Annotated in this window: 113 protein-coding genes and 1 riboswitch (1 of these 114 running past the window's edge); of the genes, 61 read left to right on the top strand and 52 right to left on the bottom strand. The window is 63.3% G+C overall.

Features of this window, described 5'->3' with window-relative positions:
• Positions 1-1,004: the 5' portion of a DNA mismatch repair endonuclease MutL gene (mutL, locus tag U1E20_RS15635; protein ID WP_409981550.1), read on the bottom strand. The gene continues 775 nt to the left of window position 1, outside the view; 1,004 of the gene's 1,779 nt are visible here — the first part of the coding sequence; the start codon lies at positions 1,002-1,004; its stop codon lies beyond the left edge, outside the window.
• A gap of 390 nt (positions 1,005-1,394) precedes the next feature.
• Here mutL and U1E20_RS15630 point away from each other — a divergent pair, with 390 nt between their 5' ends.
• Both U1E20_RS15630 and U1E20_RS15625 read left to right on the top strand, forming a co-directional pair.
• Entirely contained in the window at positions 1,395-1,631 is a 237-nt protein-coding gene (locus tag U1E20_RS15630) for a type II toxin-antitoxin system RelE/ParE family toxin (RefSeq protein ID WP_409981549.1), read from the top strand.
• Positions 1,621-1,950, top strand: a complete 330-nt coding sequence (locus tag U1E20_RS15625; protein ID WP_409981548.1) for a helix-turn-helix domain-containing protein — start codon at positions 1,621-1,623, stop codon at positions 1,948-1,950. Before U1E20_RS15630 ends, U1E20_RS15625 begins: the two co-directional genes overlap by 11 nt.
• Positions 1,951-2,005: 55 nt before the next feature.
• Here U1E20_RS15625 and U1E20_RS15620 read toward each other — a convergent pair whose 3' ends face one another.
• The 4 genes from U1E20_RS15620 to U1E20_RS15605 form a co-directional block, all read right to left on the bottom strand.
• Positions 2,006-2,494: a hypothetical protein gene (locus U1E20_RS15620; protein ID WP_409981547.1), complete on the bottom strand. Its 489-nt coding sequence runs from the start codon at positions 2,492-2,494 to the stop codon at positions 2,006-2,008.
• 294 nt (positions 2,495-2,788) lie between these two features.
• Positions 2,789-3,253, bottom strand: coding sequence for an NfeD family protein (locus tag U1E20_RS15615; RefSeq protein WP_409981546.1), 465 nt, complete (start codon positions 3,251-3,253; stop codon positions 2,789-2,791).
• 4 nt (positions 3,254-3,257) lie between these two features.
• On the bottom strand, positions 3,258-4,250 hold the full coding sequence (locus U1E20_RS15610) for an SPFH domain-containing protein (RefSeq protein WP_409981545.1): 993 nt from the start codon (positions 4,248-4,250) through the stop codon (positions 3,258-3,260).
• A gap of 291 nt (positions 4,251-4,541) precedes the next feature.
• Positions 4,542-6,335: an extracellular solute-binding protein gene (locus tag U1E20_RS15605; protein ID WP_409981574.1), complete on the bottom strand. Its 1,794-nt coding sequence runs from the start codon at positions 6,333-6,335 to the stop codon at positions 4,542-4,544.
• Between the two features lie 408 nt (positions 6,336-6,743).
• Between U1E20_RS15605 and U1E20_RS15600 the strand changes: the two genes are divergently transcribed.
• The 9 genes from U1E20_RS15600 to rimM all read left to right on the top strand — a co-directional run bounded on the left by U1E20_RS15600 (position 6,744) and on the right by rimM (position 15,436).
• Complete coding sequence (locus tag U1E20_RS15600; RefSeq protein WP_409981544.1) at positions 6,744-7,439, top strand: invasion associated locus B family protein; 696 nt, start codon at positions 6,744-6,746, stop codon at positions 7,437-7,439.
• Between the two features lie 202 nt (positions 7,440-7,641).
• Positions 7,642-8,469 carry a cytochrome c oxidase subunit II gene (locus U1E20_RS15595; protein WP_409981543.1) on the top strand — a complete coding sequence of 276 codons (828 nt, stop codon included), beginning with the start codon at positions 7,642-7,644 and terminating at the stop codon, positions 8,467-8,469.
• 118 nt (positions 8,470-8,587) lie between these two features.
• Positions 8,588-10,354: a cbb3-type cytochrome c oxidase subunit I gene (locus tag U1E20_RS15590; RefSeq protein WP_409981542.1), complete on the top strand. Its 1,767-nt coding sequence runs from the start codon at positions 8,588-8,590 to the stop codon at positions 10,352-10,354.
• Positions 10,351-11,061, top strand: a complete 711-nt coding sequence (locus U1E20_RS15585; protein ID WP_409981541.1) for a cytochrome c oxidase subunit 3 — start codon at positions 10,351-10,353, stop codon at positions 11,059-11,061. Before U1E20_RS15590 ends, U1E20_RS15585 begins: the two co-directional genes overlap by 4 nt.
• 13 nt (positions 11,062-11,074) lie before the next feature.
• On the top strand, positions 11,075-11,803 hold the full coding sequence (locus tag U1E20_RS15580) for a heme-copper oxidase subunit III family protein (protein ID WP_409981540.1): 729 nt from the start codon (positions 11,075-11,077) through the stop codon (positions 11,801-11,803).
• A gap of 22 nt (positions 11,804-11,825) precedes the next feature.
• Positions 11,826-12,212: a cytochrome C oxidase subunit IV family protein gene (locus U1E20_RS15575; RefSeq protein ID WP_409981539.1), complete on the top strand. Its 387-nt coding sequence runs from the start codon at positions 11,826-11,828 to the stop codon at positions 12,210-12,212.
• Positions 12,213-12,714: 502 nt separating this feature from the next.
• A complete protein-coding gene (gene ffh / locus U1E20_RS15570) occupies positions 12,715-14,250 on the top strand; it encodes a signal recognition particle protein (protein WP_409981538.1) in 1,536 nt (511 codons plus the stop codon).
• A gap of 60 nt (positions 14,251-14,310) precedes the next feature.
• A complete protein-coding gene (gene rpsP / locus U1E20_RS15565; protein WP_409981537.1) occupies positions 14,311-14,673 on the top strand; it encodes a 30S ribosomal protein S16 in 363 nt (120 codons plus the stop codon).
• A 178-nt stretch (positions 14,674-14,851) separates the two neighbouring features.
• Positions 14,852-15,436 (top strand): ribosome maturation factor RimM, encoded by a 585-nt coding sequence (rimM, locus tag U1E20_RS15560; protein WP_409981536.1) that lies wholly within the window; start codon positions 14,852-14,854, stop codon positions 15,434-15,436.
• Between the two features lie 23 nt (positions 15,437-15,459).
• On the opposite strand, the gene U1E20_RS15555 is transcribed toward rimM, so the two are convergent.
• Positions 15,460-16,281, bottom strand: coding sequence for a methyltransferase domain-containing protein (locus tag U1E20_RS15555; RefSeq protein WP_409981535.1), 822 nt, complete (start codon positions 16,279-16,281; stop codon positions 15,460-15,462).
• A 151-nt stretch (positions 16,282-16,432) separates the two neighbouring features.
• Between U1E20_RS15555 and trmD the strand changes: the two genes are divergently transcribed.
• Together trmD and U1E20_RS15545 are read left to right on the top strand one after the other, a co-directional pair.
• Entirely contained in the window at positions 16,433-17,140 is a 708-nt protein-coding gene (gene trmD, locus U1E20_RS15550; RefSeq protein ID WP_409981534.1) for a tRNA (guanosine(37)-N1)-methyltransferase TrmD, read from the top strand.
• 110 nt (positions 17,141-17,250) lie between these two features.
• Entirely contained in the window at positions 17,251-17,790 is a 540-nt protein-coding gene (locus U1E20_RS15545; RefSeq protein WP_409981533.1) for a Dps family protein, read from the top strand.
• Between the two features lie 21 nt (positions 17,791-17,811).
• Here U1E20_RS15545 and U1E20_RS15540 read toward each other — a convergent pair whose 3' ends face one another.
• The 11 genes from U1E20_RS15540 to U1E20_RS15490 all read right to left on the bottom strand — a co-directional run bounded on the left by U1E20_RS15540 (position 17,812) and on the right by U1E20_RS15490 (position 29,955).
• Entirely contained in the window at positions 17,812-18,693 is an 882-nt protein-coding gene (locus U1E20_RS15540; RefSeq protein ID WP_409981532.1) for a 3-hydroxybutyryl-CoA dehydrogenase, read from the bottom strand.
• A 314-nt stretch (positions 18,694-19,007) separates the two neighbouring features.
• On the bottom strand, positions 19,008-19,952 hold the full coding sequence (locus U1E20_RS15535) for an electron transfer flavoprotein subunit alpha/FixB family protein (RefSeq protein ID WP_409981531.1): 945 nt from the start codon (positions 19,950-19,952) through the stop codon (positions 19,008-19,010).
• A 2-nt stretch (positions 19,953-19,954) separates the two neighbouring features.
• Positions 19,955-20,701 carry an electron transfer flavoprotein subunit beta/FixA family protein gene (locus U1E20_RS15530; protein WP_409981530.1) on the bottom strand — a complete coding sequence of 249 codons (747 nt, stop codon included), beginning with the start codon at positions 20,699-20,701 and terminating at the stop codon, positions 19,955-19,957.
• Between the two features lie 131 nt (positions 20,702-20,832).
• Positions 20,833-21,651, bottom strand: a complete 819-nt coding sequence (locus tag U1E20_RS15525) for a rhomboid family intramembrane serine protease (RefSeq protein ID WP_409981529.1) — start codon at positions 21,649-21,651, stop codon at positions 20,833-20,835.
• 54 nt (positions 21,652-21,705) lie between these two features.
• On the bottom strand, positions 21,706-23,133 hold the full coding sequence (locus tag U1E20_RS15520; protein ID WP_409981528.1) for a lipopolysaccharide biosynthesis protein: 1,428 nt from the start codon (positions 23,131-23,133) through the stop codon (positions 21,706-21,708).
• Complete coding sequence (ileS, locus tag U1E20_RS15515; protein ID WP_409981527.1) at positions 23,134-26,253, bottom strand: isoleucine--tRNA ligase; 3,120 nt, start codon at positions 26,251-26,253, stop codon at positions 23,134-23,136.
• A gap of 214 nt (positions 26,254-26,467) precedes the next feature.
• A complete protein-coding gene (locus tag U1E20_RS15510) occupies positions 26,468-26,743 on the bottom strand; it encodes a hypothetical protein (protein WP_409981526.1) in 276 nt (91 codons plus the stop codon).
• A 63-nt stretch (positions 26,744-26,806) separates the two neighbouring features.
• Positions 26,807-27,778: a bifunctional riboflavin kinase/FAD synthetase gene (locus U1E20_RS15505; RefSeq protein WP_409981525.1), complete on the bottom strand. Its 972-nt coding sequence runs from the start codon at positions 27,776-27,778 to the stop codon at positions 26,807-26,809.
• Between the two features lie 16 nt (positions 27,779-27,794).
• Positions 27,795-28,280 (bottom strand): MaoC family dehydratase, encoded by a 486-nt coding sequence (locus U1E20_RS15500; RefSeq protein ID WP_409981524.1) that lies wholly within the window; start codon positions 28,278-28,280, stop codon positions 27,795-27,797.
• Between the two features lie 59 nt (positions 28,281-28,339).
• On the bottom strand, positions 28,340-29,227 hold the full coding sequence (locus U1E20_RS15495; RefSeq protein ID WP_409981523.1) for a TIGR01459 family HAD-type hydrolase: 888 nt from the start codon (positions 29,225-29,227) through the stop codon (positions 28,340-28,342).
• Positions 29,228-29,238: 11 nt separating this feature from the next.
• Positions 29,239-29,955 (bottom strand): carbonic anhydrase, encoded by a 717-nt coding sequence (locus U1E20_RS15490; protein ID WP_409981522.1) that lies wholly within the window; start codon positions 29,953-29,955, stop codon positions 29,239-29,241.
• A gap of 111 nt (positions 29,956-30,066) precedes the next feature.
• Between U1E20_RS15490 and U1E20_RS15485 the strand changes: the two genes are divergently transcribed.
• The 4 genes from U1E20_RS15485 (at position 30,067) to U1E20_RS15470 (ending at position 34,574) form a co-directional block, all read left to right on the top strand.
• Positions 30,067-30,936 carry an HpcH/HpaI aldolase/citrate lyase family protein gene (locus tag U1E20_RS15485; protein WP_409981521.1) on the top strand — a complete coding sequence of 290 codons (870 nt, stop codon included), beginning with the start codon at positions 30,067-30,069 and terminating at the stop codon, positions 30,934-30,936.
• 68 nt (positions 30,937-31,004) lie between these two features.
• Entirely contained in the window at positions 31,005-32,456 is a 1,452-nt protein-coding gene (locus U1E20_RS15480; protein WP_409981520.1) for a COG4223 family protein, read from the top strand.
• Positions 32,457-32,471: 15 nt separating this feature from the next.
• On the top strand, positions 32,472-33,881 hold the full coding sequence (locus U1E20_RS15475; RefSeq protein WP_409981519.1) for a heme biosynthesis protein HemY: 1,410 nt from the start codon (positions 32,472-32,474) through the stop codon (positions 33,879-33,881).
• A gap of 426 nt (positions 33,882-34,307) precedes the next feature.
• Positions 34,308-34,574, top strand: coding sequence for a hypothetical protein (locus U1E20_RS15470; protein ID WP_409981518.1), 267 nt, complete (start codon positions 34,308-34,310; stop codon positions 34,572-34,574).
• Between the two features lie 56 nt (positions 34,575-34,630).
• Here U1E20_RS15470 and U1E20_RS15465 read toward each other — a convergent pair whose 3' ends face one another.
• From U1E20_RS15465 to U1E20_RS15455, 3 genes are read right to left on the bottom strand one after another with little or no spacing between them, the layout of a single operon-like run.
• Positions 34,631-35,179, bottom strand: a complete 549-nt coding sequence (locus tag U1E20_RS15465) for a Smr/MutS family protein (RefSeq protein WP_409981517.1) — start codon at positions 35,177-35,179, stop codon at positions 34,631-34,633.
• Positions 35,176-36,294 carry a murein transglycosylase A gene (locus tag U1E20_RS15460; protein ID WP_409981516.1) on the bottom strand — a complete coding sequence of 373 codons (1,119 nt, stop codon included), beginning with the start codon at positions 36,292-36,294 and terminating at the stop codon, positions 35,176-35,178. Before U1E20_RS15460 ends, U1E20_RS15465 begins: the two co-directional genes overlap by 4 nt.
• A 2-nt stretch (positions 36,295-36,296) precedes the next feature.
• The gene (locus tag U1E20_RS15455; protein WP_409981515.1) at positions 36,297-36,998 is read right to left on the bottom strand and encodes a Tim44/TimA family putative adaptor protein; all 702 of its coding nucleotides are present in this window, start codon (positions 36,996-36,998) and stop codon (positions 36,297-36,299) included.
• A 119-nt stretch (positions 36,999-37,117) separates the two neighbouring features.
• Here U1E20_RS15455 and U1E20_RS15450 point away from each other — a divergent pair, with 119 nt between their 5' ends.
• Both U1E20_RS15450 and secB read left to right on the top strand, forming a co-directional pair.
• Complete coding sequence (locus U1E20_RS15450) at positions 37,118-37,561, top strand: FxsA family protein (RefSeq protein ID WP_409981514.1); 444 nt, start codon at positions 37,118-37,120, stop codon at positions 37,559-37,561.
• An 87-nt stretch (positions 37,562-37,648) separates the two neighbouring features.
• Complete coding sequence (secB, locus tag U1E20_RS15445) at positions 37,649-38,134, top strand: protein-export chaperone SecB (protein ID WP_409981513.1); 486 nt, start codon at positions 37,649-37,651, stop codon at positions 38,132-38,134.
• On the opposite strand, the gene dnaQ is transcribed toward secB, so the two are convergent.
• The 3 genes from dnaQ to U1E20_RS15430 all read right to left on the bottom strand — a co-directional run bounded on the left by dnaQ (position 38,131) and on the right by U1E20_RS15430 (position 40,231).
• The gene (dnaQ, locus tag U1E20_RS15440) at positions 38,131-38,847 is read right to left on the bottom strand and encodes a DNA polymerase III subunit epsilon (RefSeq protein WP_409981512.1); all 717 of its coding nucleotides are present in this window, start codon (positions 38,845-38,847) and stop codon (positions 38,131-38,133) included. The two genes, secB and dnaQ, sit on opposite strands and share 4 nt — an antisense overlap.
• A 158-nt stretch (positions 38,848-39,005) precedes the next feature.
• Complete coding sequence (coaE, locus tag U1E20_RS15435; RefSeq protein WP_409981573.1) at positions 39,006-39,599, bottom strand: dephospho-CoA kinase; 594 nt, start codon at positions 39,597-39,599, stop codon at positions 39,006-39,008.
• A gap of 11 nt (positions 39,600-39,610) precedes the next feature.
• On the bottom strand, positions 39,611-40,231 hold the full coding sequence (locus tag U1E20_RS15430; protein WP_409981511.1) for a Maf family protein: 621 nt from the start codon (positions 40,229-40,231) through the stop codon (positions 39,611-39,613).
• A gap of 404 nt (positions 40,232-40,635) precedes the next feature.
• On the opposite strand from U1E20_RS15430, the gene hemE reads away from it, so the two are divergent.
• The 3 genes from hemE (at position 40,636) to rho (ending at position 43,624) form a co-directional block, all read left to right on the top strand.
• A complete protein-coding gene (gene hemE, locus U1E20_RS15425) occupies positions 40,636-41,670 on the top strand; it encodes a uroporphyrinogen decarboxylase (protein ID WP_409981510.1) in 1,035 nt (344 codons plus the stop codon).
• Between the two features lie 2 nt (positions 41,671-41,672).
• Positions 41,673-42,092, top strand: coding sequence for a protoporphyrinogen oxidase HemJ (gene hemJ / locus U1E20_RS15420; protein ID WP_409981509.1), 420 nt, complete (start codon positions 41,673-41,675; stop codon positions 42,090-42,092).
• A 266-nt stretch (positions 42,093-42,358) separates the two neighbouring features.
• Positions 42,359-43,624 carry a transcription termination factor Rho gene (gene rho, locus U1E20_RS15415; protein ID WP_409981508.1) on the top strand — a complete coding sequence of 422 codons (1,266 nt, stop codon included), beginning with the start codon at positions 42,359-42,361 and terminating at the stop codon, positions 43,622-43,624.
• 681 nt (positions 43,625-44,305) lie between these two features.
• On the opposite strand, the gene U1E20_RS15410 is transcribed toward rho, so the two are convergent.
• Positions 44,306-44,770, bottom strand: a complete 465-nt coding sequence (locus U1E20_RS15410; RefSeq protein WP_409981507.1) for an N-acetyltransferase family protein — start codon at positions 44,768-44,770, stop codon at positions 44,306-44,308.
• Between the two features lie 306 nt (positions 44,771-45,076).
• Here U1E20_RS15410 and mnmE point away from each other — a divergent pair, with 306 nt between their 5' ends.
• The 5 genes from mnmE to U1E20_RS15385 are packed head-to-tail and all read left to right on the top strand — an operon-like array spanning position 45,077 to position 50,581.
• Positions 45,077-46,375, top strand: a complete 1,299-nt coding sequence (mnmE, locus tag U1E20_RS15405; protein ID WP_409981506.1) for a tRNA uridine-5-carboxymethylaminomethyl(34) synthesis GTPase MnmE — start codon at positions 45,077-45,079, stop codon at positions 46,373-46,375.
• A gap of 27 nt (positions 46,376-46,402) precedes the next feature.
• On the top strand, positions 46,403-48,244 hold the full coding sequence (gene mnmG / locus U1E20_RS15400) for a tRNA uridine-5-carboxymethylaminomethyl(34) synthesis enzyme MnmG (protein WP_409981505.1): 1,842 nt from the start codon (positions 46,403-46,405) through the stop codon (positions 48,242-48,244).
• Positions 48,241-48,879, top strand: coding sequence for a 16S rRNA (guanine(527)-N(7))-methyltransferase RsmG (rsmG, locus tag U1E20_RS15395; RefSeq protein WP_409981504.1), 639 nt, complete (start codon positions 48,241-48,243; stop codon positions 48,877-48,879). Before mnmG ends, rsmG begins: the two co-directional genes overlap by 4 nt.
• On the top strand, positions 48,876-49,688 hold the full coding sequence (locus U1E20_RS15390) for a ParA family protein (RefSeq protein WP_409981503.1): 813 nt from the start codon (positions 48,876-48,878) through the stop codon (positions 49,686-49,688). Before rsmG ends, U1E20_RS15390 begins: the two co-directional genes overlap by 4 nt.
• A 23-nt stretch (positions 49,689-49,711) precedes the next feature.
• Positions 49,712-50,581 carry a ParB/RepB/Spo0J family partition protein gene (locus U1E20_RS15385; RefSeq protein ID WP_409981502.1) on the top strand — a complete coding sequence of 290 codons (870 nt, stop codon included), beginning with the start codon at positions 49,712-49,714 and terminating at the stop codon, positions 50,579-50,581.
• Between the two features lie 163 nt (positions 50,582-50,744).
• Here the strand turns inward: U1E20_RS15385 and U1E20_RS15380 are convergent, their stop codons facing one another.
• The 5 genes from U1E20_RS15380 to U1E20_RS15360 all read right to left on the bottom strand — a co-directional run bounded on the left by U1E20_RS15380 (position 50,745) and on the right by U1E20_RS15360 (position 54,552).
• Positions 50,745-51,431 (bottom strand): sulfate transporter family protein, encoded by a 687-nt coding sequence (locus U1E20_RS15380; RefSeq protein WP_409981501.1) that lies wholly within the window; start codon positions 51,429-51,431, stop codon positions 50,745-50,747.
• Positions 51,432-51,546: 115 nt separating this feature from the next.
• Positions 51,547-52,134, bottom strand: a complete 588-nt coding sequence (locus tag U1E20_RS15375; protein ID WP_409981500.1) for an SRPBCC family protein — start codon at positions 52,132-52,134, stop codon at positions 51,547-51,549.
• 57 nt (positions 52,135-52,191) lie between these two features.
• Positions 52,192-52,881: a 4'-phosphopantetheinyl transferase family protein gene (locus U1E20_RS15370; RefSeq protein ID WP_409981499.1), complete on the bottom strand. Its 690-nt coding sequence runs from the start codon at positions 52,879-52,881 to the stop codon at positions 52,192-52,194.
• Between the two features lie 44 nt (positions 52,882-52,925).
• Positions 52,926-53,975: an NAD(P)/FAD-dependent oxidoreductase gene (locus U1E20_RS15365; protein ID WP_409981498.1), complete on the bottom strand. Its 1,050-nt coding sequence runs from the start codon at positions 53,973-53,975 to the stop codon at positions 52,926-52,928.
• A 187-nt stretch (positions 53,976-54,162) separates the two neighbouring features.
• The gene (locus U1E20_RS15360) at positions 54,163-54,552 is read right to left on the bottom strand and encodes a 2Fe-2S iron-sulfur cluster-binding protein (RefSeq protein WP_409981572.1); all 390 of its coding nucleotides are present in this window, start codon (positions 54,550-54,552) and stop codon (positions 54,163-54,165) included.
• 231 nt (positions 54,553-54,783) lie between these two features.
• On the opposite strand from U1E20_RS15360, the gene U1E20_RS15355 reads away from it, so the two are divergent.
• Entirely contained in the window at positions 54,784-55,590 is an 807-nt protein-coding gene (locus U1E20_RS15355; RefSeq protein WP_409981497.1) for a methyltransferase domain-containing protein, read from the top strand.
• Between the two features lie 10 nt (positions 55,591-55,600).
• On the opposite strand, the gene U1E20_RS15350 is transcribed toward U1E20_RS15355, so the two are convergent.
• The 4 genes from U1E20_RS15350 to U1E20_RS15335 form a co-directional block, all read right to left on the bottom strand.
• Complete coding sequence (locus U1E20_RS15350; RefSeq protein WP_409981496.1) at positions 55,601-56,194, bottom strand: ABC-type transport auxiliary lipoprotein family protein; 594 nt, start codon at positions 56,192-56,194, stop codon at positions 55,601-55,603.
• A 268-nt stretch (positions 56,195-56,462) separates the two neighbouring features.
• Positions 56,463-57,368: an MlaD family protein gene (locus U1E20_RS15345; RefSeq protein ID WP_409981495.1), complete on the bottom strand. Its 906-nt coding sequence runs from the start codon at positions 57,366-57,368 to the stop codon at positions 56,463-56,465.
• Positions 57,341-58,198: an ABC transporter ATP-binding protein gene (locus U1E20_RS15340; RefSeq protein ID WP_409981494.1), complete on the bottom strand. Its 858-nt coding sequence runs from the start codon at positions 58,196-58,198 to the stop codon at positions 57,341-57,343. The genes U1E20_RS15345 and U1E20_RS15340 overlap by 28 nt, the downstream gene beginning before the upstream one ends.
• Positions 58,199-58,206: 8 nt before the next feature.
• Entirely contained in the window at positions 58,207-59,355 is a 1,149-nt protein-coding gene (locus U1E20_RS15335; protein WP_409981493.1) for an ABC transporter permease, read from the bottom strand.
• Between the two features lie 196 nt (positions 59,356-59,551).
• Between U1E20_RS15335 and dgcA the strand changes: the two genes are divergently transcribed.
• The 6 genes from dgcA (at position 59,552) to U1E20_RS15305 (ending at position 68,552) form a co-directional block, all read left to right on the top strand.
• The gene (dgcA, locus tag U1E20_RS15330) at positions 59,552-60,535 is read left to right on the top strand and encodes an N-acetyl-D-Glu racemase DgcA (RefSeq protein ID WP_409981492.1); all 984 of its coding nucleotides are present in this window, start codon (positions 59,552-59,554) and stop codon (positions 60,533-60,535) included.
• A gap of 52 nt (positions 60,536-60,587) precedes the next feature.
• Positions 60,588-60,649: riboswitch (Fluoride riboswitch) on the top strand.
• A gap of 158 nt (positions 60,650-60,807) precedes the next feature.
• Positions 60,808-62,319: an efflux transporter outer membrane subunit gene (locus U1E20_RS15325; RefSeq protein ID WP_409981491.1), complete on the top strand. Its 1,512-nt coding sequence runs from the start codon at positions 60,808-60,810 to the stop codon at positions 62,317-62,319.
• Between the two features lie 49 nt (positions 62,320-62,368).
• Entirely contained in the window at positions 62,369-63,559 is a 1,191-nt protein-coding gene (locus tag U1E20_RS15320; RefSeq protein ID WP_409981490.1) for an efflux RND transporter periplasmic adaptor subunit, read from the top strand.
• Positions 63,560-63,679: 120 nt separating this feature from the next.
• Positions 63,680-66,241: a plasma-membrane proton-efflux P-type ATPase gene (locus tag U1E20_RS15315; RefSeq protein WP_409981489.1), complete on the top strand. Its 2,562-nt coding sequence runs from the start codon at positions 63,680-63,682 to the stop codon at positions 66,239-66,241.
• Between the two features lie 32 nt (positions 66,242-66,273).
• Complete coding sequence (locus U1E20_RS15310) at positions 66,274-67,128, top strand: polyphosphate kinase 2 family protein (protein WP_409981488.1); 855 nt, start codon at positions 66,274-66,276, stop codon at positions 67,126-67,128.
• Positions 67,125-68,552 carry an MFS transporter gene (locus tag U1E20_RS15305; RefSeq protein ID WP_409981487.1) on the top strand — a complete coding sequence of 476 codons (1,428 nt, stop codon included), beginning with the start codon at positions 67,125-67,127 and terminating at the stop codon, positions 68,550-68,552. Before U1E20_RS15310 ends, U1E20_RS15305 begins: the two co-directional genes overlap by 4 nt.
• A gap of 20 nt (positions 68,553-68,572) precedes the next feature.
• Here the strand turns inward: U1E20_RS15305 and U1E20_RS15300 are convergent, their stop codons facing one another.
• Positions 68,573-69,478 (bottom strand): tyrosine-protein phosphatase, encoded by a 906-nt coding sequence (locus U1E20_RS15300; protein WP_409981486.1) that lies wholly within the window; start codon positions 69,476-69,478, stop codon positions 68,573-68,575.
• A gap of 415 nt (positions 69,479-69,893) precedes the next feature.
• Between U1E20_RS15300 and U1E20_RS15295 the strand changes: the two genes are divergently transcribed.
• Positions 69,894-70,394, top strand: coding sequence for a sugar transferase (locus U1E20_RS15295; RefSeq protein ID WP_409981571.1), 501 nt, complete (start codon positions 69,894-69,896; stop codon positions 70,392-70,394).
• Here U1E20_RS15295 and U1E20_RS15290 read toward each other — a convergent pair.
• Complete coding sequence (locus U1E20_RS15290; RefSeq protein WP_409981485.1) at positions 70,378-73,854, bottom strand: TonB-dependent receptor domain-containing protein; 3,477 nt, start codon at positions 73,852-73,854, stop codon at positions 70,378-70,380. The two genes, U1E20_RS15295 and U1E20_RS15290, sit on opposite strands and share 17 nt — an antisense overlap.
• 446 nt (positions 73,855-74,300) lie before the next feature.
• Between U1E20_RS15290 and U1E20_RS15285 the strand changes: the two genes are divergently transcribed.
• Positions 74,301-76,730, top strand: a complete 2,430-nt coding sequence (locus U1E20_RS15285; RefSeq protein ID WP_409981570.1) for a DUF4238 domain-containing protein — start codon at positions 74,301-74,303, stop codon at positions 76,728-76,730.
• A gap of 117 nt (positions 76,731-76,847) precedes the next feature.
• Here U1E20_RS15285 and U1E20_RS15280 read toward each other — a convergent pair whose 3' ends face one another.
• Complete coding sequence (locus U1E20_RS15280) at positions 76,848-78,137, bottom strand: hemolysin family protein (protein WP_409981484.1); 1,290 nt, start codon at positions 78,135-78,137, stop codon at positions 76,848-76,850.
• A 22-nt stretch (positions 78,138-78,159) separates the two neighbouring features.
• Positions 78,160-78,585 carry an Hsp20 family protein gene (locus U1E20_RS15275; protein WP_409981483.1) on the bottom strand — a complete coding sequence of 142 codons (426 nt, stop codon included), beginning with the start codon at positions 78,583-78,585 and terminating at the stop codon, positions 78,160-78,162.
• 171 nt (positions 78,586-78,756) lie between these two features.
• Between U1E20_RS15275 and U1E20_RS15270 the strand changes: the two genes are divergently transcribed.
• Complete coding sequence (locus U1E20_RS15270) at positions 78,757-79,188, top strand: hypothetical protein (protein ID WP_409981482.1); 432 nt, start codon at positions 78,757-78,759, stop codon at positions 79,186-79,188.
• Positions 79,189-79,225: 37 nt separating this feature from the next.
• Positions 79,226-79,633 (top strand): DUF6460 domain-containing protein, encoded by a 408-nt coding sequence (locus U1E20_RS15265; RefSeq protein WP_409981481.1) that lies wholly within the window; start codon positions 79,226-79,228, stop codon positions 79,631-79,633.
• A 21-nt stretch (positions 79,634-79,654) separates the two neighbouring features.
• Here U1E20_RS15265 and U1E20_RS15260 read toward each other — a convergent pair whose 3' ends face one another.
• From U1E20_RS15260 to U1E20_RS15250, 3 genes are all read right to left on the bottom strand, one after another.
• The gene (locus U1E20_RS15260; RefSeq protein WP_409981480.1) at positions 79,655-80,611 is read right to left on the bottom strand and encodes an extensin family protein; all 957 of its coding nucleotides are present in this window, start codon (positions 80,609-80,611) and stop codon (positions 79,655-79,657) included.
• Positions 80,612-80,770: 159 nt separating this feature from the next.
• Complete coding sequence (locus tag U1E20_RS15255) at positions 80,771-81,508, bottom strand: hypothetical protein (RefSeq protein ID WP_409981479.1); 738 nt, start codon at positions 81,506-81,508, stop codon at positions 80,771-80,773.
• Positions 81,505-81,954, bottom strand: a complete 450-nt coding sequence (locus U1E20_RS15250) for an SRPBCC family protein (protein ID WP_409981478.1) — start codon at positions 81,952-81,954, stop codon at positions 81,505-81,507. Before U1E20_RS15250 ends, U1E20_RS15255 begins: the two co-directional genes overlap by 4 nt.
• Before the next feature lie 486 nt (positions 81,955-82,440).
• On the opposite strand from U1E20_RS15250, the gene U1E20_RS15245 reads away from it, so the two are divergent.
• Positions 82,441-82,926, top strand: a complete 486-nt coding sequence (locus U1E20_RS15245; RefSeq protein WP_409981477.1) for an SH3 domain-containing protein — start codon at positions 82,441-82,443, stop codon at positions 82,924-82,926.
• 153 nt (positions 82,927-83,079) lie between these two features.
• Here the strand turns inward: U1E20_RS15245 and U1E20_RS15240 are convergent, their stop codons facing one another.
• Positions 83,080-83,562 (bottom strand): DUF2852 domain-containing protein, encoded by a 483-nt coding sequence (locus U1E20_RS15240; protein ID WP_409981476.1) that lies wholly within the window; start codon positions 83,560-83,562, stop codon positions 83,080-83,082.
• 330 nt (positions 83,563-83,892) lie between these two features.
• On the opposite strand from U1E20_RS15240, the gene U1E20_RS15235 reads away from it, so the two are divergent.
• Positions 83,893-85,044: a Fic family protein gene (locus U1E20_RS15235; RefSeq protein ID WP_409981475.1), complete on the top strand. Its 1,152-nt coding sequence runs from the start codon at positions 83,893-83,895 to the stop codon at positions 85,042-85,044.
• 96 nt (positions 85,045-85,140) lie between these two features.
• On the opposite strand, the gene minE is transcribed toward U1E20_RS15235, so the two are convergent.
• The 5 genes from minE to U1E20_RS15210 form a co-directional block, all read right to left on the bottom strand.
• On the bottom strand, positions 85,141-85,461 hold the full coding sequence (gene minE, locus U1E20_RS15230; protein ID WP_409981474.1) for a cell division topological specificity factor MinE: 321 nt from the start codon (positions 85,459-85,461) through the stop codon (positions 85,141-85,143).
• On the bottom strand, positions 85,458-86,273 hold the full coding sequence (gene minD / locus U1E20_RS15225; RefSeq protein ID WP_409981473.1) for a septum site-determining protein MinD: 816 nt from the start codon (positions 86,271-86,273) through the stop codon (positions 85,458-85,460). Before minD ends, minE begins: the two co-directional genes overlap by 4 nt.
• Positions 86,274-86,287: 14 nt before the next feature.
• Complete coding sequence (minC, locus tag U1E20_RS15220) at positions 86,288-87,070, bottom strand: septum site-determining protein MinC (RefSeq protein ID WP_409981569.1); 783 nt, start codon at positions 87,068-87,070, stop codon at positions 86,288-86,290.
• Positions 87,071-87,173: 103 nt separating this feature from the next.
• Complete coding sequence (locus tag U1E20_RS15215) at positions 87,174-87,794, bottom strand: TetR/AcrR family transcriptional regulator (RefSeq protein WP_409981472.1); 621 nt, start codon at positions 87,792-87,794, stop codon at positions 87,174-87,176.
• Between the two features lie 45 nt (positions 87,795-87,839).
• Entirely contained in the window at positions 87,840-88,586 is a 747-nt protein-coding gene (locus U1E20_RS15210; protein ID WP_409981471.1) for a YebC/PmpR family DNA-binding transcriptional regulator, read from the bottom strand.
• A gap of 117 nt (positions 88,587-88,703) precedes the next feature.
• On the opposite strand from U1E20_RS15210, the gene U1E20_RS15205 reads away from it, so the two are divergent.
• The 8 genes from U1E20_RS15205 to U1E20_RS15170 all read left to right on the top strand — a co-directional run bounded on the left by U1E20_RS15205 (position 88,704) and on the right by U1E20_RS15170 (position 96,067).
• A complete protein-coding gene (locus U1E20_RS15205) occupies positions 88,704-89,642 on the top strand; it encodes a TIGR00730 family Rossman fold protein (protein ID WP_409981470.1) in 939 nt (312 codons plus the stop codon).
• Positions 89,643-89,749: 107 nt separating this feature from the next.
• Positions 89,750-90,094: a YidB family protein gene (locus tag U1E20_RS15200; protein WP_409981469.1), complete on the top strand. Its 345-nt coding sequence runs from the start codon at positions 89,750-89,752 to the stop codon at positions 90,092-90,094.
• Between the two features lie 213 nt (positions 90,095-90,307).
• Positions 90,308-91,291, top strand: a complete 984-nt coding sequence (gene gmd, locus U1E20_RS15195) for a GDP-mannose 4,6-dehydratase (protein WP_409981468.1) — start codon at positions 90,308-90,310, stop codon at positions 91,289-91,291.
• A gap of 21 nt (positions 91,292-91,312) precedes the next feature.
• Complete coding sequence (locus tag U1E20_RS15190) at positions 91,313-92,305, top strand: NAD-dependent epimerase/dehydratase family protein (protein WP_409981467.1); 993 nt, start codon at positions 91,313-91,315, stop codon at positions 92,303-92,305.
• 10 nt (positions 92,306-92,315) lie between these two features.
• The gene (locus U1E20_RS15185; protein WP_409981466.1) at positions 92,316-93,740 is read left to right on the top strand and encodes a glycosyltransferase family 4 protein; all 1,425 of its coding nucleotides are present in this window, start codon (positions 92,316-92,318) and stop codon (positions 93,738-93,740) included.
• Between the two features lie 179 nt (positions 93,741-93,919).
• A complete protein-coding gene (locus U1E20_RS15180; RefSeq protein WP_409981465.1) occupies positions 93,920-94,450 on the top strand; it encodes a hypothetical protein in 531 nt (176 codons plus the stop codon).
• A 117-nt stretch (positions 94,451-94,567) separates the two neighbouring features.
• Complete coding sequence (locus tag U1E20_RS15175) at positions 94,568-95,569, top strand: adenosine kinase (protein WP_409981464.1); 1,002 nt, start codon at positions 94,568-94,570, stop codon at positions 95,567-95,569.
• Between the two features lie 60 nt (positions 95,570-95,629).
• On the top strand, positions 95,630-96,067 hold the full coding sequence (locus U1E20_RS15170) for an FKBP-type peptidyl-prolyl cis-trans isomerase (protein ID WP_409981463.1): 438 nt from the start codon (positions 95,630-95,632) through the stop codon (positions 96,065-96,067).
• A 117-nt stretch (positions 96,068-96,184) separates the two neighbouring features.
• Here U1E20_RS15170 and ubiB read toward each other — a convergent pair whose 3' ends face one another.
• Entirely contained in the window at positions 96,185-97,744 is a 1,560-nt protein-coding gene (gene ubiB / locus U1E20_RS15165; protein ID WP_409981462.1) for a 2-polyprenylphenol 6-hydroxylase, read from the bottom strand.
• A gap of 22 nt (positions 97,745-97,766) precedes the next feature.
• Positions 97,767-98,534 (bottom strand): bifunctional demethylmenaquinone methyltransferase/2-methoxy-6-polyprenyl-1,4-benzoquinol methylase UbiE, encoded by a 768-nt coding sequence (gene ubiE / locus U1E20_RS15160; RefSeq protein ID WP_409981461.1) that lies wholly within the window; start codon positions 98,532-98,534, stop codon positions 97,767-97,769.
• Between the two features lie 112 nt (positions 98,535-98,646).
• On the opposite strand from ubiE, the gene mutM reads away from it, so the two are divergent.
• The 4 genes from mutM (at position 98,647) to U1E20_RS15140 (ending at position 101,933) form a co-directional block, all read left to right on the top strand.
• On the top strand, positions 98,647-99,516 hold the full coding sequence (mutM, locus tag U1E20_RS15155; RefSeq protein WP_409981460.1) for a bifunctional DNA-formamidopyrimidine glycosylase/DNA-(apurinic or apyrimidinic site) lyase: 870 nt from the start codon (positions 98,647-98,649) through the stop codon (positions 99,514-99,516).
• 88 nt (positions 99,517-99,604) lie between these two features.
• Positions 99,605-100,363 carry an ABC transporter ATP-binding protein gene (locus U1E20_RS15150; protein WP_409981459.1) on the top strand — a complete coding sequence of 253 codons (759 nt, stop codon included), beginning with the start codon at positions 99,605-99,607 and terminating at the stop codon, positions 100,361-100,363.
• Positions 100,360-101,172: an ABC transporter permease gene (locus U1E20_RS15145; RefSeq protein WP_409981458.1), complete on the top strand. Its 813-nt coding sequence runs from the start codon at positions 100,360-100,362 to the stop codon at positions 101,170-101,172. The genes U1E20_RS15150 and U1E20_RS15145 overlap by 4 nt, the downstream gene beginning before the upstream one ends.
• A gap of 2 nt (positions 101,173-101,174) precedes the next feature.
• A complete protein-coding gene (locus U1E20_RS15140; protein ID WP_409981457.1) occupies positions 101,175-101,933 on the top strand; it encodes a TlyA family RNA methyltransferase in 759 nt (252 codons plus the stop codon).
• On the opposite strand, the gene U1E20_RS15135 is transcribed toward U1E20_RS15140, so the two are convergent.
• Positions 101,908-102,381 (bottom strand): hypothetical protein, encoded by a 474-nt coding sequence (locus tag U1E20_RS15135; RefSeq protein WP_409981456.1) that lies wholly within the window; start codon positions 102,379-102,381, stop codon positions 101,908-101,910. The genes U1E20_RS15140 and U1E20_RS15135 overlap by 26 nt on opposite strands.
• A gap of 734 nt (positions 102,382-103,115) precedes the next feature.
• On the opposite strand from U1E20_RS15135, the gene U1E20_RS15130 reads away from it, so the two are divergent.
• The 4 genes from U1E20_RS15130 (at position 103,116) to U1E20_RS15115 (ending at position 106,371) form a co-directional block, all read left to right on the top strand.
• Positions 103,116-103,325, top strand: a complete 210-nt coding sequence (locus U1E20_RS15130; RefSeq protein ID WP_409981455.1) for a hypothetical protein — start codon at positions 103,116-103,118, stop codon at positions 103,323-103,325.
• Between the two features lie 14 nt (positions 103,326-103,339).
• Positions 103,340-104,608, top strand: a complete 1,269-nt coding sequence (locus tag U1E20_RS15125; RefSeq protein WP_409981454.1) for a class I SAM-dependent RNA methyltransferase — start codon at positions 103,340-103,342, stop codon at positions 104,606-104,608.
• A 153-nt stretch (positions 104,609-104,761) separates the two neighbouring features.
• Positions 104,762-104,911 carry a hypothetical protein gene (locus tag U1E20_RS15120; protein WP_409981453.1) on the top strand — a complete coding sequence of 50 codons (150 nt, stop codon included), beginning with the start codon at positions 104,762-104,764 and terminating at the stop codon, positions 104,909-104,911.
• A gap of 35 nt (positions 104,912-104,946) precedes the next feature.
• The gene (locus U1E20_RS15115; RefSeq protein WP_409981452.1) at positions 104,947-106,371 is read left to right on the top strand and encodes an FAD-binding oxidoreductase; all 1,425 of its coding nucleotides are present in this window, start codon (positions 104,947-104,949) and stop codon (positions 106,369-106,371) included.
• Here U1E20_RS15115 and U1E20_RS15110 read toward each other — a convergent pair.
• The gene (locus tag U1E20_RS15110; RefSeq protein ID WP_409981451.1) at positions 106,368-106,652 is read right to left on the bottom strand and encodes a hypothetical protein; all 285 of its coding nucleotides are present in this window, start codon (positions 106,650-106,652) and stop codon (positions 106,368-106,370) included. The genes U1E20_RS15115 and U1E20_RS15110 overlap by 4 nt on opposite strands.
• 1 nt (position 106,653) lies before the next feature.
• Positions 106,654-107,100: an RT0821/Lpp0805 family surface protein gene (locus tag U1E20_RS15105; protein WP_409981450.1), complete on the bottom strand. Its 447-nt coding sequence runs from the start codon at positions 107,098-107,100 to the stop codon at positions 106,654-106,656.
• Positions 107,101-107,201: 101 nt separating this feature from the next.
• On the opposite strand from U1E20_RS15105, the gene pdxH reads away from it, so the two are divergent.
• The 4 genes from pdxH (at position 107,202) to U1E20_RS15085 (ending at position 110,024) form a co-directional block, all read left to right on the top strand.
• On the top strand, positions 107,202-107,816 hold the full coding sequence (gene pdxH / locus U1E20_RS15100; RefSeq protein ID WP_409981449.1) for a pyridoxamine 5'-phosphate oxidase: 615 nt from the start codon (positions 107,202-107,204) through the stop codon (positions 107,814-107,816).
• A complete protein-coding gene (locus tag U1E20_RS15095) occupies positions 107,813-108,397 on the top strand; it encodes a TIGR02301 family protein (RefSeq protein ID WP_409981448.1) in 585 nt (194 codons plus the stop codon). Before pdxH ends, U1E20_RS15095 begins: the two co-directional genes overlap by 4 nt.
• 73 nt (positions 108,398-108,470) lie before the next feature.
• Positions 108,471-108,725: a hypothetical protein gene (locus tag U1E20_RS15090; protein ID WP_409981447.1), complete on the top strand. Its 255-nt coding sequence runs from the start codon at positions 108,471-108,473 to the stop codon at positions 108,723-108,725.
• Between the two features lie 204 nt (positions 108,726-108,929).
• Positions 108,930-110,024 carry a histidine phosphatase family protein gene (locus tag U1E20_RS15085; protein WP_409981446.1) on the top strand — a complete coding sequence of 365 codons (1,095 nt, stop codon included), beginning with the start codon at positions 108,930-108,932 and terminating at the stop codon, positions 110,022-110,024.
• Positions 110,025-110,224: 200 nt separating this feature from the next.
• Here the strand turns inward: U1E20_RS15085 and U1E20_RS15080 are convergent, their stop codons facing one another.
• Positions 110,225-111,331: a cupin domain-containing protein gene (locus U1E20_RS15080; RefSeq protein ID WP_409981445.1), complete on the bottom strand. Its 1,107-nt coding sequence runs from the start codon at positions 111,329-111,331 to the stop codon at positions 110,225-110,227.
• 298 nt (positions 111,332-111,629) lie between these two features.
• Between U1E20_RS15080 and U1E20_RS15075 the strand changes: the two genes are divergently transcribed.
• Positions 111,630-112,691: Nramp family divalent metal transporter (locus U1E20_RS15075; RefSeq protein WP_409981568.1), on the top strand; the 1,062-nt coding region annotated here is incomplete at its 3' end.

Below are 112,691 nucleotides of genomic sequence, written 5' to 3'. Positions count from 1 at the left end.
GTATTGGCGCTGCGGCCGCTCTTTTCGGCGAGCGCCTGTTTCAGCGCGCCGACAACGAGCCCGCGCACGAGGCCGGGATCGGCGAAGCGCACTTCTGCCTTCGCCGGATGGACATTGACGTCGACGATGCGCGGATCGCAGTCGATAAACAGCGCAACGATGGGATGGCGGTCGGCGCTGAGAAAATCGAGATAGGCGGCGCGAATGGCGCCGGCAAAGAGCTTGTCGCGCACCGGCCGGCGATTGACATAGACATATTGCAGCTGGGCGTTGCCGCGACTGTAGGTCGGCAAACCTGCAAGGCCAAAGAGGCGCACCCCGTCGCGTGCGGCGTCGAGGTCGAAGGCGTTCGCCGCAAATTCCTCGCCGAGAATTTGCACAATGCGCCGCGCCTGATCGGCGCCGCAGGCGGGATAATCAAACAGCGCGCCGCTGTCGGCGGAAAGCGCGAAGCGCGCCTGCGGATTGGCCATGGCGAGGCGCTTGACGACATCGACGATCGCCGACGTCTCGGTGCGCTCGGTCTTCAAGAATTTCAGCCGCGCCGGCGTCGCCGCGAACAGCGCGCGCGCTTCGATTTTTGTCCCGCGCGGCCAGGCGCAGGCGGAAAGACCGCGCTTGTCGCCGGCTTCGACCCGGATGGCATAGCCGTGCGGGGCGCCCTCGGCGCGGGTCTCGATCGACAGATCGGCGACTGCGGCAATCGACGGCAGCGCCTCGCCGCGAAAGCCGAGCGTGGCGATAGCGGTCAGATCGCCGTCAGGGATTTTCGAGGTGGCATGGCGCTCGATCGCGAGCGCGAGATCGCGCTCGTCCATGCCGCATCCATCGTCGATGACGCGGATCAGCCGCTTGCCGCCCGCTTCGATCGCCACATCGATGCGCGTCGCCCCGGCGTCGAGCGCATTCTCGACCAGCTCCTTGACGGCGGAGGCCGGCCGCTCGACCACTTCGCCGGCGGCGATGCGATCGACGAGAATGGGATCGAGGCGGCGAACGGGCATGGGCGGATCGGCTCAGCAGGCCAGGGTTTTGTGAAGTATAGCGGCTTTGGCGGAACATTCGACATGACGGACCGCCATATCAAGCAAAGGGTTACCCCGAATGGCGGAAAGGGCTCGGGCGGATTGCCTGTGCAATCTGATTAAGGACAACCATCCTCGCCCCCATGCTGAGGAGGCGATCGATCTCGGATGTTTCCGAGATCGACATTTAGATGCCCAAGTCGCGCAAGCGCGACTTGGGAGGAGCCGTCTCGAAGCACGAGGGCGAGTTCCAGAGCGCGCAAGAAGGGTCTCCTCGTCCTTCGGGACGCAGCCTTCGATCTCGGGCTTGCCCGAGATCGACATTAAATTCGCAAGTCGGGTAAACCCGACTTGCGGCCGCTCCTCAGGATGAGGAGACCCTTCGCCCTGATCGCCCTTGGCGGATTTGACGCCATCATCCCCTACCGCTTGAAGGAGCGAAGCATTTTTCTCTACGGCTTCGCCAAGAACGAGCGGGACAATATCGACGCGGAGGATTTGGAGATTTTGAAAGGACTGGCGCGGCAATTTCTGCCGCTGCGCGCAGCGGAGATTGCACAGGCGATCGAGGAAGGCGAACTCATTGAGGCAGAGCATGACGACTAAGGCCAGAAAGAAATTTCGCAGCAAAATCGCCGAAGCGGCGCATGAGACGGCAAGCGGTCTCAATCGCATCGGCCTCATCGACGCCAGGACGATGCGCGAATTCGACGCCGCGTGCCTCACCACGATCGAGCCGCTGACGGGCAAGCAAATCCTCGCGCTGCGCGAGCGCGAAGGCGTCAGCCAAGGCGTGTTCGCCCGCGTGTTGAACGTCAAGCCGAAACTGGTGAGCGAATGGGAACGCGGCGAAAAGAAGCCAAGCGGCCCCTCGCTGAAGCTGCTTTCAATCGTGAAAGCGCGCGGTCTTGAGGCGATAATCTGAGCGCGAAAGGTCTAGCTTTTGCCAGACGCGTAACGTTCGTTAAGGAACTTCCCGCTTATCCCCGCATGTGCTCCAAAATTTGAAGAATTCGGAACGCCGGATTGTTAGAATCTGACGTTGACTCTTTCGCCAGCTCGCGAAGAGACCTGACTGCGTCGCTGTAGTCTTCGTTGATGAACAATTGCAATCCTTCGAGTAACTTGAGCTGGTCAACAAGCCCCCGCCGAACGACGGGCGACCAAAACATGTAATTTGGTGCAAAATCACTCAAATAATTCAAAGCGTAAGTTTTCTGGCGCTCATATTTATCCGTAATTTTCCTTACTGTGCTGTCACCGCTTCGACCAATGAGCAAGCCATCCAAATGGGTTGTGACCTCACACAGGAATTCCTTACGGTTAACAAAGTCGAAACCAATTACGTCGAGTTCCCCAAGACCTGAAAGACCGCCACCGGGTGGCCGTGTATTATAGTCAACGACACTGCATTTTAGGACAAGCCTCAAGTATGCGCCAACGAGATACTCTCCCATCTCAGTAGCCATCACTTCCCCATGTATTTATTGCGTGAGTCATATCGTAAGCCGCGAAATCGTGCTGCACGAAATATTGAGCCGACGCGCGAATTCAGCTTGCGTTGCGCCTCCTTCGGCAAGCGTCTCCTCGCGCCGATGGCGGGTGAGCTTTGGCGGTCGCCCCAAGTGAACGTCCCGCACCTCGGCGCGTGCGGGCGCCGGCGCCAGGCGGCCCCGCGAGCCTTTCCGTGCGGTTCGTGAACGTCAATCGAACAACGTGCTTCGTGGGACGACAAATCCCCTCCAAGTCCATCTTTGCGATTTTCAGGACAGCGGCGTCAGCACCAGCGCCAGATTTTCCACCGCGACCACCCGCGCCCTGGCGCGGGGCGCGAGGCTTTCGACGGCGGCGTCTTCGCTAAGCCGCGCCTGCCATTCGACGCCCGACCAGAAGATGACGCCGTGGGTTTTCGTCACTTCATGGGTCGTCGTCACCTCGCGGCCGATCAGATCGCTACTTTTGTCTTCTTCGATGTCGGCGTTCTGAAACCGCTGCAGCGGCTTCCTGCCGACGATGGCGATCATGAGGCTGGCGCCGGCGACGATCGCCGTGGTTTCGACGAGCGACGGCCGCCAGCCGGTGATGTAAAGAACCGCGCTCGTCAACAGCGCGCCGACCGCGACGAACATCGCCGGCGAGAGGCCGATCACCACAATGTCGAGGCCGAGCAGGATGAGGCCGGCGATCAGGCTCGCATTGGCGGGATCGTAGAGAAACGCCGGCTCCATGCGCTTATTCTCCCGTCTGCCAGGGCTGGGCGCGGCGCTCCCGCGGCTCATTCGCCGCGCCGCCGGCGTTGACCATTTTGAGGACCGCCATCGCCTTGGCGAGCCAGCCGGCGGGGTCGGCGCCGTCGCCCATCAGCACCAGCGAATTGCCGGCCTTGGCGAGGCGGCCATATTGCTCGATGGCGCTTTTCGCGACTTCAAGCTGCACCGCCTGATCGCCGCCGATCTGGGTGATCTGCGCGCGCACCAGTTCGATCGCCTTGGCTTGGCCTTCGGCGCGCAGGATCGCCGCCTGTTTCTCGCCCTCGGCGCGATTGATTTCGGATTGTTTGACGCCTTCCGATTCGAGGACCGCGGCGCGCTTGTCGCGTTCGGCCTTCATCTGCCGCTCCATCGACTGGCGCAGCGATTCGGGCATGGCGATGTCCTTGATCTCATAGCGCGTCACATGCGCGCCCCAGAGCTGCGCCGCGTCGGAGACGGCGCGCACCACGCGTTCGTTGATCTCGCTTCGATTCTCGAAGGTCTTGTCGAGCTCCATCGAGCCGATCGCCGAGCGCATCGAGGTCTGCGCCAGATTGATGATGGCGCGGCGAATATCCTGCGCGCCGTAAGCCGCGTCCTTGGCGTTGACGATCTTGTAATAGAGAATCCCGTCGATGGTGACGGTGGCGTTGTCCTTGGTGATCGCGTCCTGCTCCGGCACGTCGATCACCTGTTCGCGCAGATCGAAGGCGTAGGCGACGCGCTCGACGATCGGCCAGACGAAATTGACGCCGGCGCTGAGCGTGCGGTTGTAGCGCCCGAGCCGCTCGATGACGAGCACGGTCTGCTGGCGCACGAAGCGCACCATCGTCGACAGCGCCAGCAGCGCGACATAGGCGAACCAGAACAGCGGATTTTGGAGGAGGCCGATCGGCAGGCCGAGATTGAAGGAGCGATCGAGGAACAAGAGGCCGATCGCGACGGCGCCGACGATAAAAAGCGCGAAACCCATGGAACTCTCCCCTGGACAACGGACGGCCGGAGGCCGAGCGCGCTGCTTAGCCGACGTCGCCGGTCCTCGTTGTGCGCCGCCGCATGCGGCAGCATCATGAGAGCCGCGCGCGCCGAGCGCAATTCGATGGCGGGGCGAGACCAGCCGGTCCGCTCACGGGTCTCGCCGGGCGCCACGATCGAAAGCCCAAAGCGGACCGCGAGCCTCCAGGCTCGCTTGCGTCTTTCGCGCGCCTGGAGGGGCGCGGTCCATTTTTGTTTGCGCGCCAGGAGGCGCGCGGATCATGCGCGCTCAATGGTCGCGTCGCCACCAGCTTTCCAGCGTCGGGCCGAACATCGGCGAGGCGTAGCGCGGCAATCGCGCCGGACGCACGATGTCGGTCGAATGCGCCAGCCATTGTTCGGAGGCGTGAAACAGCGGCACGAGATAAAAGCCGGACAGCAGCACGCGGTCATAGGCGCGCACGGCGGTGACGAAATCGTCATGGCTCTTCGCCGCGAGCAGAGCGGCGATGAGCGCGTCGATCGCCGGCGATGACGCGCCGGCGAGGTTGAACGAGGCTTCCTGATTGGCGCTCGCCGAGCCCCAGCGCATGCGCTGCTCATTGCCCGGCGAGGCCGAGGCGATCCATTGGCCGATCATCATGTCGAAATCGAATTTCTGGCGCCGGCGCTGATATTGCACTTCGTCGACGAGACGCACGCGGGCGTCGACGCCGATCCGCTGCAGCGACGAGGCATAGTTGAGCGCCAGCCGCTCCTGATTGCGGTCCTTGACCATGATTTCGAAGGAGACCGGCTCGCCATTCTTGCGCAGGGCGCCGCCCTCGATCGCATAGCCGGCGCGCTCCAAGAGATCGAGCGCGCGCTTCGCCATCTCGCGATCGCGGCCGGAGCCGTCATTTACCGGCGGGCGCCAGCGTCCCTCCAGAATGTCGGCGCGCACCGCGTCAGGAAAGGGCGCGAGCAAAGCGCGCTCGGCGGCCGACGCCGGGCGGCCGGAGGAGGACAATTCCGATTGGTCGAAGAAGCTTTTGGTGCGCGTATAAAGTCCGGCGTAGAGATTGGCGTTGATCCATTCGAAGTCGAACATCATGCCGAGCGCTTCGCGCAGCCGGATATCCTTGAACATCGGCCGGCGCATATTGAAGACGAATCCCTCCATGCCCTTGGGCATGTCGTTCTTCAGCGTCTCCTTGACGACGCGCCCGTCGGCGACCGCCGGGAAGTCATAGCCGCTCGCCCAGCGCGTCGTGCTGGTTTCGTCGCGATAATCGAGAAGGCCCGCCTTGAAGGCTTCGAACAGCGAATTGCCGTCGCGGTAGTATTGAATGTCGACCTCGTCGAAATTATTGAAGCCGCGCTGGCTCGGGAGATCCGCGCCCCAATAGTCCTTGTTGCGGCGCAGCAGGAGCCGCTCGCCGACCTTGACGTCGTCGATCACATAAGGGCCGGAGCCGATCGGCTTGGCCAGAGTCGCGTCGGCAAAGCGCTCGACGTCGGTCGCATGTTTGGGCAGCACCGGCATGATCGCCAGAATCAGCGGCAGCTCCCGGTCGCCGACGCCGGTAAGATCGTAATGCACGGTGTGGGCGTCCGGCGCGTCAATCGATTTGACCAGCCCATAGGCGATGCGTTGCTGCGGCCTGCCCTTGGTCTTCAGGAGTTCGAAGGAAAACAGCACATCCGCCGAAGTGATCGGCTGTCCGTCGGAAAAGCGCGCCCGCGGGTCGAGATGGAAGGTCACCTGCGCGCGCGCCGAATCAATGTCGATCGAGCGCGCGATCAGGCCGTAAAGGGTGAAGGGCTCGTCCAGCGAACGGGCCATCAGGCTTTGGAAAACATTGCCGACAAGCCCCTGCGCCGCGCTTCCCGATTTGAGATTGAACGGATTGAGGCTGTCGAAGGCGCCGGCCACGCCGACTCGAAGCCTGCCGCCCTTCCGGGCCTGCGGCTCGGCATAGGGGAAGTGATCGAAATCGCTTGGCAGGGCGGGGGCGCCATGCATGGCGATCCCATGCGTCGGGCTGGGCGCGTCGGGGACGGGGGGAGACGGGACCGCGCCGGCGCAAGGCGCGGAAATCATGAGCGACAGGGCGAAGCTGAGGGCGCGGCGCCCCCGCATGCGCTGCTCGCCGCCGCCGCCGGCGGGGCGTTTCGCGGGTATCGGGCGAATCTTCATCGGCGGACCATATTCCAATGTCCTGCCGTCAGAAGCGAGTCGCGCCTAAGTTTTTGGCGATTTTTTTGCGACGGATGTGCAAAAAAATGCGCCCTCCCCAAGCATTCAACGCGCCGTTCGGCTGGAATTTACTGCTGCGACCATGTAAGAGCGTTGCCGTCGCCTCGTCGGCGTCGCGCAATCGCGCTGGAACACGGGCTGGTCAAGTTCCACGGCGCTTTGGCGCGAAGGCGGCCTCCCGCGATGACGCGACCTTAAAACGATCCGGAGCCGGAGGACGCCGGCCAGCAGGACAATCGAAAGGAACTTCCGATGTCGATCCATTTTTCGCGTTCTTGCGCGATAGCTCTTGCGGGAGCGCTGCTGTTTACCGGCGGCGCCGCATGGGCTCAGCAGGCCCCCGCGGCCGGCGCGGCGCAACAGCAGCAGCCCCAGGGTCCGATCGCCGCCGATCTCGTCGCCGTTCAGCCGGACTGGACCAAGGTGTGCGGCTCCGATCCGGCCACCAAAAAGGAAATGTGCTACACGACGCGCGATTTCGGGGTTTCGGCGAAGGAAGGCGAGGCCCCGCAGCCGCTGCTGGCGCTCGCGATCTATGATCCGAAGGGCGACGATCAGAAAATCATCCGCCTGCTGCTGCCGCCGGGCCTCCTCTTGAAACCCGGCTTCCGCTTCGCGATCGACAAGGGAACGCCGGAAAGCGGCACCTTCGAAATCTGCTACCCGAATGGCTGCTTCGCCGAGGCAAAGGTTAAAAAGACCGTCGTCGACGGCATGAAGAAGGCCGAGAAAATGTCGGTGGTCGTCAAGAACCAGGCGAACAACGAGGTCACCTTCTATCTGCCGCTGGCCAATTTCGGCAAAGCCTTCGACGGTCCCGCGATCGACCCCAAGGTGCTCGAAGAACAGCAAAAGAAGCTCCAGGAAGAGCTGCAGAAGAAGGCCGACGAGGAGCGCAAGAAGCTCGAGGCTCAAAAAGGCGCAGCGCCGGCCGCGCCGAAGAAATAACCGAGAAACAAACTTCCATCATAAAGACCCGCGCCGGACCTGGTCCGGCGCGGTTTTTTGCGTCCTTTCCGACGCCGCCGGGACGCTTATCGTCGGCGCCGATCTTGCGTGAGATCGAACCGTCGCGCGTCACTTTGACGCAAAGCGGAGGGCCGGTCTATATAGGGCGGTCGGCCCAACTTGCGGCGAGGTCAAACAGCGCATGTCTATCGCTATCGTTATGGTCCTGGTGGTGGCCGGCTCAATCCTGTTCCATGTGTTGAGTCCCTGGCGGATGACGCCGATCGCGTCGAATTGGGGCTTCATCGACGACACGATGGGTCTCACCTTTCTGGTGACCGGCGCAGGTTTCGTCGCGGTTATTTTATTCATGGCCTATTGCCTCTACCGCTTCCGCCATGCGCCGGGCCGGCGCGCCGCCTATGAGCCCGAGAATCAGAAGCTCGAAGCCTGGCTTGGAATCGTCACGACGATCGCCGTCGTCATTCTTCTCGCCCCCGGCCTGCTGGTCTGGGGCCAGTTCATCACCGTGCCCAAGGACGCGATGGAAGTCGAAGCGGTGGGAGTCCAGTGGAACTGGAGCTTTCGCCTCGCCGGCCTCGACCATCAGCTTGGCTCGAGCGACGTTCGCTATATCGATACGACCAATTCCCTCGGCCTGAGCCCCGCCGATCCCAAGGGGCAGGACGATCTGCTGGTGACGAGCGGCGAATTGCACCTGCCGCTGGGCAAGCCGGTCAAGGTCCTGCTGCGCTCGATCGACGTGCTGCACGACTTCTACGTCCCCGAAATCAGGGCGAAAATGGACCTTGTGCCGGGCATCGTCACATATTTTTGGTTCACGCCGACCAAGATCGGCGAATATGAAATACTCTGCGCCGCCTATTGCGGCACAGGGCACCCGCAGATGCGCGGCAAGCTGATCGTCGAATCGGAAGCCGACTTCGAGGCGTGGCAAATCGCGCAACAGACGTTCGAGCAGTCGCGCAAGAGCGCCGCAAGCCAGGACAAGCGGGCCTCGGCGCAATGACATTCTCGAAATTCAGTCGTCGCGCCGCTTTGACATTCATCGCCGCCGAAAGGGCCCCGCTGCGGCGGAGGCCAATCAATCGCCGAGAGCGCGATCGGGGCGAAAGGAGGATCGTTAGATGACCGACGCCAGCGTACCACAGAACGTCGCGCCGCCGCCGGCGGAAGTGGAAGACGTCGAACTTTATCACGCGCACAGCTGGATCACGAAATATGTGTTCTGCCAGGACGCGAAGGTCATCGCGATTCAATACGCCGGCACGGCCATCGCCGTCGGCATATTGGCCTTGGTTCTGTCATGGGTGATCCGCCTGCAGCTCGCCTTCCCCGGCGCGATCCCCTTCATCGACGCCCAAGTCTATTATCAGTCGGTGACCATGCATGGCATGATCATGGTCGTCTACATGCTCACCGCCATCTTCCTTGGCGGCTTCGGCAATTATCTCATTCCGCTGATGGTCGGCGCGCGGGACATGGTGTTCCCTTACGTCAACATGCTCAGCTACTGGGTCTACCTGATGGCGACCCTGGTTCTGGTCTCGAGCTATTTCGTGCCCGGCGGACCGACCGGGGCCGGCTGGACTCTCTATCCGCCGCAATCGATCCTGACCGGCACGCCCGGCTATGATTACGGCATCATTCTGATGCTCGTCTCCCTGATCCTCTTCATCGTCGGCTTCACGATGGGCGGGTTGAACTATGTCGTGACCGTCCTGCAGGCGCGCACAAGAGGCATGACGCTGATGCGCATGCCGCTCACGGTCTGGGGAATCTTCGCCGCCGCGGTGATGGCGCTTCTCGCCTTTCCCGGCCTCTTCGTCGCCTGCGTGATGCTGCTGCTCGACCGCACGCTCGGCACCAGCTTCTTCATGCCGGCGCTCGTCGAACTCGGCGAGCGCAAGGACTATGTCGGCGGCAGCCCGATCCTGTTCCAGCATCTGTTCTGGTTCTTCGGCCATCCGGAAGTCTATATCGTCGCGCTGCCGGCCTTCGGCGTCGTGTCCGATCTCATCAGCGTGCACGCGCGCAAGAATATTTTCGGCTATCGGATGATGGTCTGGGCGATCATCGCGATCGGCGTGCTCAGCATGGTGGTCTGGGGCCATCATATGTATGTCAGCGGCATGGACCCCTGGTTCGGGTTTTTCTTCGCGGTGACGACGCTCGCGATCGCGGTGCCGACGGCGCTGAAGGTTTACAACTGGGTGCTGACCCTCTGGCACGCGGACATCCACTTCACGACGCCGATGCTGTTCGCGCTCGGCTTCCTCGTCACCTTCGTCAATGGCGGCATCACCGGCCTTTATCTCGGCAATGTCATCGTCGACGTGCCGCTGTCGGCGACGCTGTTCGTCGTCGCGCATTTCCACATGGTGATGGGCATCGCGCCGGTGCTGGTGATTTTCGGCGCGATCTATCATTGGTATCCCAAAATCACCGGCCGGATGATGGACGAGCGGCTGGGCAAGATCCACTTCTGGATCACCTTCCTTGGCGCCTATGCGATCTTCTTTCCGATGCACTATCTCGGGGTGCTCGGCATGCCCCGGCGCTTCTATGAAATGGGCGAAACGGCGTTCGTTCCGCCTTCGGCGGCGACGCTCAACATCGTCATCACGATCATCGCTCTGGCGGTGGGCTTCGCTCAGTCGATCTTTTTCTACAATCTGTTCAGGAGCCTGAAATATGGCGCGCCGGCCGGCGGCAATCCGTGGCGCGCGGCGTCGCTGGAATGGCAGACTCCCGAGACGCCGCCGGGTCACGGCAATTGGGGCAAGCATCTGCCGGTGGTCTATCGCTGGCCCTATGCCTATAGCGTTCCCGGCGCGCCCGAAGATTTCCTGCCGCAAAACGCGCCGCCGATGAGTGGAGAACATTCGCCATGAGCGTGATGGGGCTCTTCTTCATCGCGATCTTCTCCTTCGCGATTCTGTGGCTGGCGCGCCAGGGCGTGTTCGCGGCGCATTGGCTCGAGGAAGGCGAAGTCGCGCATCATCACGGCGGCGCCGCGACCGAGCCGCCGCCGGCAGGAAGAGTCGCGCTCGCCATTTTTCTCGCCGTCGCCGGCTGTCTGTTCTCTTTGCTCGCCGCAGCGTTTTATATGCGCGGCGACGCCCCGGATTGGCAGATGCCGCCGATCCCGGGCGTTCTCTGGTTCAACACCGCCATTCTTGCGGCGAGCAGCGTCGCGCTGCAGTTTGCAGTCATCGCCGCCCGTCGCGGCGAATTCGAGCGGGTCAAGACTACCCTGCTCATCGGCGCCGCGACGGCGGGCCTGTTCATCATCGGCCAGATCTGGGCGTGGCGCGAACTCATCGAATTGCGTTTCTTCGCATCGAGCAACGCCGCAAACGCCTTCTTCTTTCTGCTGACCGGCGCGCATGCGCTGCATCTGGTCGGCGGACTCGTGGCGCTGGCGCGAACCACCGACAAGGTTCGCGGCGCGGGGCGCGTCACCGGCGCGCTCACGACAAGCGTCGAGCTTTGCGCCATTTACTGGCATTTTCTGCTGTTCGTCTGGCTGCTGATGTTCGCCATGCTGATCGGCTGGACCGATGGATTTGGCGTCATCTGCCGGCGTCTGCTTTCGTAAGAGGGAATGCGCCATGACGGCGGAACATGTAACGACTGAGCATGTAACGACTGAAGAAACCCTGCGGAGCCGCGTGCTCGGCGTAATGGCGGACTGGTCCTCGGATCAGCGCTCGTTCAAGAGCGCCTCCTGGGGCAAGGCGATGATGTGGATTTTCCTCGTCAGCGACACCTTCGTTTTCAGCTGCTTTCTCATCTCCTACATGACGGTGCGCATGTCCACGACAGTGGAATGGCCGCATCCAAGCGAAATCTTCGCCCTCGACATCGGCGGCAAGAAGATTCCGCTCATCCTCATCGCCATCATGACCTTCGACCTCATCACCAGTTCGGGCACGATGGCGATGGCCGTGAACTTCGCCTATGCGCGCGAGCGCAGGAAGGCCGCGATACTGATGCTGGTGACCGCCTTTTTCGGCGCCGCCTTCGTCGGCATGCAGGCCTTCGAATGGTCGAAGCTCATTCACGAAGGCGTTCGGCCGTGGGGCAATCCGTTCGGCGCGGCGCAGTTCGGGTCGAGCTTCTTCATGATCACCGGCTTTCACGGTTTCCACGTGTCGGTCGGGGTGCTGTTCCTGCTGATCATTGCGCGCGCCGTCTGGCGCGGCGATTATGACGTCGGACGCCCCGGCTTTTTCACGAGCCGCAAGGGCCGTTACGAGATCGTCGAGATCATGGGGCTATATTGGCACTTCGTGGATCTCGTCTGGGTCTTCATCTTTGCGTTCTTCTATCTTTGGTAAAGCTTCCGACAGGGGAAAAAGAATGACGGCGATGACGGATGATACGACGCATGCCCATGCCCATGCCCCTCTCGCGCACGCGGCGCCGCCCGCGGCGCAGGCGCATGGCCAGCAGCATCCGATCAAGCTCTATCTTCTCGTATGGACGCTGCTCTTCGTGCTCAGCGCCTGCTCTTATCTCGTCGATTATTTCGATTTTCACGGCCTGCTGCGCTGGACCTTGATCGTCGTGTTCATGCTGTTGAAGGCGGGATTGATCGTCGCGGTCTTCATGCATATGGCGTGGGAGCGGCTCGCGCTCGTCGTCGCGATTCTGATGCCGCCATTGGCGGTTCTGGTGCTGATGGCGATGATGGCTTGGGAAGGCGGATATACCAACTATCTGCGCGTGTTCTTCTTCGGCGCGTGACAGAGCCGTTAGCCGGAGAACGGCGCGAATGAGAGAAAACGGTCAGCGCGCCGCCAATAAGGCGATCCTCATCGTCCTGTCGGCGCTTTGCGTCGTGATGATCGTTTTTCTCGGCGCCTGGACGCTCGTCGGGCATTTGCGATAGAGCGCTCGCCCCGCCGCCCCAAAAGCTCGCCGCAACGATGCCGCGTCTTTCGCTTTTCTTTTTATAACGCCGCCTGTCGACGCCATGACTTTCGGAATAGCTGGCGTGAGTTCGCAGCGGGGAGATTCGGTTGACTCGCGCCAGCCGGGAATTTAAAAGCCCCAGCACATCTCGAAAGAGAAACTGATCCCAGCCGAGCCGTCCGAGAGGCGGCAGGCCAACGCCCGGCAGCGCGTCGCGCCCCCGGGCGCGATAGGCTTTGGCGAGTGAGTAGTAAGATTGCGGATAGTGAGTAGTTGGCTCGTCCCCTACTCGCTACTCACCATCTCACGACTCGCTCTCCCTTAGGAGACGCACATGTTCGAGAGCCTTTCCGATAAGCTCTCCGGCATTTTCGACAAACTGACGCGGCGCGGCGCGCTTTCAGAAGCCGACGTCAATGAGGCGCTGCGCGAAATCCGCCGTGCGCTGCTCGAAGCCGACGTCGCCCTCGACGTGGTGCGCTCCTTCGCCGACAAGGTCCGCGACCGGGCGGTCGGTGCCGGCGTCGTCAAATCGGTGACGCCCGGCCAGATGGTGGTCAAAATCGTCAATGACGTGCTGATCGAGACGCTCGGCCAGGACGCTCAGCCGATCGACCTCGCCGCCACGCCGCCGGTCGCGATCATGATGGTCGGCTTGCAGGGCGCCGGCAAAACCACGACCGCCGCCAAAATCGCCAAGCGCTTGAAGGAGCGCTACGGCAAGCGCACGCTGATGGCCTCGCTCGACGTGAAGCGTCCGGCCGCGCAGGAACAGCTCGCCGTGCTGGGCCGCCAGGTCGAGGTCGACACGCTGCCGATCATCGCCGGCCAGACGCCGGTGCAGATCGCCAAGCGGGCGATGGACGCCGCCCGGCTGCAGGGTTACGACGTGGTGCTGCTCGACACCGCCGGACGCACGCATATCGACGAGCCGCTGATGCAGGAAATGGCGGAGATCAAGACCTCCGCCAAGCCGCATGAAATCCTGCTTGTCGCCGACGCGCTGACCGGCCAGGACGCGGTCAATCTCGCCAGAAACTTCGACGAGCGCGTCGGCCTGACCGGCATTGTATTGACGCGTATGGACGGCGATGGCCGTGGCGGCGCGGCGCTCTCCATGCGCTATGTCACCGGCAAGCCGATCAAGCTCATCGGCGTCGGCGAGAAGATGGACGCGCTCGACGAATTCTCGCCGACGCGCATCGCCAATCGCATTCTCGGCATGGGCGACATCGTCGCGCTGGTCGAAAAGGCCGCCGCCGCGATCGACGCCGAACAGGCCCGCAAGGCCGCCGAGCGGATGGCCAAGGGCAAGTTCGATCTGCAGGACCTCTGCGATCAGCTCTCCCAGGTCGAGAAAATCGGCGGCTTGGGCGGCATCATGGGTCTCCTCCCCGGCGTCGCCAAGATGAAGGACCAGATCGCCGCGTCGGGTTTCGATGACAAAATGGTCAGGCGCCAGCGCGCCATCATTCTCTCGATGACGCCCAAGGAGCGGCGCAATCCCGACCTGCTGAAAGCCTCGCGCAAGAAGCGCATTGCGGCCGGCTCCGGCGTCAAGGTCGAGGAGATCAACAAACTCCTAAAGCAGCATCGGCAGATGGCCGATCTGATGAAATCCTTCGGCGCCGGCAAGCGCGGCGGGATGATGGGCAAGGCGGCGCAGATGATGGGGCTCGGCCCCGGCATGCAGATGCCCTCCCAGGAAGAGCTGCAGAAGCTGCAGGAGAAACTCGGCGTCCAGCAGCCGAAAGGCGCGCCCGGCGGCATTCCGGCCGCGCCGCCGCCCGATCTTTTAAGCAAGCCGAGCCTGCCGGGACTCGGCGGCGGATTGCTGAGCGGGCTCAACCCGTTCGGGAAGAAGAAGTAGCGGCAGTCCGACTGCCCCGACACGAAAAACCAAACAGGCAAACCAAACAGGAAAGAGAACATGTCACTCAAAATTCGCCTCGCCCGCGGCGGCGCCAAGAAGCGCCCCTTCTACCGCGTCGTCGTCGCCGACTCCCGCTCGCCGCGCGACGGCCGCTATATCGAGAAAATCGGTTATTTCGATCCCTTGAAGGAGAAGGACGCCGCCGACCGTCTGGTGCTCGACGCTGAAAAGGCGAAGGCCTGGCTGGTTAAGGGCGCCCAGCCGACCGATCGCGTCGCGCGCCTCCTCGACGGTCTTGGCCTGATGAAGCGCGAGACGCGCAACAATCCCCAGAAGGCGCAGCCCAAGAAGAAGGCCCAGGAGCGCGCCGCCGCCGCAGCCGAAGCCGCCGGCAAGGCCGCGGAAGCGCCGGCGGCGTAGGTGGGTTTTCAGGTGGGACGCATTCCAGCTGATCCCTTCGCTTGGACATTGTCATTCCCGGCAGGCCGAAGGCCTGACCGGGAATCCAGAGCCAATTCAAGAATGCTGGTTTTGCTCTGGATTCCCGATCGCGCGCTTTGCGCGCGCGTCGGGAATGACATCCGAGCCGTTCCAACGGATGTCATATGAGACGATCTGTTCGCGCAACTTTCTCGCTTTGGGAGAGGGTTATCGCGCGGTGAGCCGGCTCGTGCTGCTCGGGCGCTTTGGCGCGCCGCATGGCGTGCGCGGGGAAATCCGGCTGCAAAGCTATACGAGCGATCCGCTGGCGATCGCGCGCTATGACGGCCTTACCGACAAAATCGGCGCGCGGAAGTTCAAGCTGCTCTCCGTGCGTCCGCAGAGCAAGGACATGCTGGTCGCCAAGGTCGAAGGTGTCGACGACCGCCCAGGCGCGGAGCGGCTGACGGGCGTCGAGCTTTATATCGCCCGCGAAAGGCTTCCCGCGCCTGAAGACGAAGACGAATTCTACCTGACTGACCTCGTCGGCCTGCGGGCGGAGACGCGCGAGGGGGTTGAAATCGGCGTCGTAATTGCGGTTCGCAATTTCGGCGCGGGGGACATCTTGGAGGTCGCGCCCGTCCGGGGCGGGGAAACCCTAATGTTCCCCTTTACCAAAGCGGTCGTTCCGGCAGTGAGCGTAAGCGGAGGGCGCATCGTCATCGAGCCGCCGGAAGAGGCCGATGCGATCGAGGAGGGTTGACGCGCGCCAGTCATCGTCCGCGGTCAGGAACCCTCGACATTTTTCTCGGTCCGACCTGGCGCTTCGAGGCGCTGCGTCAATTGCGCGATGATTGCGTCCTTCGCGGCGATTTCGGCCAGATGGCTGGCCTGAAGGGTCGCGGCGGCCGTCTGCGCTCGCGACGTCTCTTCCGCAAGCGCGGCCGCGAGCGCTGCGCTCTCTTGCTTGAGCTTAGCGACCTGGATCATGTCCTCGCTTTCGGGGCGAAACCTGTCGACCTCCTCGACCCCCAGTCGAATGACATTGCTGCAAGGCACGCTATCGCTCAGGAATTTGGGCGCGGTTACGCCAGCCTCGTCGGCCTTCGCATAGATCGCGACGAAATCGTTCCACACGTCGCTTTTGCGCTCGGCGATGAAGCATTCGACCAAAGTGAAGGGGTAGCCGCGCGTTCGCGCCAGCGCTTCGAGCGCCTTGCCGCTGTCAGGGTAAAAGCGCCAGCAATCCGCGGGGTAGCGATGAAAATAGCCGTTCGAAGGAACGTTAAGGTAAAGAATTCCGCCGGGTTTCAGAACGCGCGCCATCTCCAAGAATGAATCCCAGAAGAAGCGATCGTGCTCCAGGACCGAGCTCGAGACGACGATGTCGGCGAATTCGTCTCGCAAGGGGATAGGTTTTCCCTCGTCGAGAAAAATATCGACGCTGGGGCCCTTGCCGATGTCGAGGCCAAGATAGGCTGCGCCCTCAGGACAGAAGTCGCGCAAGCTGCCGTTGACGTCGCAGGACCCAAATTCAACAATCAGCTGATCGGATCGCCCGTAAGCCTCGAAAAACAGCCTTCCAATCTCATACGCGGTATCGTGCATGGGTGTTGGCCTCAGTCGCTCCGCGCCCCAATGTCCAAGAAATGAGGCGCGATGCGAACCATGAATAGCGGCGGTGGTCAAGGAATACGCTCTTCCGAAGGCGTGCTGAGGCGTCGGTGACGCGCGCGTATCGTCATGGCATAACCGCCCAATGTTCCACGCGACGGTGCTGACCCTCTTTCCCGAAATGTTTCCGGGTCCGCTTGGGCTGTCGCTCGCGGGCGACGCGCTTTCGCGCGGCGTTTGGGCGCTCGAGACCAAACAGATTCGCGAGCATGGTCTCGGGCGTCACCGCGCCGTCGACGACACGCCGGCCGGCGGCGGTCCCGGCATGGTGATGCGCGCCGACGTGCTGGCGGCGGCGATCGACGCGGCTGCGCCTTCCGACGATCGGCGACCGCGCCTGCTGATGTCGCCACGCGGCAAGCCGCTGACGCAAGCGCGCGCCCGCGAACTCGCGCAAGGCCCCGGCGCCATTATTCTTTGCGCGCGTTTCGAAGGCGTCGACGAGCGCATCATCGACGCACGCGCGCTCGAAGAAATCTCGATCGGCGATTTCGTGCTGTCGGGCGGCGAGATCGCCGCGCTGGCGCTCATCGACGCCTGCGTGCGGCTGATCCCCGGCGTGATGGGCGAAGAAGCGTCAAGCGTCGAAGAGAGCTTCGAATCCGGACTGCTCGAATATCCGCATTACACGCGGCCGCGCGATTTCGAGGGACGCGGGATTCCCGACACGCTGCTCTCCGGCGATCACGCCAAAATTGCGAATTGGCGTCACGAGCAAGCGTTGGCGCTCACCCGCGCGCGGCGCCCCGATCTGATCTCGCCGCTTCCGAGCGAAGCTCAACGTCGCCGCTGAATCTCTCTGCCCTGCTCTATTTTTCATCTGGTCCGCCAAGGCGCGCGATCTAGCTAAGGAACGGCTCCCCCCAGCTTCAACCTGATGCCAGGTCGCAAGGAGGCCCGTATATGCAGAAAGCAAAGACGCAAATTCGCCGCGACACAGATCCTTCGGCGCTCCATACGCCGACCGATCTCGAAAAGCAGTCGACGTCGAAGATCGCGGCCGAAATCAACAGGCTCGTCGCCGACGCCCTGGCGCTTTATCTCAAGACCAAGAATTTCCACTGGCATATGAGTGGGCCGCATTTTCGCGACTACCATCTGCTGCTCGACGAGCAGGCGAGCCAGATTTACGCCACCGTCGACCCGCTGGCCGAGCGCGTCCGCAAGCTCGGTCAACCGACGCTGCGTTCGATCGGCCATATTTCGAAGCTGTCGCGCATCAGGGACAATAATGCAGACTTCGTCTCGCCCTACGACATGCTTTCCGAATTGCTGGAAGACAATAAAGCGATGGCGGAATCGATGCGCAATGCGCATAAGCTGTGCGACGACAATGACGACATCGCCACGGCCAGTCTGCTTGAAGTCTATGTCGATGAGACCGAAAAGCGGACCTGGTTCCTGTTCGAGGCGGCGCGCGGCGCGGGCCAGGGCGGCCACTAAGCGCGGATCGCCTCCGCCACGTTAACGCGTCGGGACCGGCGTGCCGCTGCGATAATCATAGAAGCCGCGCTGGGTCTTTTTGCCGAGCCAGCCGGCTTCGACATATTTTACCAGCAGCGGGCAGGGGCGGTATTTCGAATCCGCCAGGCCCTCGTGCAGCACCTGCATGACCGACAGACAAGTGTCGAGGCCGATGAAATCGGCGAGCTGCAGCGGCCCCATCGGATGATTGGCGCCGAGCTTCATCGCCGTGTCGATCGCCTCGACCGAGCCGACGCCTTCGTAAAGCGTATAGACCGCTTCATTGATCATCGGCAGCAGGATGCGGTTGACGATGAAGGCGGGAAAGTCCTCCGAAACCGAGACCGTCTTGCCGAGCTTGGCGATGAACCCCTTGGCGTCCTCGAATGTCGCGTCATCCGTGGCGATGCCGCGAATAAGTTCGACAAGCTGCATGCGCGGCACCGGATTCATAAAATGAATGCCGATGAAGCGCTCGGGCCGGCCGGTCACCGACGCCAGACGCGTGATCGAAATCGACGACGTGTTGGAGGCGATGATCGCGTCCGATTTCGTGACCTTGGCGAGATCGGCGAGGATCTTTCGCTTGACCTCCTCGACTTCGGTCGCCGCCTCGATGACGATGTCGGAATCGGCGAAATCGGCGATTTTCGGCGCGCCGCTAATCCGCGCGAGCGCTGGCTCGATCTTGGCGGCGTCGAGCTGGCCGCGCTCGGCGGCGCGGCGCATCTGGGCGGCGACGTCGGCGACGCCAGCGTCGATGCGCTCCTGCGAAATGTCGTTCAGGGCGACTTCATAGCCGGAGAGCGCGCAGACATGCGCGATCCCCTTTCCCATCTGGCCCGCGCCGATGACGCCGATCTTGCGAATCTCGAAGCCCATGTTTTGACCACCGTCAGCCAAGCCAGCGCCGGACACAAGCGACGCGCCGCGCTGAGGCGTGCCGCAGTGCAATATAACTTGCGTTCCTCTGCAAGGAAAACAAACAAAAAGCAACTGCGGAGGGATAGATCACGCCGCCTAAGGGCGCAATCGCCCAAATGCAGATAACGTTATCGATCTCAAAAGTTTAGAGTCCGTTCCATGCGAAAAGCCCGGTGCCGTTTTTTTGCGAACCGAGCCCTGGAAGCTTAGCGCGCCGCCAATTTCGCGCCCGCCGCGCCGGCCACCGCAGCCGTTGCCGCGGCGTTTTTCACTCAACGACCGAGTTTCGCCAGCTCCGCGTCGAGTTCAGGCAAAGCCGTGAAAAGATCGGCGACAAGGCCGTAGTCGGCGACCTGAAAGATTGGCGCCTCCTCATCCTTGTTGATCGCGACGATCACTTTCGAATCCTTCATGCCCGCGAGATGCTGGATCGCGCCGGAAATGCCGGCGGCGATATAAAGATCGGGCGCCACCGCCTTTCCGGTCTGGCCGACCTGCAGATCATTGGGCGCATAGCCGGCGTCGACGGCGGCTCGCGAGGCGCCGATCGCGGCGTTGAGCCGCGTCGCGACGGGATCGAGAACCTTCTGAAAATTCTCCGCCGAGCCGAGGGCGCGGCCCCCCGATAGAACGACCCGCGCCGAGGTGAGTTCGGGACGCTCCGATTTCGCCAGCTCCTCGCGCTTGAAGGCGGAAACGCCAGGGTCGGCCGACGCGGCGATCGCTTCGACCGGCGCCGAACCGCCCTCGGGCGCCGCCGCAAAGGCGGTGGTGCGAACGGTGATCACCTTCTTGGCGTCCTTGGCCCGCACGGTCTGGACGGCGTTGCCCGCATAGATCGGCCGCTCGAACGTATCGGCCGACACGACCTTGATGATGTCCGAGACCTGCATCACGTCGAGCAGCGCCGCGACCCGCGGCAGCACATTCTTCGTCGCCGAGGTCGACGGCGCGATAATCACGTCATAGGAGCCGGCGAGCGAGACGATCAGCGCCGCGACCGTCTCAGCGAGAACATGATCGAGCGAAGCGTCTTCGGCGTAGAGGACCTTGTCGACGCCGGCGAGCTTCGCCGCCTCTTCGGCGGCGCCCTTCAGCCCGGGCCCGGCGACGAGAATGTGAACGGGGCCGCCGATCTCCTTGGCGGCGGTGAGCGCCTTGGCGGTGGCCGGCGCCAGCGCGCCGTTGGCGGTTTCGGCGAGGAGCAGAATCGTCATTTTCAAATCACTCCCGCTTCCTTGAGCTTGCCGACGAGTTCGACGACCGAGCCGACCTTGACGCCGGCCTTGCGCTTCGCCGGCTCCGACGTCTTCACCACTTCGAGACGCGGCGAAATATCGACGCCATAGTCGGCGGGCGACTTCACCGCGACCTCTTTCTTCTTCGCCTTGATGATATTGGGCAGCGAGGCGTAGCGCGGCTCGTTCAAACGTAGATCGGTGGTGACGACCGCCGGCAGTTTCAGGCTGACGGTCTGCAGACCGCCGTCGATTTCGCGAGTCACGTCGACGGCGCCGCCCGTTATCTCGACCTTCGAAGCGAAAGTGCCCTGGCCCCAGCCGAGCAGCGCGGCGAGCATCTGGCCGGTCTGATTGCAGTCGTCGTCGATCGCCTGCTTGCCCATGATCACGAGCTGCGGCTGTTCCTCGGCGACGATCTTGGCGAGGATTTTGGCGACCGCGAGCGGCTCGACGGTCTCATCCGTCTTGACCAGAATGCCGCGGTCGGCGCCCATGGCGAGGCCGGTGCGCAAGGTCTCGTCGCCCTTGGCGGGGCCGATCGTGACCACCACCACTTCCGTCGCCTTGCCGGCTTCTTTGAGCCGCAGCGCCTCTTCGACGGCGATCTCGTCGAAAGGGTTCATCGACATTTTCACATTGGCGAGATCGACGCCGGACCCGTCCGCCTTAACCCTGATCTTGACGTTATAATCGACGACCCGTTTGACGGGCACGAGAATCTTCATCGCGCGACCCCTTGGTCTTCCTTGACCCTTTGGCGAGACGGCATAGGAGCGCCGTCTGCGGGCGCTCCACTTCGGCTAAAGCCGTTGCGCGGTCTGGTAGCGGGGGCGCGCCTGCGAGTCAAACCACGGGGTCACGGCGCATCCTCTCCGGCGTCCCGCGGCTCCGGCGCGGAGGCGAGCGGGCCGCCGCGGTCGAAAAGCCGGTGCCGGCGGCGCTTGAACAACGGCGTCAGCACGAGCCCTGCGGCGATGCCGCCGACATGCGCCATCCAGGCGATCGCGCCGCCCTCGCCCATCGAGGCGTTGATGAGCTGCATCAAAATCCAGGCGCCGACGAACAGCCAGCCGGAGGCGACGAAGGAGAAGAGCGGCGCACGCAACCCCAGAACTGACTTCAGGCGCGTGCCCGACAGCCACGCGCCGAGCCAGATCGGCGCGAGCGCCAAGGAGAGCGGCGGAAAAATTCCGGCGACGGTCGCGCGCGGATGAAGCAGCAGAAAGGCGGCGCAAACGCCCGAAATCGCGCCCGACGCGCCAACGAGCGGCGTGATCGAATGCGGCGTGGCGTAGATATAGAACACGCCCGAAGCGACGCCGCAGGACAGATAGAACAATAGATAATGGAGCGACCCCATCGCGTCTTCGACATTGTCGCCGAAGACATAAAGGAACAGCATGTTGGAGCCGAGATGCACCAGCGACGAATGAAAGAACAGTGCGGTGACGAGCGTCGCCGCCGCCGGCGGCCCGACGATCCAGTCGGCGAGTTCGGCTTCGCCGAAGAGCACGCGCGGGATGATCGCGAAGCCGCGTATCACTGTCAGCGGATCTCCGAATAATTCGCTCTGCACGATGAAGAAGACGATGACGTTAAGCGCGATCAGCGTCCAATTCACGATCGGCCGCCGCAGATAGCGCAGCGGCGCGTCGTCATAAATCGGCATCACCATCGGCTCGCTCCCTTCGATCGCAAGCCTAACATATGGCGACGCCGATCCGCCGCGTCACGGGCGGACGAAGCGGCGGCCGAGCCAAGTCGCGACGAGATCGCCCATCCCGGCAATGTCGAAGGCGACGGTCAGCAGCCCGTAGACGCAGGCGCCGACCAGGATTTGCGTGATCAGCGTGAGAAGGCCGGGCGTCATCTCACGCAGCGGCGTTAGCGCGAGGGACATCGCGCCGGTCGCCACAAGCGCGGCGAACATGTCCCAGAATGACGGCCACACCGGCTGCGTGCGCAGCGCGAAATAGACCGTCGCGACAAGCGCCGCGACATAGGCGCCGCCCTGGGCGATGGCGAGATTGGAAGCGTCCTCGCCCCACGGCAGGATAAACAGCAGCGCGAGGCCAAAGACGACCGCGGCGAGCGCCGCGACAATCAGCGGCGCCGTCTTCTTCTCGATCTGAAACACCGGATTGACGCCAAACAGCATGACGCCCATCGCGAACAGTCCCGGCAGCAGCAGGCCGAGATAATGGCCGAACGGGCCGCGATATTGCGCCGGCACGATCAGCGCTTCGATCGAGGGCATGATGAACCAGAGTCCGGCGCAGGCCGGCAATAGAAAGGCGACGACGATTCCCAAGTTGCGCGCGACCTGCTCCTTCGCGCGGTCGGCGCCATGTCGCTCATGCGCGGCGACGGCGATCTGAAACAACAGCACGTCGAGCGCGGAGCCAAGCGCCTGCACCGCGCGCAGGCCAAGATCGTAAGCCAGCGCGAACTGGCCGGTCTCGGCGAAGCCGAACACGCTGGCGACGATGGAGCGCGCCGCGAGCGGCATCGCCTGATAGAGAAGATGCGCCGTGACAATTGGCGCGCTATAGGCCGCGAGCGCGCGCGCGTTCTGGCTCGAGGCGGCGCGGATGTCGGCGCCGGGATCAAGCAGGGCGCCGCGCCCGAGAATGACCGTACCGAACAGGCTGGCGACGCCGCCGGCAAGGGCGACGGCGGCGGACTGAAAGATAAAGGCGCCGCCGCCGATCAGAACAAGCGCCAGCGCATTTTTAGCCAGCATCAGCCGCACATAGGCGCGGTCGTGAAAGCGCGCGCGCACCAGCGCGGTGCAATAGTCGAAGAGGCCATTGGCGACCGCGGTCAGCAGCGCGAGCAAAATAAGATTGGTTTCGAAATCGAGCGGCGGACCGATCAGCGCGTAAATTCCCGTCGCGGTTCCGAGGAAAACCGTGACGGCGATGAAGGAGGCGTCGAGAGTCGAGCGCACGACCGGCTCCTTGTCGCGCGTGCGCTTGGAATAAAAGCGCGTCGCCGACAGGCGCAGCCAATCATAGAGCCCCGTCTGCACGACGACCGCGATGGAGAAGGCGAGCGCGAAACGACCGTATTCCTCGGGGCCGAGAAATTTCGCCACCGTCAGGCCGATGACGAAATTGACGATCGTGTTGGCGAGAAAGGCGAGGAGGACGTTCACTTAAGAGCCTGCTCCGCCCCAGCGACCGAGCGCGGCGAGTTCGCGCAACGCCTGCGCGTCGCGCGGCGTCACCTCGGGATAATCGCGATCCGCCGTCACGGGATCGAAATATTTCCACGAACGCGCGCATTTGACGCCGGCCGCGCGTTGCGGAACCACCGCGACGCCCTTCACCTCCGGCAGCCGAAACGCGTCGGCGGGCCCTTCGCCGGCCTCGATCGCAATATCGGAGACGATGCAGATTTCGGCAAAATCGACGCCGTCGAGCGCTGCGCGCAGATGGCCGTCGGCGACATAAACGAGTGGCGCCGCCTCGAGCGACGAGCCGATGCGCTTTTGCGCGCGCTCGATTTCGAGAGCGCCGGTGACGACGGAGCGGATCGCGCGCACGCCCTCCCATTTCTTCGCGAGCGCCTCGTCGCGCCAATGCGAGGGGATGTCCGGGAAGGTCTCGACATGCGCCGAAACCGCGCCCTCATAGCGCGCGAGCCACGCCTCCTCGGCGGTAAAGACGAGGATTGGCGCGAGCCATGTCGTGACGCAACGAAAGATGCGCTCGATCACTGCGAGCGTCGCCTTGCGTTTGACGCTCGACGGCGGATCGCAATAGAGCGCGTCCTTGCGCACGTCGAAATAGAAGGCCGAGAGGTCGCTGGTCATGAAGGGCGTGAGGAGCGCCACGACTTTCTTGTAATCATAGGCCGCATAGGCCGTGCGAATCTGCGCATCCATTTCGACAAGCCGATGCAGCATGAACCGCTCGAGTTCAGAGGCGTGTTCGAGCGCCGAATCGTCGCCCGCCTCGTAATGCGCGAGCGTTCCCAGCATCCAGCGCAGCGTGTTGCGCAGCTTGCGATAAAGCTCGACGAAGGTTTTGAGGATTTCCGGCCCGACGCGAAGATCGTCGGCGTAATCCGACGCGGCGACCCAGAGCCGCATGATGTCGGCGCCGGAATCGGCGATGATTTTTTGCGGGGCGACGACATTGCCGAGCGACTTCGACATTTTGCGCCCGCGCTCGTCGAGCACGAAGCCATGCGTCAGCACGGCGTCGTAAGGCGCGCGGCCGCGCGTGCCGCAGGATTCCAGGAGCGAGGAATGAAACCAGCCGCGATGCTGATCGGAGCCCTCAAGATACATGATCTCATCTTCGCCGCCGTCGCGCCTGCGACTGATGCCGGCGAGCATCGGGAAATGAACTGGGTCTTCGAGCGTGAAGGCGTGGGTCGAGCCTGAATCGAACCAGACATCGAGAACGTCGGCGATTTTCTCGTAATCCGCCGCGTTGTAATCGGGAGACAGAAAGCGTTCGGCGGCGTTCGCCTCATACCAGGCGTCGGCGCCTTCCTTCTCGAAGGCTGCGATGATGCGGGCATTGACGCGCGCGTCGACCAGGGGCTCATGCGTTCCCTTCTTGACGAAGACCGCGATCGGCACGCCCCAGGCGCGCTGGCGCGAGACGACCCAATCGGGGCGATTGGCGATCATGCCACGAATGCGGTTCTCACCGGCTGCTGGCGTCCATGTCGTGCGCGAGATTTCTTCAAGCGCGATCTCGCGCAGCGTCGGTCGATTACCACGAGCCTCATCCTGAGGAGCGTGCAAAGCACGCGTCTCGAAGGATGCGGCCGCCGAACCCTCGTCCTTCGAGACGGCGCTGCGCGCCTCCTCAGGATGAGGGTTCGACTGAGAGACCGGGGAGTCCGTCGCGATGAACCCGGACGCGATGGGTTTATCCATCGCGATGAACCATTGCGGCGTGTTGCGGAAAATCACCGGTTTCTTCGAACGCCAGGAATGCGGATATTGATGTTTCAATTTTCCGCGCGCGACCAGATTGCCGGCTTGAACCAGCGCCGCCATCACCGCTTCATTGGCGTCGCCCTTATCGCCCTTGTCGGTGATGACGCGCTTGCCCTCAAAGCCCGGCGCGTCCTTGGTATAAAAGCCGTCCTCGTCGACTGTATAGGGAATGCGCGTATCGATGCCGCGCGCCTGCAATTCGCGCGCGCTCGCCATCCAGATGTCGAAGTCCTCGCGGCCGTGCCCCGGCGCGGTATGCACGAAGCCCGTGCCGGTATCGTCGGTGACATGCTCGCCGTCAAACAGCGGCACATCGAAATCATACCCAAGATGCGCGAGCGGATGGGCGCAGATCAGTTCGGCGAGGGTCGCGGCGGGCACATTGCGCAGCCGCTCATAGCCGTCGACCTTCGCCGCCTTGAACGCGTCGCTCGCCAGCTTGTCGGCAAGAATGAAGGTCGCGCCAGGCAACGCCCAATTGCCGTCGGGCGCATGGGTGACGCGATAGAGTCCGTAATCGATCTTCGACGAGAAGGAGATCGCGCGATTGCCGGGCAGCGTCCAGGGCGTCGTCGTCCAGATGAGGACGCGCGCGTCGCTCAGCTCTCCCTCAGCGCCGCGCGGGATCGGAAACGCCACCCACACCTGATCGCTCGCATAATCCTCATATTCGACTTCAGCCTCGGCGAGCGCGGTCTTTTCGACGACGCTCCACATCACCGGCTTCGAACCGCGATAGAGCAGGCCGTTGGCGGCGAATTTCATGATCTCGCGGGCGATCGTCGCTTCCGCCGGATAGGCCATGGTCGAATAGGGATGGTCCCATTCGCCAGCTACCCCTAAGCGCTTGAACTCCTCGCGCTGCACCTTAAGCCAATGTTCGGCATAGGCGCGGCACTCGCGGCGGAAGGCGATCATCGCTTCGGGATGCGAGAAATCCGGCTTCTGCTTGCCCTTGGCGCGGTAATTTTCCTCCTCGATCTTCCATTCGATCGGCAGGCCGTGGCAGTCCCAGCCCGGCACATAGACGCAGTCCTTGCCGGTCATGCGCTGGCTGCGCGTCACCAGATCCTTGAGGATTTTATTCAGCGCATGGCCGATATGGATGTTGCCATTGGCGTAGGGCGGTCCGTCATGCAGCGTGAATTTCGGGCGGCCTGCGCCCGCTTCGCGCATTTTCTTCTCTAGCCCGATCGCCTCCCAGCGCTTGAGCAGTTCCGGCTCGCGCTGGGGCAGGCCGGCGCGCATCGGAAAATCCGTGACCGGCAGATAGAGGCTCTTGGAATAATCCGGCCCCTTGGGGCTGTCGTCGTTCATCGTCGTGAAAACCGCCTCGGGCGCTGCAGCGCGCCATGAGCGCCGCCGTCGCCGCGCTGATTAGAGGAATTCTAGGAAGAGCGCCAATCGCGCCGAACCCGGACCTGCGCGAGCGTCTAGCTCCGAGCGCGGCCCGGGACGGTAATTCGAATGGCGATCAGGAAAGGCATCCGATCCTCAATAGCAGCGCAAACCTGGCAGGAAAAGAGGCCGACTAGCGCAGCCGCTTCAGCCCCAGCAGCCCGGCGAGATAGGCGAAGCCGCCCGCCACCACGGCGATGACGAGCAAGACCAGAAACGCCCCCGACAGCAGCGTGAAGCCGATAAATAGAAACAGCAGCAGCGCTGCGGTGACCATCAGGCTTTGCCAGGGCGAGAGCCTGACGATCTTGACCCTGCCGGCGCGCCCGGTCGCGACCCAGATGCGCGAGGCGTCGGTCTCCTCGCCCGGCAAGATGATTTCGACCCGTCCCTTGGGCTCTTCGTCCATGGCGCTTCCCTCCTGTCGGGATGATGTCTCCAAGCTAGATCGCGCGCAAATTATGGCAACAGATTAGGCGCCTTGGATCGACGCGCCGCTCTCGGCCAATAGGATTCGCGCTTCATCCACGTCGACTCGCATTCTTTCGACGAGCGCCTCGACGCTGTCGAATTTCGCTTCGGGGCGAATGAAGCCATGGAAGGCGACTTCGACCTCCTTTCCGTAAAGATCGCCGTCGAAATCGAAGACGAAGACTTCGAGCAGCGGCGCGCCATTGTCGAAGGTCGGCCGCCGGCCGAAGCTCGCGACGCCATGGTGGCGCTCGCCATCGACGTCGATCGTCACGGCGTAGATGCCGTGTTTGAGCCGGTTGGCGGGATCGAGCGCGATATTGGCGGTGGGAAAGCCGAGTTCGCGGCCGCGCTTGTCGCCGTGACGCACGACGCCGCGAATGAAATAGGGATGGCCAAGAAGACGCCGCGCCAGCGCCGCATCGCCCCGCTCAAGGGCTTCGCGCGTCGCCGTCGAGGAGACGGCGTCGAGGCTTCCCGCTTCGTCCTGGGTGATGCGGTCGACGATTTCGACGATCATCCCGAGCCGCTCGCCCTCCGCGCGCAAAAATTCCGGCCCGCCCTCGCGGCCGGCGCCGAAGCGGAAGTCATAGCCGGCGACCACCGCCGAAAGCCGCAAGCGCTCATGCAGGATTTTCTCGGTGAAGATTCGCGCCGGGCTTTGCGCGAACTCCTTGTCGAAGGTGAGCACGATCATGCCGTCGAGACCGAGGCGCGCCGCCTGCGCCGCCTTGGCGTCCGGCGGCGTGAGCCGGAAAATCACCGTCTCGCCGGCGAAGACATCCGCCGGATGCGGCTCGAAGGTCAGGAGAATGCAGGGGCGCGAGAGCCTTGCGGCGAGCGCCTGGGCGCGGGCGATGACGCCGCGATGGCCCCGATGCAGACCGTCGAAATTGCCGATCGCCGCGACGGCGCCTTCCAGGCCCGGCGGCGGCGCTTGCGGGTCGCGCGCGACGATGAAGGATGTGGTCAAGGCGCGCGCCGGATATTCAAGCCGAGGCCGGCTTTTCCTCCAATGGCGCTGGCGCCGCGGCGCGGATGATTTGTTCGCGGCTCGGCACCATGACGAAGGCCTCGCCGTCGAGCACCACCTTGCCGTCGACGAGGCACTCGCATTTGAGCTTGGCGCGACGGCCTTTCTCGATCAGCTCCACGACCTCGACGATGACGGTGATCACGTCGCCGATCTTCACCGGCGCGCGGAAGTTCAAGGTCTGCGACAGATAGACGGCGCCTGGACCAGGCAGATACATGCCGATGACCGTCGAAATCAGCGACGCAGTATAGAGTCCGTGAACGATGCGCTCGCCGAACCGCGTCTTCGACGCGAAGTGATCGGAGAGATGAATCGGATTGCGGTCGCCGGAAAGATCGGCGAAGGCGATCACGTCGTCGTCCATAACCGCCTTCATCAGCGTCTCGCGCATGCCAACGCTCAGATCCTCGAAATAATAGATTTTGAACGGCGTCGACATGGAAGCACCGGAAGTTCGTCGCTGATCGCGACCTTGGGAAAAGGTCCGCGCAGCCCCTTTTACCAGAAAAGCTCGCGAGCCAAAGCCTTGGGACGCGCGCCGGCGCGCGTAAAGAGCGATTCGAGCGCCGCTTCGTCCAGCGCGCCGCCCTCCGGATGCAGCTCGTCGCGATGCACCCCATGCATGATGAAGAGGAAATCGAGCCCGGCGCGGCCGGCGCCGACGAGATCGGTGAGGGCGCCGTCGCCGATCGCCAGAATCCGCGACGCGTCGATCGCGCCGCGCAGATTCTTAACCCGTTCCATGGCCGCGGCGTAGATCGGCGCATGGGGCTTGCCAAAGGTCAGGACGCGGCCGCCAATCGCCGCGTAGCGCTCCGCCAGGGCGCCGGCGCAATAGACGAGATCATTGCCGATCGCGACGACGATGTCGGGATTGGCGCAAAGCATCGTCAGATCGCGCGCCTTCAGCCGCGCCAGGAGTTCGTCGTAATCCGCCGGCGTTTCGTTGTGCTCGTTCAACAGGCCGGTGCAGACCACGTAATCGGCGGCGTCCGGCCCGACGCGCATGACCGGCGCGCCAAGCCGGCGCGCCGCCTCGCGGAACAGACCGTCGTCGCGCGCCGGCCCGAGGTGATAGACCGCCTGCCCCTTGCGCGCGACGATTTCACGCAGCGCGAGCTCTCCCGCAGACGCCAGGTCGTCGAAACAATCCTGCGGAACGCCGAGGCCGAGGAGCTGGCGGCGGACCTCGTCGTCCGGGCGCGACGCGTTGGTGATCAGCACGACGGTTCCGCCCTTCGCGCGAAAGCGCCTGAGCGCCTCGGCGGCTTGCGGGAAATGGCGCCTGCCGTCGATCAGCACCCCCCAGCCGTCGCAAAGGATCGCGTCATAGCTCTCGGCGAGGTCATGGAGACCGGCGATAAACGGAACGTTGCGCGCGTCCAATGCGTCCGCCGTCAAAAGCGCGCCTCGGCGAAAGCGGCCGCATAGGCCGTTTCGCAGACCGGTTCGAACGCGCCAGTCGATTCGTCGAGGAGGAACAGACGCCCGTCCATGATCCGGAACAACGCGCCATGCAGCCGCAGATGGCGGTGATGTTCGAGCACCTGGACCATCGGAAAGGTGCGCAGATTGCGCAGCGTCTCTTTCACCGCCTCGAATTCCAGGCGCTCGACATAGACACTGTCCTTGGGATTGGGCGCGACGCCAAGACGATCGGCGGCAGGGGCAAGCATTTTGATCCAGTCGCCGATGAAGTCGCTGTGGCTCAGCCGGGGCGTATCGGGGTCGGCGGCGATTTGGGCATAGGCCCGGACTCCGCCGCACTGGCCATGGCCGAGCACGACGATGTCAGAAACTTTCAAGGCCATCACGGCATATTCGAGCGCCGCCGACGACCCGTGATGATGATCGTCCGGCTCGTAAGGCGGAATCAGCGCCGCAACGTTTCTCAGCACGAAAAGTTCGCCGGGCCTGGCGTTGAAAATCGCCTCGGGCGCGACTCGCGAGTCGCAGCAGCTGATGACCATTGTTTTGGGCGTCTGCCCCTTGACCGCCAATTCCTCGAATCGCTCGTGGTCGGCGAGAAAGCGCCCGCTGATGAAGGATTCATAGCCTTCCATGAGCGCTTCCGGCAGACCGGTCGCGCCCGACGACGGCTCGTGATCGGCCATTTAACGTTCCTTCCTGCGCATAGCCTGGGGCGGATGGCGGACCCCGCGGTTATTGTGTAGATCACGCGGCGGGGTCAAGAGAGCCAAATTGTCTCGCCATCGGAGTTTTGAATGATTTCGCGACTGAAGCGCAGCGTGCTGGCGATGCCGGGCTCGAACGCCCGAGCGCTGGAGAAAGGCAAGACGCTTTCGGCCGACGTCTTGATGTTCGAACTCGAAGACGGGGTGGCGGAATCCGCCAAGGCGACGGCCCGCGAGCAGGTCGCGGCGGCGGTCGCGGGGGGCGGCTACGGCGCCCGCCAGCTAGTCGTGCGGGTCAACGCCCGCGGCTCGGAATGGTACAGGCCCGACATGTCCGCGATCGCCCCGCTCGGGCCGGACGCCATCGTCATTCCGAAGGTCAATTCTCGCGACGAGATTTTGAAGGCGGCCGCCGACCTCGTCGCCGCCGGCGCGCCGCGAGAGACGCGTCTTTGGGCGATGATCGAGACCCCGCGAGCGGTGCTCGACATCGAAAAAATCGCCAGCGCCGCCGACGATCCGGCGTCGCGCATGGAAGTCATGATCCTTGGCCCCAATGACATCGCCAAATCGACGCGCGCGCGCCTCACGCCGGGACGCCAGGCGCTGCTTTCCTGGCTTTCGGCCGGCGTGCTGGCGGCGCGGGTCCACAACATCGAGATCATCGACGGCATCTACAATGACTTCAACGACCTCGACGGTCTGCGGCGCGAGGCGGAACAAGGCCGCGATTTCGGCTTCGACGGGAAAATGCTCATTCACCCGAGCCAGATCGCGCCGGTGAACGAGATTTTCGCGCCGAGCGACGAGGAAGTCGATTTCGCGCGCCGGATCATCGCGATCTTCGACGAGCCGGAAAACGCCGATAAGGGCGTGGTGCAGATCGACGGAAAAATGGTCGAGCGTCTGCATCTCGACATCGCCCGGCGCACATTGCAGCTTGTCGAGGCGGCGGGCTGACGGAACCGCCCGTTTTGCGGGCGCCGAATGCATCAACTATAAGAGGCCTGTAGCGTAAGGATTAGCCAATGGTCTCGCCGGACGACGAAGAACCGAACCGCATCGACCTCTCTGAAGCGCCGTCCGAGACGGCGGAGTCCCCGCCCGAACCGCCGCCGGCCCCCGTCAAACGCAAGCGCCGCTCATTTTTCGGCGCGCTGTTGTCGACGCTGCTGCTTCTCGCCCTCCTCGCCGGCGCCGCTCTTTATGGCGCGATCGCGTTCAAGGACAGCGACGAGCGTCTGAAGGCCGTCGCCGATTATGCGGAGCCTTATGTCGAGCAGGGGAGCGTCGTCTTCGGCGAGCTGAAAAAACAGCTCAGCGCCCTGCTTGGCGAGAAGGAGCCGGCCCAAGAGAAGGAACCGGCGCAGACGGCCGCGGTCCCGCCCGAGTCGCCCCCGGCCCCGCCGCCGGAGCCCGCCCAGACGGCGCCGGCGCAGCCCGCCGATACCGCGGCCGAACCGTTGCAGCCGACGCCGGCGCCGCCACCCGAGGCTCCGACGGCCCCGCCGGCGGAATCCGCCGAGTTGACGCCGGCAAAGCCGGCCGAAAAACCGGCCGAGCCGACGTCGACCGAGCGGCGCCCCGAGCCTGCGGCGAACGCAGCCGTCGAAGCGCCGAGCGCGGCCGTCGAAACCCAGAAAGCGGCTGTCGCGGCGTTGCAAAGTCGCCTCGACGCAGCCGAAGAATTGGCGCAGCGGGCCCTGCGCGCCGCCGAGGCGGCCGGGGCGGTCGCCAACGCCGCCCAGGCGGCGGCGGAAGCTGCGGCGAAAGCGCATCCGGCGACCGACGCCGCCGCAAGCGGCCAGGGAGCTGCGCTCACTTCAAGCGATCAGCTGACGGCGCTCGAAGGCCGCATCGACGAGCTTGGCGAAGAAATGAAGGCCCTGCGCGGTCGGCTTGAATCGCCCAAGAACGAGTCGCGCGCGGCGCCGGAAGCCGCGCCGGCCAAGACCGCCGAGGGACCCGCCGCGCTTGTCGTAGTCGCCTATGCGCTTCAGCGCGAGCTGGAGGCGGGTCGGCCCTATGCGGTGGAGGCGAAGGCGCTTTCGAAGCTTGGCGCCGATTCCGCCGCTTTGGCGGCGCTGTCGCCCTTCGCCGAAAAGGGCGCGCCGACCGCGGCGCAGCTGAAAGTCGACTTCGCGCCCGCCGCCAAACGCATTCGCGCGCTGGAAAACGGCGATTCCGGCGATCTCGCCCAGCATTTGATGAAGGGCGCGAGCAAGCTGGTGCGCGTTCGTCCTTCCGGCGCGCCGGCCGGCGAGGCTCAGTCGGTCGAGGACAAGGTCGTTCATATCGACGCCGCGCTGTCGCATGGCGACCTCGCTCAGGCCGAAGCGCTTTTCTCGGCGCTTCCCGAGAGCGCGCGGAGCGAAGCGAAAGACTTCGGCGCCGCGCTGCGGGCGCGCATCGAGGCGGCACAGGCGGCTGAAACTCTCTTGCATGGCGCGATCGCCGCGCTCGTCGCAACGAAGGAATGAGCAGGATTAATCGCCATGCTGTTTCTCCTCTTTTTCATCCTTGCGCTCGCGGCGGTGGCCTATGGCCTCGAATGGCTGATCGAACAGCCGGGTTCGCTGACGCTGGACTTCGCCGGCTATCAGTTCGAGGCCTCAATTCCGGTGGCGGTCGGGGGACTGCTGCTGATCCTCGCCGCGACGATCGTGCTCTGGGCGATTATCATGGCGGCGCTGCGCATGCCCGGCCGCTGGACCGGCGGCTCGCGATTGAAGCGCCGCGACAAGGGATTCGACGCGCTGTCGCAGGGCCTGATCGCGGTTGGGACCGGCGACGCCGCCCGGGCCAAGAAGGCCGCCTATGTCGCCGAGCGGCTGCTGCCGAATGAGCCGCTGACGCAATTTCTGAAGGCCCAGGCGGCGCAGCTTGCCGGCGACCGGCGGCTCGCCGAAGAAACCTTTCATAAAATGACGCTGAAGCCGGAAACCAAGCTTCTCGGCCTGCGCGGCCTGCATATCGAGGCGCGAAGGCGCGACGACGCCGACGCCGCGCATCATTTCGCCAAGGAGGCGCACGCCATCGCGCCGGTCCCCTGGGCGGGCGCCGCAATGCTTGAACATCTCGCCGCGCAGGGCGACTGGCAAAAGGCGCGCGAGGCGATCGAAGCCAGTCTCGCCGCCAAGGCGCTCGACCCGCAGACCGCCCAGAACCTGCGCGCCGTCGTCGAAACCGCGATGGCGATGGAGAAGGAGCGCGATCATCCGCATGACGCGCTGCATCTCGCCCGCCAGGCGCTGAAGCGCCGGCCCGGATTCGCCCCCGCCGCCGTCGCCGCCGCGCGCGTGCTGGTGCGCCACGGCGACCGCAAGCAGGCGCTGAAGCTGATCGAGACGGTATGGGCGACAAAGCCCCATCCCGATCTCGGCGCCGCCTATCTCGAAGCGCTCACCGGCGAGTCAAACGCCGCGAAACTGGCGCGGGTCGAGAAGCTGGCGCGGACGGCGCCGCATGCGCCGGAGAGCCGGCATCTCGTCGCCGAGGTCGCCCTGTCCAACCGCAATTTCGCCAAGGCCCGTGACGCGCTCGCGCCGCTCATCGCCAGCGGCCGGCATCCGACCGCCCACACCTGCCTGCTGATGGCGGAAATCGAGGACGGGGCGCATGGGCCCTCGGGGCCGGTGCGCGAATGGCTGGCGCGCGGCTCGCGCGCGCCGCGCGATCCGGTGTGGATCGCCGACGGCGTCGTCTCCAAGCACTGGCTGCCGATCTCGCCGGTCACCGGCAGGCTCGACGCCTTCGAATGGAAGCCGCCGCCGGACTCGGCGCAACATCTGACCGAGGAGGGCGCGCCCAATATCCCCGCCGCCTTCTTGACCCGACCCGCCGAACCCGTCGCGCTGCCCTCGGGCGATGTCTCGGGAGAAGCGGCTACCGGTCCGTCAGCATAGAGCAAGATCCAAAAGAGTCGGCCGACTCGCACAAGGAAGCTTCAGCTCGATCGCCGCGCGTTATCGACCGGCGATGTCGGCGACGGTCGCGCTGGCCTGACGTTGAGGTGCGCGCGCCGAGGACTGAGGCCGCTCAACTCATTCTTCGAAATCGACATTAGCGAGCGCGAAGCCATTGCCGGCAATCGCCGCTGCCACAGTTGAGAAAATCAGCGGCAAAACTCGCATGCCAATATTGATCGGCGGTCATCCGCCGAGGCTTACCTCTTCGTCGCTAGACCGCGAAAAAACTCAGCGCGACGCAAGCTTCCGAACGACCGACAAAGATCGCGAAACCACAAGGGAGGACATAAAGTGAAACATCGTTTCGACTTGACTTGTCTCGCTGTGATTGGCCTCTTCGCATCCCCCATCTCGGGACACGCCGTGACGCTGAGCAATGATCTTCGAGTAGCCCTCGGAACCGAAGCCAAACAGGCGATGCGCGTCGATCGACGATCGCTCGGCATCGCGCCGAACTATATTTTGGCGAAAGCCGGCGGCGGCTCCGTTCTCGCCGCTTGCAAGGCACAGTGCCGCAAGGCCTATCGGCGCTGCTACAGTCAAGGAAATCAAATCGGCAAGCCATATGTCACTGGCGGAGAACCCTGCAGCGAGCAACAGGTCATGTGCATGCGGGCGTGCCAGCAATAGTGAGACGCCGTCATCTGCGCGAAAGTCTTGAACGGACGCTGGCGGCTTGATGCGTTCTATGAGCCGCTGCGGTCGGCGCGCCGGATGCGCACATAGAGCGCGCCTTCGCCGCCGTGGCGGCGGGCGGCTTCGCCGAACCCGACCACTACGTCGCGCAGATTCGGCGCTTCGAGCCACATCGGCACGACTCGGCGCAGCACGCCGCCTTCGTCGCGGCTCAGCCCCTTGCCGGTCACCACGATCGCGATGCGGGCGCCATTCGACTGACATCGGCGGAGAAACGCCGTCAGGGAGCGCTGCGCCTCGGCCTGGCGCATGCCGTGAAGATCGAGCTTGGCGTCAACCTCGAGCCGCCCGCGCTTGATCTTGGCGAAAGTCCGCGGGTCGATGTCGATCGGCCGCGGCGCCGGCTTTGGCGCCGGCGGGCGGTCATGAGCGATCGAGGCGGGCGGCGGCGGCGCCCCGGCGTCGACGACGGGCGCCGGCGCCGCCGGCCTTTGAGGACGCGGTCGGGAAGGACGAACGTCGGCGGTCACCGTCATCCATAGCTCCGCTTCGGCCTGCGACAGCCGGCGGGCGTATCGGCGAGAATTCTCCTCGCTCACGGACCGTCTCCAACTTCGTTGGGCAGCAGCACGATCATCTCGGCGGCGTGCCGAATGTCGCCGGCGCGCCGGCCCGCCGCCTCGCCAGCGCCGAAGAATAAATCGCCCCGCGCTGGTCCAATTATGGCGGAGCCCGTGTCCTGCGCGATCATCAGGCGACGAAAATCGATTTCGGCCTCGCTTTGCCAGGGGATGCGGGCGGCGACCCAGAACGGCAGGCCATAGCACCAGATCGAGCGGTCGACGGCGAGCGAGCGAAACGGCGTCAGCGGCGCGCCCTGGCCGCCGATCGGGCCGATCGCGCGCGCTTCGGACCGGTCGATCTCGAAGAACACATAGGAGCGATTTTCCTGCATGATCCGGCGGCCCGCTTCGCCAGGTCCGGCGCCAAGCCGACGCAACGTCTCCTTCATCAGATCGAGCGTCATATCCGCTCGATTGACGAGCCCCCGCTCGATCAACAGCCGACCGACGGAAGTGTAAGGCCAGCCGTTGCGGCCGGCATAGGTCAGCGCCATCACGCCGCCGTCCGGCAGCCGCAGCCGCGCCGAGCCCTGCACCTGAATGAGGAACAATTCGACCGGATCGCGGACATAGGCGAGGGGATGCGCGCTCGGGGCCGCGCCTTCCTCCTCGATCGCGCGGCGGTCGGGATAGGGCACGAGGGCGCCATCGGCCTGACGCCGGGCGCTGGTCAGCTTTTCGCCAGAAGGAAGCGAGAGCGGCGCCTCGTTCAGCTTAACGAGATCGAGCGGACGCGACAGAACCGGCGTCACGAAGCCGGGCTCCGGCGACAATCTGGCCTCGACTTCGACCTCATAATAGGCGGTGACGAAGCCCTTGGCCTTGATGCGGCGAGGCTGGAACCAGCGGCGAAAGAATTGAGCGGGATCATCGACGCCCTGGAGGGCGCGTTGCGCGATCGCGATCAGCGATGGCGGCGGCGGAACGGCGCTGCGCTGCTCCTGCCCATCGGCGGCGATGATCGTCGCCGAGCGGCGAAAAGCGGCGAACGCCGCGGCGAGGTCATCGGCGGAAAAGCCGTCGATGTCTTCAAAGCTTATTTCCTGCAGCAGATCGGAAGCGGAAAACTGCGGCGCATGTCCCCGCGACATGCTCAGTCTTCGGCTTGGGTCGCGACGAGCTTCCAGTTGGGATCGTTCGCTTTCGGATCGCGCGCGAAGGTCCAGCGCTCGACGACCTTGCGGGTCTGGCCGCCGTCGATGGTTTCGCCGGCGCGGTCGCGGCGCACGCTCATCAGCCGGGCGACAAAGCGCACCGTCACTTCATTGCGGCCGGCGATGGCGCGGGCGGCGTCGACCGTCGCCGAATCGATCGCGACGACGGCGGTCTCCATGGTCTCGCCCTGCTGCTCGCGTCGCGCGATTTCCGCCGAGAAGCCGTCGAAGACATCCTGCGACAGGAGCGGCTTCAATGTTTCGCGGTCGCCCTTGGCAAAGGCGACGACGATCATTTCATAGGCCCGCCGCGCGCCGCTCAGGAAAGTCTTGCCGTCGAAACTCGGATCGGAGGCCGCGACCGAGTCAAGCCCGCTCCAGGCGGAAGCGACGCCCTTCTCGGCGACGCCCTCCCAGCGGTCCGCGCCGCTGGGGCGCGCCGCCGGTTGCGCGACCGGCGCGGCGACCGGCGAAGGCGCGACCGCAGCGGGCGCGGGCGGGCGTGGCGCGAAACGCGTCTGAGGCGGCGTATCGCGATCCACCCGCATGCCGAGCACCGACCGCAGCTTCCAGATGACGAAAACCGCGAGCGCCGCGAAGACGATGAGGCTCGGATCGAACAGGTCGCCGGACGCCGGCATTCATAACTCCCGAAGAATTCCGTGCTCGGCTATCATGTCGCCCCGGACATGTCACGAATCAAGTGGCAGGCGTATTGCCGCGGACGGGCGGGCGAAACGGCGCAACAGCGGAAAAATCCGTGAATTCAAAGCTTGTCGGCGCGGCCCTCGCGGCCTGGATCGTGCTCGAAATTCTTGCTTTCGCGCTCGTCGTGCGGGCCATCGGCCTGCTCGCGGCGATCGCGCTGGCGATCGGCGCTTCGCTGCTGGGCCTTGCCGACGTCAGGCGACTTCTCGACTTTCTTCGAACGAGAGTCGCCGCCAAGGCGAAAGGCGAAAGCGCCGCCGACGCCGACGGCGCGATGCTTGACGGCGCGCTGCAAGCGCTCGGCTCGATCCTGCTCATTCTGCCGGGCTTCGCTTCCGATTTCGTCGGATTGGCGCTCAAATCGCCTTCGGTGCGGCAAAGTCTTGCGCAACGGTTGCGGTCTCGCGCCAAGACGGGCGATCCCCGCCTGATCGACCTCGACCCGCGCGAATGGCGGCGGGAAGCGCGCCGGCCCCGACGAAGCGTCGCGAAGTAGGCTCGAACGACGCGCCTTGTTAGCGTCTGTGAGACGTGTTAGGCGGGCGCGAATTCTCGACGCAACGGCTCTGCTGGAGGCCCTCAAATGACCGATACGAATGGCAACGGCGCGCAAGGAGCGCCGGGCGGCGCTCCGGCCCTTAATTCGCTCGCGCAATATATGAAGGATTTCTCCTTTGAGAATCCCAATGCGCCGCGTTCGCTCGGACCTCAGGAAAATGCGCCGAACATCGCCATCCAGGTCAATGTCAACGCCAAACAGCTGGCGCCGACCGATTTTGAAGTGAGCCTGACGCTCGACTGCAAGGCCGGCGAGGGCGAGGGGCTCCTGTTCAAGCTCGACCTCGAATATGGCGGCGTGTTCCGCCTGCTGAACATTCCCGAAGAGCAGGTGCATCCGATCGTGATGATCGAATGCCCGCGCATGCTGTTTCCCTTCGTGCGCCAGATCGTCGCCGACGCCACCAGCAAGGGCGGCTATCCGCCGCTCTATATCGACCCGATCGACTTCGTCGCGCTCTATCAGCAAAAGGCCGCCGAAGCTGGTCAGGCGACGGCTTCGGCGAATTAGCCGGAGACCGGCGCAGACGCCGTTTCGTCGCGTTCGAGATAGCGATCCCAGATCGGCGATTTGATCGACGCGACAAAGGCGCGGTGCGCCTCTTTTTCTTCGCCGCTTAGGCGCGGCGCGAGAGGCTCCGGCCGCTGGCGCAACAGCTCACCGGACGCGGCGATCCGCACCGCGTGGACGGTCTGAAGCGACAGCGCCGCCTGCCGCCCGCCGCAGAGTTCGGCGTAAACTTCAGCGAGAAGATTGGCGTCAAGCAGCGCGCCATGCTTGTCACGCCGCGACAGATCGATCGCATAGCGCTGACACAAAGCGTCGAGCGAATTGGGGCCGCCGGGGTGACGGCGACGCGCCATCGCCAGCGTATCGACGATGCGCGCGCCGCTCAGCGGCGGCAAATTCATCAAGGCGAATTCGGCGTTGAGAAAGCGCGTATCGAATTCGGCGTTGTGAATGATAAGCGGAACATCCTCGATGAAGTCGATGAATTCCGCGGCGATCTCCTTGAAGACCTTGTGCTGCGCCAGAAAGTCGTAAGAGAGCCCATGCACGCGGAAGGCCTCTTCCGGCATGTCGCGCTCTGGATTGACGTAGCGATGGAAATAGCGGCCGGTGGGGATGAGATTGCAGATTTCGACGGCGCCGATTTCGACGACGCGATGGCCGCTCGATGGATCGAGCCCGGTGGTTTCAGTATCGAGAACGATCTCGCGCATGCAAGGCTAACTTCGGCTGATCCGTGTCATTCCCGGCAGGCCGAAGGCCTGACCGGGAATCCAGAGCAACATCCATAAAGACTGTCGCTGCTCTGGATTCCCGATCGCTCGCATCGCGAGCGTCGGGAATGACGTCCGTGTTGCGCAACAATACCGCATTATCTCTCCAGATGCGCTTCGAGCACCTTCACGATGTTTCGCACCTCTTCGCGGGCGGCGTCCAGGCCCTTGTCGGTATGGACCACGAAATCGGCGCGGGCGCGCTTTTCTCGATCAGGCGTTTGCTTCGCCAGAATGGACGTAAATTTTTCCGCCGTCATGCCCTCGCGCGCCAGCACGCGGGTCTTTTGCACATCTTCTGACGCGGTGACGACCACGATGGCGTCGAAATCCTTTTCCGCCCCGGTTTCGAACAGCAGCGGAATATCGAAGACGACGATGCGGTCGCCTTTGTCGCGGCGTTCTTCGACGAGAGCGTCGCGCGCCGCCCAGACCATCGGATGCACGATCTCTTCGAGACGCTTGAGCGCCGCCGGGTCGTTGAGAACGCGGGCGGCGAGGCGCTGACGATCGACGGCGCCGTCGACGACGACGCCGGGAAAGGCCTTCTCGATTTCAGCCGCTGCCGCGCCTCTGTAGAGCTCATGTACAAGCCGATCCGAATCGAGCACCGCGATGCCTTCGGCGCGAAACATGTCGGCGGTGGTCGACTTGCCCATGCCAATCGAGCCGGTCAGTCCGACACGGAGCATTTTCCGTTCGCTCACGACAGCAGCGCTCCTTCGCGGCGGAGCGCTTCAAGCAGCGCGAGCAGCGGCAGGCCCATGATGGTCCAATAATCGCCTTCGACTTTAGAGAAGAGCTGCGCGCCCAGGCCTTCGATCTGATAGGCGCCAGCCGAGGTCAGGGCCTTCTCTCCGATCGCCGCGAGATAGGCGGCGATGAATTCATCGCTTAAGCTCCGCATCGTGAGATCGGCGACGCCAACGGTCTCGAAAATGACGGCGCCGTCACGCGCGAGCGCAATCGCCGAATGCAAGCGGTGCCGCCTGCCGGAGAGAAAGCGCAATAGCGCCTCGGCCGCGCGCATATCAACAGGCTTGCCAAAAATCCTGCCTTCGCAGCTCGCCACCTGATCCGCGCCGAGCACGAGAGGACCCTGCACGGCGATCGCCAGCGCTTTGGCCCGCGCCAGAGTCGCAGCGATCGTATCGGCGTCCGACGCGTTCAACTGCGATTCGATCGCGCGCTCGTCGACGTCGACCGAGATCGATTCAAAAGGGATGCCGACGTGTTGCAGCGCCTGCCGTCGACCGGCGCTTTTCGAGGCGAGAATTAGCGGCGCCGATTCGCGCCAGAAGGGCGAGGCCGAATGCTCGCTCACATCCACAGCCCTCCCGTGAAGATCGAAGAACGGGGATAAGCCGGCGCCAAAATCCGACGCGTTCCGGTCAGCGGGAATAGGCGGGCCCAACGCTCAACAGGCAAACGCCTGTCGAAGCAATTTATTAACAAACCGGCGCAGGAGGGATTCACAGGCAATCCACAGGCATCGTCCTTTCGAATGTCCGATATAGCGATGATTTCATTCACTGTAGAGAATTTTCCAGAATTTCCTGACGCCAGTCGTCGTGGGGCTCTTCGCTGTGGGCGACTGGTTAATGAAAATTAACCTTCGCGTCGCCCCAGACCAAATGAAGAATCAAATTCCTTTTAAAATGAATTTTGTTTTAACGCGGTTTCGCGCTACGCCGACTTGAACGAACGACGCAGGATGGATCGAAGGCGATGGCGGAGGAGAAGGCGCTTCTTTCGGTTCTGCGCGGAGAAGCGCGAAAAATTCCGCCTCTCTGGCTCATGCGCCAGGCCGGCCGCTACCTTCCCGAATATCGCGACGTTCGGGCGACGACGACAAGCTTTCTCGAATTCTGTTATTCGCCGAAAAAGGCGGCGGAAGTTACCCTGCAGCCTATTCGGCGCTTTCACTTCGACGCGGCGATTCTTTTTTCCGACATTCTCGTCGTCCCCGACGCCATGGGCCAGCGGGTATCATTTGAAAGCGGGGCGGGGCCGCGGCTCGAACCGATTGAAACGCCGCAGCAGGTCGAGCGGCTCGGCGACTTCAATATCGAACATCTTGCGCCGGTCTTCGAGACGATCGAACTGGTGAAATCGGCCCTGGCGTCAGATGTCGCCTTCATCGGCTTTTGCGGCGCGCCCTTCACCGTCGCAAGCTATATGATCGCGGGGCAGGGCACGCCCGATCAGGCGCCGGCGCGGCTCTTCGCCTATCGTTTTCCCGATGCTTTCGGCAAGCTCATCGATTGCGTGGTTGACGCGTCGATCGCCTATCTTTCGCGCCAGATCGACGCGGGAGTGGAAGTCGTCCAAATCTTCGACAGCTGGGCCGGAGTCCTGCCGGCCAATGAATTTATGCGTTGGTCGGCGGAACCGGTTCGCCGCATTGTTGCGGGCGTCAAGGCGCGTCATCCGCAAACGCCGATCATCGCTTTCGTGCGCGAGGCCGACGCGCATCTGCCGATGCTGACGCAGACGATCGGCGCCGACGCTTATGGGATCGATACGGCGCTCGATCCCGTTTGGGCGGTGGCGCAAACGGCGTCGGACATTGTGCTGCAAGGCAATCTCGATCCGCTGGCGCTTGTCGCCGGCGGCGATGCGCTCGATCGCGAAGTGGATTCGATTCTCGGCGCGTTCAAAGGCCGGCCGCATATTTTCAATCTCGGCCACGGCATATTGCAGCAAACGCCGATCGAAAACGTCGAGCGACTCGTCGCCCGCGTTCGTCGGGCAGGAGGCTGATCATGTATGTCTGGATCAAGGCGCTGCATGTCATCGCCATCATTTCCTGGATGGCGGGCCTGCTCTATCTCCCTCGGCTTTTCGTCTATCACGCGAGCGCCGGCGAAGGCCCGCTTTGCGAAACTTTCAAAATTATGGAGCGGCGGCTGTATCGCTACATCATGACGCCGGCGATGGTGGTAGCCTGGCTCAGTGGACTCTATCTCGCGGTCGACAGCGGGGCGCTGTCTTCCGGCTGGTTTCACGCCAAGGCGACGCTCATCGTGCTGCTCACCGCCGCGCATTTTCACGATGGCGCGCTCATGCGCCGCTTCGCGCAAGACGCCAATATTCATTCGCCACGCTACTATCGGATCGTCAATGAGCTGCCGACGTTGCTAATGATCGGCATCGTCATTCTGGTGATCGTCAAGCCGTTCTGACCTGTGGAGGCCAGCCGGGACGGCTGATGGGGAAGACGGCTGAAAGTGTCGCGGCCCTGGAGCGGACCGCCCTTTTTTCAGGACCTGGCCTCGCTCTTGATTCGGTTCTCAAAATTGTCTAAGGGAGCTTATCCCTCTGAGGCCCGAGTCTGCTTATAGCGGCATCGCCGGAATTTCCGCCGGCGCTCGGCAAGGCCCTATCCCCGCCCCACCGCTGATCCCCGGCTTCTCTCCACCTGCGCCCAAATACCCAAGGTCCATCCTGAATGCGGGAAATTAAACTTTCGGACTTGAAAGCCAAGTCCGCCGCCGAACTCCTCGCTTTCGCCGAAGAGCATGAAGTCGAAAACGCCTCGCTGCTGCGTAAGCAGGAGCTGCTTTTCGCGATCCTCAAACAATTCGCCAGCCGCGACGTCGAAATCGTCGGCGAAGGCGTCGTCGAAGTGCTTCAGGACGGCTTCGGCTTCCTGCGCTCGCCCGACGCGAACTATCTCGCGGGTCCCGACGACATTTACGTCTCGCCCTCGCAGATCCGAAAATTCGGCCTGCGCACCGGCGACACGGTCGAGGGCATGATTCGCAGTCCGAAAGAGGGCGAACGCTATTTCGCGCTTCTGAAGGTCAACAGCATCAATTTCGAGGATCCGGAGAAGGTGCGCCACAAGGTGCCCTTCGACAATCTGACCCCGCTCTATCCCGACGAGCGCTTAAAGCTCGAAATCGAAGACCCGACCAAGAAGGATTATTCGTCCCGCGTCATCGATCTCGTGGCGCCGATCGGCAAGGGCCAGCGCGCGTTGGTCGTCGCGCCGCCGCGCACCGGCAAGACCGTGCTGTTGCAGAATGTCGCGCAGTCGATCACCACCAATCATCCCGAATGCTATCTCATCGTTCTCCTGATCGACGAGCGGCCCGAGGAAGTCACCGACATGCAGCGCTCGGTGAAGGGCGAGGTCGTCTCCTCGACCTTCGACGAGCCGGCGGTGCGCCATGTGCAGGTCGCCGAAATGGTGATCGAGAAGGCGAAGCGTCTCGTCGAACATGGCCGTGACGTGGTGATCCTGCTCGATTCGATCACCAGGCTCGGTCGCGCCTACAACACGGTGGTGCCGTCATCGGGCAAGGTGCTCACCGGCGGCGTCGACGCCAATGCGTTGCAGCGGCCGAAGCGCTTCTTCGGCGCGGCGCGCAATATCGAAGAGGGCGGTTCGCTGACCATCATCGCGACGGCGCTGATCGACACCGGCTCGCGCATGGACGAAGTGATTTTCGAAGAGTTCAAGGGCACCGGCAACAGCGAGATCATTCTCGACCGCAAGGTCGCGGATAAGCGCGTCTTCCCGGCGATCGACATCACCCGTTCCGGCACCCGCAAGGAAGAGCTGCTGGTCGCCACCGACATTTTGAAGAAAATGTATGTGCTGCGCCGTATCCTCAACCCGATGGGCACGGTCGACGCGATCGAATTCCTGCTCGGCAAGCTGCGCGAGACCAAGAACAACCAAGGCTTCTTCGATTCGATGAATACATAGGAAATGGCCGTTCGGCGCGGTTCGGAACATTCATAAAATGACCGCAAACATGCGCGCCTGTAGGGATGCCTGCTTATAGTTCCCGAGGGAACCGATGAATCGTCGCTCGATAAGGCTTCTGTCCGCCGTTCTGTTGTTCTCCTCCGGGATCAACGCGGTGCGCGCAGTAGAAGAGCCGAGTCAGGGGCGCAAGCCGACGCACAAAGCTGCGCAAGAGGTCGCAAAAATGTCGGGCGGCCACTCGAAAGAAGAGGCGAAGAAGCAGCCGGCGCCGTGCGCGCGAGGGACTTGGAAGGACGATCCCGTATGTTTCGGCGAAGGGGGGCAAGACGCCTTGCCCTTGCCGTCGTCGAGCGCGGTCGAACACGCAACTAGCTCGCAGGATCCCAGCATTCGGCCGACGGCCAACCTTAATCCGCGCCCGGCTTCGCCAGGTCCCTATCAAGCGGGCGTCGTGTATCAGTCGAATGGAAATTCGGTGACGAACAATTATGGCGGCGGCGTCAGTCTTCAGCTGCCATTTTAGGGTTCGCCGATCGCAGGAGCGCTGCCCGCGCAATTGAATTCCTGCTCAGCAAGCTGCGCGAGACCAAGAACAATCAGGGCTTCTTCGATTCGACGAATACGTGACGTTAAGCAAATCGGCGGCTCGTTCCGACCACCGTTGCATGCACGCGTGTTCTAATCATTGAAGCGCAGCGCCATCAGCGTTTCGTCGAGATAATCGCCGTCGCCGTTTTTTGCTGAGCGTTCTTCGACGCCATAGGCGCGAAACCCCCATCGCTCGTAGAATCGTAGTGCGCGGAGATTCGATGAGACGACGGTGAGCGTCACGATTTCGACTTTCGCTCTCGCTTCGTCGATCAGGCTTTTCATGATCTCGTCGGCGGCGCCCGAGCCGCGATGCGCCGCCTTCACATACATGCCGTAGAGCAGCGCCTTGTGGCGCGTTTTGACGCCGTCATTCCAGGCGAGTCCGCCGACGCCAATTAACTGTGAATCTTCGGCGCTGAAGGCGCCGATGACGAAGTCGCGCTGAAGACGTTCAGCGACGGCGGCCGGCGTGACATGCGCTTCATCCTCTGGCGCGAAGCGAAAGGCGCGCGGCTCAAGTCTGAAGCCCTCGCGCCGCAGCGCCTGATACACTCCGCCTTCCCAGGCGCCGAGTCGGAGACATATCGCTCGCATTCGCATATGTCCTTGTGGCGGACTGGCCTTGGGAATGCCAGCGGCGAAAGGAATAAGCGGCGCGCATGTTCAAGCATTTTTCCAATTTATCGGCGGTCATCTCTGCCGCGCTCGGGTTGTTCGGCGCAGGCGGGTCGTCGTCGCCTTCTTATGCGACAAGCGAATATTTGTGCGCTGCAACATAATCGGCCTCGAGTTGTCGAACATGGGCATGTCGTCAAGAACTCTCTTGAAATCCCCACGCTTCGCGCCGGCCGTCGTCCCATGACCTCGCCCGACACAATCTTCGCGCTCGGAACCGGCGCCGGCCGCGCGGCGGTCGCCGTCATCCGGATTTCGGGGCCGGGGGCGGGGGAGGCGCTGAAGGCGCTCGCCGGCAGGCTTCCTGAGCCGCGGCGGGCGACATTTGTGGTCCTGCGCGATCCGGCGAGTGGCGACATGCTCGATCGCGGGATCGCACTGTTCTTTCCTGGTCCGGTGTCGTCGACGGGAGAAGACTACGCCGAGCTGCAGCTCCATGGCGGGCGCGCCGTCGTCGAGGGGACGCTTGCCGCGCTGCAGCGGCTTTCCGGGCTAAGGCCGGCGGAACCCGGCGAATTCGCCCGTCGCGGCTTCGCCAATGGCAAGCTCGATCTCTCCCAGGCTGAGGCGCTCGCCGATCTGATCGATGCTCAGACTGAAGGGCAGCGCCGGCAGGCGCTGCGGGTGGCGGGCGGCGCCTTGCGGCATAAAGTCGAGGGCTGGCGCGCGGCGCTCGTCGAAGCGCTGGGGCTTGTCGAAGCCGAACTTGATTTCAGCGACGAATTCGATGTCGGCGCGTTTTCCCCGGCGCGTCTCTCAGCATTGCTGGCGCCGCTCGCCGAGGAGATGCGCGCGGCGCTGCGCCTCGCGCCGGCCTCGGAGCGGATGCGCGACGGCTTTGTCGTCATGATTCTCGGCCGGCCCAATGTCGGCAAATCGACGCTGATCAATACGCTGGTTCGGCGCGATCTCGCCATCGTTTCAGCGATTCCCGGCACGACCCGCGATATGATCGAGGCCCATCTCGACATCGGCGGCCTGCCGGTGACGCTGATCGACACGGCCGGGCTGCGCGAGGCGGCGGACGAGATCGAGCGGATCGGCGTCGACCGAACCTTGGCGCGGATTGAATCCGCCGACCTCGCGCTGTGGCTGTCGGATTCGGGCGAGGCGCCGCCGCGCGGTGACATCGAGACGTTACGCGTCGCGACCAAGATCGATTTAAGGCCCGCGTCTGAAGGCGTGATCGGAATCTGTGCGTTGAGCGGGGAGGGACTAGAAACCCTCGCCGGTGCGATCGAGGCCCGGGCCCGCGCCTGTCTCGGCGACGGGACTGAGGCGCTGATCGTCAGGGAAAGGCACCGTGAGGCGCTGGAACGGGCGCTGGAAAGCTTCGAAACCGTCAGAAGCAGGGACGCGCCGCTCGAACTTCAGGCCGAGGAGCTGCGCCGCGCCGCGCGCGCGCTCGGCCGGATTGTGGGCGCGGTCGATGTCGAGGACGTTCTCGACGCAGTTTTCTCGCGTTTCTGTATTGGCAAATGATATGTTTCACGTGAAACAGGTCAGGCTATGAAGCACTTCGACGTGATTGTGATCGGCGGCGGGCACGCTGGCTGCGAGGCCGCGGCCGCGTCGGCGCGCGTCGGCGCGCGCACCGCGCTCGTCACCCAGAATCGCGCCAAAATCGGCGAAATGTCCTGCAATCCGGCGATCGGCGGGCTGGGGAAGGGCCAGCTGGTTCGCGAGATCGACGCGCTCGACGGGCTGATGGGCCGCGTCGCCGACGCCGCCGGCATTCAGTTTCGGGTGCTCAACCGTTCCAAGGGCCCGGCGGTCCGCGGTCCTCGGGCCCAGGCCGACCGGAAGCTCTATCGCGCGGCGATGCAGGCGGCGCTTGCCGCCGTCGAAGATCTGACCATTGTCGAAGCCGCCGTCGAAGACCTTCTGGTGGAGCGGGGCGAAATTTGCGGGGTCGTCACGCCCGAAGAGGAAATTCGGGCCTCGGCGGTCGTCGTCGCGACCGGCACATTTCTCGGCGGCATGATCCATATCGGCGACGAACGGACGCCGGCCGGAAGAATGGGCGACGCGCCGTCGAACGCGCTGAGCCGGCGCTTGCGGGCGGCAGATTTTGTGGTGTCGCGGCTCAAGACCGGCACGCCGCCGCGCCTCGACGGCCGGACCATCCGCTGGGAAGCGCTCGAAGAACAATGGGGCGATCCGACGCCGGAGCCCTTCTCCTATCTGACGACAGCGATCGAAAACCGCCAGATCGCCTGCGCCGTCACCCGAACGACGCCGGCGGCGCACCAGATCATCCGCGACGATCTGCATCGCTCGCCCTTGCGCACTGGGGCGATCTCGGGGCCCGGCCCGCGCTATTGCCCGTCGATCGAGGATAAGGTTACGCGTTTCGCTGACCGCGACGCGCATCAGATTTTCCTCGAACCCGAGGGGCTCGACGTCGACACCGTCTATCCCAACGGGGTCTCGACCTCTCTGCCGGAAGCGACCCAGCAGGCCTTCATCAACGCCATTCCGGGGCTGGAAGAGGCGCGCATTCTGCGGCCGGGCTATGCGATCGAATATGATTATGTCGATCCGCGCGAACTGTCCACGACGCTCGAAACCAAGCGGATTCGCGGGCTTTTCTTCTCCGGCCAGATCAATGGCACCACCGGCTATGAGGAGGCCGCGGCGCAGGGTCTGCTCGCCGGTCTCAATGCCGCGCGCCATGCGGCCGGGAGGGGCGCGATCGTCTTCGATCGCGCCGAAGCCTATCTCGGCGTGATGATCGACGATCTCGTCACTCGCGGGGTCAGCGAGCCCTATCGCATGTTCACTTCGCGCGCCGAATATCGTCTGTCGCTGCGCGCCGATAATGCCGACGAACGCCTGACGCGGCGCGGGATCGAGATCGGCTGCGTCGGCCCGCGCCGCGCGGCGCATTACCAGGAACGCGCCGACCGCCTGGGGGCCGGGCGAAGCTTGCTGCAATCGCGTGAACTTACATCGGCGGCGGCGCAGCGGCATGGGCTGCCGGTCAATCAGGACGGGTTGCGCCGCAGCGCCTATGCGCTGCTTTCCTTCCCGGACATTACGCTCGATCGCCTCGCGTCGATCTGGCCGGAATTCGGTGGGATCGACGCTGTGACGGCGGAGCGTCTGGAGACCGAGGCGCGCTATGCGGTCTATCTCGATCGCCAGCAGGCCGATATTGACGCGTATCGACGCGACGAACAGCTGGCGCTGCCTGACGGTCTGGACTATGCGGCGATCGCCGGCCTCTCGGCGGAATTGCGCGGCAAGCTCAGCTTTCTGCGGCCGCGCACGATCGGCCAGGCGCAGCGCATTGACGGTATGACGCCGTCGGCGCTTACATTGCTGGCGGCGCGGGCGCGTCGCGCGTGACGGCAGACGCTGGGCGGGAGGAGGCGCTGAAGCTCTTCCCGCAACTCAAGCCGATAGAAAGCGAGCTTGAACTTTATGCGGCGCTGCTGAAACGCTGGCAGGCGAAGATCAATCTCGTTTCCGCGGCGACGCTCGACGATATTTGGGTGCGCCATTTCGCCGATTCCGCTCAGGTCCATGTAGCGGCGCCCGATATCATTCGTTGGGCGGATATCGGGTCCGGCGCGGGCTTTCCCGGATTGGTGACGGCGCTGGTGTTGAAATCGACGCCGGGCGCAAAGGTCCATCTGATTGAAAGCGATCAGCGCAAGGCGAGTTTCCTGCGCGCTGTTTCACGTGAAACAAGCGCTCCGGCCATCATCCATGCCGAGCGAATTGAAAACGCTCTGCCCGGATTGGCCGGGGAGCTTGACGGCGTCAGCGCCCGCGCGCTCGCGCCCTTGCCTCGGCTCCTGCAGCTTGCCGAACGCCCGCTAAAAGAAGGCGCGATTGGCGTATTTTTAAAGGGGGAAGAGTGGCGAGACGAATTGACCGCCGTCGAAGCGCTCGGTAGTTTCACTTGCGAGTCGGCGGAAAGCCGCACCCGCAAGGGCGCGCGCATCGTCGTGATCAAGCGTAAGGCTTCCCCATCGTGACCGCTTCGACGTCGCCGCGCATCCTTGTGCTGGCCAATCAAAAGGGCGGCGTGGGCAAGACCACGACCGCCATAAATCTCGGCACCGCGCTCGCCGCAGTCGGCGAGGACGTTCTCGTCATCGACCTCGACCCGCAGGGCAACGCCTCTACCGGCCTCGGCATCGATCGCCAGCACCGGCCGATCTCGACCTATGACGTGCTGCTTGGCGAATCGAGCCTCGCTGACGCGATCGTCGCCACGGCGGTGCCCCGCCTGTCGATCGCGCCGTCGACTCTCGATCTGCTGGGGGTCGAGCTTGAAATCGCCAATGACAAGGATCGCGCCTACAGGTTGAAGCGCGCCTTCGCCGAACTGGTGGCCGAGCACGATGAAGAGCGCCGCTACAGCTATATACTCATCGACTGCCCGCCATCGCTAAATCTGTTAACAATCAATGCGTTAGCTAGCAGCGACGCCGTCGTTGTGCCGCTGCAATGCGAATTTTTCGCGCTCGAAGGCCTGTCGCAGCTGCTCTCGACCGTCGAACAGGTCAAGCAGACACTCAACCAAAAGTTGTCAATCCATGGCGTCGTTTTGACCATGTACGACCCGCGCAACAATCTCGCCAATCAGGTCGCCGCCGACGTGCGCCGCTTCATGGGCGAGAAGGTCTATGACACGATGATCCCGCGCAATGTCAGGGTTTCCGAGGCGCCGTCGCATGGCAAGCCGGTGCTGCTCTATGACCTCAAATGCTCCGGCAGCCAGGCCTATTTGAAGCTCGCCTCGGAAGTGATCCAGCGCGAGAAGCGGCTGTGCGCGGCCTAACTTAAAAGAGGAGCGTCTCGAAAATGGCGGAGGAATCGCGGCGCCGGCTCGGCCGCGGATTGGCGGCGCTGCTCGGCGACGCCGCCACGGATACGGCCACGATCGAACGGCCGCGCGGACCGCGCAAGGCGCCGATCGAATTCTTGCGCGCCAATCCGCGCAATCCACGCACCTCCTTTGGCGAAGAGGACCTCGCTGAACTGACCGCGTCGATCCGCGAAAAGGGCGTGATCCAGCCGATCATCGTGCGCGTCATCGCGGGAGTGGCCGACGCTTATGAAATCATCGCCGGAGAACGGCGCTGGCGCGCAGCGCAGATGGCGGGCCTCTCCGACGTGCCGGTCGTCATCCATGAGGCCGACGACAAGGAAGCGCTCGAACTCGCGATCATCGAAAATGTGCAGCGCGCCGACCTCAACCCGATCGAGGAGGCGAAGGGCTATGAACGGCTCGGCGCTGAGTTCGGCTATGCGCATGGCGATATCGCGAAAATCATCGGCAAGAGCCGCTCGCATATCGCCAATACGATACGTCTTCTGAATTTGCCGGAAGCGGCGAAAAAGCTCGTGAGCGACGGCGCGATTTCCGCCGGCCATGCGCGCGCGCTGCTCGCGGTCGCCGACCCGGCCGCGATGGCGCGGCGCATCGTCGAACAGGGACTGACGGTTCGCGACGTCGAACGGTTCGCTCAAGAGCAAAGCGAAAAGATTCGTCCGTCGAAACATTCCGCGCCTGTCGCCAAGGACGCCGATACGCGCGCGATCGAAAAGACATTGAGCGACGCGCTTGGGTTGAACGTCGAACTGCGGCCGAACGGCGAGAAGGGCGAAATAAGGATCAAATATCGCTCGCTCGAACAGCTTGAGTCGCTCTGCCGTCTCCTCAGCGAATAGGCTTTCGCGCGGACACGTATCGTCGCCTCGGTTCACGACCTCTCCGCGTCATGCCCGCGCTTGTCGCGGGCATCCACGCGGCGCCGCTTCGCAAGCCTTGCAGCCTTTGCGCATCGTCTCGACGTGGATAGCTGGGACAAGCCCGGCCATGACGGCTGAGGGGCTACGTCGTTTCCTCGCGCGGATATGGCGACAGCATGCGGTGGATGCGGGTCATGAAGGCGACGGCGAAGAGCGGCGTCAGCACATTCAATCCCGGCGTCGCGACGAAGATGGCGATGAACAATCCAGCGACGAACAGCCAAAACGCGTGACGACGGCGCAGTTCTTCCGACTCCTGCAGTGATCGAAAGCGCGTCGCGGCGAAGAGAAAATATTCGCGGCCGAAGAGATAGGCGTTGGCGAGGAGAAAGGCCGCAGCGTTGATGCCCGGCACGAACAATAGCAGCAGCGCGAAGAAATTGACGATCGCCGACACGAGCGCAAAGCGCAGCGCCATGAAAATCGCTTGTGTCGCGGGAATCGCGCGCCCGCGCTGTCCTACCGGATAGAGATCGGCTTCGACATGATCGGCGAGATCGTCGAGGAACAGACCCGACACCAGCACCGAGACCGGCGCGATGAGAAAGGCCATCAAGAAGAAGAGTCCCGCGCCGGTCGCATAGGCGAGCGCCGTGCGCAGCCAGGGATGATCGACCATCACGAAGGACAAAGCGAGCCTGTCGAGACCGACCCATGCCAGCGCCAGCATCAGGAAGGTCATGCCGAGACTTTTGAAGAGGACCGCGCGGAACGGCCTAGTCATGATCTGGCGCAGCGCCGCCAAGGCGGCTTCGAACATTTCAGTCATGGCGAGTCGGTCACGGCGAATTGATCATGGCGGCGCATGAGCGGCGTCGCATCCGCCATGCAGATGGCGTGTCGCGGGATACAGCGCAAGCGCCGCGTCGCTTCATCCGCTGGCGCTATTTGCCTAAATGCGCGCCGAGATTGGCGAGGCCTTTCTCGAACTGCTCGCCGAGCATCTTGTCGCGGCTCAAGAAGATGTTCATCGCTCTACTGATGAGGCCGGCCTTTCCCGACATGCTCCAGGCGACATGAGTCTTGCCGGTCCCGGAAGCGCCGCCAAATCCCAGCGCGCGCGCGAGCCATCCGCTGTCACTCGCTTCACCCTCGGGAGAAAGAACGAATGTCACCGTGCTGGTCGCCGCGAAGGGCTTGCGCATGTCGAGAGTGAGGTCGACGCGCTCGCTCGGCTGACTGTCGACGATCGTCAGGCGACCCGCGCCGATCTTTTTATCGCCAGACCATTCGAAGGCCGCGCCGGGGCCGGCGGCAGGTCCCTCGTAACGGGTGTCGGCGTTTGGATCGAGCTTGGCCCAAGGCGACCATGATTCCCAATTGCGTAGATTGTCGATCGCCGTGAAAACCTTGCGCGGCGGCGCGTCGATGACCGCCTCGCGCCGCACCACGAAACTGTCAGGCTGAATGAAAAGGGCCAATGCGAACAAAGCTGCGCCGATGCAAATCGCGAGAAGTAGCAGGTCGGTCATGAATCCTCCTCCAGTGGCCGCGCGTGAAGAGCCCGCGACGAAATTAGCGCCCCGGGTTCAGGCTTCAAACGAACGCATTGCCGCAGCCAGCGCAGATGCATGCGCTTCCTCGATGCGAAAATCTGCTCCGCCCTGCGCCGCCGCCGCGATGAAGAAACCGCCGCGCCGCCATTGCGCGACGACATAGTTCTCGCCAGAATCACTGGTAATGGCGGGCGGCGACAGTCTGACGACGAAGCTGTCGAGTCCGCGCGCCAGTCCGCGTCCGTCGGCCTTCAAGACCGCTTCCTTGAGAGTCCAAATCGCAAAAAAAATTTCGTTCCGAGTGACCGGATCGGATTCGGAGCGCAAAAGCTCCGCTTCTTCGGGCGCAAAGTAGCGTTCGGCGACGTTAAGAGCGTTTCGCGGCGTCAGCGCGGACTCGACGTCGACGCCGATCTCGCGGCCCGAAGCGATCGCCACGGCGACCATGCCGCGCGTATGCGAGAGGCTGACGCTGAGGCCGGCGCTCGGCCCGAGTAGAAACGGCTTGCCGTGCGGGGTCGCGCCGAAACGCCATTCGCGGGGCGAAACGTCTATCGAACGCTGGGAAAGGCGCGCACGCAACAGCGCATGCGCGGCGACATAGGCGCGCCGGTCGGATTCGAAAGCGAAACGCTGCGCCCGTGCGGTTTCGGATTCATCGAGAAGCGTCGCGAGCTTTGGCCATTCATCGTCGGCGATAGCCGTAACGTCGATGAACGACACATCGACGCCGACGGCGGACTCCTCGTGAGCAGCGCTAGCCGACGTCAGGAGACTCCAAGCTTCTTTTGAAGATTGGTCGAGGACGTCGTGTATTGGAAGAGCAGCTTCTTGTCGGGATAGATGTAGCGATGCGCCTTCTGCGAAGCGAGCGCGGCTTCATGAAAGCCCGAGAGAATGAGCTTCAATTTGCCAGGATAGGAGTTGATGTCGCCGACGGCGAAAATGCCGGGATGGCTCGTCTCGAATTTTTCAGTGTCGACGGGAACGAGATTCTCATTGAGCTGAAGTCCCCAATCAGCGACTGGACCAAGCTTCATGGTCAGCCCGAAGAAGGGCATCAGCCGCTCGCAGGCGAGTTTCTCTTCGACGCCGTCATTGCCTTTGAGCGTGGCGCTGATCAGTTCGCCGTCTTCGCCTTCGACGGCGGTGATCTGGCCGAGCCTGAAGGCGATCTTACCCGCCGCCGCAAGCTCCTGCATCGCCGAAACCGAATGCGGCGCGGCGCGGAACTGGTCGCGCCGATGCACCAGCGTGAGGCTTTTCGCCACCGGCTGCAGATTGAGCGTCCAATCGAGCGCCGAATCGCCGCCGCCGACGATCACGACATTCTTGTCGCGGAAATCCTCCATGCGGCGCACGGCGTAATAGACCGACTTGCCCTCATAGGAGTCAATCTTCGGGATCGGCGGCTTTTTGGGCTGGAACGATCCGCCGCCGGCGGCGACGAAGACGACCTTGGCGTTAAAAATCTTGCCTGCGTCGGTGGTAAGCCGAAATTCCGGTTTTTCCGGCGTTCCAAGCGAGACCAGGGTTTCGACCATTTCGTTGAAGTGAAAGGTCGGCCGGAAGGGTTCGATCTGCTTGAGAAGATTGTCGGTCAGCTCCTGGCCGGTGCAGACCGGCAGGCCGGGAATGTCGTAGATCGGCTTTTCGGGATAGAGTTCGGAACATTGGCCGCCGGCGCGCGGCAGAATGTCGATGACATGCGCCTTGATGTCGAGAAGGCCGAGTTCGAACACCGAGAAAAGACCCGCGGGACCGGCGCCGACGATGACGACATCGGTTTCGATCGCGGCTTCCTTAAGCTGGTTCATGGTCAATTCCCGCTAAAGCCTCAAACGTGTGAAGAGGAAAGACGGCGCTGGCGCAGCGTCGCGAACCAACGCTGAGCGCCGGACGCGCTGGCGCTCGCCGCGCGCCAATCGCGGCGCCGACCCCGTTCGTCTATCGCATTTGTTGGGAGATTCAAACCAGCGCGGGCGCGATATGGAATTATCGGCGTCAGCCCTGCTGGGCTGGGGTCGTGACGACTAGCCCCTCGAGCTCCGGCCGCACCGTGATCTGGCAGCACAGCCGCGAATTCGGCTTCACGTCAAAGGCGAAGTCGAGCATGTCCTCTTCCATCTGCGACGGCTTGCCGGTCTTTTCCGTCCAGTTTTCATCGACATAGACATGGCAGGTGGCGCAAGCGCAGGCGCCGCCGCATTCGGCGGCGATTTCGGGAATGTCGTTGCGGCGCGCGGTCTCCATCACGGTGGAGCCGACCTCACCTTCGACGGTGCGGGCTTGACCCTGCGAATCGATGAAGGTGATCTTGACCTTTGTCGGCGCGCCGCCGCCAGGCTCCGCGCCATAGCGGGTCGCAGCATCCTCAAAGCTCATCTTCGCCATGACGCCTGTCTCTTCCTCGTCCATGCTCAATGTTCGCGGCGCCTTCGCTGTCCGCGGGGCGGAACGCCGCGACCCTTGTTCGTCCATGCCGCGCGCGGATCGCCGGCGGACGCCTAAATCGTCGCCGTCCAGTTACCACCCGTCCGTTTGCGGCGCTAGCCCCTCCGAGCGCGCGCGACGCTGGGCCACATTTCAGCGATTCAGCGGCTTTGAGTCGCAAGCGGCGCGTCCATGACGGACATCGCTTTAGGCTTTCGCCATGCCGACGGCGCGATGCGGCCAGACCTCACCCGCTGTCTCGATTTCATGAACGGGACGCCTTTTTTCAAGCGCTACAAGGAGGAGAGCTGGGAGGCCCTGCACATATCGGGAAAGGGCAGGATATTGGACGTGGCCTGCGGGGTCGGCTTTGACGTCATAGAACTGGCGCGGCGCTTCCCGGGCGCCGAAGTCTATGGGCTCGATCCTTCGCTGGGTTTTCTCGCTCTGGCGTGGGAGCGGGCGCGGGGTTTGGCGAACGCCCGCTTCATCGGCGGCGACTCCCGGCGCCTGCCATTCAACGACAATTGCTTCGACGCGGTGCGGATCGACCGCTCGTTGCAGCACATCGCCGGCGCCATTGAAGCCTTGCGCGAAATGGTTCGGGTGACGCGCGATGGGGGGAGGATCGTCGTCGCCGAGCCCGATTGGGGAACTTTTTTCGTCTATAACGGCGATCTCGCGACCGGGGCCAAGATCGCCGGGTTTTGGGAAAAATCTTTCGCCAACCCCTATATCGGCCGCGAAGCCGGGGCTTTGCTCCAGCGGTGCGGCGTCGGGAACATCGGCTGCCGGGCGCAGGCGTTGATCGTCAGGGACGAAACGGCGGCGGATATCATCTTTGACCTCGCGCGCGTGACCGACAATTGCGTCGCCGCGGGCGTCTTGACGCGCGCGGCGGCGGAACGCTGGCGGGACGCGACGAAAGCCGCCTGCGAGACTGGCGGGTTTCTAGCTTGCCTCACCATCATGCTGTGGGAAGGTTTGATCACGAAATGAGCGCCGCGCGCTACTTCGCGGCGCGCGTCCATTGGCCGATGCGCAGTGCGAGGCGCACGGCGGCGTCGCTGAGCGCCCGCGCCGCCTGCGAACCGGTATGTTCCGGCGCCGGACCCTCTTCGACGAAAATGCGCGCTAAACGCGCCCGCCCGCCGCCGTCGACGAGTTCGGCGGAAACTTCAACGACCGCGAGATCGCGGGCGATGTCGATTTCAAAGCGCCGCACGTCGGTCTGCAACTTGATTGACGCGCCGATGTTGGAAGAGGCTGAGAGGCCGCATCGCTGCAATGCTTCGATCAGGCGGCGCTGAAAAAGACGCGGCAGCGGATCGGACCATTGCACGCCGGGAAGAACCGCGACGCTGTCATCGGCCGCGCGAACGACGATTCGATCGGAGGAGGTCGGCGCGACCGCCGCCGGCTCCGGAACATAAACCGCGGGGCCGCCGCGCAGCGCGACGCTGCGCAAAGGAGCCGAGTCGGCGGTCAGATCGAAGGTCTCGCGCGGCGCGCTGGCGCAGGCCGCGACGATCAGCGCGAACAATGCAAGCGCTGTCGTCCGCGTCGCCTTGCGTTGCGTCGACGTGGACGCCATCAGTTTCATGCCGACCCGTCGCCCCATTTCGCCCGCGCGCCGAACCGGGCTCCGTCCTTCTATCCGATCCGCGCATCGGCTCAAAGCCAAGCTTGGCGGCCCTTGATCGCGCTGCATGGGTACGCGCGCGCCCACATGCATATGACATGATCGATGGCAAAACTTAGCGCGCGCTTTACGCGAAACGCCGGCGTCCGCATTTTCGCCAGCCGCGCGCTCGATTCTTGAATTGACGCGTTTTCGCGACGAACCGGTGTCCATTTCGGCGAAAAATGCTCTACCGGCCCTGATATTCCGGCACGGACGGGGACGCTCCGAAGATGAATTGCGACGGGTTTTTCTCGACTGAGCGCAGCGTGCGGTCGAATGTGTCGACTGCCTTGCGCCCGTCGACCGCAAGCTGTTCATATTCGCGAAGCCCGCTCGCGGCGAAGCGGTTGATGCGTTCCGTCGCCCCGGCGATATTGCCGGTAATCGCCTTGATCTGCTTGGGGTCGATTGAGGCGATCAGCTTTTCGCCCGCCGCGAGCACCTTGTCGAGCCGCGCCGCCACGGGCTTCATCGACTGCGCGACAGCGCTCGCGTCCTGAATGAAGCTCGAGATGGACGCTGAATTGTCGGCGAGAGTCTTGCTGACTTTCTCGGCGTTTTTGAGCGTCGCCGTGATCGCCGGGCCATTGTCGTCGATCAGCCTGTCGAGTTTGGTAAGGAGTTCCGCGGCCTTGGTCGACAGGTTCTGAACATTGCCGAGCAAATTCTGGAATTCGGACCGTTCGGCCTGAATGAGCGGATATTTCTGGTCGTTTTGCGCGGTCAGGGGCGGCGCGCCGGGCGTGCCGCCGACGAGGAGAACGTCGGAGACGCCGGTAAAGCCCCGCGTTTCGAGACGGGCGCGGGTGTCGGTCTTGACCGGCGTTCGGCTGTCGATCCTGACCAGCACGTCGACCTTGCTCGGGTCCTGTTCGGAAATTCCAAGATGCGTGACCTCGCCGACCTTCACGCCATTGAACAGCACCGAGGAGCCGCGGGTCAGGCCCGAGACCGCGCCGGTAAAGACGATCTGATAGGTTTCCTGCCGGCCGAGCTGGCTCGGTCCCGAGAACCAATAGACGAAAATGAAGGCCGCGAAGGCGACCGCCAGCGTGAAAGCGCCGATCAGGGCGTAGTTGGCGCGGGTTTCCATTCTTCGTCCTTGTGCTCGATGCGCGCCGCGGTCAGTCGTCCGCCGCGCACGCCGTGGAAATAGGCTCTCAGCCACGGGTGGTCGGATTCGAGTAAGGTTTCCAACGGTCCTGCGGCGATCACTCGACCTTCTGCGAGGGCCGCCACCCTGTCGCAGATCGAATACAGACTATCGAGATCATGCGTCACCATGAACACGGTCAGCCCGAGGGTCTGCTGCAGCGTGCCGATCAGCTCGTCGAATTCAGCGGCGCTAATCGGATCGAGCCCCGACGTCGGCTCGTCCAGGAACACAAGCTCGGGATCAAGCGCCAGGGCGCGCGCCAGGGCCGCGCGCTTCACCATGCCGCCCGATAATTCTGACGGAAATTTGTCCGCGGCGTCCGGACCGAGGCCAACCAGCTCTAACTTAAGCATCGCCAGCTCATCCATCAGATGTCGCGACAGTTCGCGCGTCTCGCGCATCGGCATCTGAATGTTCTGCTTGACCGTAAGCCCCGAGAAAAGCGCCCCGTTCTGGAACAGGACGCCCCAGCGCTGCTCGAGCGTTCGGCGATCGGCGGGCGCCAGGGCGTCGCGGTCCTGCCCGAAAATGCGAATGGAGCCACCGCGCGGCGGCACCAGTCCGAGGATGGCGCGGGTGAGCACGGATTTGCCCTGGCCGGAGCCGCCGACGACGCCGAGCACCTCGCCGCGGAAAACGTCGAGGTTGAGACCCTTCATGATGGTTTTGTCGCCAAAGCCGACGACGAGGTCGCGCACGCCGATGACGACATCGCGATTTTGCCGCTGTTGAACGGCGCCGTCGGCAAAGGTCGAGGGGCTGGTCATCGGCGCGCTCAATAGTCGATCGATGCGAAAAATATGGCGAACAGCCCATCCATCACGATGACCATGAAGATGGATTTAACCACCGAGGAGGTGACCTGCCTGCCGAGCGATTCGGCGGAGCCTTTCGTCGCGAGCCCGTCCATCGAGGCGATGAGGCCGATCACCAGCGCCATGAAGGGCGCCTTGATGATGCCGACGAGAAACGTATGCAGCGCGATCGCTTCCTTGAGCAGCGAGGCGAAGGCCACCGGGCTGATGCCGCCATACCACCACGACACGATCATGCCGCCAAACAGCGCCGCCATGTCGGCGATGAAGGTCAGGATCGGCAGGGAGATCACGAGGCCAAGCACCCGCGGCGCGATCAGCACCTCGATTGGCGAAAGTCCCATCACCAGCAGCGCGTCGATCTCCTCCCGCATTTTCATCGAACCGAGTTCGGCGGTGATCGCCGAGCCTGAACGGCCGGCGATCATGATCGACGTGAGCAGAACGCCAAGTTCGCGCAACACCAGGATACCGATCAGGCTTACCGTGTAGCTCGACGCGCCGAACTTTAAGAGCTGGAAAATGCCCTGCTGCGCGACGATGCCGCCGACCAGAATATTGATCAGAACGATAATCGGAACGCTGCGAAAACCGATAAGCTCGATTTGCGCGACAAGCGACGTCAGCCTGAAGCGGTCCGGACGGCTCGCCACATAGATCATCGACGAAACGAATTCGCCAAGAAAGCTGACGCCGCGATAGAATTCGTGAATGGCGTCGACCGTCGATTCGCCGAGGTCCGCAAGCAGGGCGAAAACCAGATTGAAGCTTGGCCGCGCCGGCGGCTCGAAGGCGCGATAATGCGCCTCTTCGAGCAGGGTCGAATATTCCGGACGCACATGTTCGAGGGCGACGGCGACGTCGCGACGCGCGAGTTCATGCCGCGCGCGGTTGATCAGCCAGGCGCCGGCGGTGTCGAGTTGCGAAACCTGCGAAAGATCGAAGACGACCAATCGATCGCGCCTCGCCTCCTCGACGATGCGGCTTGCCTCCTCCTCGAGCTGACGAGAGGCGATCAGAGTCCAGTCGCCCGACAGCGACAGCCGCGCGCCTTCCGTCGAAGACTGGCGCGTGAATTTGGGCGGGCGCCCCATCGCCGCGACGGTCATCGGAATTCGCTCTGCGCTCGCGACAATAATCGGCTCATCGATGGCGTCATCCTATCCGCCGATTATGGCGCGCCGCCGACGCCGGCAGGCGCGGCTCAACGAAAAACGTGATAACGCCGTGAATTGACGCCAGCAAGCGCGTCCGCGCACAGCGTGGCGAACGCGCGGTCGCGCAGCGCGAGCGCCGGAGAGCCAATTGACGCGAAAATTATCCGTAGCCATAGAGACTTATCCGATCGCCGGCCGCTTCGTGATTTCGCGCGGGGCGAAGACCGAGGCTGTGGTGGTGACCGCGACTTTGACCGAAGCTCGCGGCGTCGGGCGGGGCGAATGCGTGCCCTACGCCCGCTATGGCGAAAGCGTCGACAGCGTCATCGCGACGATCGAGACCGCGCGCGACGCGCTGGAGGCCGGGGCCGGCCGGGCGGATTTGCAGCTTCTCCTGCCGGCCGGCGCGGCGCGCAATGCGCTCGACTGCGCGCTCTGGGACCTGGAGGCCAAGCTTTCTGGGATGGCGGCTTACGTCGCCGCCGGATTCGAAAGGCTTTCGCCGCTGGTGACCGCCTATACGATTTCGGTCGGCGCGCCCGACGAGATGCGAGCCGCTGCGGCGAAGGCGGCCGATCGGCCGCTGTTGAAGATCAAGCTTGCCGGAGAAGGCGACGAAGCGCGGCTCGCGGCGGTGCGCGCTGGAGCGCCCGATTCGACCCTGATTGTTGACGCCAATGAATCATGGGACGAGGAGTCGCTCGCCCGCCGGCTCGCCGTCTGCGCCGATTACGGCGTCGCGCTCGTCGAGCAGCCGCTGCCGGCCGGCCGCGACGAAGCGCTCGCACGCCTTACGCATGTCGTGCCGATCTGCGCCGACGAAAGCGTGCATGACCGCGCCTCGCTCGCGTCGCTGAAGGGCCGCTACGACGCGGTCAACGTCAAGCTCGACAAGACCGGCGGGCTGACCGAAGCGCTGGCCCTTGCGCGCGTGGCGCGGGAGATGGGCTTTTCGATCATGGCCGGCTGCATGGTGGGGACCTCTCTCGCCATGGCGCCGGCCGCGCTCGTGGGGCAGCTCGCGTCCTTCGTCGATCTCGACGGACCGCTGCTTCTCGCCCGCGATCGCGTTCCGGGACTGCTCTACGAGGGATCGACCCTCATGCCTCCCGACGCAAATCTGTGGGGATAGCGCGGGCGCGGTCTGGACTTATTGACCGGCGCAGCTTTGGTAAACTAAGGTTTAAGAGGATGGGGATGGGGTTCCCCCGATAACCGCCGAAAGGCTGATGACTCCTACGAGCTCGCCGCCGCGTTTGCCGACCGTTGGCGCAGGGTAGGAGTGTCCTCTTGCAACAAGAGCCCGCAGACCGTCGTGCGCCTTCCGGCTTGCGCCCGAGTCGCGGGTCGGTCGTCGCCCGACGTTTCGGCGCGCGGCGCAAAAATCTCGTCTGCGGACTCCCTATGGCGCTCATTCTCGGCGGCTGCGCGCCGACGGGGCAAGATGAACGCGCGCAATTTCTCGACGCGCCGGCCATGGAGCGCACGCTCGCCAGGTCCGGGCTCAAAGTCGCCGACGCAAGCGCCTGGCCGCGCGAAGAATGGTGGCGCGCCTTCCGCAGCGCCGAGCTCGACGGCGTCATCGACAAGGCGCTACGCGACAATCAGAGCCTGAGGAAGGCGGAAGATTCGCTGCGCAGCGCCGATGCGCTTGTGCAGGTCGCCGGCGCAAGGCTTCTGCCGGAGGTTCAGGCGACCTTCGGCATGCGGCAGTCGCGCAATCCGCTGCATGGCGTCGTGGCTTCTTATAATCCGGCGCAGGGCGGATTGGAGAAGACCATGGCCTTCATCAATCCGCTGGCGCTGACCTATGAGTTCGATTTTTGGCAGAAGAACCGGGCGCTGCTCGACGCGGCGATCGGCGAATCGGCGGCGCAGGAAGCCGAACTCGAACAGGCGCGCCTGCTGCTGACCGCCTCGGTCGCGCGCGCCTATCTGCGCGGCTACGCCGCGGCGCGCCAGCTCGACGTGGCGAGAGCCCTGACGCGGCTACGGCGCGATCTGGTGTCGCTTGCGGAAACCCGTTTTCATACCGGTCTCGACTCATTGGACGGCGTGCAGACCGCCCGCGCCGAATTCGAGAACGCCGTGAGGCGCGAAGCCGCCGCCGAAGCGCTCGTCGCGCTGCAGAAGAACGCGCTCGCGCGTCTCATCGGCGAAGGACCCGACGCGACGCGCAACCTCTACGCCGGCCGAGGCGCGCCGGCGCCGGCTGCGCCGCCGCTGCCGCGCAGCCTGCCCGTCGAACTGCTCGTCCATCGCCCCGATCTCGCCGCCGCCCTGCGCCGCGCCGAGGCGGCGGCGGCCCGCATTCACGTCGCCAAGACGCTGTTTCTGCCCTCCGTCGACCTTGCGATCACCGGCGGCTTCGAGGCCTCGGTGACATCGACGAAAATCAGCAAGCTCGCCGGCTATCTCTTCACGCCTTCGGCGATCGGCTACGCCGCCTCGCCCGGACTGCGCCTCCCCATCTTCCAGGGCGGCAGGCTCAGCGGCAATCTCGAGGCGCAGCGCGCCGATTTCGATCAGGCGGTCGATTCCTACAATGAGACGCTGCTGCAGGCGGCGCAGCAGGTTGCCGACGCCAGCGCCAATCTCAAGCGCGCCTGCGCCGAATATGAGGCGCAGAGCCGCTTTCTGCGGGTGGCGCGCACCCAATACGACCTTGCGCAAACCCGCCTGCGCGACGGGCTGAAGGACCGCCGCGAAATCGTCGCCGAGCGCGCCGATCTCCTCGAATCGGGCTTCGCGCAACGTGCGCTCGAAGGCGACCGGCTCATCGCCGCCGTGGACCTTTATCAGGCGCTCGGCGGCGGCTATGCCGGCGGTCCGCCGGTCGACGCGCCGAAGCCCGCGCCAGAGGCCGACCCGTTGACGCCGGCCGTCGAGGCGATCCAATCGCTTGGCGGCGGCTGAGCGCCTCGCCTTGTAGCCTCGCTTAGAGAGAAGAACGCGAACCCGGTCGATGCCGCTTTCCCGCAAAACCATCCGTTCCCGCAGGGAATTTCTGCTCAAGATCGTCATCGCGGCGGCCGCGATCGGCGCTGCGATCGCGCTGTTGCAATGGTTGTTTTATGGGCGCGACTGGGTGACGACGGACAACGCCTATGTCGCCGGCAACATCATTCCGGTGCAAGCGGACGCGACGGGAGTGGTCGCCGCGGTTCTCGCGGAAGAAACCCAGAATGTGCGGAGAGGCGAAGCGCTCGTGCGTCTCGATGGGCAGCGCGCCAAAGCGGCGCTGGCGCAGGCCGAAGCCGAACTCGGCCGCGCCGTCCGCGCCGTCGGAGCGCTATACGCGTCGCGTCGCCAGATCTGCCAGAAGGTCATTTCGCGCGCCGCGATTCGGGACAGGACGCGGCATGATCTCGCAAGATATAGGCAGGCGGCGGCGAGCGGCGCGTCGTCGCGGCAGGTGCTGCAGAACGCGGAAGATCAACTCGCCGCGCAGGAAGCCGATCTGCGCGAGGCGCAGGCGGAATATCAGGCGGTCGAGGCGCGGGTCGGCGGCGTGACCCGCATGAACCATCCCGACATCGAGGCCGCTAAAGCCAGATATAATGACGCCTATATTGAATTCGCGCGCCAGAACATCCGCGCGCCGGCGAGCGGCTATGTCGCCAAACGACGCGTCCAGGTCGGCGAGAGGGTGCGCCCCGGCGACGCGATTCTCGACATCGTGCCGCTCGATCATCTCTGGGTCGAAGCGAATCTTTGGGAAAACCGAATGGCCAGGGTGCGTCCCGGGCAGCCGGCGCTCATCACGGTTGATCTCTACGGATCGAAACAGGTCTACCACGGAGAAGTGGTTGGACTCGTTCCCGGCTCCGGGGCTGTCTTCGCGACGCTTCCTCCCGATAACGCCGTCGGCAATTTCATTCGAATCGTGCAGCGCGTTCCGGTGCGAATCGCCTTGAGGGCGGATGAGCTCGAGAAGCAGCCCTTGCGTCCCGGCCTCTCCACGGTCGCCTCGATCGACGTATCCGGGCCGCTGCAGTCGCCCAATCAGTCAATCGTGAAGACCACGGCGAATGAATATCTGACCAATGTCTATGACAAGGATCTCGCGGATGCGAAGGCGCGCGCCGAGAAGATCGTCAAGGACAATATCGCCGGCGCGTCGGACGATGGCGTCGCCTGCACGGCCGCCGAATAGGCTGCGCGAGATCAGCTGTGACTCAGCGCGCGCCATTGTGGCGGCGCTATTGGCGAGCGCCGGATCGCGCCCTAACATCCGATCCGGATATTTCGATGCGGATGATATGGGAGAGAAAGCATGCCGGACGTCAGCGCGAATTCGACGGCAGGCCAATCTTCGCCAGTGTTTTCCCTCGATCCGGCGCAGACGAAGATCGCGCAACGACTGGAGGCGCTGAAAACCACCGAGCACGGCCTGACCTCGGCCGAAGCGGCGCGTCGGCTCGCCGAATATGGCGGCAACGCGATCGAGGACAGGACCGAAAGCAAATGGCGCCGTCTGCTGAAATATTTCTGGGGACCGCTGCCCTTCCTCATCGAAGCCGCCGCGGTGATTTCCGGCCTGCGCCAGGACTGGCCGGATTTCGGCGTCGTCACCGGGCTGCTCGTCTATAACGCCGTCGTCGGCTTCTGGCAGGACAACAAGGCCGCGAATGCGCTTGCGGCGCTGAAGAAAAATCTCGCGCCGCGCGCGCGCGTGATGCGCGACGGCGCCTGGACGACGATCGCCGCCGCCGAATTGACGCCGGGCGATATCGTCAGCGTCGCGGCGGGCCAGATCGTCCCGGCGGATCTCTTGCTCATCGAAGGCGACTATCTGAGCTGCGATCAGGCGGCGCTCACCGGCGAATCGCTGCCGGTCTCCAAGAAGATTGGCGACGACGCCTATTCCGGCGCCATCGCCAAACAGGGCGCGATGACCGGCGTGGTGACGGCGACGGGCGATCGCACCTTCTTCGGCCGCACCGCGAAGCTCGTCGGCGCCGCCGGCGCGGTTTCGCATTCGCAGCGCGCGGTGACCGAGGTCGGCGATTTTCTGCTGCTGCTCGCCTTCCTGCTGGCGCTGGTTCTCGTCGGCGCGCAGCTTTATCGCGAAGTCATCGCGCCAGATATCTGGCGCTGGGACCGGGTCGGCTCGATCGCCCAATATGTTCTGGTGCTGCTGATCGCCTCGATCCCCGTCGCGTTGCCGGCGGTCATGTCGGTGACCATGGCGATCGGCGCCTATGCGCTCTCCTTGCAGAAGGCCATCGTGTCGCGCCTCAACGCGATCGAGGAACTTGCCGGAGTCGACGTGCTGTGCAGCGACAAGACCGGCACGCTGACCATGAACCGGCTCACGGTGCAAAACGCCCTTCCCTTTGGCGCCTTCAAGAGTGACGACGTGCTGCTCTTCGCCGCGCTGGCGACTCAAAGAAGCAGCGACGACGCCATCGATCTCGCGGTGATGGCGGCGCTGCCGGCGCATGATTCGCTCGACGGTTTTAAGCAGAAGGCCTTTACGCCGTTCGACCCGGTCAGCAAGCGCACGATCTCGACGATGGGCGACGCCGCTGGCGGCGTCCGCCATTACGCGAAAGGCGCGCCGCAGGCGATTTCAGCGCTGGTGCGGCCCGATTCGCAAACGCTGCAACGCTATCAAAACGAGGTGACGGCGCTCGCCGCCAAGGGCCAGCGCGCGCTCGGCGTCGCCATGTCGGAAGACGGCGCCAGATGGTCGCTCGTCGGTCTGATCTCGCTCATGGATCCGCCGCGCGCCGACGCCAGGGCGACGATCGCCGAAGCGCGCGCGCTTGGCCTCAACGTCAAGATGGTGACCGGCGACGACGTCGCCATCGGCGATGAGATCGCCGCCCAGCTTGGCATGGGCGCGCATCTTCTCGTCGCCAGCGACGTCTTCAAAAACGGCGCGAAGGCCGAATCCTTGTCGCGCAGCGTCGTCGAAACGGTGGAGCGGGCCGACGGCTTCGGCCGAGTGTTTCCCGAGCATAAATATGAGATCGTCAAAGCGCTCCAGTCCGTGGGCCATATCGTCGCGATGACCGGCGATGGCGTCAATGACGCGCCGGCGCTCAAACAGGCGGATTGCGGCATCGCCGTCAGCGGCGCGACTGACGCCGCGCGCAGCGCAGCGGCGCTGATCCTCACGGCGCCGGGGCTGTCCACCATCGTCAACGCGATCCGCGTGTCGCGCCAGATTTTCCAGCGCATCGAAAGCTATATCCACTATCGCATCGCGATGACGCTCGACATTATGATCGTCGTCGTCGCCTCGATCGTGTTTCTGGAGTTTCAGCCGCTGACCGCGATCATGATCGTCGCGCTCGCCCTTCTCGACGACATTCCGATCATGACCATCGCCTATGACAACGTCCCGGTCGCGCCGCGGCCGGTCAGATGGGACATGCATCGCATCTTCATTTTCGCGTCGCTGATGGGGCTGCTCGCGGTCGCCGAGACTTTCGGCTTTCTGCTGATCGGCATGCGCTGGATGCTCGACGATTCGCTGCAGTCGATCATCGGGATCGATCCCGGCCAGCTGCAGACACTGCTGTTCCTGCAGCTCGCCGTCGGCGGCCATCTGCTGCTGTTCAGCGTGCGCACCAAGAATTTGATTTTTGCCCCGCCCTATCCGAGCGCGAGATTGTTCTGGGCGATCGCGGCGACTCAGGTCGCGGCGGTGCTGCTCTGTCTCTACGGGGTCGGCGTCGACGCCGTTCCCGGCGCGGCGATCGTCGGCGTGTGGCTCTATTGTTTGCTCTGGGTTGTGGCGGCGGAAATCGTAAAGACCATCTATTGGCGTCTGGCGGACAAGCGCGAGAAAGACTTGACGGCCAGCGGCGTCTCTCTCGCCGGTTGATGGAGAGCGACGGGACGAAGGAGGCGGCGCGAATGAAATTTTTAAAGAAATTCCGGGTCGAACCAGGCTCGGATGTCGATCTAGGGTCGATCGATCCAGACTTCCATGGCGATTTCGCCGATGGCGCGGAAGCGGCGCAGGAGCTGCAGGGCAATCTGGCGCGCATCACCGAACTGCAGCGCAAACTCTACGCCGACCGCACTCATTCGCTGCTGATCGTCTTGCAGGGCATCGACAGCGCCGGCAAGGACGGCACCTGCTGGCATGTCATCAGCGCCATGGACCCGCAGGGCGTGCAAGTGACGGGGTTCAAGCAGCCGACGCCAGAAGAGCAGGAGCATGATTTCCTTTGGCGCGTTCATCCGCATGCGCCGCAGCGCGGCTATGTGTCGATCTTCAATCGTTCGCATTACGAAGACGTGCTCGTCGTGCGCGTGCACAAACTCGCGCCAAAGGACGTCTGGAAGCCGCGCTACGACTTCATCAATGATTGGGAGAGACTGCTCACTGTCGAGAACAAGACGACAATCTTGAAATTTTTTCTCTATATTTCGAAGGAGGAGCAGCTCAAGCGCTTCAAGGAGCGGCTCGACGATCCCGCGCATCAGTGGAAGATCAGCGACAGCGATTATTCCGAGCGCGAGAAATGGGATGATTACATCAAGGCTTTTGAAGCCGCTCTGTCGCGCTGCTCGACCGAACATGCGCCCTGGTTTGTGATCCCGTCGAATCACAAATGGTTTCGCAATCTGGCGGTGTCGAGCGTCATCGCCGACACCCTCGACAATCTCGATTTGAAAATGCCGAAGCCGACCGTCGACATCGAACAGATTCGCAAACTTTATCATCAGGCCAAAAGCGAAGAGAAAGGGAGCAAGGCGCGGTGACAGCCGCATCGGCGCGCGCCGCTTCGGTTTTTTCGGCGCTCGACGAAGCGCCGATGACATGGCGCCATTATGCCTATTGGCTCGCCGCGAGCGGCGGCGCCTTTCTTGACGGCTTTTCGGTGTCGGCGCTCGGCGTCGCGCTGCCGCTGCTCAAAGGCGAATTCACGATCAGCGCGCTGTTCGTCGGCCTTGTCGGCTCGGCGCTGGTGCTTGGCGCGGTGTTGGGTTCGGCGATCGGCGGCTTGGGCGCCGACAGATTCGGCCGCAAACGCATCTTCATCGCCGACATGGCGATCATCGCGCTCGCCTGCTCGATCGGCGCGCTGGCGCCGAACGCTAGATTCATCCTGCTCTCGCAGTTTCTTCTCGGCGTCGGCGTCGGCATCGATTTTCCGACGAGCGGCGCCTATGTGTCGGAGCTCATGCCGCGCAAGGCGCGCAACCGAATGACCGTCGCTACGATTTCGCTGCAATCGGTCGGCATGGCGGCCGCGGCGCTCGCGGGCCTGGCGATTTTGAAGCTGCGGCCGTCGACGGAAGACTGGCGGCTGCTGTTTGGCGCCGGCGGCGCGATCGCGCTGCTGTTTCTGGTTGCGCGCCTCTGGGCGCCGGAAAGCGCGCGCTGGCTGGCGGCTCGGGGCCGCATCATCGAGGCGACGGCGCTGCTCAAGACCCTGTCGATCGAATTTGGAGAGGCGCCCGCAAAGATCGGCGCCGAGGCGATCGCTCCTCCCGCGCCGTCGTTGGATGCGGCGCCACATGCAACGGACGTCGGCTATCTGACGCTGTTCGCCGCGGCCAATCGCGCGCGCACCATGCTGGTCTCCCTGCCCTGGATGCTGATGGACGTCGCGACTTATGGCGTCGGCCTCTTCACGCCCGTGATCCTCGGCGCGATGCATCTTAGCGACGCTAAGGCGGGAGCGATCGCCGCCGATTTCGCCGATGCGGAAGGCAGCGCCGCCGTCGACGCCTTTCTCATCATCGGCTTTGCCGCCAGTCTTTGGGCGGTTCCGCGCTTTGGCCGGATCACCATGCAGGTCGCGGGCTTCAGCGGCATGGCGCTCGGCATGCTGCTCCTACTGTTCGCCGCGATGACCGACAATGGCGCGAAGGCTCATCTCGCTTTTGTCATCGCCGGCTTCATGCTGTTCAATTTCGCGATGAACGCCGGACCGAACGCGACGACCTTCACGCTCGCGCCGACGCTGTTTCCGACCGCGATTCGCGCGTCGGCGAGCGGATTTGCGGCGTCATGCGCCAAGATCGGCGCCGCCTTCGGCACATTCGTCGTGCCGCAGCTGCAGGACGCCTGGGGGCTCGTCGGCGTCGTCGCGGTGATGGTCGCCGTGAGCGTCGCGGGCCTATTGGCGACCGCCGGCCTGGCGCATGCGGTCAATGAGGAAGGCGCGCTGGAGGAATAGACGCGTAGCGCCTCTTTGGGTCAGAAAAACCGTCCAAGCCAAGCGGTAAGGCCGGGCTCCTTCTTACGACCGGTCTTCGCATTCGGCTTGCGGCCAAGTCGCGCGGTAAACCAGTGCGACCGGGGATCGAGGGAACGACTTTCCGTTTCAAGGCGCGGCGTCCCGAATTCGGGGCTGCTGCATACGGCGCCGGCGGGCGGGCGCACGGCGGACGGCGCGGCGTTTTCCAGAATCGCGCGCGGGCGTAGAGAGACAAGCAGCTCGGCTTCTTCCTCGCCAAGCCGCTTCGCCGCCGCGGCTCGGCCCTCGGCGAGATCGGGCGGCCGGCGGCGCGCGCCATGCGCGTCGGTCGCCAAAATATGCACCAGCCCCTCGCTCAACATGCGTTCGGCCCAATATTTGGATCGTCGTCCAAATGCGCCCGTCAATGAGCCGGAGGTGACCTGCATCCAGACGCCGGCGTGAAACAATTGAACGAAAGCCTCATAACGCGTCTCGATCCAGGTGAGCCGTTCCGGATGCGTCAGAATGGGCACATAGCCCGCAGCGAGCAATTCGAAGAAAACGTGCTCCAGTCTCGGCGGCGCCGCGTGATGCGGTGGTTCGACCAGCACATATCTTGTGTCGGCGAGCGAAAGGATTTCGCCCGTTTGCAATCCGTTGACCATGTTCGGAACGATATGAACGTCGGCGCCGGTCACCAGCCGCAGCGGAATGCCCCGGTCGTCCAGATGGCGCTGCAGTTCCTGCGCCGCGCGCCGAATTTGAGGTCCTGAATTGTCGAAGAGGCCGGGGAAAATATGCGGCGTGCAGGCCTGGACGGCGACGCCATTGGCGACCGCGATCCGCGCCATTTCAAGCGCCACCTCGAGGTCGGGGGCGCCGTCGTCAATTCCTGGCAGAATATGAGAATGGAGATCGATCATCGGGCGGTCACGACATCAGCCTGAGGGACAATGTCTAAGGCCGGACGGTAAATGCCGCCTTTGACCGCTGCGCGCGGCGCGCTTCGCCGAGGACGCGTCGCTCGCTCAGTTTTCCTGCCGCGATTTCTACCGACGTCCAACTTACGCACGCGACGGACAATAATCGAATGGAGTAGACTGGGCAAACTCTGATCGTAGGACAAGGAGTTTCGAGGACATATGCTCATCGAACGCCTGGAATGCGACAAGGCTTCGAAAAGAAGTGCGCGCATGAGCGAATCAGAGACAAGAAACAAGTTTTGTGACTTGGCCATGGCGTCGCCGCTTATCATCTGGCTCGGGCTCGGCATTGCCGGAGCAACCCTGAGAATCTCGCAGATGACTCCCGAATGGCGGCGCTCGCAATGGCGAAAGGATTGCCGACGGTCAACGACTCTGGAAAATCGGCCGCATGATGCGCGCGGCGCGTCTCGACGAAATCCCGCAGCTGCTCAACGTTCTTGTCGGCGATATGTCGCTGATCGGCCCGCGGCCGTTGCTGCCGCAAGATCGACCCTGCGATCCGCGCCTCCGCTTGCTCGTGCGCCCAGGCATCACCGGCTGGGCGCAGCTGAACGGCGGCAGGACCGTGACGGCCAAGGAGAAAGACGCGCTGGATGTCTGGTATATTCGCTACGCGTCGCTCTGGCTCGATTTAAAAATCGCGGCGCATACGCTGCTGTTCGCCTTCACCGGAGAACGGATGAACGCGTCAGCGGTCGCGCAAGCGTTGCACTGGCGGGAGGAAAATCTCGCGTCCGATCCCGCCTTTGTCGGCCGTGAGGAGGCCGACTCGCAGGGCGCGGTCGAGGCCACGACGCAAACGCCTTATCGAGGCGCTGGCGTCGTGTGCGTCGAAGTTAGAGCGCCGGATTAAGGAGGTCCGCCCCCCAGTTGAAATGATAGTTGACGCCGGCGCGGACGACGACGCCATCGAACACCACCTTCGTCACCGGAATATTGGCCCAGAGGAGGCCGCCCGGCGCGATGCGGTTCGATCCAGACGCGCCTCTGGCGCAGGCGCCGGCCGAGCTATTCGTCGCCTGGCTTGAACAAGCGGTCGCAAGCGGCGACGACATGAGATCGACGCTGCCGAGATTGTAATAGAGGCCTTCCGCCTTGGCGCTCCAATTATCGGCGAACATCCATTCGACCCCGCCGCCCGCCGCCCAGCCGGCCATGAAGCCGGAATAGCCGGCGCCGCCAAAAGCGGCGGGATTGGCGTAGTTCCAGGCCGTCACGCCAACATCATTCTGGCGCTGGATGCTCGATGTGTTGAAGTGCAGGGCGGACGCATAGACGTCGCCAAAGGCGAGGCCGCCCGTGCCATAGGCCAGCAGCGTATCGGCGATCGCATAGCCGAGCCTGCCGCGGAACGTGCCCATCCAGCGCGTTCCCGCGGAGATCGCGCCGCCGCCGATGGTCTGGCGGGACAGCACGAGCGACTCCAGCCCGCCATTCTCCGGCTTGTCGATATAGCCCGCGGTTTCGACGAGCGCGCCGGCATAGGCGCCCTTGCCGCGAAACAGCGTTCCCTGAATATCGGTTTCAAGGCCGAGCACGACATTCGACTCGTCCTGATAGTTCCAGCCGATCTGGCCGCCGCCGATGAAGCCGTCGCGGCTCACCTTGGCGTATCCGCTGTTCGCCCCCGCGGCCGCGCCGGGCAGGAACATGTTCCACCAGGCGGCGCCGTCGTCGGCCGGCTCCTCGGCGAGGATTTTCTCGTTCCAGAGCGTGGCGAAACGGTCGCCGAAGCCATTGGGGCTGACGCGCGCGCCGGTCTTGCCGCCCCAGCCATAGCCTGCATTGAGGCCGGCATAGAGGCCGGCCCATCGGCGCGGGGCCGGCGCATCATTGCTCGGCCGCGCGGGCTCATCGGGCGCCAAGGCCATCCAGCCGCCGGGCTCCGCGCCGAAATTCCATTTCATGCCGCCGTAGAAGGCGGTCGGCGGGCCGACCGAGACCATCTTCGGATTGTAGAAATTTGCGAAATTGACGGCGTTGGTTTCGAAAAACGTGCCGAAGTTGCGCGACCGCGTGTTCGTCACATTCTCGATCAGCGCATAGAGCTGCAGATAGGGCGTGAGATCATAGGACGTGCGCAGGTTCAAAAGGCCGTAGGGCGATAGCGTGCCGAACTGATTGGCCCAGTCGCCGGCGAGATAGGGACCGCTGGCGTAGACGAAATCGCCGCCAACCTTCCATTTCGGCGTCACCGCATAATCGGCGCCGGTCTTGAAGCGATGGCGCGCGATCGACGGCAGCGACGCGCCCGGATTGACCATGACGCCCGTCGAGCCGACCGCAACGACCCAGGGATTGTTCGGCGAACCTAGAATGTTTTGCGAATTGAAATAGGCGTCGGTCAGCGTGTAGTTCACATAGGCCGACATGCGCTCGTCGGCATAGCGCATCGAGAATTCCGCGCCCTGACGCACCGTATTGCCGGCGTTGGTGAAATAGCCGCGGCCGACGATCTGGCTTGGAATGCTCAAAATGTCGTCGAAGACATTGGTGCGGAAGATTCCCGCCGACCACTGAAGCGTTCCGGGGAATCGGCCGAGCATGTCCGGCAGGGCTTCGGCGGGCCTGAAGCCGCCGCGCAGGCCGAGGTCGATCGTATTCGACGTCACCTGTTTTAAGGGCGGATCGGCGACGAGAAAGGCGTCGATAATGCAGGGCCGGTTCGGGTCAGAGCAGCCGAGCTCCAGAGGCGTCGGCGCGCGGTTCGCCACCGAATAGCTGGCGAAGGCGGCGATCTGCGGCGTGATCTTATAGGTCAGGCCGCCCATCGGATTGATGTGATTGAAAATATGGGTCGAATTGAGCGCCACGCCCATATTGTCGTACATCTGGACGCTGGCTCGGTTGAAGCGCAGGCCGCCGGTGGCGGTGAGCTTGTCGGTCAGATCGAGCGAGTCCAGCGCATAGGCGCCGAGATAGTAATTCGAGACATTGAGATTGACCGGCGCGATGCCGGCGGCGGCCTCATTGGTGAAGTAATTGATGCCGGTGACCGTGAAATCACGGTTGACGATGCCAAGCTCCTCATTCGCCTTAAAGCCGGTGTAGCCGTGTTCGAGGTTGACGCCGACGGTGAATTTGTTCGGGAAGCCGAGAATTCTGTCGGTGTTGTTGAGCTGCCCGGTGAAGCCGAGCGTATTGATCTTCGTCCAGGTTCGGTCGATCGCGCCGAGCGACGGACCCTGAATGAACTCGCTTCCGGTATTGAAAAAATTCGGGACGGTTGTCGGCTGGCCGTCGCCCGTGGTGCAAAAAGCCTGTCCGCCCTCGCAGTCGAAATCGGTGGTATTGCCGTCGACGCGCGCCTGATTATAGCCGCGATAATGAATGTCGCCGAGCAGCTTCGTCGTCGGGCTCACATCGACCTGCCCGTTGAGGTCGAACATCATGACCTGATTCTTGTAGGTCTGCGGCGTCGTGTAGACCGAGCTCTTGTCGCCGGCGACGAGCTCCACCGGCGCCGGGCCGGAGGCGCCGAAATGATTGGAGCCGAGCGTCGCATTGGCGTGGATTTCGACGCTTTCCGCGCGATAGCCGATATCGCCGTAAAAGCGCTTGATCTGCGCGCCGGAGAAATAGCGATAGCCTTTGTCGCCCAGCGCCTCGCCGGCGGCGTACATCGCGAAATCGCCGATCCGGCGGCCATATTGGAACGCGCCCTGGCGGCGGTTGAAGGAGCCGCCGCGGATGTCGAGTTCCGCACCCTGCCAGGTGAAGCCGTTCTTCATGTCGAGAATGATGGCGCCGCCGATGGCGTTGAGGCCGTAGAGCGGATTGCCGGTCTCGATCGCCACCCGGTCGATGGCGACGCTCGGGATCAGGTCCCAATTGACGGTATCGCCCCACATTTCATTGATGCGCACGCCATTCTGGAACACGGCGAGACCCTGCGGCACGCCGGCGTAAGGCGAGGCGACGAAACCGCGATAATCGACCTGCGGGAAGGAAGGATTGCCGCCGACATCATTGATCAGCACGCCCGGCGCGGCGCGTTGCAGCGCCTCGCCGATGTTGAACTTGCGGGTGTTGGCGATTTCCTTGGCGTCGACGACGTGAACCGAGGCAGGCACCTGATAGGTCACGAGCGGCGAGACATAGGGCGCGGGCGCGACCGGCGCGGCGGTCGTCGCGCGCGCCGGGCCGGCTGAGCGCTGCGGCGCGGGCGCGGCGGTCGGCGCCGGACGGGAGGAAGAGCGCAATGGCGTCGCGCCGACCTCGATCGTCGGCAGCGCCTGCTGGGCATGGGCGGTCCCAGCGGCGAGCGCGGCGGCGAGCGCGATAAGCGAAACTTGTTTCTTGGAACCGGTCATTACTGCCCCATGCGTTACCTAGGCAGTTATACCGTTCGAAAAGACGTTCCGTCCCTCGTCAGCAGGGCTGCAAAGCTAATATTTCCAACGTGTGGCATGGAGTCTACACTACTGAAAAATAACGGTTTTTGCGGGTCATAATCCCGCAATGACCGGGAATTTTTCCCGACGGGAAGGCAGGTGGTTTGAAGACTTCGAACATCGTGCTGATCGGGTGGTGGGTAAGTTTGAATTTCAGGTTTTGACCCAAGGCGGACGCTCCACATTGCGTGCCGTTTTACCGCGCCGCTCCGGCTAGCTACTATAGTTGACACAAAATTGGACGGCAGGCGCTGCGTGGCGCTGGACAATCCGCGGCGCCAAATTTCGTCTGCGCAGGGCCTTTGGGCCGCATGAGGCTATCAACCTAGGTTCGCCAAGTCCTCAGGCGAAGTATATTGAAAAAAATGAGCAAGACACGCAACAATCATTACGTACCTCGATGGTATCAGGAAGGATTCTTCGAGCCAAGCCGAAACACCTACTTCTATCTCGACATGTTGCCGCCGCAACACACGCGTTCGGACGGTCAGATCGTTTTCGGGAAGTCAAAATTCGAATCGCCCTCGTCACGCGCCTTCCAGCAAAGGGATCTCTATTCGACCTTCTTCGGAACTTCCGTGAATGACGAGATCGAACGCAAGCTCTTTGGAGACATCGACACACGGGGCGCTCACGCTGTCCGCGCCTTTGTCGGCGAAGATGTCAGTGAGTGGCATCGTCATTTTACGACGTTCTTCGAGTGTCTTGATGTCCAAAAAATTCGGACGCCCAAAGGACTTGACTGGTTGCGTGGACAATATTCCCGCCTGACACAGAACGACTTGATGTTCGAGATGCAGGGCATTCGCACGATGCACTGCACGATTTGGACTGAAGGCGTGCGGGAGATCGTCTCCGCACAAGACTCCGACGTCAAGTTCATCGTCAGCGACCACCCGGTGACCATCTACAATCATGCGATGCAACCGGACGTCCAGGGCAATCGTTATCCGAACGACCCATCGATCGTACTAAAGGGCTCACACACTATTTTCCCGCTTAACCGAGATTTTTGTCTGATTATAACGAACCTCGAATACGCGGAAGACCATACGGCTCCGCCGCTTGAAAAGCGGACGTTTGCGCGCCACTACCGCAAGTCGATGGCCCGAACCGATGCGTTTATCCGGACGCGCAAGCTAACGAGCGGCGAGGTTACTCGGATCAACCGAGTGCTTAAAGCGCGGGCGAGGCGCTATATCGCCGCCGGCAAAGAGGAATGGCTTTACCCAGAGACCTCCTCGATTGAGCCCTGGGCCGATTTGCGTAGCGTATTCCTCCCTCCCGAAGACGGGATTTGGCATTTTGGCGGCGAGATGTACGCCGGTTTCGAGAGTGGCGAAGTCTATTATCAAGACGCTTTTGGCCGAACCGAAAAGGAACGCGAGTTTTTAAAAAAAAAGCCCCCATCGAAGACGCTTCACGCGCGCGATCCCTGCGGTTGCGGGTCGGGTCGCGCATTTGGCGCATGCTGCGAGCATAAGCGTGTTGCCCTCCGACCCACCTGGGAAGAGCGCGGTATCCGCGAGCGCAACTTGATGCTGTTCACTGGCCTCTCCAAAATCCTTGGGATTACGGAAGACTGCAATTGGGTCACTGTGCGCCGTGAAATCACGGACGAGAAGATCAAAGAAGTCTATGGTCTATTTGACGCCTTGTGGCCGCTAGAGACAAATTTGCTAGCAATGCTGCCGAAGCCGGATGGGAAGGCGCGGGGCATCTACACCGGTGTTCTTCACCCCGATGTCATTGGGAACTGCGCGCTCGGCCTATCACTCTATTTCGACGAACTGCTGATCCAGCACCCCTTCATTCATCCACGGACCGTCAACAAGAAGTTCAGTCCTTTCGAACACCCCAAGACTTATAGGCAGGAATTCCTGAAGTCGGTCGTCTTATTTATGACGATCACCCCACTCGTCGAGCGAGGGCTTGTCACTTTATTTCCCGATCCCTGCAACTTCGATTCTCACCTGCGCGACCAGATGCTCCAAATGGATAAGTTTCGCTCGCAGGGAACAAAAGTCGATCCTAAGGAAGAAAATGGTTTCATGGAGATGATGGAGGAGGAACGTAAGCGGAGCATGTTGCTGTTGCCACGCGAGGCGCTTCGGCACCAAGTTCTGCGGCATTCTCCTGAACTGGATGAAGAGGCTGTGGAGTCGGTTCTCGATGGTTTCGATACGCTTCGCGAACAAGACCCGCTAGCGGTGCTACAGGAGGGATCGCTCGAAGGCGGGGAGGGTGGCGGACAGTTCACACTGCTTAAGATGGTGCCAAACTTTGAGATCACGATGTACCTTGCGCAGGCCACGGGCTCTTGCATCGTAACCGACAGCGTATTCCGTTGGCGGGAACTGATGACCGCTACTGGGCCCGGCATTCAGCGCGCATCGCAGCTTAACCACCTGCGTGCTGCCATGGAGAGTGGTGAGTTTGTCTTCCCTTGTAATGTTCGTGAAATCGATTTGCTTGCCGAGAATGGGCTATTTCAAGGTTATCGAGCCCTCATGCGAAAGGTCTTCAAGTACCTTTCGGCACGTTCGGAGAGGAGTCCGAAGCCTAATGTCGAAGCCAGCCTCAGCGCTGAATTCAAGCGAGTCCAAACCTCAACAGTGCCGGCCGCTAAGAAGTCTGGGGTTCAGCTATCGCAAGCGCGCGTATCGTGCCTTTGGCCCACTGGCGGTATTCAGGACAATACCATCAATCGGCTCCTCTTGATGTCCAGTTCCGAGTATCACCTCGCCAGTGCGCCGATGGCACTGTTCGTTAAGAGCGATGTCCCCGAACGGTAACCTACAGGCATCGCCATAGAATGCCTTTGCGAACTTCAAATCGACCCGCTACCGCTGACCGGCCCCTCAACGCTTCGCGCGGCGGCGAACCGTCCGCAATCTCCTGAGCACGCGGCGCTACTGACTCTCGGCCGGCAGTTTCGACGCGAGCACCTTGTCGACGCGGCGGCCGTCGAGGTCGACGACTTCGAAGCGCCAGCCGAGCTTGTCGACGGTTTCGCCAAGCGTCGGGAAGCGGATCAGCCCGTCGAGCACGAGGCCCGCGACCGTTTCGAAAGTCCGGTTCTCTGGCAGCGTCACGCGCAGCAGTTCGGCCATTTCGTCGACTGGCATCCAGCCGGCGAGCAGCCAGCTGCCGTCGTCGCGCTGGATCGCTTCGGGCTCCTCATCGCCCTCGTTCGACCTGAAGGCGCCGGCGATCGCGTCGAGCATGTCGGCCGGCGTCACCACGCCTTCGAAATGGCCGTATTCGTCATGGACCAGCGCCATCGGCGTCTCGGCTTCGCGCAGCACGTTCAGCGCGTCGAGCGCGTCGATCGAATCGGGCACGACCAGCGCCGGCCGCACATGGGCTTCGAGATCGAGCGGCTCGCCGCGCAGCGCCGGCCCCAGCAATTCGCGAATGAGCAGCACGCCGATCATGTCGTCCATGTCGCCGCGGCTGACGGGGAGGCGCGCATGCGTCGACTCGATGAGTTTTTGGCGCAAGACATTCTCCGGCGCGCTGAGATCGAGCCAATCGACCTCGGCGCGCGGCGTCATCAAAGCGCGGGCGGCGCGATCGCCAAGGCGCAGCACGCCGGCGATCATCTGCTGTTCATGGGCTTCGATCGAGCCCGCCGATTGCGCCTCGGCGACAAGCGTCTTGATTTCCTCATCGGTGACGGTGGGCTGAAGCTCGCTCGTCTGGCCGATGACGAGCAGCACGAGCTTCGTCGACGCGTCGAGCAGCCAAACCACCGGCGCGCCGAGCGTCGAGAGAAACGCCATCGGCGCCGCCATCCGGCAGGCGATGGCTTCCGCATGGCGCAGCGCAATGCTCTTTGGCAGCAATTCGCCGATCACCACCGAGAGATAGGTGATGAAGCCGATGACGCCGCCATAGCCGACCCAATCGGCGGCGGAGCCCGACAGGCCCAGCGCGCGCAGCTCCTGGGCGAAGCGCTGGCCGAGCGCCGCGCCGGAAAAGGCGCCGGCGAGAACGCCGACCAGCGTGATCCCGATCTGCACCGTGGAAAGGAAACGTCCGGGATTTTCGGCGAGCGCCAGGGCTGCGGCGGCGCCGCGCCTTCCTTCCGCGGCCATCGTCTTCAAGCGGATTTTGCGCGACGAAACGATCGCGAGTTCGGACAACGAGAAAATCCCGTTGATGACGATCAATACAAGCGCGACGGCAAGCTCGAACATGGGTCCTGAAAGGCTGAAGCGCTCAGTCGCGCGCCGCGATATCGATTTTCTTTATCACCCGTTCCGGCTCGGGGCGCGCCAGATCGATGGAGAGCAGCCCGTTGACGAGATCGGCGCCCAGCACCTGCATCCCCTCGGCGAGGAGAAAGGCGCGCTGGAACTGCCGTGCGGCGATGCCGCGATGCAGGAAATGCCGCTCCCGCTCCTCGGTCTGGCGGCCGCGGATGACGAGCTGGTTCTCTTCGAGCGAGACGTCGAGCTGGTCGCGGGTGAAGCCGGCGACGGCGAGGGTGATGCGAAGCCGCTCCGGCGCGCTCTCGTCGCGCGGCAGGCGCTCGATATTATAGGGCGGATACCCGTCGGAGGCGGTGCGGGCGACGCGGTCGAGCGCCCGTTCGATCTCATCGAAGCCGAGCAGAAACGGCGAATTGAGCGGCGGACGCGACATTTCTCTGAAGCCCTGTTGGCGCCTCTTTCGCCAAAGCCCGCTAAAGCGCTCCGGCTAAAGCTATATGGCCGAGCCGGCCGCGGCGTTCAAGCGCGGCGAATGCGCCCCGGTTGACGCGGGAGGGCGGAGCGCCCATCTGCGGGCAAGTTTCCTAAAAAAGAGCGGCGGCCCATGAAAGCGGCGCGGCATATTCTTCTCGCCACCCTCCTTGCCAGCGGCGTTGGACCCGCCGCCGCCGAGACGCAGCCGCCGATCGTCGCGCCCGAGGGCGACCGCTTCGCGCTGACGCCGGCCGAAGGCGGCTATGTCCGGCTGAACAAGGAGACCGGCGCGGTCTCCTATTGTTCGGTCAAGGACGGCGTCGCCGTATGCCGGCTCGGCGCCGAAGAGCGCGCCGCGCTCGAAGCCGAGATCGACCGGCTGCGAAGGGAGAACGCCGCGCTGAAAGCGCGCGCCGAGGCCGCGCCGGCGCCCCCGGCGGCAAGGCCGAACGCGACGCCGAGCGAAGAGGAATTCGAGCGCGCACTCTCCTTTACCGAGCGCTTTCTGCGCCGCATAATGCGCCTCTTCCGCGAAGAGACGTCGCCCGGAGGCGCGACGTGAAGCCCTGGATGATGAGGGTCATGAGGATGCGCCCGGCGTGAGCGATCAGGGACCTTTCGCCAATTGGCCGCATCTCGACAAGCCGCGTCCGCCGGAGCCGACGGAAGACCGGCGCGATCTGATTGCGCCCGGCTCCGACACATCATCACAGGAAAGCCAAGAGATGGCGTCGAACAATACGCTTGAAAATTTCCTCGGCGGTTCGCCGCTCAGCACTTTCGTGCGGTTGTTGGTGATTTCGCTCGTCGTCGGCGCTTTGCTGATGTGGCTTGAGCTTCGGCCGATCGACATTTTTCGCGGCGTCCAGGCCTTCTTCGACCGCATCTATCAGCTCGGCTTCGGCGCGGTGAGGGAGCTGGTCAGCTATGTGCTCGCCGGCGCCGTCTTCGTCGTGCCGGCGTGGCTCATTCTGCGGCTGGTGAATATGGGCGCGAGCAAGCGGTGAGGCGGGAGGGCCTGCAGCGAACTAGAAAGTTCGCCGCCGGCCGATGCTCGAGGTCTGATCCGAATCGTGGAGGAGCTGGCTGATCCCGTCGCGGCGCGGCGGCAGCGGCGCCGATGGCGGCGGCGCGTAGGCCTCGGGTCCGGCGAGCGGTCCGAGCCCGTCGCGCGCGCCGACGCCCGGTCCGTCGAAAGCGGCGAGCGGCGGCTTGCCGGTCGTGTCATTGTCGGTCTCTTCCTCCGCCGCGGGCGCCGGCGCGCGCTGCTGCGCGATCAGCGGCGAGAAATCGGGCGGCGGCAGGGTCTCCTGCGGCTCCGGCTTGCAGATGCTGCGCCCGGAGCGGCCATGCATCGCCAGATCGACATGGATATGATTGTAGTGGAAGGCGTTCGAGCCCGGCGACAGCACCGTCGAGAAATGGCCGCATGAGCCGCGATGCACATCCATCAGAAAGGCGCGGGTCTGCGGGTCGCCGCGACCCCAGTCGCGGACCAGCGTGATCTCGCGGCCGTCGGCGAGTACGAAGCCGCCGATATCGAGCGCATTGCCGAAGGCGTGCTCCGAGAGCTGCGCCCCGCGCATATTGTTCATGCCGCGGCAGGCATAGGAGCCCATCGAATTGATCTGGACGATCTGCTGGCCGAAGCGCGCCTGGGCGGCGGGCTGCACGGTGTCGGCGAGCCAGGCGTCGAGTTCGGCGACCATCGAGCAGTCGAGCGTCGCGGTGGCGTTGAAGGCGACGGCGCCGCCCTGGAGCGCCGTCACCTTGAACGGCCTGGTGAGGCCGCAGATGCCGGGTCCGTCAACCTCCGGCGCGAGAGCGATATAGTCGGAAGGGCTGACGCGTCGTTCGGCGAGACAGGCGTTTTCGGCCTGGGTACGCCAGGCCGGCCGCTGCGGCTTCTGGCCAATCGAGCAAGCGGACAGCGTCGCCGCGGCGAGCGCCGGCACAAGCAGCGATGGATGGGCGCGGCGGACCATGCCGCGACAATTGCCGCCGCCGCGTTAAAGCGGGGTCGAGAAGATTAGTTAACGGCGAGATATTTGCGGGACGTAGCGCGGACGCGACAGCCGGTCTTGGAAAGGTCTCGGTCCATGTTGCGAAAGCGGCATCCGGCCCGGCGTCGTGGCCAATCGCGATCAACGCGCGAATTTACCCAGCCGCCGTTTCCATCTTTCTCCAGCCTTGAGCGTCGTCTTTAAAACCCATTTTTCACGAATGGCGCGTCCCGTCGGGGAGGATGATTCGAGAGCCATCTCCGGTTCGCTTGCTCTCGCCGGCTGCGCTGCGGGCGTCGGTGCGGTCAATTGCGCCTGGCGCTTCGGCCTTTTGGGCTTGGTTTGAACCGGCGCTTTGACTTTCGCGGCCGGGCGCCCGGGGCGCGACTTCTTCGATGGCGCGCTCGCTGGACGGGAGTTTACGATCTCCTCTTGCAGCAAGTTCGGGAGCACGCGCCCCGTCGGAAGGCGATTTGGTTGAGAAGGCGCAGGAGGAGTCTTATCCGCTTCCCGTCCGAATACGGCGTCCGCCGCTTTCAATGCGGCCAAATAGGCGGCGTCGGGTTCGACTTCAACAGCCGCCAAGGCGCTCAAGTCGTTGAGGGATGTTTCCGCCTTAGCGGTTTCGTCTTCCTTGATCTTCCATGAATCGGACGCCCGAGACTTGGTCGAGCGATTTTTATAGGCCGTGATGAATGGACGAGTGGGTTGGCGCATTGACGCTCTTGACCTTTGGTTGACGCGAGGAAGGTCGCTGGAAAAACACGCCGCAACACAACCGTCCTGCGTCGAGCGAACATGCCTTGGCGCGATGTTCGAACGAAGACTCAAGGACGAAACGCCTTCGCCGTCTATAGCTGAAAAGTTGCAACCCGTCACTGAACTCTGTCTGGCGCCTCGGCTAATTGCTTGAGCGCGACATTCATGGCCTCGAATCCCATGCGCGTCGCGGGCAAGGCGCCGCTCAGGGGGCCAACGAGGAGCCCTGAGAAATTCTCGCCCTGAACGAAGCGCGTGGCGCGCTCATTTCGCGGCTCCAGCAGGAAGTAATGCTCGCCGTCGAACAGCCCTTTCACGAAAAGGTGGCCCAGCCAACGCAATTCTCGGTTCGGCCGAACTGAAAGGACGGTTGGCGTGAATCGCATCGCGCGCTTGCCGGGCGGCGACACGAGGATCGTCAGCCGAGCGCCGTTCGTCGCTTCGCCGGAAACCGACCTGATGAACGGGTTCCAGGACGGCATCTGGGCAAAGTCGGTTAACAGCGCCCAGACGCGCTCTGCGGGAGCTTCAATGTCGATTTCGGTTTCGATCCGCCGTAAAGCCATTGGTGGCCGGGCCTCCGCCAATCAGATTTGCGGCGCGCAATTTCCGTGTTCTCCATGACGATTTCAATGCTTCGCCGACACGCGCCGACGCCCCGTCGCGCATGGGAACGCTCGTCGTTCGGATGCTGGGCGCATTCGCCAAAGGAAGGTCTTTTCCGCCTTCGCGCGAGACGCGCCGCCGCCTTGGGGCGGCGCGACGGATCAGCATTGAAGCGCTGCTTTGGCCGGCGGATGCGAGACAGCCGGCAGTAGCCAAAGCTCAAGGATAAAATTTACGTCATCCGTCTCGAAAAGCCTTAGCTCTATCCCAAGTAAGAACAGTCAAGCGCAGCGGTTTGCTTTCTTCTCGACCGGACAACAATGAACGGGTTGGAACGCCTCCGAGAGAATGTCGAAATGGAGCAGCACAAACTCTTCCCGCTCGCCTGATCTGCGGCGCAACGCAGGAACATAGAATATGTTGTCTTAAATGTAGGAGAATTCGTCATGCGAAAGATGTTCGCTGCAGCGACAGTTGGTCTTGTCGCCTTTCTTGTCCTCGACGTCGCTCATGCGACCCCCGCCCAAAGTCCCGCCGATCTGCGCTCCGGACCGGGAAAGTCGTGGAAAAAAATCGGCCAGATACCGGCCGGAACCGACGTAGAAGTGTTGAGTTGCAACGAGGGCTGGACGCACAGCTGGTGTCAGGTCCGCTATGGGTCGAAGACGGGATGGGTGAACGCGCCTGCGTTGGGAACTTCCCGATCGGACGTCGTCATTGCGCCGGTCGTGACCACCAACGCCGCCGGTCTGAAAAAACGGGCGAGCATGTTTGGGGCGGACATCGAAACCATTCCCGGCGGCGAAACGGTCGACGTTCTTGGCTGCCCGCGAGGAATCGGCAGCGGCTGGTGCCATGTCACCTACAATGGCAAGACCGGATATGTCAGAGGCGGCCTGCTGACGCGGAAAGGGTCCGTCATTCCGCAGTAAATCGCGCGCGAGGCGACTCCCTATCCGGGAACGCCTCGCTCGCCGCCTGCGAATGACGCTATTTGCGCGGGCGGGGCTCGACATTTGCAATGGCGCAAATCGGATTGCCGATTTGCGCCTTTCATTGTGGTCAGAGCGCCGCCTTGATGGTCATTACGCGTCCTTGCCGCCGTTCCTGCGGCCGCGCATGAAGGATTCGAACTCCTCGCGGTCGCGGGCGCGGCGCAGCTGGTCGATGTGCTCGGCGAAGTCGCGCTCGGCCTCGGCGAGCTTGCGGCGCTCTTCCTCGAGCCGGGCGAGTTCGCCTTCGCGCCATTCGTCGAAAGCGACATTGCCGGTCGAGCGCATGAAGGACGGGCCGCCCCAGCCGGATGCGCCCTCGCGGGCGACGCCGCTCACGGCTTCCTTGATGCGCGCGCCCTGCTCCTGGGCGAAGGCGAAGAAATCGCCTTCATAGCCGTAGCTTTTCTGCCAGAGCTTCCAGAACAGGATCGCGAGGCCGAGCGGCCAGAAGATGAAAAAGCCGAGGATCATCGCCGCGATCTCGTAGGGCCTCCAGGACATCCGCCCGCAATGGCCCCAGGGCGATCCGCCCGCTCCGGACGACGACATGCGGGAATAACGATGGCAGCTCATGATGGGCTCCAGTTTGGTCAACGGCCGCCCGCCGCAAAGCGGGGCCGACAGCAATGTAATATGCATTAACATTGTCGCAAGGGCAAGAGGTGCAAATGTCGAGAGGTCAAGGGGGGAAACTCGGCAATTTAGTGAGGCCAGACCAAAAGTCCGTAACGTTCAGGCTTAACCGGAGTTCTTATTAAACGTGCGCCATAGTATGGAGCGATCTAATGCCCTTAAATTTGTCCGGCATTTATATGGAACCCAAAAACCTCCATGTTAACGCGTCACAATAATATAGAAGCTTATATCGAATCATATTAAGGAGTACCTTTAACAGGAATTGAGGTGACTAATTTGAGCGACCGATCGGGAAAATACGCCCTGCAGCCGAGCGGCTACAAAGCTTTCCTACCGGCGCCGTTGCCGCCCGATCCACCGGTGGAAATCGATTCCGAAATGCAATGGTTGCTGTCGGAGGCCGATCGCGCTTTGGGTCGCCTTGACGGCTCGATTCAAACTTTGCCCAACCCGGAACTGTTCGTATTTATGTACGTGCGCAAGGAGGCGGTCTTATCCAGCCAAATCGAAGGCACGCAAGCTTCGATAAACGACCTTCTCAGAGCCGAGGCGAAGATATTCGATTCCGAAGCGCCAAACGACGTCGACGAAGTTTTGAACTATGTCGCCGCCATGAATTACGGACTAGCGAGATTGGGAGAAATCCCCCTATCCATACGACTGATCAAGGAACTCCATCAGCAATTGCTCAAAAGCGTTCGCGGACGAAATCTTCAGCCGGGAGAACTGCGGCGCAGCCAAAACTGGATCGGCCCGGCCGGCAGCACGCTTTCAACGGCGACATTCATTCCTCCTCCTTATCAAGAGGCGGAGGCAGCATTGGGCGAACTGGAAAAATTCCTCCATGCAAGCGATGAACTTCCGCCCTTGATCAAAATCGGCCTGGCTCACGCCCAATTCGAAACCATCCATCCATTTCTCGACGGCAATGGGCGCATTGGGCGGCTGTTGATCACTTTTTTTCTTTGCCAGCAAAATATACTGCAGAAGCCCGTTCTTTATCTATCCCATTATTTCAAGCAACATCGGAGCGAATATTACGAGAAACTGCAAAGAACGCGGGTCTTCGGCGATTGGGAGGGCTGGCTTAAGTTTTTTCTGAGAGGGGTGGCCGACGTGGGCCGGCAAGCTACGGATACGGCGCGAGAAATCGTCGATCTGAGAGAAAAGCATAGACACATAATAATGAACGAATTTGGAGGAACGGCCGCGAACGCGAACAAGCTTCTAGAATATCTGTATTCGCATCCAACAGTCAGTGTGAATAGCGTAAAAGAAGTTCTACAAGTGAGTTTCCCCAACGCGAACTCTCTTGTTGAGAAATTCTGCAATAATCAGATATTGTTTGAGATCACAGGGCAAGCGAGAAATAGGGTTTTCAGCTATTCGCCCTATATCAATCTATTCGCAAATCTATAAGGCGATTCGGTCTTTGAAAGAATGCCGGAATGGCGCGCAATGCGCGCCGAACTCGGCTGCTTTTCCCTTACCGCTCTTTGCAAGCGCGGCGGCCGGTCAGGCCGCCTTGCCGCTCAGATCGTCTTCCAACGCGCAGTCGTCGGCAAAGTCCGCATCTCGTTCCAGCGTCGCCTCCGATTCGATCTCGATGTCGATTTCGAGCAGCGACATGTCTTCCTTGCGATGCATCTTCACCATCACCTTGTCGGGATCGACCGTGATGTGCTTGGAGATCGCGGCGAGGACTTCCTTGTGCAGAACGGAGATCAGGTTGGACGCGCGCGCGGATTTGCGTTCATGCGCGAGAAGAATCTGCAGGCGCTCGCGCGCGACCGGCGCGGTGGCGCTGCGGCGCCCGAACAGTCCGAAAATATTCATGCCGCCCTCCGACCGAAGAGCCGAACAAACAAACCCTTCTTCTCGGAGGGAATGGTGACCGGCGTCCTCTCGCCACATAGCCGTTTCGCCGCTTCCGAATAAGCGCATGCCGCGGCGCTCATCGCATTGTGAAGAATGATCGGCGCGCCGACGTTGGAAGCGCGCAGAACCTCTTCGCTCTCGGGCACGATGCCGATGAGGGGGATGGACAGAATTTCCAGCACATCCTCGACGCTCAGCATCTCGCCGCGCGCGGCGCGCCCTGGATCGTAGCGCGTGAGCAGTAGGAATTTCTCGACTTTCTCGCCCTTTTCGGCGCGTTCGGTCTTGGCGTCGAGCAGGCCGATGATGCGGTCCGAATCGCGCACCGAAGAGACTTCGGGGTTGGCGATGACGACGGCGACATCGGCGAAGCGCATGGCCAGTGTCGCGCCGCGCTCGATTCCTGCCGGACTGTCGCAGACGATCCAGTCGAACTTTTCGCGCAATTCGCCGATGACCTTCTGCACGCCTTCTTCGGTCAGCGCGTCCTTGTCGCGGGTTTGCGAAGCGGGCAGCAGATAGAGATTGTCGAGCCGCTTGTCGCGGATGAGCGCCTGATGCAGCTTGGCGTCGCCCTGGGCGACATTGATGAGGTCGTAGACCACACGCCGCTCGGCGCCCATGACGAGGTCGAGATTGCGCAGGCCAACGTCGAAATCGACGACCGCCACCTTATGGCCCTGCTGCGCCAGAGCGGCGCCAAGCGCCGCGGTCGAAGTCGTCTTTCCGACGCCTCCCTTGCCGGAGGTGACCACCAATGTTTTGGACATCGTCCCGTCCTCTTTTAGTCGAGCCTTGCGATCTTGACCGTTTCGTTTTCGAGCCAGGCCTGAATGGATTGGCGCTGCATATTCGCCGAGATTTCCTCGGCGGTGAGATAGACGCCGCACACCGAGAGCAATTCGGCTTCGAGCCTGCGGCAGAAGATTCGGGCGCGCTTCTCGCCATAGGCGCCGGCCATGGCGCGGCCGCGCAGCGTTCCGTAAATATGCACCGAGCCGCCGGCCATGATTTCCGCGCCCGAGGCGACCGAGCCGATGACGGTCACGTCGCCCTCCGGGTAATAGATCGACTGGCCGGAGCGCACCGGCTCGACCAGGATTAGCGGCGCGGCGGGCGTCGCCGATGCGACTCCGGCCGCGCCGTCCGAGCCGAGAGACTTCGCAATGTCCTTGAAGGCCGATTCTTCGCTTGGGGTCAGCGTTCCGGAGCTTGCGTCCTTGGCGGGCGTCGCGCCGGCTTCCGTCGGCGGTTGAGGGGTGGCGCGGCCGCCGGCCAGAATCGGCGGCAGTTCGTCCGACGCCCATGAAGAATCAACGCCCGAAAGGCCCATGACGCGGATGCCGCGTCGGCTGAGACTTGCGAGGAGGTCGCCAAGTTGCGCCTGCTCGATCGCCATCTTGCCGAGATCAATGACGATCGACTTCTTGGCGAAGAAGGCGGGAGACTGTTCCAGCAATGCGTCCAATTGCTCGAACCAGCCTTCGAGCGGCTGTTCCGGTTCGAGAGTCAGAACCGGGAAGGACCGACCCCTGAAGCGAATATGTTTTGACGACGCCTGCGGCACGGCAGCCTCACGCAATTAAGATTTGCATCATTTGAGGGCGTTAACGTTAACGAATGATTAAGCCGCGTGCGGAAATCGGCGATGAATTCAGTTTATTAAGAGATTAGACCGGCGCGGCTTTGGCGCGCGCCGCCGCGCTTTCCATCACCCCCTGCGCCGCGCTGTCGAGCAAAAGCGCGGGATCAGCGCTTTTGACCGGATCGAAATGGCCGGAGATGGTTAGCATCGCCACGCCATGCGCGAGCGACCAGATTTGCAGCGCCGCATAGCGCGCGCCCTGCGCCGGCGCGCCTGCCTGCTGCAGCCAGGCGACGACCGCGCGCCAGAGGATTTCGAGGGCGTGATCGGCGGCGCCGCCGGCGCCAGGGTCGGCGAGAGTCCGCGCCTGTCCGAACATCGCGGCGTAAAGTCCAGGCTCGTCCCGCGCGAATTTGAGATAGGCGGCGCACATCGCCCGCATCGCGCTTTTGGCGTCGGGCCGGCCTTCGTCCCACGCCATTTCAATTCGCGCGCCAAAGGTCTCGAAGCCGCGGCGCGCGAGTTCGCTGATCAGCGCGTCGCGCCCGGAGAAATGACGATAGGGCGCGGCGGGCGAAACGCCGGCGCGGCGCGCGGCCTCGGTGAGCGTCAGCGCCGCCGGCCCGCCCTCGGCGAGAATCTCCAGAGCGGCGTCGATCAGCGCCTGCTTCAATGACCCGTGATGATAGCCGCGCTTATTGTGCATCTCTTACCGCCGCGCGGGGACCGGCGTCATCGCGCCTGCCGCAAGCTAGCCCGCGAGCTTGGCGACGAGCGCGTCCGAAACTTCGAAATTGGCGTAGACGTTCTGGACGTCGTCATTGTCTTCGAGCAGGCCGACGAGCTTCAGGATTTTCTCGCCCGACTCATCGTCGACCTTGATCGTGTTCTGCGGACGCCAGACGAGGTTCGCCTTGCGCGGCTCGCCGAATTTCTCTTCGAGCGCCTTGGCGACGTCGCGCAGCGATTCGACGGAGGTGATCACTTCGTGAGTCTCGTCGGTCGTCGAGACGTCGTCGGCGCCGGCGTCGATCGCCGCTTCCATCATCGCGTCTTCGGTCGCCGCCTTCTTGTCGAATTCGACGAGGCCGACGCGGTCGAACATGAAGGACACGGCCCCGGTCTCGGCGAGCGCGCCGCCGGCCTTGGTGAAATAGGAGCGGACTTCGCCGGCGGTGCGGTTGCGATTGTCGGTCAGGGCCTCGACGATCACCGCGACGCCGCCGGGCGCGTAGCCCTCATAGCGCACTTCGTCGTAGGTTTCGGCGTCGGCGCCCGAGGCCTTCTTGATCGCGCGCTCGATATTGTCCTTTGGCATGTTCTCCGCCCTAGCGGCGAGAACAGCGGCGCGCAGGCGGGCGTTCATATTGGGGTCGGGCAGGCCCATCTTGGCGGCGACGGTGATTTCGCGGGCGAGCTTGGAAAAGAGCTTGGAGCGGATCGCGTCCTGCTTGCCCTTCTTGTGCATGATATTCTTGAATTGACTATGCCCAGCCATGCGCGCTCGCCTTGCTCCTTGACAAATCCACGCCCTACGGCGTCCGGCGGGTCATATACGCCGCGGCGAAACGGAAATAAAGAAACGCGCCGACGAGTGGCTTAAAGGGAGCGACGATTGAGCCCCAGCGACGACGACCGACATTCGCGCCTCGAGCCCGGCGAGGGAGCGCCGTCGCGACCGCCGGCGCCCAATGTTCCTGATCCCGGCGCCGCTGAGCGGCTGCAGGCGATCCTCTCAAGCCCCTCCTATCGCAAGGCCGACGAGGACATTGATTTTCTCGCCTCCGCCGAGGCGCGCGGACCGCGCCTCGATCTCGAATATCTGAAGGCCGAATCCTTGCTGCGCCGCCACGGCGTCGCCGCCACGATCGTCGTCTTCGGCTCGACCCGCATCGTCGAACCCGCTTTGGCGGAACGACGGCTCGCCGAAGCGCAGGCGCGCGCCGCCGCCGATCCCGCCGACGCGACGCTTGCGCGACGGCTTTCGGTCGCTCAGCGAATCCACGAAAATTCGCGCTATTACGAAGTCGCGCGCGAATTCGGCGCGCTTGTCGGCGCAGCGCGTGCGAGCGGCGACCAGCCGCGCCTCGCCATCGTCACCGGCGGCGGGCCGGGCATCATGGAGGCGGCGAATCGTGGCGCCTTCGAAGCCGGCGCCGAGACGGTCGGGCTCAACATCACCTTGCCGCATGAGCAGCTGCCCAACACCTATGTCACGCCCTCGCTGTGCTTGCGGTTCCGCTATTTCGCGCTGCGCAAGATGCATTTCATGCTGCGGGCGCGGGCGCTCGTCGCCTTTCCGGGCGGCTTCGGCACATTCGACGAATTATTCGAGACGCTTACCCTCGTGCAGACCGGCAAGGTCAAGCCGATCCCGATCGTTCTCGTCGGCGAAAACTATTGGCGGCGCGCCTTCGACGTCGATTTTCTGCTCGACGAGGGCGTGATCGACCCGCAGGACCGCCATCTCTTTCGCTACGCCGAAACCGCTTCAGACATCTGGAACGAAATCCGCCGCTGGGGCCATCGGAACGATGATTTGCTATTTGAATGAAGTCTTTAGCCCAAGCCGGCGATCGCCCGACATTGTAAAGCCCGCGCCCCGCCTTATTTGACCTAGCGCGGCGCGACGCGCTCGACTTTGTTAAAAGGGAGATGAGCATGAGTTGGCTAAAAGCGATCGCTGGCGGGGTGATCGGCGCTGAAGCCCTTAGCCTCGTTAAGGAATATGTGGAAAAGCAAGGCGGCCTAGACGGCGTCGTGAAGAATTTCGAAAATTCCGGACTAGGCAAGCAGGTCCACTCGTGGATCGGCCTCGGCCCCAATGAAAAGATCAGCGAGGTGGACATCGGCAAGGTGATCAACGCCGACAAGCTGAAGGAAATCGCCAAGAACGCCGGAATCGACCTCGATAAGGCGAATGCGCTCCTTGCCCAATATTTGCCCGAGGTCATCGACAAGGCGACGCCGGAAGGCAAATTGCCGCCGCCTGACAAAGAAGCGTAAACTTCGATACCAAGGCTTGCAGGCCTGCCGGCGGCGCCCCGCCGCCGGCAGGCGCGCCTTGCCGTGCTCTTGCTTAAGGCGCCTTGATTCTGTAATGGCGTCGCGCGCGCCCTCTTGCAGCCGCCCGCGGCTTGGGCGAGAACCGCCCTCAGCCGCAGCGCCGCGAAGCTTCGCCTCGTTGCGGCCAGCCGGGTAATTTGAACAGGATCATTGATGACCAAGCGCGCGCTGGTGACCGGCGTTACAGGACAGGACGGCGCCTATCTCTCGCAATTTTTGCTCGAAAAAGGCTATGAGGTGCATGGCGTGGTGCGGCGCTCGTCGCATCGGGGCGTCGAGGACCATCGCCTCCGCTGGCTCGGCATCAGCGGCAAGCTGAATTTGCATGACGCCGATCTCGCCGACCTCTCGAGCCTGCTCCGCACCGTGCAGGCCGTCCAGCCCGACGAAATCTACAATCTCGCGGCGCAATCCTACGTCGCCTCTTCCTGGCGTCAGCCGGTGCTCACCGCCAATGTCACCGGCGTGGGCGTCACCAATGTGCTCGAAGCGATGCGGCTCGGGGCGTCGAAGGCGCGCTTCTATCAGGCCTCGTCCTCGGAAATGTACGGGCTCATCCAGGAGCCGATGCAAAGCGAGAAGACGCCCTTCTATCCCCGCAGCCCTTACGCCGTGGCGAAGCTTTACGGCCATTGGATCACGGTGAATTACCGCGAGAGCTTCGGCCTTCACGCCTCCTCCGGCATTCTGTTCAATCATGAGAGCCCGCTGCGCGGCGTTGAATTCGTCACCCGAAAGGTGACGAGCGGCGTCGCGGCGATTAAGCTCGGCCTAGCCAAGGAATTGCGTCTGGGCAACATCGACGCCAAGCGCGATTGGGGGCACGCCAAGGATTACGTGCGCGCCATGTGGCTGATGCTGCAGCAGGAGACGCCTGACGACTATGTCGTGGCGACAGGCGTCACCACCACGGTGCGGGACATGTGCCGCATCGCTTTCGACCACGCGGGGCTCGACATGGAAAAATTCGTCGTCATCGACCCCGAATTCTATCGTCCGGCCGAAGTCGACGTGCTGCTCGGCGATTCCAGCAAGGCGCAGCGGGTTCTAGGGTGGAAACCGCAGATCGATCTTCGCGAGATGATTTGCGAAATGGTTGACGCCGATCTCGAGCGGCTGCGGCGCGAGACAGCCTAACCCTAAAACAAAGGGCCCGCGATGGCCGCCTTCGAGCGCATTTTGGTGACGGGCGGCGGCGGATTCGTCGGGGGACACCTCTGCGCCGCCCTGGTCGAGGCCTATCCGCGGGCGACGCGGGCGATGTTGCTGCGTCCCGGCGAGTCTGGCGGCCATGAAGGTTTCGCGGCCGCCGTCGCCGATCTTGTCGACGAAGCCGCGGTCGACGCGCTGATCGCGCGCCTGCGCCCCGATCTCATCGTCCATCTTGCGGGTCAAGCGTCGATCGGCCAGGCGCTGCACGCGGCCGAACTGACCTGGCGGGTGAATTTTCACGGCTCCTTCGCGCTCGGCGCGGCGGTCGCCAGACACTGTCCCGCCGCGACGTTTCTCTTCGCCTCGACCGCGGCCGTCTATGGCGCGAGTTTTCGCGATGGCGTTTTGAGCGAGGATGCGCCGCTGCGACCCGCCGACGCCTACAGCCGCTCGAAAATCGCCGCGGAAGGCGCGCTTGCGGATCTGCTCGCGCCCCGGGGACGGCTGATCGTGGCGCGACCGGTCAATCATTCCGGACCAGGTCAGCGTAATCGCAATTTTGCGCTGGCCTCCTTCGCCGCGCAGATCGCCGCGATCGAATCGGGCCGCGCCGCGCCGCTGCTCAAAGTCGGCGATCTATCGAAGGCCCGCGATTTTCTCGACGTGCGCGACGTGGTCGACGCCTATCTGCGGCTGATCGGAAAGGCGGACGACCTGCCCGAGCCGGTTTCGATCTTCAACGTCGCGTCCGGAACGGCCTATCGGCTGGAAGCGCTGCTCGAGCGGCTGCGCGGACGGTCCAAGGCGCAAGTTGACATCGAGGTCGATCCGGCGCTGCTGCGGCCCGGCGCCAGCGATCTCGCTAGCGTCGCCTGCGACGCGACGAAACTGATCGACGCGACCGGCTGGCGGCCCAGCCACGATATCGACGACATGCTGCAGGCGCTCCTCGACGACGCGCGCGCCGCCGAGACGCAAGCCGCACAGGCTTCGTCATGAGCCGGGGATCATGAGCGAGCGGCAGAACCGTGAGCGGGACGAGGATCGCGAACGCATTCGCCTGCTTGAATTTCAGCTCGACTATCTGCGCGCCGAACTCCTGCATCTCACTCATGAGCGCTATCGGCTGATCTATTCGGTTTCTGGCCATATCTACCGTTTTCTGCGGCCGATCGAAGCTTCCATCGCCGACGCCGCGAACGCGGTCGCCGGGCGCTTTCGCCGGCGGTCGCCCGAGACGATCCAGACAACGCCCGCGCCAAGCGCGCCGGCCGCCGCGCGCGCGCCGCTGCCGGCGCGCCGGCTGCTCGTCGACGTGACGGGAACGATCAAGCGCGACGCCGGCACCGGCATTCAGCGCGTCGTCAAGGAAGTGACGCGCGGTCTTTACGGCGGCGAGAGCTTCGACATTCCGGCCGTCGCCGTTCGCTGCGCCGACGGGCGCCTGCTGACCGCCAACGGCTTCGTCGCTGAGCTTGTCGGCGGCGACGCCGCGCCCGACTCGGAAATTGCCATCGAAGCCGGCGACCGCTTCCTGATGCTTTCCGACAGCTGGAACGCCTTCGACGCGCTCGCGCCGATTTTCGAAAAGATTCGCGGCGAGGGCGGCGAAATCGTCACCTGCATCTTCGATCTCATTCCCGAGCTCTATCCGCACGCCTGCCATGAAGTGACGGTGCCGCGCTATCGCGACTGGCTGCGCAAGGCGCTACTCGAAAGCGACGGCTTTTTGGCGATCTCGCGCACCGTGGCCGACGAACTCGCCGACTATGTCGCGGCGCAAGGGCTCGCGCATCGTCCCGGACTCAAGATCGGCTGGTTCCACTGCGGGTCCGATCTAGCGCTGCGCGCCGACGCCGCGCCGAACGATAAGATCACAGCGGCGGTCGCGGGAGACGGCCCGGTCTTTCTCGCGGTGGGCACGATCGAGCCGCGCAAGGGCCAGCGCGTCGCGCTCCGCGCATTCGAAGAGCTCTGGGCGAATAAGCGCGACATTCGCTTGATCGTCGTCGGGCGGCGCGGCTGGTTTGAAGAAGCGACGGTCAACGAGATTCTCACGCATGCGGAATTCGGTCGTCGGCTCTTCTGGTTCGACGACGTCGACGACGACGCGCTGTCTTTTCTCTACGACCACGCGGCGGCGCTGATTTTCCCGTCCTATGCGGAAGGCTTCGGCCTGCCGATCGTCGAGGCGGCGCGGCGCGGCCGGCCGGCGATCTGCAGCGATATTCCGGTGTTTCGCGAGGTCGGCGGGTCGGGCGCGCTCTATTTTCGCGTCAATGACGCTAAAGCGCTGGCGCAGACGATCGCCGATTTTCTCGACGGCCGGCGCGCCGGCGACCCGGAACAGGTCCTGCGCGTCGCCTGGCGCGAGGCGGCGCGGCGCATCGTCGAGGTCATCGCCCGCGAGGAATGGAGCCGGCGCCTGCCGTAGGAACGGCTTCGCGCTGCAACATCGGGATCGCCAATTTCGCGCTCCGACAAAGCGTGCTAGAGAGGCGCCAATTGGTCGTGCGGCCCGGCCAGCGCCCTTGCGGCGCGCTGGGTCGCACGGCTTTTCGCTTCAATGCGGGCAGGGCTTTCGCCTTCCCAGCGACAAGGGAAACGCTCTCCATGCCGATCAATATTCCCTATCTCAAGGAGCAGACGCCGCAGACCGTGCTCAAGATGATCAATCTTGAAGCGTCGCAACTGTCGCTGCCGGATTCGCGCGAATTGATGCTGGGCGCCTTCGGCGCCTATGGCGTGCTGCAGACGGTCGCGCAGGCGTTCAATCATTCGCTGCTCGGAAGCCTGATCTACGGAATATTGAGCGCGGGCCTTCTGTACGGCGCGACCTTCGGTCTGTTGCGCGTTCTCAAGGAGGACGCGAAGTTTCAGCGCACGGCGACGGCGGTCGCGATCATGGGCGCGATTGGGGCGCTCGCCTATACGATCCTGCACCTCATCTTCGCCATCGCCCTGCCGGAGCCGCTGCCGACCGAAAAGCTGCTGCGCTTTCTGCTCTTTCCGATCATCGTCTGGCTGGCGTTCATGTACGCCTTCCTGTTTCGCCATGTGTCGCTGCGCCCGGTCCCGGCCTTCGTGACCGCGGCGCTGTTCGTCCTTGTCATCGAAGTGATCCTCTCGCCGATCTGCCGATAGGCCGCGCGTCTTCCCGATGCCGGGCGCCTGATCGACTGGCTGGCGGCGCGGTGCTAAACACCACGCCTGCGGCGCGCAGGCGCCCGATTATCTTCCCTCATCGGATCATCGCCTCTCATGACCTCATCATTTGACGTGCTGGGAATCGGCAACGCCATCGTCGACACGATCGCCCGCGCCGCCGACGACGAACTGTTAAAGGCGGGACTGCGCAAAGGCTCGATGATGCTTGTCGACGAAGCGCGCGCCGCCGAGCTTTACGCGAGCATGGGCCCGACGACGGTGATTTCCGGCGGCTCCGCCGCAAATACCATGGCGGGCGTCGCGAGCCTCGGGCGCGCCGCGGGATTCGTCGGCAAGGTCAAGGAAGACGCCGCAGGGCGCGAATTCGCGCATGACATCCGCAAGGCCGGCGTCGCCTTCGACACGCCCTTCGCTGCCGATGGCGCGGCGACCGCGCGCTGTCTGATTTTCGTCACGCCGGACGGCCAGCGCACGATGAACACGTTTCTCGGCGCCTGTCAGGCGCTCGCGCCAAACGACATCGACGAGGAGACGGTGGCGCGCGCGAAAGTCCTCTATATGGAGGGCTATCTTTGGGATCCGCCGGGCGCGAAGGAAGCCTTCCTGAAGGCGGCGAAGATTTCGCGCGCCAACGGCCGCAAGGTGGCGCTGACGCTATCCGACAGTTTCTGCGTCGATCGCTATCGCGGCGAATTTCTCTCGCTCATTCGCGACCGCGTGGTCGACATCGTCTTCGCCAATGAGAGCGAATTGCACGCGCTCTATGAAACCGGCGATTTCGACACGGCGCTCGCGGCGCTGCGCGGCGAAGAGGGGCTTCTCGGCGTCGTCACCCGCTCGGAAAAGGGCTGCGTGGTCGCCAATGGCGCGAGCGCCGTCGCGGCGCCGGCCTTTCCTGTCGAGGAGGTGGTCGACACCACCGGCGCCGGCGATCTCTTCGCCGCCGGCTTTCTCGCCGGCTATACGCAAGACCTGCCGCATGAGCGCAGCGCCATGCTTGGCGCGCTCGCCGCGGCGGAAATCATTTCGCATGTCGGCGCGCGGCCGCAGAAGGATTTGCTGCAGCTCGCCCGCGACACTGGCGTGCTGGGATAGGTTTCAACGATCCTCGATCCGAGGAACATGGCGTCGGTTCAAAAGCTGGAGGAACGAAAGATGCGCCTTTTCTCGAAAGCACTTATTGCCGCCTTCGCCGCGGTTGCGAGCCTCGCGATCACCGTCGACGTCCGCGCCGAAGCGGAAATGACCAAAAGCCTCACCGGCCTTCAGTATAAGGACACGAAGGTCGGAACCGGCGCGACCGCCAAGGTCGGCCAGACCGCCGCCGTGCATTACACCGGCTGGCTCTACAACAATGGCGACAAGGGCAAGAAATTCGATTCGTCGCGCGATCGCGGCCAGCCGTTCGAATTCCCGCTCGGCCAGGGCCAGGTGATCAAGGGCTGGGATGAAGGCGTCGAGGGCATGAAGGTCGGCGGCAAGCGCACGCTGGTGATTCCGCCGGACCTCGGCTATGGCGCGCGCGGCGCCGGCGGCGTCATCCCGCCGAACGCCTGGCTGATCTTCGACGTGGAGCTGGTGGGTGTGAAGTAGGCGCTGCGCCGCATGTTGACGAAATAAAACGCCGCCCGTCATATTCGATGTGGCGGCGTTTCTATTTTTGAGCCTATCGCCTCACGTTTAATGAGAACGCTTCGCCAGGCCAACCGCCTAAAAAATCCAGATCGCCAGCAGCGCCAGAGCGATCACGGCGAGCAGGAACCAGCGGTCGGACCGTCGTCTCATTTCCGAAAGCGCGTCGAGCGAGCGGTCCGACAATTCGACGCCTTCCTCCGCCATCTTCGACACGCGGTGGATCGCGAGTTCCGCCTCCGCCAGCGTGCGCGGCAGATGGGTCGCAAGCTTCGCCAGTTCGACGACGCTCCTGCTCGCGTCTTCGACCTTCGCCTTGACGCCGAGATTTTCCTCGATCCAGGAGCGCACCACCGGATCGCACGTCTTCCAGATGTCGAGCTTTGGATCATAGGCGCGGGCGACGCCCTCGGCGACGACCATGGTCTTTTGCAACAGCACCAGTTCGGTGCGGGTGCGCATATCGAACAGCGCCGTCACTTCGAAGAGCAGGGTCAAGAGACGCGCCATCGAAATATCGGCGGGGTTGATCGTATGCATCGGTTCGCCGATGGCGCGCAGCGCCTGGGCGAATTCTTGAATCGAATGGGTGGCGGGGACATAGCCCGCCTCGAAATGAACCTCGGCGACGCGCTTATAGTCGCGAATAATGAAGCCATAGAGGATTTCGGCGAGGAAGCGGCGCTCTTTCAATCCCAGCCGCCCCATGATCCCGAAGTCGATGGCGACCAGCCGTCCCGTCTTGTCGACGAAGAGATTGCCCTGATGCATATCGGCGTGAAAGAAGCCGTCGCGCATCGCATGGCGCAGGAAGGACTGCAGCACATTGCGGCCGATCGCTTTCAGATCATGGCCCTCGGCCGCGACCCGCTCCATGTCGGATAAGGGAATGCCGTCGATCCATTCGAGCGTCAGCACTTCGCGGTCGGTGCGGCTCCAATCGACATGGGGCACATGAATTTCCTGATCGCCGGCGACATTGTCGGCGAATTCCGAGGCCGCCGCGGCTTCAAGACGAAAGTCGGTTTCGAGCTTTACCGTGCGGGCCAGCGTATCGACGACCTCAATCATCCGCAGGCGCCGCGCCTCGGAGGAGTAGCGCTCGGCGAGACGCGCGATCCGATACATGTCGCGCAAATCGACGGCGAACTGGCTTTCGATTCCCGGCCGCAGCACTTTCACCGCAACCTTGCGCACCCCCTCCTTGTAGCGCGCCTCGGCGACATGCACCTGGGCGACCGAGGCCGCGGCGACAGGTTCGCCGAAGGTGACGAAGAGTTCGTCGATGTTTCTGCCCAGCGCCTTTTCAATGATGGCGACGGCCCTGTCGCGGCCGAAAGGCTCCATCCGGTCCTGCAGCGCGGTGAGCGCGTCGGCGATTTCGCCGCCGACGATGTCCGGGCGGGTCGCCAGGAACTGCCCGAGCTTCACGTAAGACGGGCCGATCTGCGCCAGCGCGCGCACCAGCGCCTTGCCGGCGCCGTCGCGCTTGCCGCCGGCGAAGAGATTGGCGAAACGCACCAGCGGCGCCGCAGCCGGCGGCAGCAGCGCGGGATCGAGCAGCGCGAAGACGCCTTCGCGCGCCATGATGTAGCCGGCGCGCGCCAGACGATAGAAATGACTGACGCCAGGTATCACGAATGCCGCCGCTCTTTAAGGATCAGCTCTTCCAGCCGGAATGGATCGCCACCACGCCGCCGGTCAGCCGCTCATAGCCGGTGCGGCGGAATCCCGCCTTGCGGATCATGCGTTCGAATTCCTCGGCGCTGGGAAATTTGCGGATCGATTCGACGAGATAGCGGTAGGGCTCGGAGTCTCCGGCGACGAATTTGCCGATCGTCGGAATGACATTGAACGAATAGGCTTCATAAAGCTTGTCGAGTCCCGGGACGGCGACATGCGAAAACTCAAGGCAGAGGAAACGGCCGCCGGGTTTCAGCACGCGATGGGCTTCGCTGAGCGCAACCTCGATGCGCGGCACGTTGCGGATGCCGAAAGCGATCGTGTAGCTGTCGAAATGCGCATCGGGAAAGGGCAGCGATTCGGCGTTGGCCTGCACGAATTCGACCCCGGAAAGGCCGCGCTCCTTCGCCCGGTCCTTGCCGACTTCGAGCATCTCGCCATTGATGTCGAGCACGATGATTTCGGCGTCATGCGCCGCCGCGGCGGCGATGCGAAAGGCGATGTCGCCGGTGCCGCCGGCGACGTCGAGGTGACGAAAATCCCTGCGCCCGCGCGCATTGACCTTGCCGACGAAACTGTCCTTCCACAGCCGGTGCATGCCGCCCGACATCAGATCATTCATGATGTCGTAGCGTCGCGCGACCTTGTGAAAGACGTCGTCGACGAGGCCCTGTTTCTCGCTCAAGGGGACTTCAGAATAGCCGAAATGGGTCGAGCCCTCTCGCTCGGAACTACGGTCAATCATCAGGCGCTCTGGTGACGAGGAAGGAAGGGGACGGTATAGCCTGTCGCCGGGCCGGTGGCTACGCCCGCGCCGCCCCGGCGCGCCGGCCCTTTCGACGGGATTAACCCTAGCGATGCCTGAACTGCCCGAGGTCGAAACCGTGCGGCGGGGACTGGCCCCGGCGCTCGTCGGCGCGACGATCGCGCGCGTCGAACTCCGCCGCCATGATCTGCGCGTTCCCTTTCCGCAAGGCTTTGCCGCGCGGCTTCAGGGCAGGCGGGTTCTGGAGCTGCGCCGCCGCGCTAAATATCTCATCGCCGATCTCGACGATGCGCAATCGCTGATCATGCATCTTGGCATGAGCGGTTCGTTCCGCATCGACGACGAGACGCCGGGCGTCTTTCACCGCGCGAGCGGCAAGATCGCCGCGCATGACCATGTCGTCTTCAATCTCGATCACGGCAAGCGCGTCATTTACAATGATCCGCGCCGCTTCGGCTGCATGCTGCTGGTCGCGACGAATGAGATCGGCGCGGACAAGCGCTTTCGCGGGCTCGGCGTCGAGCCTTTGAGCGACGCGCTCGACGCCGCCTTCCTGGCGGGCGCCTTTGGCGGACGCGCGGCGCCGGTCAAGGCGCTTCTCCTCGACCAGCGTCTGATCGCCGGGCTCGGCAATATCTATGTCTGCGAGGCGGCGCACCGCGCCCATATTTCGCCGCTGCGCGCCGGGGGATCGCTCGTCACGGCGAACGGCCGGCCGAAACCGGCGCTGGCGCGTCTGCCTCAGGCGATCAAGGAGGTTTTAAACGACGCGCTGAAGGCTGGCGGCTCGTCGCTGCGCGACCATCGCCAGACCGACGGCTCGCTCGGCTATTTCCAGCACAGTTTCCGAGTCTATGACCGCGAAGGCGCGGCCTGTCCGACGCCGGGCTGCAAGGGAACCATCGCCCGCGTTGTCCAGTCCGGCCGCTCGACATTTTATTGTCCGGCGTGCCAGAAATAGCGAAGGCCTTGTGTTCAAAAGTGCATCATTGAAATATTAAAATATGAGATGCGCTTGCGTCGCCGGAGCGCGACGATAATGTGCGCGCATGTCAGCCACTCCCGTCGCGCCGACGCTTGCCGTCGCCGGCCTTTCGAAAAGTTACGACAATCGCAGAGTCGTCGGGCCGCTCGATTTCTCGCTTGAGGCCGGCTCGGTCACAGGACTGCTCGGCGGCAATGGCGCCGGCAAGACCACCACCATCGGCATGGTGATGGGACTGATCGAGCCGACGCAAGGCTCGATCCAAGTCTTTGGCTGCGACATGGCGCGCAACCGCTACGGCGCGCTCGGCCGGATGAATTTCGAAAGCCCCTATGTCGACATGCCGCATCGCCTCACCGTGCGGCAGAATCTGCGCGTCTTCGGCATGCTCTATGACGTCGACGAGCTCGACGCGAAGATCGAGCGGCTCGCCGAGGATCTCGCCCTCGGCGATTTTCTCGACCGGCAGACCGGCCGCCTTTCCGCCGGCCAGAAGACTCGCGTCGCCATCGCCAAGTCGCTGATCAACGATCCGCAGCTCTTATTGCTCGACGAACCGACCGCTTCGCTCGATCCGGACACGGCGGATTGGGTGCGCGCGCGGTTAGAGGCGCATCGCAAGACGCATAATTGCGCGATCCTGCTCGCCTCGCACAATATGAACGAGGTCGAGCGCCTGTGCGACCGCGTGCTGATGCTGAAGGACGGAACGCTGGTCGACGATGATTCGCCGGCCAATCTCCTGGCGCGCTATGGCCGCGACACGCTCGAAGAAGTGTTTCTCGACGTCGCGCGCGGCCGCGTCAACGGAGCGCCGGCATGAATTTCTCCTTCAAGCGCGTCGGCGCGATGGTGCTGCGTTACGCCTATCTTTTGCGCGCCTCGCGCACGCGCGTGCTCGATTTGGTCTATTGGCCGACCGTTCAGCTCCTCACCTGGGGATTTTTGCAGACCTATCTGGTGCGCGCTGGCGCGCTCGCGGCGCCGGGCGGCGCGGCGCAGGCCGCCGGCACGCTGATCGGCGCCATTCTTTTGTGGGACATTCTTCTGCGCGGCCAGCAGGGCTTCTGCTTCTCCTTCATCGAGGAAATGTGGTCGCGCAACCTGCCCAATATTTTGATGAGCCCGCTGCGGCCGGCGGAATTTGTCAGCGCGCTGGTCGCGATGAGCCTCATTCGACTGACCGTCGGCGTGCTTCCTGTCACGATCTTTGCGATCCTGTTCTTCGGATTCAATCTCTGGGCGCTCGGGATCGCTTTCGCGGCCTTCTTCATCGTGCTGATGCTCTTCGCTTGGAGCATCGGGCTCTTCGTCTCCGGCATTCTATTGCGCTTTGGACTGGGCGCTGAAAATCTCGTCTGGTCGCTGATGTTCCTCGTGCAGCCGCTCGCCGCTGTCTATTATCCGGTGACCACGCTGCCGACATGGCTGCAGCCGTTCTCTTGGATGCTGCCGCCGACCTATGTGTTCGAAGGTCTGCGCGGCGTATTGATCGATCACGTCGTCCGCTGGGATCTACTGGTTGAAGGATTGGCCATCGACGTGGTTCTGTTCGCGGCGGCGTCGGTCGGGTTTGGCCGGCTGCTACAAGGCGCACGGCGCGCCGGCACGCTGTTGCAGACAGGAGAATGACGATGGGCGCGAGCCGCGCCGATACGGCGCTCCATGCGCTTGGGCTGTTCGAGAGTCGCGCCAAGGCGCGCGAGGCGATCGAAGCCGGCCTTGTCAGCGTCGACGGCCGCATCGTCAAAAAGCCGTCCGAGCCGATCGCCGCCGACGCTGAGATCATTGCGCACGCGGCGTATCCATGGGTCTCGCGCGGCGGCGTGAAGCTCGCGCATGCGCTCGATCATTTCGGCGTCGATCCGAAGGCGCGCTACTGCCTCGACGTCGGCGCCTCGACCGGCGGCTTCACCGACGTTTTACTGGCGCGCGGCGCCCGCCACGTCGTCGCCGTCGATGTCGGTCATGGGCAATTGCACGACAGACTGCGCGCCGATTCGCGCGTGACCTCGCTTGAAGGCCAGGATGCGCGTGCGTTGACCGCTGCGCAGCTTGCCGAGCCGCCGAGCCTGATCGTGATCGACGCAAGCTTTATTTCGCTGAGCGTCCTGCTGCCGCAGATCCTTTCACTCGCAGCGCCAGACGCTGACCTTATCGCGCTGATCAAGCCGCAGTTCGAAGCCGGTCGGGCGGCGGCGAAGAAGGGCGTCGTGCGCGACGAAAAGATTCACGCGCAGGTCTGCGCGCGCGCAGAGAAAGAAATCGAAGCTTTAGGCTGGCGCGTTTGTGGCCTAACCTCCTCGCCGATCAAGGGCGGCGACGGCAATCGCGAGTTCCTAATTCAGGCGAATAAGCGCGATTCGATCAGCTCCGGCGACGACGTTTGGTAATAAGCGATCGGGGACGCAGTTCATTGAGCTTTTTCTGCTTCCCTCGGCCATCGATATAGTACCAATGGTTCCAAACATTTTCTTGAAGCCCGAGCGCTTGGCTCATCTGATTTATGCTCGAATAAAGCTTCTTGTCATGTTTGAGCAGCCATTGCCCATCCTGCACCTCCGCCTCGTACTGCACCCCTTTGGCGAATCGATAAACCTTGAAGCCGTGTTCAAAACGTACGCCGTTTGTAGAGTCTACAATCGGCGTTCCGCTTCGAGCAGGCGAGTCGACAGACTCACTAATTTTAGTCAGGTTAGAATCAGTTCGTTCTCGAAAATTGTCGGCAGCCACATTGAACAGTCTGCGGAGAATTGCATCTTCAGAATCTTCTCCCGCCAAGCGATTTGCCCAGATTGCGGCAAAGACGTCGGTCGATATGGCAACAGTGCGCATGTTCATTCCCGTTAGCTCCTTCCCTTCGCACGCAGTAGGTAGCTCTTGTGCTTAACCGTCAAGAGGGGATTTCTCGATTGCGCCTATTCGACTATTCATCCAACGATTGGCGTACGCGGAGAGAGCGTCGCGCTACTGCAACTGAAGCGCGCGTTCGTACTCTGCGCGCGCTACGGGCTCTGGCGAAAGCGTGACTGTAGATGCAGACGGGGAATGGATGTTCGTTGTCGACAGGCTGCAAGCATCGCCGGAGCGAATCGCGTTGACTTCGATGCGGAGCGGAAACGCGGGCTGATCAAAAACCAAAGTTTAACAATGACAGGCATGTGAAGTCGTATTCATGATCGACGCGCATGGCGCCGGCCGGAACGGCATGACCTTCTACGTGAGAATTGACTTTGGACGTTCGCGCGCCGGCTCGATGGCGGCGAAAGCACTTATTCGATTTTATGATTCGAACGATTGGCGTACGTGGCGCGCGTGTCGCGCCGCTGCAGGAGAAGAGCGCGTTCGTAGACGATGCGCGCGCAAGCTAAATCGTGACCGTAAATGCAGACAGCGCGCGGACGTTTCTTTGCGACGTACTGGAAGCATCGCAGCGAATCGCGTCGATCGGCGCGCGCTTCTCTGAACACGGGCCAGGCCGTTCGAACGCTTGGCGTCGATTGTTATGCGGAGCGGAAATTGGGTCTGAACCAAAAATCCATGTTGAACCCAGAATGACATGCGAAGTCGCATTCATGATCGGCCCACAAGGCGCCGGCCGGCGCCGCCGCCCAACCTATTCTGCGAGATTTGACGCTGTACAGTCGCGCGCCCGTTTCACGGCGGCGTGCTCGCATCCAGTCGTCGAAATCGACGCCTGTCTGTTGCTTGCGTTCGAACTTGACGGCGCGCTGTCCGCCGTGCGCGAGATCGCTGCCGTTCTCGCGCTGTGCGTCGGCCGTTAATCGGGGTCTTCTTAATGGCGGTTCTCCGACTATTCATCCAACGACTTGGCGTACGTGGCGAGGGCGTCGCGCTGTTGCATGAGAAGCGCGTTTTCGTTCCTTATGCGCTCGCAGGTGAAAGCGTGACCGTGGAAGCGGATGGCGAGCGGGCGCGTCTTATTGATGTCCTCGAAGCCTCGCCCCAGCGCATCGCGCCGATCTGCCCGTATTTCACGAATTGCGGCGGTTGCGCCGTTCAGGCGCTTCGCGCCGACCACTATGCGGCGTGGAAGCGCGGCCTCGTCGAGTCGGCTCTGCAGAACGAAGGCGTGACATGCGCGGTCGCGCTGCCGATCGACGCGCACGGCGCCGGCCGGCGCCGCGTGACTTTTCACGCGCGATTCGATTCCGGAGCGGCGCAAGTCGGCTTCATGGCGGCGCGCTCGCATCGGATCGTCGAGATCGACGCCTGCCCCTTGCTCGCGCCAGAGCTTGACGGCGCATTGACCGCCGCGCGCGCCATCGCCGCCGCGCTCGCGCCGCGCGGCAAGCCGCTCGACATCGCCGTCACCGCGACGCGCGGCGGCCTCGACATCGAGCTGCGCGGCGCCGGTCCGCTCTCCGATGTGGAAATAAGCGCGCTGATCGCTGCGGCCGACGCGCATGATCTTGCCCGGCTGACCAATCACGGCAGGCTCGTCACGCTGCGTCGGCCGCCGGAAATCGACATCGGCGGGGCGACGCTGACGCTTCCCGCCGGCGCCTTCCTGCAAGCGACGCAGCGCGGCGAAGAGGAAATCGCAGCGCGAGTCTGCGAGGCGACCGCGAAGGCGCGAATCGTCGCCGATCTTTTCTGCGGCGTCGGCGCTTTCGCGCTTCGCCTCGCGCAGCGCGCCAAGGTCAAAGCCTATGATTCGGACGCTCCCGCCATCGCCGCCCTGCGCGCTGCCGCGCAGGCGACGCAGGGCCTGCTTCCGCTCGAAGGAATCGAGCGCGATCTCTTCGCCAGGCCGTTGAGCGCCAGCGAACTCAATGGTTTCGACGCCATCATCTTCGATCCGCCGCGCGCCGGCGCCATCGCCCAGGCGGCTGAAATCGCGCGCTCGGAAGCGCCGATCGTGGTCGCCGTCTCCTGCCATGCACAAAGTTTCGCCCGCGACGCCGCAATTTTGCTCAAAGGCGGGTACGTCATCCGAGAAATCGCGCCGCTCGATCAGTTCCGCTACGCGGCGCATGTCGAGATCGTCGCGGTTTTCGAGAAGAAGAGCAGCCGCAAATCCGCTAAACGGCGGCTCTTGGGATGAATTTATCGGCGCCGGCGTCATGCGCCTGTGCCGAGAATGTCACAGCAAGGTCAAGAAGCGACATTCCGACGCAGCAGCATTGCTCAGCGGTATTGCCGGTCCGCCAAATCAGGCATAGGATTTGCGAGGTAGTCCAGCGTAGCCGGAAGTTGAATGATTTCCGTGATCTGGAAGGAGAACGTCATGATGAATGCGCTTATCGCCGCAACATTGTGCAGTATCGTCCTCGCGAGCGCGCCTGTCGCCATGCGCGCTTACGTCTATGCGCGCCACAAGGATAATCGCCGCCGTCGTTATCGCTAAGGACAGCGCGACAAAAAGGGCGCATCCTACTGACTGTGACAGCCAATCGGTCTGAAGCGCCTTTTCTGATCTCTCGTCTCGCGGCCATCGTCGGCGAGACTTCCGTCGTCACCGATCCGACGTCGATGTCGCCCTATCTGGCCGAGCCTCGCGACCTCTACCATGGCCGCGCGCTCTGCGTGCTCAAGCCGAGAACCGCGCGCGAAGTCGGCGATATTCTCGCGCTGTGCAACGAAGCTGGCGCGCCCCTCACTCCCCAAGGCGGCAATACCGGACTTGTCGGCGGCCAGACCCCCGACGCCAGCGGCGCGTCGGTCGTGCTTTCGCTCGAAAGACTCAGTCGGATACGCGCCGTCGACCCCATCGCCGACGCGATGACCGTCGAAGCCGGCGTGACCTTGGCGCAGGCGCAGGAGGCGGCGGAGACCGCCGACCGCTATTTCCCGCTGTCGCTGGCGTCGGAAGGAAGCTGCACCATCGGCGGCAATCTATCGACCAACGCCGGCGGCGTTCACGTCATCGCCTATGGGTCGATGCGCGATCTGGCGCTCGGGGTCGAGATCGCGCTCGCCGACGGAAGGCTTCTCTCGACTCTCGGCGCGCTGCGCAAGGACAATACCGGCTATGATCTGACGCGGCTGTTCATCGGCTCGGAAGGCACGCTCGGCGTCATCACCGCCGCGACGCTGAAGCTCTTTCCACGCCCGCGCTCGCGCGCCGTGGCGTTTCTCGGACTTCGCGATCCGGCTCAGGCGCTGAAGCTCCTCAACTTCGTCAAGGACCGCGCAGGGCCGAGCCTTCACGCCTTCGAAATCGCCTCACGATCGGGGGTGGAGCTGGTTCTGCGCCATATTCCCGGAACGCGCGATCCTCTTGCGCAGCCGCACGACTGGTATGCGCTTGTCGAACTTGCGGCCTTCGCGGAGGGCGAAGCCGAGCGCGTCGCGGCGCGGATTCTCGCCGCCGCGCTCGGCGCGCATCTCGCCGAGGACGCGACGCTCGCCCAATCGCTCGATCAGTCGGGGGCGCTGTGGAAACTGCGCGAAAGCATGTCGGAGGCGCAAAAGCGCGAGGGCGGCTCGATCAAGCACGATGTGGCCGTGCCGGTAAACGAAATTCCGCATTTCATTGAAGAAGCGGGGCGAAGGCTGCGCGCCGCCTTTCCGGAAGCGCGGCCGATTCCTTTCGGCCATATGGGCGACGGCAATATCCATTATAACGTCTCGCAGCCCGTCGGCGCCGACAAGGCGGAATTCCTGGCGCGTTGGGGGGAGGTCAACGCCATCGTGCATGGCGTGGTGCGCGAACTCGGCGGCTCGATCTCGGCCGAACATGGCATTGGGCGGCTGAAGCGCGATCTGTTGCGAGAAACGAAAGACCCTGCGGCGCTCGACGCGATGCGCGCCATCAAGACGGCGCTCGACCCGAAGGGCATCCTCAACCCGGGCGTTTTGCTTTAGCTTCGCCCTCTCGGGCAGACGATCTTCACCGTCACGCCTTCGCGATAGAGAAAATATTCGACGCAGGACTGGCCGTTGACGTCGATCGGCCGCTTGCCGATATCGGCGGCGCGCATGAAATCGGCAATCGACGTATAACCCTTGTCGTCCCAATCCATTTCTGCCCAGGCGTAGCCTTGCCGCCATGCCGTGATCGCGCGGGCGGCGATAAAATATGCCGGAACCGCCAGGATCGCGGCGATGGTCGTGACGATGAGCCGTCTGCCGAAGGGCGCCGACATGTCACCCTTTCCTGAAATGCTTCACCTCGGTGAGCGCCCATTCGTCGGTTTTTTCGCGACAGGCGGCGCCTTGCAGGCTTTCCTGCGCTTCCTTCACCGCAATGTCGGCCTGGAAGGCGCGGCAAATCCGCCCCTCCAGCGGATAGGGCTGACCGATCGGCGTGAAGGAGCCCTTGGCGCCGGTCTGGGGATTGTCCCAATTGACGCTCGCCCCGCTTCCCTGCGGATCGAGCGCGGTGCTCATCGCGGCGGTGGCGCGACGAAGATCTTCCCCCTCGAGCGCATGCGACAATTGCGGCGGCGGCTTTTGTATAGCGCCGGTCACGTCGGATGCGGCCCGATCCGAATTCCACATTGAAGAGTTCGAGATCGTCGGCATGGCGATCGAACAGCCGGCGAGGCCGCCGGCCGTCGCCGACAGAGCGATAAGCCGCGCGCCGCGCGACATTTGAGCAATGGCGCAAGCGGCGGTATGTCTGACGCGGAGGATTTGCAAAAGGCCACCTTCGAAGCGCCGACCTTTGGTTCGGCTTGAGAAAGGATACTCGCTTGAACGCGTTAACGCCCGGTGACTTTGTCGACGCCGCCGAGCCTTTCGCCTTGTTCGCGCAATGGTTCGAGGAAGCGACGCGCAAGGAGCCGAACGACCCCGAGGCGATGGTCCTGGCGACGGCGGACGCCCAGGGTCTGCCCGACGCGCGCATGGTGCTGCTGAAGGAATGGACGCCCAGCGGCTTCGTATTTTACACCAACGCCGAGAGCGCCAAGGGGCGCCAGCTCGAGGCCAATATGCAGGCGGCGGGTCTCTTTCACTGGAAGTCGCTGCGCCGTCAGGTGCGGCTGCGCGGGCCCGTCAGCCCAGTCAGCGACGCCGAGGCCGACGAGTATTTCGCCAGCCGTCCGCGCGATTCCCGCATCGGCGCCTGGGCGAGCCAGCAGTCGCGGCCTCTGGAAAGCCGCTTCGCGCTCGAAAAATCGGTCGCCGCCTTCGCCGCCAAATATGCGATCGGCGCCATTCCGAGGCCGCCCTATTGGCGGGGGTTCCGCATCGCGCCGATCGCGATGGAATTCTGGTCCGATCGGCCGTTCCGGCTTCACGACCGCGTCCGCTTTTACCGGGCGACGCCCGACGAACCATGGCGAAAGGAGCGGCTCTACCCATGACGGCGCATTTAAAGCGCGCGGCGGCGGCGCTTGCCGCGGCGGCGGCCGCCGCGACGCTCTTCGCGAGCGAAGCGGTCGCTCAAGACCCGTTCGATTTCCTGTTCGGCGGCTTCGACGGTCCGCGCCACCATCGGGCGCCGGAGCCGCGGCGGTCCGAACGCCCGCCGCCGCGCAAGCGGGACGCCGCCACGCCGGGGCAGACGAAGCCGCAAACGCCCGGCGCGCCGGGCGCGACCGCGACGGAAGGATCGGCGCCGAGCGGGCCCGAGCGCCCGCCGCCGCCCTATGAGCCGCAGATCACCAGGCTCTCGGAAGTCCTCGGCGCGCTGTCCTTTTTGCGTGACCTCTGCGGCGCCGGCGACGGCGACGAATGGCGGGTGAAAATGGCTGCGCTGCTCGACGCCGACGCCCCGAGCGGGTCGCGCCGCCAGAGGCTGATGGCCTCGTTCAACCGCGGCTTTCGCGGCTATGAGCTGACCTATCGCGCCTGCACCCCCAACGCCAAAACCGTGATTTCCCGCTATCTGGCGGAGGCCTCGCGGCTGACCCGCGACATAACTTATCGTTACGGAAATCCGTAAAGCCCTTTGGCGAAATTAACCTTCCGGAGATCGTCGCCTCGCGCGGCGCGAGCGGGTTCTCTAGAGTGGCGTCATGAACCCATTGGACGTCGCCTCGCTGAGCGATCTGGGCGGTGAACAGCACCGAGCGGCCCTCGCTTATGTCACCGAGGCTTTCGCAGAGGCCATACTGGCGGGGATCGAAAGCGATTCCTTCGCCAACGCCGCTTTGTCCGCAGCCTTGCGCGAATTGGTCGCGACCTATGGCGAGGAGGCCATCGCCGCCTTCGCCGAAACCCTGCCGGCGCGGCTGCGGAGCGGGGAATTTACCACCGGCCTGAGGCATTAGGCCGCTGCGGTTGGGCGGGGTCGCCCATCCGCAGGTCTATGCGAACTTTCCCAAAAGTTTAGAACGCGCGTCGGGGCCATGCGGTCATTCGCCGCCGCCCCGCGAAAGCGGACTGACTTTTGCACGCCAAAGCTATAGAACGCCGCACGCCCGGATGCCGGGCGGGTTTGCACGGCGGCTCCCGCGCCTTAAATCCGAAACGACATGCCCCGCACGCTTCTGTGTCTCGTACGCCATGGCGAGACCAACTGGAATATCGAACGGCGCTTTCAGGGCCAATTCGACATCGCGCTGAACGCTCGCGGACGCGCGCAGGCGGCCGCCTTGGCGAAAGAACTCGCCGGCGCGCATTTCGACCGGGTCTATTCGAGCGATTTGCGCCGCGCGCTCGCGACGGCGAATCCGATCGCCGGCGCGCGCGGCGTTGACGTCGCCAAGACCCCGGCCTTGCGCGAAAAGGACGACGGCGTCTGGCAGGGGCACACGCATGCCGAAGTGCAGGCGGCCTATGCCGACATCTATATGAATTATCTCGCGCGCAAGCCGGATTTCGCCGCCCCGCAAGGCGAGACGCTCGAACATTTCGCCGCGCGGGTGCGCAAGGCCTTGACCCAGATCGCCAAGGAAAGCGCCGGCCAGACTGTGCTGGTCGTCGCCCATGCGGGCGTGCTCGACATCGCCTGGCGGCTCGCCGCCGGAAAGAGACTCGACGAGAAGCGTGAACATCCGGTGCTCAACGCCACGCCGAATTGGATCGCCTATGAGGACGGAAAATGGTCGCTGGTCGATTGGGCTTCGCCGGAAGGCCGCGCCGAGATCGCCGCGCCATGGGACGGCCGCGCGCTGCCCCGCCGCGAAGCCGCTCGGGCGCTGATCGTCGATCAAGAGAATGACATTCTGCTCATCCGCTACGCCGGCGGACTGACACCGCATTTTCTCGCGCTCGGCCATCATCACTTCTGGGCGACGCCCGGCGGCGCGGTCAGGGAGGGCGAGAGCTTCGAATCGGCGCTGCGCCGAGAAGTCTATGAAGAAACGGGCCTAACCATTGTCGATCCCGGAGCGGTCGTCGCGACGCGCGAATTCCCGATGGAGATCGGCGACGACTGGCATCAGGCGATCGAGCGCTATTATCTGATCCGCGCCGAGCGCTTCGCGCCCAAGCCGCGCGATTTGACCGAGGAAGAAAAAATCCATGTGCTCGGCTGGCGCTGGTGGAGCGCCGACGAAATCGCCGTCTCGCATGATCTGATCTTCCCCGAGGGACTCGAGGCGCTGCTGCGCAAAATCAGCAAGTGAAAAAGGCTCGCTGACGCGAGCCTACTATCGGGTATCCGGCTTATCCGCACGCTGGGAGAGCGTCATTCCCGGCAGGCTGAGGGCCTGACCGGGAATCCAGAGCTACAACTACGATCATGGCCGTGTCTCTGGATTCCCGATCGCGCGCTTTGCGCGCGTCGGGAATGACAGCCGGGCCGTTCAAACGGATTTCGTATTACTCACTTCGTCATGAACACGTCCCGGCGCGGGAATTTCTCGAAGACCGAGGGGTCCTGACCGAAATTCGTCGCGAGAATATCGGTCGGATTGCCGGCGATCCATTGCGAGAGATCGATCGTCTGATAATGGGCGTTGTTGAAGACGATCAGCACGCGCACGGTTTCGGTCCCGACATTTTCCAGCGAATGGCCCATGCCTTGCGGAATATAGCCGACATCGCCTTTCGAGAACGTCTCCTGGCGCCAGCGCCCCTTTGATCCAAACAGCGTGACGCACAGCTGGCCGCTCAGCACATATTGCCATTCGGAAGCGTTGGGATGCCAATGCAATTCGCGCAGCGCGCCCGGCTCCATTTCGAGAACGACGCCGGTCATCGTCGTCGAAATCGGAAATTGCGCGCCGTCGACGCGCCATTCGATTCCGCCCGGAAAGGTCTCGAAAGGTCTTTGCGACAGCAGGCTGTATTTATGAGTGAGCGGCGGCGGCTTCCATCCCTGCAGCGGCGGCGTTGGGGTTTCTGGCGGGATATTTCCCCTCGCGAAATAGACCTCCTTTTTCGGGAAATTGTCGAAGGTCGACGCCGGCACGCCGAAATTCTTCGCCAGCAGCTCCTTGGGCGCATGGCCGATCCAGTCGCTGATGCTGAAGGTGCCGAATTCGGAGAAATAGCCATTGTCGAAGACGAGAATGAAGTGGCACAATTCCTTGCCCAGCGTCTCGATGACATGGCCATGGCCGCGCGGGAAATACCAAAGATCGCCGGCTTCGAAATCATTGGTCTCGGAGCAGCCCGCCGGATCGATGACGGTGGTGCGCACCCGACCCTCGGTGACGAATCCCCATTCCGCCGCCGTCGCATGCCAATGCAGTTCGCGCATGACGCCCTGCTCCATGCGCATTGAAACGCCGGCGATATCCTTGGAGATTGGCAGCTGGGCGACGGTCGCCTCCTTGCCATAGCTCGCGCCGTCGACGCGGCCTTGCGATTTTTCGAGTTCGAACTTGAACGTCGGCAACTCGGCGCCCGATGTCACCGGGTCGGGCACGTTGTTGTGAAAGCTCGGATGTCCGCCTTCGGAGCTGATCGGGATCGTGAGTTGGAACATTTGTAACCCCCGCCTTTTTCGGCACGAATCGCGTCAATCGCGTTAGCATATGATCGATCTTGCGCGGCGACGACCCGGCTTGAAAAGATTGGCCGCGCTGGACAAGTTCCGCTTGCGCCATTCGCTTCGTCCGGCCTGAAATATAGCGCTCAAGATTTACATGGGTGACAAAGGAAAGCCTTAAGGCGAAAAACTCCTTTCAGAGGAATTCTCACGACCGGCGCGCGCCGGCGCGGCTAAGGAAAAAATTGTGACGCCAGCGACGACTGCTCACGCCCCGATTCCGCAACGCGGCGACATGCGCCGATCGGTGCATGTGCCGGAAGGCGGCAAATTTCTTCGGCGTCTTTTCGTCTTTCTTGGTCCAGGCTATCTCGTCGCCACCGGCTATATGGACCCCGGCAATTGGGCGACGGCGCTCGCCGGCGGCTCGCAATTCGGCACGGCGCTGCTGTTCGTCGCGGTGCTCTCCAGCCTGATGGCGATCGTGCTGCAGTCGCTCGCGGCGCGGCTCGGCGTCGGCGCCGAGCTCGACCTCGCGCAGGCCTGCCGCAAGCATTATCCCTTCCCGGCGGCGGTCGGGCTCTGGCTGCTCGCCGAGGTTGGCATATTCGCCACCGACCTCGCTGAGGTGATCGGCACGGCGATCGGCCTGCAATTGCTGTTCGGCCTGCCGCTCGCCATCGGCATTCTCATCACCGTGCTCGACACTTTTCTGGTGCTCGCGCTGGAGCGCGTCGGCTTTCGCAAGATCGAGCTTTTCGTCGTGGCGATGCTGGCGCTGATCACAATGTCCTTCACCGCCCAGCTCATCATGGCGCGTCCCGACATGGCGCAGGTCGCGGCGGGGCTCATCCCTACGCGGCGTTTTTTCACCGATCCAGAGATGCTCTACATCGGCCTCGGCATTCTCGGCGCGACGGTGATGCCGCATAATCTTTTTCTGCATTCCTTCGTCGTACAGACCCGCGCCGTCGCCGAGCCCATCGAAAAGAAGCGCGAGGCGATCCGCTTCGCGGTGATCGACAGCACGCTGGCGCTGTTTCTCGCGTTGCTGATCAATGGCGCGATACTGGTTCTCGCGGCGGCGGTCTTTCACGCCAGCGGCCATACCGAGGTCGCCGAGCTTGGCGAAGCTTATCGGCTGATCGCGCCGCTGCTCGGACAGCCAGTCGCGGCGACGCTTTTCGCGGTGGCGCTGATCGCCTGCGGGTTGAACTCGACGGTGACGGCGACGCTCACCGGCCAGATCGTGATGGAAGGATTCGTGCGGCTGCGGATGAAGCCGGCGCTGCGGCGTCTCATCACCCGCTGCATCGCCATCGCGCCGGCGATCGGAGTGACGCTTTACGCCGGCGAA

It is taken from the genome of Methylocystis sp. (genome assembly GCF_046349115.1).
Taxonomy (GTDB): Bacteria; Pseudomonadota; Alphaproteobacteria; order Rhizobiales; family Beijerinckiaceae; genus Methylocystis.
This window is presented reverse-complemented; position numbering and strand designations above follow the sequence as displayed.

Coding starts and splice junctions, on each gene's coding strand:
- U1E20_RS15630 (WP_409981549.1), top strand. CDS start 1,395: ATGAGGAGACCCTTCGCCCTGATCGCCCTTGGCGGATTTGACGCCATC.
- U1E20_RS15625 (WP_409981548.1), top strand. CDS start 1,621: ATGACGACTAAGGCCAGAAAGAAATTTCGCAGCAAAATCGCCGAAGCG.
- U1E20_RS15620 (WP_409981547.1), bottom strand. CDS start 2,494: ATGGCTACTGAGATGGGAGAGTATCTCGTTGGCGCATACTTGAGGCTT.
- U1E20_RS15615 (WP_409981546.1), bottom strand. CDS start 3,253: ATGGAGCCGGCGTTTCTCTACGATCCCGCCAATGCGAGCCTGATCGCC.
- U1E20_RS15610 (WP_409981545.1), bottom strand. CDS start 4,250: ATGGGTTTCGCGCTTTTTATCGTCGGCGCCGTCGCGATCGGCCTCTTG.
- U1E20_RS15605 (WP_409981574.1), bottom strand. CDS start 6,335: ATGATTTCCGCGCCTTGCGCCGGCGCGGTCCCGTCTCCCCCCGTCCCC.
- U1E20_RS15600 (WP_409981544.1), top strand. CDS start 6,744: ATGTCGATCCATTTTTCGCGTTCTTGCGCGATAGCTCTTGCGGGAGCG.
- U1E20_RS15595 (WP_409981543.1), top strand. CDS start 7,642: ATGTCTATCGCTATCGTTATGGTCCTGGTGGTGGCCGGCTCAATCCTG.
- U1E20_RS15590 (WP_409981542.1), top strand. CDS start 8,588: ATGACCGACGCCAGCGTACCACAGAACGTCGCGCCGCCGCCGGCGGAA.
- U1E20_RS15585 (WP_409981541.1), top strand. CDS start 10,351: ATGAGCGTGATGGGGCTCTTCTTCATCGCGATCTTCTCCTTCGCGATT.
- U1E20_RS15580 (WP_409981540.1), top strand. CDS start 11,075: ATGACGGCGGAACATGTAACGACTGAGCATGTAACGACTGAAGAAACC.
- U1E20_RS15575 (WP_409981539.1), top strand. CDS start 11,826: ATGACGGCGATGACGGATGATACGACGCATGCCCATGCCCATGCCCCT.
- ffh (WP_409981538.1), top strand. CDS start 12,715: ATGTTCGAGAGCCTTTCCGATAAGCTCTCCGGCATTTTCGACAAACTG.
- rpsP (WP_409981537.1), top strand. CDS start 14,311: ATGTCACTCAAAATTCGCCTCGCCCGCGGCGGCGCCAAGAAGCGCCCC.
- rimM (WP_409981536.1), top strand. CDS start 14,852: ATGTCATATGAGACGATCTGTTCGCGCAACTTTCTCGCTTTGGGAGAG.
- U1E20_RS15555 (WP_409981535.1), bottom strand. CDS start 16,281: ATGCACGATACCGCGTATGAGATTGGAAGGCTGTTTTTCGAGGCTTAC.
- trmD (WP_409981534.1), top strand. CDS start 16,433: ATGTTCCACGCGACGGTGCTGACCCTCTTTCCCGAAATGTTTCCGGGT.
- U1E20_RS15545 (WP_409981533.1), top strand. CDS start 17,251: ATGCAGAAAGCAAAGACGCAAATTCGCCGCGACACAGATCCTTCGGCG.
- U1E20_RS15540 (WP_409981532.1), bottom strand. CDS start 18,693: ATGGGCTTCGAGATTCGCAAGATCGGCGTCATCGGCGCGGGCCAGATG.
- U1E20_RS15535 (WP_409981531.1), bottom strand. CDS start 19,952: ATGACGATTCTGCTCCTCGCCGAAACCGCCAACGGCGCGCTGGCGCCG.
- U1E20_RS15530 (WP_409981530.1), bottom strand. CDS start 20,701: ATGAAGATTCTCGTGCCCGTCAAACGGGTCGTCGATTATAACGTCAAG.
- U1E20_RS15525 (WP_409981529.1), bottom strand. CDS start 21,651: ATGGTGATGCCGATTTATGACGACGCGCCGCTGCGCTATCTGCGGCGG.
- ileS (WP_409981527.1), bottom strand. CDS start 26,253: ATGAACGACGACAGCCCCAAGGGGCCGGATTATTCCAAGAGCCTCTAT.
- U1E20_RS15510 (WP_409981526.1), bottom strand. CDS start 26,743: ATGGACGAAGAGCCCAAGGGACGGGTCGAAATCATCTTGCCGGGCGAG.
- U1E20_RS15500 (WP_409981524.1), bottom strand. CDS start 28,280: ATGTCGACGCCGTTCAAAATCTATTATTTCGAGGATCTGAGCGTTGGC.
- U1E20_RS15490 (WP_409981522.1), bottom strand. CDS start 29,955: ATGGCCGATCACGAGCCGTCGTCGGGCGCGACCGGTCTGCCGGAAGCG.
- U1E20_RS15485 (WP_409981521.1), top strand. CDS start 30,067: ATGATTTCGCGACTGAAGCGCAGCGTGCTGGCGATGCCGGGCTCGAAC.
- U1E20_RS15480 (WP_409981520.1), top strand. CDS start 31,005: ATGGTCTCGCCGGACGACGAAGAACCGAACCGCATCGACCTCTCTGAA.
- U1E20_RS15475 (WP_409981519.1), top strand. CDS start 32,472: ATGCTGTTTCTCCTCTTTTTCATCCTTGCGCTCGCGGCGGTGGCCTAT.
- U1E20_RS15460 (WP_409981516.1), bottom strand. CDS start 36,294: ATGTCGCGGGGACATGCGCCGCAGTTTTCCGCTTCCGATCTGCTGCAG.
- U1E20_RS15455 (WP_409981515.1), bottom strand. CDS start 36,998: ATGCCGGCGTCCGGCGACCTGTTCGATCCGAGCCTCATCGTCTTCGCG.
- secB (WP_409981513.1), top strand. CDS start 37,649: ATGACCGATACGAATGGCAACGGCGCGCAAGGAGCGCCGGGCGGCGCT.
- dnaQ (WP_409981512.1), bottom strand. CDS start 38,847: ATGCGCGAGATCGTTCTCGATACTGAAACCACCGGGCTCGATCCATCG.
- coaE (WP_409981573.1), bottom strand. CDS start 39,599: ATGCTCCGTGTCGGACTGACCGGCTCGATTGGCATGGGCAAGTCGACC.
- hemE (WP_409981510.1), top strand. CDS start 40,636: ATGGCGGAGGAGAAGGCGCTTCTTTCGGTTCTGCGCGGAGAAGCGCGA.
- hemJ (WP_409981509.1), top strand. CDS start 41,673: ATGTATGTCTGGATCAAGGCGCTGCATGTCATCGCCATCATTTCCTGG.
- rho (WP_409981508.1), top strand. CDS start 42,359: ATGCGGGAAATTAAACTTTCGGACTTGAAAGCCAAGTCCGCCGCCGAA.
- mnmE (WP_409981506.1), top strand. CDS start 45,077: ATGACCTCGCCCGACACAATCTTCGCGCTCGGAACCGGCGCCGGCCGC.
- mnmG (WP_409981505.1), top strand. CDS start 46,403: ATGAAGCACTTCGACGTGATTGTGATCGGCGGCGGGCACGCTGGCTGC.
- U1E20_RS15385 (WP_409981502.1), top strand. CDS start 49,712: ATGGCGGAGGAATCGCGGCGCCGGCTCGGCCGCGGATTGGCGGCGCTG.
- U1E20_RS15380 (WP_409981501.1), bottom strand. CDS start 51,431: ATGACTGAAATGTTCGAAGCCGCCTTGGCGGCGCTGCGCCAGATCATG.
- U1E20_RS15375 (WP_409981500.1), bottom strand. CDS start 52,134: ATGACCGACCTGCTACTTCTCGCGATTTGCATCGGCGCAGCTTTGTTC.
- U1E20_RS15365 (WP_409981498.1), bottom strand. CDS start 53,975: ATGAACCAGCTTAAGGAAGCCGCGATCGAAACCGATGTCGTCATCGTC.
- U1E20_RS15360 (WP_409981572.1), bottom strand. CDS start 54,552: ATGGCGAAGATGAGCTTTGAGGATGCTGCGACCCGCTATGGCGCGGAG.
- U1E20_RS15355 (WP_409981497.1), top strand. CDS start 54,784: ATGACGGACATCGCTTTAGGCTTTCGCCATGCCGACGGCGCGATGCGG.
- U1E20_RS15350 (WP_409981496.1), bottom strand. CDS start 56,194: ATGAAACTGATGGCGTCCACGTCGACGCAACGCAAGGCGACGCGGACG.
- U1E20_RS15345 (WP_409981495.1), bottom strand. CDS start 57,368: ATGGAAACCCGCGCCAACTACGCCCTGATCGGCGCTTTCACGCTGGCG.
- U1E20_RS15340 (WP_409981494.1), bottom strand. CDS start 58,198: ATGACCAGCCCCTCGACCTTTGCCGACGGCGCCGTTCAACAGCGGCAA.
- U1E20_RS15335 (WP_409981493.1), bottom strand. CDS start 59,355: ATGACCGTCGCGGCGATGGGGCGCCCGCCCAAATTCACGCGCCAGTCT.
- U1E20_RS15325 (WP_409981491.1), top strand. CDS start 60,808: ATGGCGCTCATTCTCGGCGGCTGCGCGCCGACGGGGCAAGATGAACGC.
- U1E20_RS15320 (WP_409981490.1), top strand. CDS start 62,369: ATGCCGCTTTCCCGCAAAACCATCCGTTCCCGCAGGGAATTTCTGCTC.
- U1E20_RS15315 (WP_409981489.1), top strand. CDS start 63,680: ATGCCGGACGTCAGCGCGAATTCGACGGCAGGCCAATCTTCGCCAGTG.
- U1E20_RS15310 (WP_409981488.1), top strand. CDS start 66,274: ATGAAATTTTTAAAGAAATTCCGGGTCGAACCAGGCTCGGATGTCGAT.
- U1E20_RS15300 (WP_409981486.1), bottom strand. CDS start 69,478: ATGATCGATCTCCATTCTCATATTCTGCCAGGAATTGACGACGGCGCC.
- U1E20_RS15290 (WP_409981485.1), bottom strand. CDS start 73,854: ATGACCGGTTCCAAGAAACAAGTTTCGCTTATCGCGCTCGCCGCCGCG.
- U1E20_RS15285 (WP_409981570.1), top strand. CDS start 74,301: ATGAGCAAGACACGCAACAATCATTACGTACCTCGATGGTATCAGGAA.
- U1E20_RS15280 (WP_409981484.1), bottom strand. CDS start 78,137: ATGTTCGAGCTTGCCGTCGCGCTTGTATTGATCGTCATCAACGGGATT.
- U1E20_RS15275 (WP_409981483.1), bottom strand. CDS start 78,585: ATGTCGCGTCCGCCGCTCAATTCGCCGTTTCTGCTCGGCTTCGATGAG.
- U1E20_RS15270 (WP_409981482.1), top strand. CDS start 78,757: ATGAAAGCGGCGCGGCATATTCTTCTCGCCACCCTCCTTGCCAGCGGC.
- U1E20_RS15260 (WP_409981480.1), bottom strand. CDS start 80,611: ATGGTCCGCCGCGCCCATCCATCGCTGCTTGTGCCGGCGCTCGCCGCG.
- U1E20_RS15250 (WP_409981478.1), bottom strand. CDS start 81,954: ATGGCTTTACGGCGGATCGAAACCGAAATCGACATTGAAGCTCCCGCA.
- U1E20_RS15245 (WP_409981477.1), top strand. CDS start 82,441: ATGCGAAAGATGTTCGCTGCAGCGACAGTTGGTCTTGTCGCCTTTCTT.
- U1E20_RS15240 (WP_409981476.1), bottom strand. CDS start 83,562: ATGAGCTGCCATCGTTATTCCCGCATGTCGTCGTCCGGAGCGGGCGGA.
- minE (WP_409981474.1), bottom strand. CDS start 85,461: ATGAATATTTTCGGACTGTTCGGGCGCCGCAGCGCCACCGCGCCGGTC.
- minD (WP_409981473.1), bottom strand. CDS start 86,273: ATGTCCAAAACATTGGTGGTCACCTCCGGCAAGGGAGGCGTCGGAAAG.
- U1E20_RS15215 (WP_409981472.1), bottom strand. CDS start 87,794: ATGCACAATAAGCGCGGCTATCATCACGGGTCATTGAAGCAGGCGCTG.
- U1E20_RS15210 (WP_409981471.1), bottom strand. CDS start 88,586: ATGGCTGGGCATAGTCAATTCAAGAATATCATGCACAAGAAGGGCAAG.
- U1E20_RS15200 (WP_409981469.1), top strand. CDS start 89,750: ATGAGTTGGCTAAAAGCGATCGCTGGCGGGGTGATCGGCGCTGAAGCC.
- gmd (WP_409981468.1), top strand. CDS start 90,308: ATGACCAAGCGCGCGCTGGTGACCGGCGTTACAGGACAGGACGGCGCC.
- U1E20_RS15190 (WP_409981467.1), top strand. CDS start 91,313: ATGGCCGCCTTCGAGCGCATTTTGGTGACGGGCGGCGGCGGATTCGTC.
- U1E20_RS15185 (WP_409981466.1), top strand. CDS start 92,316: ATGAGCGAGCGGCAGAACCGTGAGCGGGACGAGGATCGCGAACGCATT.
- U1E20_RS15180 (WP_409981465.1), top strand. CDS start 93,920: ATGCCGATCAATATTCCCTATCTCAAGGAGCAGACGCCGCAGACCGTG.
- U1E20_RS15175 (WP_409981464.1), top strand. CDS start 94,568: ATGACCTCATCATTTGACGTGCTGGGAATCGGCAACGCCATCGTCGAC.
- U1E20_RS15170 (WP_409981463.1), top strand. CDS start 95,630: ATGCGCCTTTTCTCGAAAGCACTTATTGCCGCCTTCGCCGCGGTTGCG.
- ubiE (WP_409981461.1), bottom strand. CDS start 98,534: ATGATTGACCGTAGTTCCGAGCGAGAGGGCTCGACCCATTTCGGCTAT.
- mutM (WP_409981460.1), top strand. CDS start 98,647: ATGCCTGAACTGCCCGAGGTCGAAACCGTGCGGCGGGGACTGGCCCCG.
- U1E20_RS15150 (WP_409981459.1), top strand. CDS start 99,605: ATGTCAGCCACTCCCGTCGCGCCGACGCTTGCCGTCGCCGGCCTTTCG.
- U1E20_RS15145 (WP_409981458.1), top strand. CDS start 100,360: ATGAATTTCTCCTTCAAGCGCGTCGGCGCGATGGTGCTGCGTTACGCC.
- U1E20_RS15140 (WP_409981457.1), top strand. CDS start 101,175: ATGGGCGCGAGCCGCGCCGATACGGCGCTCCATGCGCTTGGGCTGTTC.
- U1E20_RS15135 (WP_409981456.1), bottom strand. CDS start 102,381: ATGAACATGCGCACTGTTGCCATATCGACCGACGTCTTTGCCGCAATC.
- U1E20_RS15130 (WP_409981455.1), top strand. CDS start 103,116: ATGATCGGCCCACAAGGCGCCGGCCGGCGCCGCCGCCCAACCTATTCT.
- U1E20_RS15125 (WP_409981454.1), top strand. CDS start 103,340: ATGGCGGTTCTCCGACTATTCATCCAACGACTTGGCGTACGTGGCGAG.
- U1E20_RS15120 (WP_409981453.1), top strand. CDS start 104,762: ATGATTTCCGTGATCTGGAAGGAGAACGTCATGATGAATGCGCTTATC.
- U1E20_RS15110 (WP_409981451.1), bottom strand. CDS start 106,652: ATGTCGGCGCCCTTCGGCAGACGGCTCATCGTCACGACCATCGCCGCG.
- U1E20_RS15105 (WP_409981450.1), bottom strand. CDS start 107,100: ATGTCGCGCGGCGCGCGGCTTATCGCTCTGTCGGCGACGGCCGGCGGC.
- U1E20_RS15095 (WP_409981448.1), top strand. CDS start 107,813: ATGACGGCGCATTTAAAGCGCGCGGCGGCGGCGCTTGCCGCGGCGGCG.
- U1E20_RS15090 (WP_409981447.1), top strand. CDS start 108,471: ATGAACCCATTGGACGTCGCCTCGCTGAGCGATCTGGGCGGTGAACAG.
- U1E20_RS15085 (WP_409981446.1), top strand. CDS start 108,930: ATGCCCCGCACGCTTCTGTGTCTCGTACGCCATGGCGAGACCAACTGG.
- U1E20_RS15080 (WP_409981445.1), bottom strand. CDS start 111,331: ATGTTCCAACTCACGATCCCGATCAGCTCCGAAGGCGGACATCCGAGC.